Origin of the sequence: Enterococcus sp. B2E4 (genome assembly GCF_030499455.1) — a bacterium.
Classification (GTDB): Bacteria; Bacillota; Bacilli; order Lactobacillales; family Enterococcaceae; genus Enterococcus_D; species Enterococcus_D casseliflavus.
The window spans coordinates 57672-171733 of the sequence record NZ_JAUKPK010000006.1; the positions used below are offsets into that span (position 1 = coordinate 57672).

General features: G+C 41.9%; 118 protein-coding genes and 1 pseudogene (2 of these 119 cut by a window edge). 48 read left to right on the forward strand and 71 right to left on the reverse strand.

Features of this window, described 5'->3' with window-relative positions:
• A protein-coding gene (locus tag Q1X33_RS06850; protein ID WP_005231344.1) for a lysylphosphatidylglycerol synthase transmembrane domain-containing protein crosses the window boundary here: on the forward strand, positions 1 to 831 show its 3' portion. 201 nt of this gene lie to the left of the window's left edge; only the last 831 of its 1032 coding nucleotides appear in the window; its start codon lies off the left edge, out of view; it ends in the stop codon at positions 829 to 831.
• A gap of 38 nt (positions 832 to 869) precedes the next feature.
• Here Q1X33_RS06850 and Q1X33_RS06855 read toward each other — a convergent pair whose 3' ends face one another.
• Entirely contained in the window at positions 870 to 2396 is a 1527-nt protein-coding gene (locus tag Q1X33_RS06855; RefSeq protein WP_010748209.1) for an ABC-F family ATP-binding cassette domain-containing protein, read from the reverse strand.
• Positions 2397 to 2705: 309 nt separating this feature from the next.
• Between Q1X33_RS06855 and clpB the strand changes: the two genes are divergently transcribed.
• The 4 genes from clpB (at position 2706) to lepB (ending at position 8704) form a co-directional block, all read left to right on the forward strand.
• Entirely contained in the window at positions 2706 to 5309 is a 2604-nt protein-coding gene (gene clpB, locus Q1X33_RS06860; protein ID WP_005226015.1) for an ATP-dependent chaperone ClpB, read from the forward strand.
• Positions 5310 to 5476: 167 nt separating this feature from the next.
• Positions 5477 to 7018: an ABC transporter permease/substrate-binding protein gene (locus Q1X33_RS06865; protein ID WP_005226016.1), complete on the forward strand. Its 1542-nt coding sequence runs from the start codon at positions 5477 to 5479 to the stop codon at positions 7016 to 7018.
• Positions 7015 to 7968, forward strand: coding sequence for an ABC transporter ATP-binding protein (locus Q1X33_RS06870; RefSeq protein WP_005226017.1), 954 nt, complete (start codon positions 7015 to 7017; stop codon positions 7966 to 7968). The genes Q1X33_RS06865 and Q1X33_RS06870 overlap by 4 nt, the downstream gene beginning before the upstream one ends.
• A 166-nt stretch (positions 7969 to 8134) precedes the next feature.
• Positions 8135 to 8704, forward strand: coding sequence for a signal peptidase I (gene lepB / locus Q1X33_RS06875; protein ID WP_005226018.1), 570 nt, complete (start codon positions 8135 to 8137; stop codon positions 8702 to 8704).
• Positions 8705 to 8765: 61 nt separating this feature from the next.
• On the opposite strand, the gene Q1X33_RS06880 is transcribed toward lepB, so the two are convergent.
• The 4 genes from Q1X33_RS06880 to Q1X33_RS06895 all read right to left on the reverse strand — a co-directional run bounded on the left by Q1X33_RS06880 (position 8766) and on the right by Q1X33_RS06895 (position 11645).
• Complete coding sequence (locus Q1X33_RS06880) at positions 8766 to 8951, reverse strand: hypothetical protein (protein ID WP_005226019.1); 186 nt, start codon at positions 8949 to 8951, stop codon at positions 8766 to 8768.
• 276 nt (positions 8952 to 9227) lie between these two features.
• Entirely contained in the window at positions 9228 to 9893 is a 666-nt protein-coding gene (locus tag Q1X33_RS06885; RefSeq protein ID WP_005226020.1) for a hypothetical protein, read from the reverse strand.
• The gene (locus Q1X33_RS06890) at positions 9894 to 10379 is read right to left on the reverse strand and encodes a nucleoside 2-deoxyribosyltransferase (RefSeq protein ID WP_005226021.1); all 486 of its coding nucleotides are present in this window, start codon (positions 10377 to 10379) and stop codon (positions 9894 to 9896) included. It abuts the gene before it with no gap.
• A 51-nt stretch (positions 10380 to 10430) separates the two neighbouring features.
• Entirely contained in the window at positions 10431 to 11645 is a 1215-nt protein-coding gene (locus tag Q1X33_RS06895) for an enhanced intracellular survival protein Eis (RefSeq protein ID WP_301969598.1), read from the reverse strand.
• A gap of 145 nt (positions 11646 to 11790) precedes the next feature.
• On the opposite strand from Q1X33_RS06895, the gene lepA reads away from it, so the two are divergent.
• The 7 genes from lepA to Q1X33_RS06930 all read left to right on the forward strand — a co-directional run bounded on the left by lepA (position 11791) and on the right by Q1X33_RS06930 (position 21166).
• On the forward strand, positions 11791 to 13626 hold the full coding sequence (gene lepA, locus Q1X33_RS06900; RefSeq protein WP_005226023.1) for a translation elongation factor 4: 1836 nt from the start codon (positions 11791 to 11793) through the stop codon (positions 13624 to 13626).
• Between the two features lie 180 nt (positions 13627 to 13806).
• The gene (locus Q1X33_RS06905; protein WP_034868556.1) at positions 13807 to 14757 is read left to right on the forward strand and encodes a zinc-binding dehydrogenase; all 951 of its coding nucleotides are present in this window, start codon (positions 13807 to 13809) and stop codon (positions 14755 to 14757) included.
• A 271-nt stretch (positions 14758 to 15028) separates the two neighbouring features.
• Positions 15029 to 15280, forward strand: a complete 252-nt coding sequence (locus Q1X33_RS06910; protein ID WP_015509648.1) for a hypothetical protein — start codon at positions 15029 to 15031, stop codon at positions 15278 to 15280.
• Between the two features lie 497 nt (positions 15281 to 15777).
• On the forward strand, positions 15778 to 17811 hold the full coding sequence (locus tag Q1X33_RS06915; RefSeq protein ID WP_367652788.1) for a glycosyl hydrolase 115 family protein: 2034 nt from the start codon (positions 15778 to 15780) through the stop codon (positions 17809 to 17811).
• Between the two features lie 372 nt (positions 17812 to 18183).
• On the forward strand, positions 18184 to 19287 hold the full coding sequence (locus Q1X33_RS06920) for a hypothetical protein (RefSeq protein WP_301969600.1): 1104 nt from the start codon (positions 18184 to 18186) through the stop codon (positions 19285 to 19287).
• Complete coding sequence (locus tag Q1X33_RS06925) at positions 19284 to 20483, forward strand: hypothetical protein (protein WP_005226028.1); 1200 nt, start codon at positions 19284 to 19286, stop codon at positions 20481 to 20483. The genes Q1X33_RS06920 and Q1X33_RS06925 overlap by 4 nt, the downstream gene beginning before the upstream one ends.
• Positions 20477 to 21166 (forward strand): ABC transporter ATP-binding protein, encoded by a 690-nt coding sequence (locus Q1X33_RS06930; RefSeq protein ID WP_005226029.1) that lies wholly within the window; start codon positions 20477 to 20479, stop codon positions 21164 to 21166. Before Q1X33_RS06925 ends, Q1X33_RS06930 begins: the two co-directional genes overlap by 7 nt.
• Before the next feature lie 174 nt (positions 21167 to 21340).
• Here the strand turns inward: Q1X33_RS06930 and Q1X33_RS06935 are convergent, their stop codons facing one another.
• Both Q1X33_RS06935 and Q1X33_RS06940 read right to left on the reverse strand, forming a co-directional pair.
• Positions 21341 to 21841 (reverse strand): hypothetical protein, encoded by a 501-nt coding sequence (locus tag Q1X33_RS06935; RefSeq protein WP_005226030.1) that lies wholly within the window; start codon positions 21839 to 21841, stop codon positions 21341 to 21343.
• Between the two features lie 331 nt (positions 21842 to 22172).
• On the reverse strand, positions 22173 to 23102 hold the full coding sequence (locus Q1X33_RS06940) for a LysR family transcriptional regulator (protein WP_005226031.1): 930 nt from the start codon (positions 23100 to 23102) through the stop codon (positions 22173 to 22175).
• A 148-nt stretch (positions 23103 to 23250) separates the two neighbouring features.
• Here Q1X33_RS06940 and Q1X33_RS06945 point away from each other — a divergent pair, with 148 nt between their 5' ends.
• The 5 genes from Q1X33_RS06945 to Q1X33_RS16665 all read left to right on the forward strand — a co-directional run bounded on the left by Q1X33_RS06945 (position 23251) and on the right by Q1X33_RS16665 (position 27300).
• Positions 23251 to 24435 carry a M20 family metallopeptidase gene (locus tag Q1X33_RS06945; protein WP_171805160.1) on the forward strand — a complete coding sequence of 395 codons (1185 nt, stop codon included), beginning with the start codon at positions 23251 to 23253 and terminating at the stop codon, positions 24433 to 24435.
• Between the two features lie 18 nt (positions 24436 to 24453).
• Positions 24454 to 25095: a nucleoside recognition domain-containing protein gene (locus Q1X33_RS06950; protein ID WP_241761006.1), complete on the forward strand. Its 642-nt coding sequence runs from the start codon at positions 24454 to 24456 to the stop codon at positions 25093 to 25095.
• On the forward strand, positions 25092 to 25586 hold the full coding sequence (locus tag Q1X33_RS06955) for a nucleoside recognition domain-containing protein (RefSeq protein ID WP_005231345.1): 495 nt from the start codon (positions 25092 to 25094) through the stop codon (positions 25584 to 25586). The genes Q1X33_RS06950 and Q1X33_RS06955 overlap by 4 nt, the downstream gene beginning before the upstream one ends.
• 83 nt (positions 25587 to 25669) lie before the next feature.
• Positions 25670 to 27058, forward strand: coding sequence for a tryptophanase (locus Q1X33_RS06960; protein WP_034868562.1), 1389 nt, complete (start codon positions 25670 to 25672; stop codon positions 27056 to 27058).
• An 80-nt stretch (positions 27059 to 27138) separates the two neighbouring features.
• Positions 27139 to 27300: a Rid family hydrolase gene (locus Q1X33_RS16665; protein WP_367652787.1), complete on the forward strand. Its 162-nt coding sequence runs from the start codon at positions 27139 to 27141 to the stop codon at positions 27298 to 27300.
• Here Q1X33_RS16665 and Q1X33_RS06965 read toward each other — a convergent pair.
• Both Q1X33_RS06965 and Q1X33_RS06970 read right to left on the reverse strand, forming a co-directional pair.
• On the reverse strand, positions 27297 to 27605 hold the full coding sequence (locus tag Q1X33_RS06965; protein ID WP_034695606.1) for a hypothetical protein: 309 nt from the start codon (positions 27603 to 27605) through the stop codon (positions 27297 to 27299). The genes Q1X33_RS16665 and Q1X33_RS06965 overlap by 4 nt on opposite strands.
• A 142-nt stretch (positions 27606 to 27747) precedes the next feature.
• Complete coding sequence (locus Q1X33_RS06970; RefSeq protein WP_005226036.1) at positions 27748 to 28737, reverse strand: AraC family transcriptional regulator; 990 nt, start codon at positions 28735 to 28737, stop codon at positions 27748 to 27750.
• 176 nt (positions 28738 to 28913) lie between these two features.
• Between Q1X33_RS06970 and Q1X33_RS06975 the strand changes: the two genes are divergently transcribed.
• The 4 genes from Q1X33_RS06975 (at position 28914) to Q1X33_RS06990 (ending at position 34976) form a co-directional block, all read left to right on the forward strand.
• A complete protein-coding gene (locus Q1X33_RS06975) occupies positions 28914 to 30191 on the forward strand; it encodes a PTS sugar transporter subunit IIC (protein ID WP_034877646.1) in 1278 nt (425 codons plus the stop codon).
• A 73-nt stretch (positions 30192 to 30264) separates the two neighbouring features.
• On the forward strand, positions 30265 to 31731 hold the full coding sequence (locus Q1X33_RS06980) for a glycoside hydrolase family 43 protein (protein WP_301969601.1): 1467 nt from the start codon (positions 30265 to 30267) through the stop codon (positions 31729 to 31731).
• Positions 31724 to 33967, forward strand: a complete 2244-nt coding sequence (bglX, locus tag Q1X33_RS06985; protein ID WP_270787895.1) for a beta-glucosidase BglX — start codon at positions 31724 to 31726, stop codon at positions 33965 to 33967. Before Q1X33_RS06980 ends, bglX begins: the two co-directional genes overlap by 8 nt.
• Before the next feature lie 304 nt (positions 33968 to 34271).
• Positions 34272 to 34976, forward strand: coding sequence for a flavodoxin (locus Q1X33_RS06990; RefSeq protein ID WP_301969602.1), 705 nt, complete (start codon positions 34272 to 34274; stop codon positions 34974 to 34976).
• Between the two features lie 213 nt (positions 34977 to 35189).
• Here Q1X33_RS06990 and Q1X33_RS06995 read toward each other — a convergent pair whose 3' ends face one another.
• Complete coding sequence (locus Q1X33_RS06995; protein WP_034868570.1) at positions 35190 to 35378, reverse strand: hypothetical protein; 189 nt, start codon at positions 35376 to 35378, stop codon at positions 35190 to 35192.
• A gap of 289 nt (positions 35379 to 35667) precedes the next feature.
• Between Q1X33_RS06995 and Q1X33_RS07000 the strand changes: the two genes are divergently transcribed.
• The 4 genes from Q1X33_RS07000 to Q1X33_RS07015 all read left to right on the forward strand — a co-directional run bounded on the left by Q1X33_RS07000 (position 35668) and on the right by Q1X33_RS07015 (position 38015).
• Positions 35668 to 36549, forward strand: coding sequence for a LysR family transcriptional regulator (locus tag Q1X33_RS07000; protein ID WP_005226043.1), 882 nt, complete (start codon positions 35668 to 35670; stop codon positions 36547 to 36549).
• 166 nt (positions 36550 to 36715) lie between these two features.
• A complete protein-coding gene (locus Q1X33_RS07005; RefSeq protein WP_005226044.1) occupies positions 36716 to 37282 on the forward strand; it encodes a flavodoxin in 567 nt (188 codons plus the stop codon).
• Entirely contained in the window at positions 37251 to 37595 is a 345-nt protein-coding gene (locus Q1X33_RS07010) for a carboxymuconolactone decarboxylase family protein (RefSeq protein WP_005226045.1), read from the forward strand. The genes Q1X33_RS07005 and Q1X33_RS07010 overlap by 32 nt, the downstream gene beginning before the upstream one ends.
• A complete protein-coding gene (locus tag Q1X33_RS07015; RefSeq protein WP_005226046.1) occupies positions 37596 to 38015 on the forward strand; it encodes a cupin domain-containing protein in 420 nt (139 codons plus the stop codon). It abuts the gene before it with no gap.
• A 222-nt stretch (positions 38016 to 38237) separates the two neighbouring features.
• Here the strand turns inward: Q1X33_RS07015 and Q1X33_RS07020 are convergent, their stop codons facing one another.
• Positions 38238 to 39092, reverse strand: a complete 855-nt coding sequence (locus Q1X33_RS07020) for a LysR family transcriptional regulator (protein ID WP_081117161.1) — start codon at positions 39090 to 39092, stop codon at positions 38238 to 38240.
• Positions 39093 to 39209: 117 nt separating this feature from the next.
• On the opposite strand from Q1X33_RS07020, the gene Q1X33_RS07025 reads away from it, so the two are divergent.
• From Q1X33_RS07025 to Q1X33_RS07060, 8 genes are all read left to right on the forward strand, one after another.
• Positions 39210 to 40124: an ACP S-malonyltransferase gene (locus Q1X33_RS07025; protein ID WP_301969603.1), complete on the forward strand. Its 915-nt coding sequence runs from the start codon at positions 39210 to 39212 to the stop codon at positions 40122 to 40124.
• Positions 40125 to 40129: 5 nt separating this feature from the next.
• On the forward strand, positions 40130 to 41776 hold the full coding sequence (gene mdcA, locus Q1X33_RS07030) for a malonate decarboxylase subunit alpha (RefSeq protein WP_034868574.1): 1647 nt from the start codon (positions 40130 to 40132) through the stop codon (positions 41774 to 41776).
• A 25-nt stretch (positions 41777 to 41801) separates the two neighbouring features.
• Positions 41802 to 42101, forward strand: coding sequence for a malonate decarboxylase subunit delta (locus Q1X33_RS07035; protein ID WP_005226050.1), 300 nt, complete (start codon positions 41802 to 41804; stop codon positions 42099 to 42101).
• A complete protein-coding gene (gene mdcD, locus Q1X33_RS07040) occupies positions 42091 to 43773 on the forward strand; it encodes a biotin-independent malonate decarboxylase subunit beta (RefSeq protein WP_005226051.1) in 1683 nt (560 codons plus the stop codon). Before Q1X33_RS07035 ends, mdcD begins: the two co-directional genes overlap by 11 nt.
• Positions 43774 to 43776: 3 nt before the next feature.
• The gene (locus Q1X33_RS07045) at positions 43777 to 44370 is read left to right on the forward strand and encodes a malonate decarboxylase holo-ACP synthase (RefSeq protein ID WP_005231351.1); all 594 of its coding nucleotides are present in this window, start codon (positions 43777 to 43779) and stop codon (positions 44368 to 44370) included.
• A 23-nt stretch (positions 44371 to 44393) separates the two neighbouring features.
• Positions 44394 to 45479 carry an acyltransferase family protein gene (locus Q1X33_RS07050; RefSeq protein WP_034868576.1) on the forward strand — a complete coding sequence of 362 codons (1086 nt, stop codon included), beginning with the start codon at positions 44394 to 44396 and terminating at the stop codon, positions 45477 to 45479.
• Positions 45480 to 45491: 12 nt separating this feature from the next.
• Entirely contained in the window at positions 45492 to 46349 is an 858-nt protein-coding gene (locus tag Q1X33_RS07055) for a triphosphoribosyl-dephospho-CoA synthase (RefSeq protein WP_005231353.1), read from the forward strand.
• 172 nt (positions 46350 to 46521) lie between these two features.
• Positions 46522 to 47565 carry an AI-2E family transporter gene (locus tag Q1X33_RS07060; RefSeq protein ID WP_005226055.1) on the forward strand — a complete coding sequence of 348 codons (1044 nt, stop codon included), beginning with the start codon at positions 46522 to 46524 and terminating at the stop codon, positions 47563 to 47565.
• 71 nt (positions 47566 to 47636) lie between these two features.
• On the opposite strand, the gene Q1X33_RS07065 is transcribed toward Q1X33_RS07060, so the two are convergent.
• The 4 genes from Q1X33_RS07065 to Q1X33_RS07080 form a co-directional block, all read right to left on the reverse strand.
• Entirely contained in the window at positions 47637 to 48113 is a 477-nt protein-coding gene (locus Q1X33_RS07065) for a GNAT family N-acetyltransferase (RefSeq protein WP_005226056.1), read from the reverse strand.
• Positions 48114 to 48290: 177 nt separating this feature from the next.
• Positions 48291 to 48515: a hypothetical protein gene (locus Q1X33_RS07070; RefSeq protein ID WP_005226057.1), complete on the reverse strand. Its 225-nt coding sequence runs from the start codon at positions 48513 to 48515 to the stop codon at positions 48291 to 48293.
• 158 nt (positions 48516 to 48673) lie between these two features.
• Positions 48674 to 49639, reverse strand: coding sequence for a Gfo/Idh/MocA family protein (locus Q1X33_RS07075; RefSeq protein WP_005226058.1), 966 nt, complete (start codon positions 49637 to 49639; stop codon positions 48674 to 48676).
• Complete coding sequence (locus tag Q1X33_RS07080; protein WP_005226059.1) at positions 49636 to 50529, reverse strand: MurR/RpiR family transcriptional regulator; 894 nt, start codon at positions 50527 to 50529, stop codon at positions 49636 to 49638. Before Q1X33_RS07080 ends, Q1X33_RS07075 begins: the two co-directional genes overlap by 4 nt.
• A gap of 204 nt (positions 50530 to 50733) precedes the next feature.
• On the opposite strand from Q1X33_RS07080, the gene Q1X33_RS07085 reads away from it, so the two are divergent.
• The 3 genes from Q1X33_RS07085 to Q1X33_RS07095 all read left to right on the forward strand — a co-directional run bounded on the left by Q1X33_RS07085 (position 50734) and on the right by Q1X33_RS07095 (position 53273).
• Positions 50734 to 51759 (forward strand): Gfo/Idh/MocA family oxidoreductase, encoded by a 1026-nt coding sequence (locus Q1X33_RS07085; protein WP_005226060.1) that lies wholly within the window; start codon positions 50734 to 50736, stop codon positions 51757 to 51759.
• A gap of 114 nt (positions 51760 to 51873) precedes the next feature.
• A complete protein-coding gene (locus tag Q1X33_RS07090) occupies positions 51874 to 52272 on the forward strand; it encodes a heme-binding protein (RefSeq protein ID WP_080542651.1) in 399 nt (132 codons plus the stop codon).
• Positions 52273 to 52295: 23 nt separating this feature from the next.
• Complete coding sequence (locus Q1X33_RS07095) at positions 52296 to 53273, forward strand: Gfo/Idh/MocA family protein (RefSeq protein WP_005226062.1); 978 nt, start codon at positions 52296 to 52298, stop codon at positions 53271 to 53273.
• A gap of 62 nt (positions 53274 to 53335) precedes the next feature.
• Here the strand turns inward: Q1X33_RS07095 and Q1X33_RS07100 are convergent, their stop codons facing one another.
• Positions 53336 to 53524, reverse strand: coding sequence for a hypothetical protein (locus tag Q1X33_RS07100; RefSeq protein ID WP_005226063.1), 189 nt, complete (start codon positions 53522 to 53524; stop codon positions 53336 to 53338).
• Between the two features lie 183 nt (positions 53525 to 53707).
• Between Q1X33_RS07100 and Q1X33_RS07105 the strand changes: the two genes are divergently transcribed.
• Positions 53708 to 55033 carry an NAD(P)/FAD-dependent oxidoreductase gene (locus Q1X33_RS07105; protein ID WP_005226064.1) on the forward strand — a complete coding sequence of 442 codons (1326 nt, stop codon included), beginning with the start codon at positions 53708 to 53710 and terminating at the stop codon, positions 55031 to 55033.
• Positions 55034 to 55275: 242 nt separating this feature from the next.
• Here the strand turns inward: Q1X33_RS07105 and Q1X33_RS07110 are convergent, their stop codons facing one another.
• The 4 genes from Q1X33_RS07110 to Q1X33_RS07125 form a co-directional block, all read right to left on the reverse strand.
• Positions 55276 to 55443 (reverse strand): hypothetical protein, encoded by a 168-nt coding sequence (locus tag Q1X33_RS07110; RefSeq protein ID WP_005235914.1) that lies wholly within the window; start codon positions 55441 to 55443, stop codon positions 55276 to 55278.
• A gap of 307 nt (positions 55444 to 55750) precedes the next feature.
• Positions 55751 to 56545 carry a hypothetical protein gene (locus tag Q1X33_RS07115; RefSeq protein ID WP_005226067.1) on the reverse strand — a complete coding sequence of 265 codons (795 nt, stop codon included), beginning with the start codon at positions 56543 to 56545 and terminating at the stop codon, positions 55751 to 55753.
• Positions 56535 to 57074 (reverse strand): sigma-70 family RNA polymerase sigma factor, encoded by a 540-nt coding sequence (locus tag Q1X33_RS07120; protein WP_051095336.1) that lies wholly within the window; start codon positions 57072 to 57074, stop codon positions 56535 to 56537. Before Q1X33_RS07120 ends, Q1X33_RS07115 begins: the two co-directional genes overlap by 11 nt.
• Positions 57075 to 57135: 61 nt before the next feature.
• Entirely contained in the window at positions 57136 to 57528 is a 393-nt protein-coding gene (locus Q1X33_RS07125) for a hypothetical protein (protein ID WP_005226069.1), read from the reverse strand.
• A 162-nt stretch (positions 57529 to 57690) separates the two neighbouring features.
• Here Q1X33_RS07125 and Q1X33_RS07130 point away from each other — a divergent pair, with 162 nt between their 5' ends.
• Positions 57691 to 58962 (forward strand): glycosyl transferase, encoded by a 1272-nt coding sequence (locus tag Q1X33_RS07130; RefSeq protein WP_301969604.1) that lies wholly within the window; start codon positions 57691 to 57693, stop codon positions 58960 to 58962.
• A 15-nt stretch (positions 58963 to 58977) separates the two neighbouring features.
• On the opposite strand, the gene Q1X33_RS07135 is transcribed toward Q1X33_RS07130, so the two are convergent.
• Positions 58978 to 59463 (reverse strand): AmiS/UreI family transporter, encoded by a 486-nt coding sequence (locus tag Q1X33_RS07135; RefSeq protein WP_005226071.1) that lies wholly within the window; start codon positions 59461 to 59463, stop codon positions 58978 to 58980.
• Between the two features lie 340 nt (positions 59464 to 59803).
• Between Q1X33_RS07135 and Q1X33_RS07140 the strand changes: the two genes are divergently transcribed.
• Positions 59804 to 60082: a LexA family transcriptional regulator gene (locus tag Q1X33_RS07140; RefSeq protein ID WP_301969605.1), complete on the forward strand. Its 279-nt coding sequence runs from the start codon at positions 59804 to 59806 to the stop codon at positions 60080 to 60082.
• Positions 60083 to 60116: 34 nt separating this feature from the next.
• On the opposite strand, the gene Q1X33_RS07145 is transcribed toward Q1X33_RS07140, so the two are convergent.
• A complete protein-coding gene (locus tag Q1X33_RS07145) occupies positions 60117 to 61103 on the reverse strand; it encodes a DNA/RNA non-specific endonuclease (protein WP_034868582.1) in 987 nt (328 codons plus the stop codon).
• Positions 61104 to 61511: 408 nt separating this feature from the next.
• Between Q1X33_RS07145 and mgtE the strand changes: the two genes are divergently transcribed.
• Together mgtE and rsgA are read left to right on the forward strand one after the other, a co-directional pair.
• Positions 61512 to 62876: a magnesium transporter gene (mgtE, locus tag Q1X33_RS07150; RefSeq protein ID WP_010748340.1), complete on the forward strand. Its 1365-nt coding sequence runs from the start codon at positions 61512 to 61514 to the stop codon at positions 62874 to 62876.
• Between the two features lie 152 nt (positions 62877 to 63028).
• Positions 63029 to 63970: a ribosome small subunit-dependent GTPase A gene (gene rsgA / locus Q1X33_RS07155; protein ID WP_005226075.1), complete on the forward strand. Its 942-nt coding sequence runs from the start codon at positions 63029 to 63031 to the stop codon at positions 63968 to 63970.
• Between the two features lie 314 nt (positions 63971 to 64284).
• On the opposite strand, the gene Q1X33_RS07160 is transcribed toward rsgA, so the two are convergent.
• The 4 genes from Q1X33_RS07160 to Q1X33_RS07175 all read right to left on the reverse strand — a co-directional run bounded on the left by Q1X33_RS07160 (position 64285) and on the right by Q1X33_RS07175 (position 65701).
• On the reverse strand, positions 64285 to 64638 hold the full coding sequence (locus Q1X33_RS07160) for a DUF2200 domain-containing protein (protein WP_005226076.1): 354 nt from the start codon (positions 64636 to 64638) through the stop codon (positions 64285 to 64287).
• Between the two features lie 95 nt (positions 64639 to 64733).
• Entirely contained in the window at positions 64734 to 65021 is a 288-nt protein-coding gene (locus Q1X33_RS07165) for a hypothetical protein (RefSeq protein WP_005226077.1), read from the reverse strand.
• Positions 65018 to 65296: a hypothetical protein gene (locus Q1X33_RS07170; RefSeq protein ID WP_010748343.1), complete on the reverse strand. Its 279-nt coding sequence runs from the start codon at positions 65294 to 65296 to the stop codon at positions 65018 to 65020. Before Q1X33_RS07170 ends, Q1X33_RS07165 begins: the two co-directional genes overlap by 4 nt.
• Positions 65297 to 65332: 36 nt before the next feature.
• Positions 65333 to 65701 (reverse strand): hypothetical protein, encoded by a 369-nt coding sequence (locus tag Q1X33_RS07175; protein ID WP_034868585.1) that lies wholly within the window; start codon positions 65699 to 65701, stop codon positions 65333 to 65335.
• Between the two features lie 213 nt (positions 65702 to 65914).
• Between Q1X33_RS07175 and Q1X33_RS07180 the strand changes: the two genes are divergently transcribed.
• Positions 65915 to 66301 (forward strand): hypothetical protein, encoded by a 387-nt coding sequence (locus Q1X33_RS07180; protein ID WP_005226080.1) that lies wholly within the window; start codon positions 65915 to 65917, stop codon positions 66299 to 66301.
• A 158-nt stretch (positions 66302 to 66459) separates the two neighbouring features.
• Here the strand turns inward: Q1X33_RS07180 and Q1X33_RS07185 are convergent, their stop codons facing one another.
• Complete coding sequence (locus Q1X33_RS07185; protein WP_005226081.1) at positions 66460 to 66870, reverse strand: hypothetical protein; 411 nt, start codon at positions 66868 to 66870, stop codon at positions 66460 to 66462.
• A gap of 119 nt (positions 66871 to 66989) precedes the next feature.
• Complete coding sequence (locus Q1X33_RS07190) at positions 66990 to 67547, reverse strand: restriction endonuclease (protein ID WP_005226082.1); 558 nt, start codon at positions 67545 to 67547, stop codon at positions 66990 to 66992.
• A 48-nt stretch (positions 67548 to 67595) separates the two neighbouring features.
• Here Q1X33_RS07190 and Q1X33_RS07195 point away from each other — a divergent pair, with 48 nt between their 5' ends.
• The 3 genes from Q1X33_RS07195 (at position 67596) to Q1X33_RS07205 (ending at position 68898) form a co-directional block, all read left to right on the forward strand.
• Positions 67596 to 67721 carry a hypothetical protein gene (locus Q1X33_RS07195; protein ID WP_301969606.1) on the forward strand — a complete coding sequence of 42 codons (126 nt, stop codon included), beginning with the start codon at positions 67596 to 67598 and terminating at the stop codon, positions 67719 to 67721.
• Positions 67722 to 67909: 188 nt separating this feature from the next.
• A complete protein-coding gene (locus Q1X33_RS07200) occupies positions 67910 to 68002 on the forward strand; it encodes a helix-turn-helix domain-containing protein (RefSeq protein ID WP_301969607.1) in 93 nt (30 codons plus the stop codon).
• A 65-nt stretch (positions 68003 to 68067) separates the two neighbouring features.
• On the forward strand, positions 68068 to 68898 hold the full coding sequence (locus Q1X33_RS07205) for an IS30 family transposase (RefSeq protein ID WP_301969624.1): 831 nt from the start codon (positions 68068 to 68070) through the stop codon (positions 68896 to 68898).
• Between the two features lie 730 nt (positions 68899 to 69628).
• Here the strand turns inward: Q1X33_RS07205 and Q1X33_RS07210 are convergent.
• The 23 genes and pseudogenes from Q1X33_RS07210 to Q1X33_RS07320 form a co-directional block, all read right to left on the reverse strand.
• Complete coding sequence (locus tag Q1X33_RS07210; RefSeq protein ID WP_170927527.1) at positions 69629 to 69781, reverse strand: hypothetical protein; 153 nt, start codon at positions 69779 to 69781, stop codon at positions 69629 to 69631.
• Between the two features lie 120 nt (positions 69782 to 69901).
• Positions 69902 to 70750 (reverse strand): sce7725 family protein, encoded by an 849-nt coding sequence (locus Q1X33_RS07215; RefSeq protein WP_005226083.1) that lies wholly within the window; start codon positions 70748 to 70750, stop codon positions 69902 to 69904.
• 15 nt (positions 70751 to 70765) lie between these two features.
• Positions 70766 to 71434 (reverse strand): hypothetical protein, encoded by a 669-nt coding sequence (locus Q1X33_RS07220; protein WP_034868589.1) that lies wholly within the window; start codon positions 71432 to 71434, stop codon positions 70766 to 70768.
• Between the two features lie 87 nt (positions 71435 to 71521).
• Positions 71522 to 72160, reverse strand: coding sequence for a hypothetical protein (locus tag Q1X33_RS07225; protein ID WP_005226085.1), 639 nt, complete (start codon positions 72158 to 72160; stop codon positions 71522 to 71524).
• Positions 72161 to 72298: 138 nt separating this feature from the next.
• Positions 72299 to 74566: a VWA domain-containing protein gene (locus Q1X33_RS07230; RefSeq protein ID WP_005226086.1), complete on the reverse strand. Its 2268-nt coding sequence runs from the start codon at positions 74564 to 74566 to the stop codon at positions 72299 to 72301.
• An 18-nt stretch (positions 74567 to 74584) separates the two neighbouring features.
• A pseudogene (locus tag Q1X33_RS07235) lies at positions 74585 to 75064 on the reverse strand (DUF6530 family protein).
• Positions 75065 to 75253: 189 nt separating this feature from the next.
• Positions 75254 to 75511: a TfoX/Sxy family DNA transformation protein gene (locus tag Q1X33_RS07240; protein WP_034868591.1), complete on the reverse strand. Its 258-nt coding sequence runs from the start codon at positions 75509 to 75511 to the stop codon at positions 75254 to 75256.
• Positions 75504 to 76046, reverse strand: coding sequence for a GNAT family N-acetyltransferase (locus tag Q1X33_RS07245; RefSeq protein ID WP_034868594.1), 543 nt, complete (start codon positions 76044 to 76046; stop codon positions 75504 to 75506). Before Q1X33_RS07245 ends, Q1X33_RS07240 begins: the two co-directional genes overlap by 8 nt.
• Positions 76047 to 76221: 175 nt before the next feature.
• Positions 76222 to 77070: a DegV family protein gene (locus tag Q1X33_RS07250; RefSeq protein ID WP_005235946.1), complete on the reverse strand. Its 849-nt coding sequence runs from the start codon at positions 77068 to 77070 to the stop codon at positions 76222 to 76224.
• Between the two features lie 93 nt (positions 77071 to 77163).
• On the reverse strand, positions 77164 to 78438 hold the full coding sequence (locus Q1X33_RS07255; RefSeq protein ID WP_034877650.1) for an LCP family protein: 1275 nt from the start codon (positions 78436 to 78438) through the stop codon (positions 77164 to 77166).
• Between the two features lie 117 nt (positions 78439 to 78555).
• The gene (locus Q1X33_RS07260; RefSeq protein WP_005226093.1) at positions 78556 to 79026 is read right to left on the reverse strand and encodes a GNAT family N-acetyltransferase; all 471 of its coding nucleotides are present in this window, start codon (positions 79024 to 79026) and stop codon (positions 78556 to 78558) included.
• Entirely contained in the window at positions 79001 to 79882 is an 882-nt protein-coding gene (gene pheA / locus Q1X33_RS07265; RefSeq protein WP_301969608.1) for a prephenate dehydratase, read from the reverse strand. Before pheA ends, Q1X33_RS07260 begins: the two co-directional genes overlap by 26 nt.
• 1 nt (position 79883) lies before the next feature.
• Positions 79884 to 80390, reverse strand: a complete 507-nt coding sequence (locus tag Q1X33_RS07270) for a shikimate kinase (protein ID WP_005226095.1) — start codon at positions 80388 to 80390, stop codon at positions 79884 to 79886.
• Positions 80387 to 81676 carry a 3-phosphoshikimate 1-carboxyvinyltransferase gene (gene aroA / locus Q1X33_RS07275; RefSeq protein WP_005226096.1) on the reverse strand — a complete coding sequence of 430 codons (1290 nt, stop codon included), beginning with the start codon at positions 81674 to 81676 and terminating at the stop codon, positions 80387 to 80389. Before aroA ends, Q1X33_RS07270 begins: the two co-directional genes overlap by 4 nt.
• 9 nt (positions 81677 to 81685) lie before the next feature.
• Positions 81686 to 82768, reverse strand: coding sequence for a prephenate dehydrogenase (locus tag Q1X33_RS07280; RefSeq protein ID WP_034868604.1), 1083 nt, complete (start codon positions 82766 to 82768; stop codon positions 81686 to 81688).
• Between the two features lie 44 nt (positions 82769 to 82812).
• Positions 82813 to 83979 carry a chorismate synthase gene (aroC, locus tag Q1X33_RS07285; RefSeq protein ID WP_005226098.1) on the reverse strand — a complete coding sequence of 389 codons (1167 nt, stop codon included), beginning with the start codon at positions 83977 to 83979 and terminating at the stop codon, positions 82813 to 82815.
• A 19-nt stretch (positions 83980 to 83998) separates the two neighbouring features.
• A complete protein-coding gene (gene aroB, locus Q1X33_RS07290; protein ID WP_015509713.1) occupies positions 83999 to 85054 on the reverse strand; it encodes a 3-dehydroquinate synthase in 1056 nt (351 codons plus the stop codon).
• A gap of 36 nt (positions 85055 to 85090) precedes the next feature.
• On the reverse strand, positions 85091 to 86116 hold the full coding sequence (aroF, locus tag Q1X33_RS07295) for a 3-deoxy-7-phosphoheptulonate synthase (protein ID WP_005226100.1): 1026 nt from the start codon (positions 86114 to 86116) through the stop codon (positions 85091 to 85093).
• Between the two features lie 39 nt (positions 86117 to 86155).
• Positions 86156 to 87025: a shikimate dehydrogenase gene (locus tag Q1X33_RS07300; protein WP_034868610.1), complete on the reverse strand. Its 870-nt coding sequence runs from the start codon at positions 87023 to 87025 to the stop codon at positions 86156 to 86158.
• Between the two features lie 413 nt (positions 87026 to 87438).
• Complete coding sequence (locus Q1X33_RS07305; protein WP_005226102.1) at positions 87439 to 88197, reverse strand: ABC transporter ATP-binding protein; 759 nt, start codon at positions 88195 to 88197, stop codon at positions 87439 to 87441.
• A complete protein-coding gene (locus Q1X33_RS07310) occupies positions 88197 to 89081 on the reverse strand; it encodes an ABC transporter permease (protein ID WP_010748362.1) in 885 nt (294 codons plus the stop codon). The genes Q1X33_RS07305 and Q1X33_RS07310 overlap by 1 nt, the downstream gene beginning before the upstream one ends.
• Before the next feature lie 78 nt (positions 89082 to 89159).
• Positions 89160 to 90212 (reverse strand): tryptophan ABC transporter substrate-binding protein, encoded by a 1053-nt coding sequence (trpX, locus tag Q1X33_RS07315; RefSeq protein WP_005226104.1) that lies wholly within the window; start codon positions 90210 to 90212, stop codon positions 89160 to 89162.
• A gap of 374 nt (positions 90213 to 90586) precedes the next feature.
• Positions 90587 to 91165, reverse strand: a complete 579-nt coding sequence (locus tag Q1X33_RS07320; RefSeq protein WP_005226105.1) for a hypothetical protein — start codon at positions 91163 to 91165, stop codon at positions 90587 to 90589.
• A gap of 126 nt (positions 91166 to 91291) precedes the next feature.
• Here Q1X33_RS07320 and Q1X33_RS07325 point away from each other — a divergent pair, with 126 nt between their 5' ends.
• Both Q1X33_RS07325 and efbA read left to right on the forward strand, forming a co-directional pair.
• Complete coding sequence (locus Q1X33_RS07325) at positions 91292 to 91690, forward strand: DUF1622 domain-containing protein (RefSeq protein ID WP_010748365.1); 399 nt, start codon at positions 91292 to 91294, stop codon at positions 91688 to 91690.
• 108 nt (positions 91691 to 91798) lie between these two features.
• Positions 91799 to 93499 carry a fibronectin-binding protein EfbA gene (gene efbA, locus Q1X33_RS07330; RefSeq protein ID WP_005226107.1) on the forward strand — a complete coding sequence of 567 codons (1701 nt, stop codon included), beginning with the start codon at positions 91799 to 91801 and terminating at the stop codon, positions 93497 to 93499.
• Positions 93500 to 93750: 251 nt separating this feature from the next.
• Here the strand turns inward: efbA and Q1X33_RS07335 are convergent, their stop codons facing one another.
• From Q1X33_RS07335 to Q1X33_RS07425, 19 genes are all read right to left on the reverse strand, one after another.
• Complete coding sequence (locus tag Q1X33_RS07335) at positions 93751 to 94239, reverse strand: pyridoxamine 5'-phosphate oxidase family protein (RefSeq protein WP_301969609.1); 489 nt, start codon at positions 94237 to 94239, stop codon at positions 93751 to 93753.
• Positions 94240 to 94253: 14 nt separating this feature from the next.
• The gene (locus tag Q1X33_RS07340) at positions 94254 to 95156 is read right to left on the reverse strand and encodes an AraC family transcriptional regulator (RefSeq protein ID WP_005226109.1); all 903 of its coding nucleotides are present in this window, start codon (positions 95154 to 95156) and stop codon (positions 94254 to 94256) included.
• A gap of 308 nt (positions 95157 to 95464) precedes the next feature.
• Positions 95465 to 96142: a carbonic anhydrase family protein gene (locus tag Q1X33_RS07345; RefSeq protein ID WP_017144366.1), complete on the reverse strand. Its 678-nt coding sequence runs from the start codon at positions 96140 to 96142 to the stop codon at positions 95465 to 95467.
• A 157-nt stretch (positions 96143 to 96299) separates the two neighbouring features.
• A complete protein-coding gene (gene pyrE / locus Q1X33_RS07350) occupies positions 96300 to 96935 on the reverse strand; it encodes an orotate phosphoribosyltransferase (protein ID WP_005226111.1) in 636 nt (211 codons plus the stop codon).
• Positions 96932 to 97651: an orotidine-5'-phosphate decarboxylase gene (pyrF, locus tag Q1X33_RS07355; protein ID WP_005226112.1), complete on the reverse strand. Its 720-nt coding sequence runs from the start codon at positions 97649 to 97651 to the stop codon at positions 96932 to 96934. Before pyrF ends, pyrE begins: the two co-directional genes overlap by 4 nt.
• Positions 97651 to 98574 carry a dihydroorotate dehydrogenase gene (locus Q1X33_RS07360; RefSeq protein ID WP_005226113.1) on the reverse strand — a complete coding sequence of 308 codons (924 nt, stop codon included), beginning with the start codon at positions 98572 to 98574 and terminating at the stop codon, positions 97651 to 97653. The genes pyrF and Q1X33_RS07360 overlap by 1 nt, the downstream gene beginning before the upstream one ends.
• Positions 98574 to 99350, reverse strand: coding sequence for a dihydroorotate dehydrogenase electron transfer subunit (locus tag Q1X33_RS07365; protein WP_005226114.1), 777 nt, complete (start codon positions 99348 to 99350; stop codon positions 98574 to 98576). Before Q1X33_RS07365 ends, Q1X33_RS07360 begins: the two co-directional genes overlap by 1 nt.
• Positions 99351 to 99371: 21 nt before the next feature.
• Complete coding sequence (gene carB, locus Q1X33_RS07370; protein WP_034868615.1) at positions 99372 to 102557, reverse strand: carbamoyl-phosphate synthase large subunit; 3186 nt, start codon at positions 102555 to 102557, stop codon at positions 99372 to 99374.
• Between the two features lies 1 nt (position 102558).
• Positions 102559 to 103638: a carbamoyl phosphate synthase small subunit gene (locus Q1X33_RS07375; protein WP_010748372.1), complete on the reverse strand. Its 1080-nt coding sequence runs from the start codon at positions 103636 to 103638 to the stop codon at positions 102559 to 102561.
• Between the two features lies 1 nt (position 103639).
• Positions 103640 to 104923, reverse strand: a complete 1284-nt coding sequence (locus tag Q1X33_RS07380) for a dihydroorotase (RefSeq protein ID WP_005226117.1) — start codon at positions 104921 to 104923, stop codon at positions 103640 to 103642.
• A 36-nt stretch (positions 104924 to 104959) separates the two neighbouring features.
• Entirely contained in the window at positions 104960 to 105886 is a 927-nt protein-coding gene (locus Q1X33_RS07385) for an aspartate carbamoyltransferase catalytic subunit (RefSeq protein WP_005226118.1), read from the reverse strand.
• A gap of 47 nt (positions 105887 to 105933) precedes the next feature.
• Positions 105934 to 107214 (reverse strand): solute carrier family 23 protein, encoded by a 1281-nt coding sequence (locus Q1X33_RS07390; RefSeq protein ID WP_005226119.1) that lies wholly within the window; start codon positions 107212 to 107214, stop codon positions 105934 to 105936.
• 19 nt (positions 107215 to 107233) lie between these two features.
• Entirely contained in the window at positions 107234 to 107770 is a 537-nt protein-coding gene (gene pyrR / locus Q1X33_RS07395; protein WP_005231374.1) for a bifunctional pyr operon transcriptional regulator/uracil phosphoribosyltransferase PyrR, read from the reverse strand.
• Positions 107771 to 108013: 243 nt separating this feature from the next.
• Positions 108014 to 108922 (reverse strand): RluA family pseudouridine synthase, encoded by a 909-nt coding sequence (locus Q1X33_RS07400; protein WP_005226121.1) that lies wholly within the window; start codon positions 108920 to 108922, stop codon positions 108014 to 108016.
• Positions 108906 to 109391 (reverse strand): signal peptidase II, encoded by a 486-nt coding sequence (gene lspA / locus Q1X33_RS07405; RefSeq protein WP_005226122.1) that lies wholly within the window; start codon positions 109389 to 109391, stop codon positions 108906 to 108908. Before lspA ends, Q1X33_RS07400 begins: the two co-directional genes overlap by 17 nt.
• Entirely contained in the window at positions 109388 to 110095 is a 708-nt protein-coding gene (locus Q1X33_RS07410) for a CBS domain-containing protein (RefSeq protein ID WP_005226123.1), read from the reverse strand. Before Q1X33_RS07410 ends, lspA begins: the two co-directional genes overlap by 4 nt.
• The gene (locus Q1X33_RS07415; RefSeq protein ID WP_241761356.1) at positions 110088 to 110279 is read right to left on the reverse strand and encodes a hypothetical protein; all 192 of its coding nucleotides are present in this window, start codon (positions 110277 to 110279) and stop codon (positions 110088 to 110090) included. The genes Q1X33_RS07410 and Q1X33_RS07415 overlap by 8 nt, the downstream gene beginning before the upstream one ends.
• A gap of 443 nt (positions 110280 to 110722) precedes the next feature.
• Entirely contained in the window at positions 110723 to 112393 is a 1671-nt protein-coding gene (locus Q1X33_RS07420; RefSeq protein WP_005226126.1) for a formate--tetrahydrofolate ligase, read from the reverse strand.
• A 209-nt stretch (positions 112394 to 112602) separates the two neighbouring features.
• On the reverse strand, positions 112603 to 113013 hold the full coding sequence (locus tag Q1X33_RS07425; RefSeq protein ID WP_005231379.1) for an EbsA family protein: 411 nt from the start codon (positions 113011 to 113013) through the stop codon (positions 112603 to 112605).
• A 65-nt stretch (positions 113014 to 113078) separates the two neighbouring features.
• Here Q1X33_RS07425 and Q1X33_RS07430 point away from each other — a divergent pair, with 65 nt between their 5' ends.
• Positions 113079 to 113495 carry a ribonuclease HI family protein gene (locus Q1X33_RS07430; protein ID WP_005226128.1) on the forward strand — a complete coding sequence of 139 codons (417 nt, stop codon included), beginning with the start codon at positions 113079 to 113081 and terminating at the stop codon, positions 113493 to 113495.
• Here the strand turns inward: Q1X33_RS07430 and cls are convergent.
• Positions 113475 to 114062: the end of a cardiolipin synthase gene (gene cls, locus Q1X33_RS07435; RefSeq protein ID WP_015509734.1), read on the reverse strand. It continues 879 nt past the right edge of the window; the window shows 588 of its 1467 coding nt (coding positions 880-1467); the start codon falls outside the window, past its right edge; the stop codon is at positions 113475 to 113477. The two genes, Q1X33_RS07430 and cls, sit on opposite strands and share 21 nt — an antisense overlap.

Sequence of the window (114062 nt, forward strand, 5' to 3'; positions counted from 1 at the left end):
ACTTTTCAACCGGAATTCACCACCAAGGCGGGGTTTCTAACCGTCTGTTACAGTGGGTTTTATCGGATCGTGACGTTTGGCGCGGGCACCTTGATCTCAGAGGTGAATTTTTATCGTAAAAATGGTTTGCAGTTGTCACAAGGGGTTGGGGTCACCACCTTACACATGGTGATGTATAAGTTTGCCATATTGACTTATGCGATCGCTGGGTTGATCATTCAATTCTCGTTATTCTATGACAATGCGCCGAATATGATTTGGGTGATATTGGCGGGGATCGTACTCGTCTTTTTGATCATTGCCGCTTTATTGGCACTTTCTGTCAGTATCAACATTCAAGTCTTTTTTGTGATCGTCAGTAATAAGCTGTTCAAAAGTGCGACATTAAGAGGAATCGTTGACAAATGCAACACCCAGATCTATTCTTTGCGAGAAACGGTCAATGCAATCATTACCGACCGGACCGCTTTTTTACGCATCTATCTTTGGAATCTTTTGAAGATGCTGCCTTGGTACGTGATCCCTTATGTGATTCTTGTCGTGCAGCACCCAGAGATCGATTTCTTGTTGACGTTATCCTTCATCAGCTTTGCCGTCGTCTTGTCCGGGGTGATTCCAACACCGGCAGGGATCGGTTCCTTTGAATTTATTTATATGCTGCTTTTTGGTCCATTAGTCGGCACAGTCGATGCAGCATCTTCTATGCTGCTGTATCGCTTAGCGACATTCATTTGGCCCTTCATTATTGGCTTTGCATATGTAATGAAAGAAAAGCGCAAAGACATTAGCCAAGAGCTGACAGAGCTTAGAAAAGAAAAAGTGGAAAGTTAAAAAAACGCTTATCTTCGAGTAGAGGATAAGCGTTTTTTTTAGTCTTTCAAATCAATGATCCGATCAACAAAGGATTCATAGAATTCAGCTTCATGGGAAACGATCAGAACGGTTCCGGGAAAAGCTGCCAGGGTTTCTTCCAAATTGTTTTTCGTGTCTTGATCGATATGGTTGGTCGGTTCATCAAGAATCAAAAAGTTGCTTTTGATCAGCATCATTTCAGCTAACTTCACTTTTGTCTGCTCGCCACCACTTAATAATTTCAATTCCTCTTGAGCAAGCTGGCTAGGTAATCCCGCACGAGAAAGTTGTCGTCGCAATTCTTTGTTGGTTGCCTTTGGGAAAAGATCCTCGAGGTATTGCAGAGGCGTCTGTAATGGATACTCCCAGTCAAGATCTTGAGAAAAGTAATTAAACTTTGTATGCTGTGGGTAAGAAACGGTTCCTTCAATTGCAGGGATCACACCAAGTATTGTTTTGATCAACGTCGATTTACCGATCCCATTAAATCCCCGAATCGCAATTTTTTCGCCATAGCGGATCGTTAGGTTGATTGGCGATAGTAAAGGCTTTTGGTCATAACCGATCACTAGATTGGTCGTCTCTAATGCCAAGGTCGTAACGATCGGTGCCAAATCAAATCCTAGATGCGGTTTAGGGACATCTTGGGGTGGGGTCAAACGTTCGATTTTTGCCAATTGTTTTTCACGACTCTTTGCCATTGTTGAACGAGAACCAGCTTTGTATTTACGGATATAGCTTTCGGTTTTCTTGATATGCTCTTGTTGTGCTTCGTATTGCTTCATATAACTTTCATTTTGCAGCGTTTTTAGCTTTAATGCTTTGTCTAAATTCCCCGTATACTTAGAAAGCTTGCCAAATTCGATATCAATGATATGGGTCGTGATTTCATTCAAGAATTGACGATCATGAGAAACGACTAAGTAGGTACCAGTAAAGTCCTGTAAAAACTCAACCAGCCATTTGATATGCTCATCATCTAAGTGGTTGGTCGGTTCATCTAAAATCAGCATGTCGGGTTTTTCTAGCAACATTTTTGCTAAGATCAATTTTGAGCGTTGACCACCACTTAAGGAAGCAAGGGGGGTATCCATGCCGAGAACCGAAATACCTAATCCTTCTGCTAAATCATCGATCAATGTATCCATTTGGTAGAAATTTCCTTGATCCAATTGATTTTGCAATTCGCCGGCTTTTTCTAAAAGCTTATCGTCAAGACTTTCGCCATAAGCAGTATAAAGATCTGCGATCTGTTGTTCTTTTTCGAAGTCTTCTGCAAAGGCAGAGCGCAAAAAATCACGGATCGATTGCGTTTCATCAACATTGACATATTGATCCAAATAGCCCATTTTCAAATTTTTCGGAAATTGAACAAAGCCATCGTCTGGGAGAATTTCTCCTGTAATGATTTTGATTAAAGTACTTTTGCCAGCGCCGTTCCGTCCAATCAACCCGACTTTTTCCCCACGGTTGATTTGAACGGAAACATCTTCGTAAAGCAATTTGTCGCCAAATTGTTGGCTAATATTCGTTAATGTTAACATCGTTTCCTCCATATAAAAAAGCTGTAAACAGTAGACGTTACAGCTAAGTAGATAATCTTACTGAATAACTATCGCCAAAGAGCGATCAAAAGGATCAGGAAAATCGATTGTTCCTGACCAATCAGGACCTAGCATACCATTGCGGCTTCCAATCTGTCAATTTTCATGAAAGAATACTGAAAAAAATCTTGATCTTCGAGGGAAATCTTTTGACCATTACTGACCAATATTGTATAATAGAAGAGTAGAAAAAAGGATGCTGCTTGCAGTGTACTAATTTTTCTGACTACCATTTTGGGAGGGAAAAGTATGAACCCAGAAAAAATGACGACTACATTACAGAGTGCCATCGCGGAAGCACAGCAGATTGCCATGACGCGTCACCACCAAGAAATCGATATTCCGCATTTATGGAAGATTTTATTGCAAGCCAATCAATTCGGCCGCAATTTTTATACGGATACAGGCCTTGATGTCGATGCATTTGAAAAGGAAGTCGACCAGCTACTAGATGAACTGCCTTCGGTTGAAGGAGGAAATGTTCGTTATGGTCAATCCATGAGTCAAAATCTGTTTCATCTTTTGTCTGAGGCAGATCAATTAAAAAATGAATTTCAAGACGAGTATCTTTCCACAGAAATCGTCCTTTATGCGTTGATGAAATTGAAAAATCATCCATTGACGGTGTATTTAAAGAAACAAGGAATCACCGCTAAAGAAATCAAGCAAACGATCGAAACATTAAGAGGAGGGGATCGTGTGACCTCACAAAATCAAGAAGAACAATACAAAGCATTAGAAAAATACGGCGTTGACTTGGTCCAACAAGTCCGCAGCGGAAAAATGGACCCCATTATCGGACGAGACGAAGAAATTCGCGACGTGATTCGCATCCTTTCTCGGAAAACAAAAAACAATCCCGTTTTGATTGGTGAACCGGGGGTTGGTAAAACAGCCATTGTTGAAGGATTGGCTCAACGGATCGTGCGAAAAGACGTCCCAGAAAACCTAAAAGACAAAACGATCTTTTCTCTGGATATGGGTGCCTTGATCGCAGGTGCCAAGTTCCGAGGTGAATTTGAAGAGCGTTTGAAAGCCGTCTTACAAGAAGTGAAAAAAGCCGATGGACGGATCATTCTCTTTATTGATGAGATCCACAATATTGTAGGTGCTGGTAAGACGGAAGGCAGCATGGATGCTGGAAACTTACTAAAACCAATGCTGGCGCGGGGAGAATTGCATACGATTGGCGCAACGACCCTTGATGAATACCGTCAATACATGGAAAAGGACAAAGCCTTGGAACGTCGTTTCCAAAAAGTGCTGGTACAGGAACCAACCGTTCAAGATACGATTTCGATTTTACGTGGCTTGAAAGAACGGTTCGAGATCCATCATGGCGTCAACATCCATGACAATGCGCTTGTTGCTGCTGCAACCTTATCTGATCGGTATATCACGGACCGCTTTTTACCAGACAAAGCCATCGATTTGATCGACGAAGCAAGTGCCACGATTCGGGTGGAAATGAATTCGATGCCTACCGAGCTCGATCAGGTCACTCGACGTTTGATGCAACTGGAGATCGAGGAAGCCGCACTGAAAAAAGAATCTGATGATGCATCGAAAAAACGTTTAGGCATTTTACAAGAAGAATTGGCGGAATTGCGTGAAGAAGTCAATACCATGAAAATGCAGTGGGAAACGGAAAAAGAAGAAGTCAATGCAGTTTCCAATAAACGGGCAGAGATCGATAAAGCCAAGCATGAGTTGGAAGATGCTGAAAATAACTATGATTTGGAACGGGCAGCTGTTCTTCGTCATGGGACGATTCCCCAACTGGAAAAAGAACTCGCTGAATTGGAAGAAAAAAACCAAGACGAAGGCATTCGGATGGTTCAAGAGTCAGTGACAGAAAATGAGATCGCCTTAGTCGTGGGCCGTTTGACAGGAATCCCTGTTGCGAAATTAGTGGAGGGCGAACGAGAAAAACTGTTGAAATTAAACGAGACCTTGCATCAACGAGTGATCGGACAAGACGAGGCAGTCGATGCCGTCAGTGACGCAGTCATTCGTTCCCGAGCTGGTCTGCAAGATCCAAATCGACCATTAGGTTCCTTCTTGTTCTTAGGACCGACCGGCGTCGGTAAGACCGAATTAGCGAAAGCGTTAGCGGTCAACCTCTTTGACTCTGAAGAGCATATGGTTCGGATCGATATGAGCGAATATATGGAAAAACATTCGGTGTCTCGTTTGGTCGGTGCCCCTCCAGGCTATGTTGGATTTGAAGAAGGCGGACAATTGACCGAAGCCGTTCGACGCAATCCATACACGATCGTCTTATTGGATGAGATCGAAAAAGCCCATCCAGATGTCTTCAATATCTTATTGCAAGTGCTTGATGATGGCCGTTTGACAGACTCAAAAGGACGCGTCGTTGATTTCAAAAATACCGTCTTGATCATGACTAGCAACATCGGCTCTCAAGTCTTGCTAGATGGCGTGACTGCAGAAGGGACGATCCCAGAAACTGTCGCAGAAACTGTCCGTAATCTCTTGAGAGGCCATTTCAAACCAGAATTCTTAAATCGGATCGACGATACGATTTTATTCACACCGCTTAGTCTAAGCGATGTGACAGGCATCGTCGACAAGATCATCGCACAGCTTTCACAACGACTGGAAGTCCAAGATATACTGTTGACGATCACTGAAGAAGCCAAACGCTGGATCGCTGAAAATGCTTATGAGCCAGCGTATGGTGCGCGACCTCTCCGTCGGTTTATCACAAGAGAAGTCGAAACCCCATTGGCAAAAGAAATCGTTGCTGGCAGAGTCTTACCAAAGACCCAAGTCACGATCGAATTATTGAACGATCAGCTGGTTTTTGAAAATACGCCAATGACCGAGTAATAAAAAGAGAACAAATGAATAAATACAAAACGATGGTTGCCATTTCATTGGCAGCCATCGTTTTTTTGTCTCTCAACATAAGACAAAAAAGTTCTCCTTGCTTGTTGTTTGGAGGAAATTCGCACTTCGATTATACTGTTCTTATGGAGTAGGAGAGGAATGAAAAGATGAATACTTTTTTTGAAACGTTGAATGAGCGAAAAGGGGAATTGCTGACAGCTGTCTTTGAACATTTGTCATTGTCGATCATTGCGCTGCTCGTGGCGATCGTTATTGCTGTTCCTTTAGCTATTTGGCTGGTTAATCATAAACGGGCAGCGGAAGTCGGCCTACAAATAACGAGTGTGTTACAGACGATTCCATCACTGGCACTGTTAGGTTTATTGATCCCATTCGTGGGGATCGGAACGCCACCTGCATTGATCGCATTGGTTATTTATGCGTTATTGCCGATCTTTCAAAATACCTATATTGGCCTTTCGGAGATCGATCCATCAATCGAAGAAGCTGCTGCGGCATTTGGTATGTCTCGGATGCGCCGATTGATCAAAGTCGAATTGCCGATTGCTTTGCCTGTCATAATTTCTGGGATTCGCACGGCGCTGGTCTTGATCATCGGAACAGCGACCTTAGCCGCTTTGATTGGCGCTGGCGGGTTAGGTTCCTTTATTTTGTTAGGGATCGATCGAAATGCGCCTGAGTTAACGTTGATTGGTGCGATCGGGTCTGCCTTGTTGGCGATTGTTTTCAGTACTCTGATTCGTTACCTACAACATTTAAAACCGCGCTATACCTTGATCACGTTGGCAGCAATCATCTTGCTGATTGGTGGGGTTTCCTTCTCACAAAGCGGATTTTTTGCTCCCAAAACCATTACGATCGCAGGGAAACTAGGGTCTGAACCTGATATCTTGATCAACATGTACAAAGAATTGATTGAACAAGAAGACCCTGATGCCCAAGTTGAACTAGAGCCAAATTTTGGAAAAACCTCTTTCTTATTCAGCGCATTGGACAATGGTCAAGTTGATATATATCCAGAGTTTACTGGTACCGTGTTGGAGAGCTTAGTTGAGGTACCAGAAGAGCTTGCGAGTCAAAACCTTGACTCCGACGAAACCTATACCGAAGCAGTCAATCTATTGAAGGATCAGTTTGAGATGACCTTGCTTCAGCCGATGGCGTATCAAAATACCTATGCGTTGGCTGTCAAAAAAGAATTTGCGGAGGAAAATGGACTAACCACGATCTCTGATTTGAAGAAAATCGAAAATCAAATCAAAGCTGGCTTCACTCTCGAATTCATTGATCGGACGGACGGATATGCGGGGATCCAAGAACTTTATGGGCTAGATTTTCCAAGTGTCCAAAGTATGGAACCAGCATTGCGTTACCAAGCCATCAATAATGGTGATATCAATCTACTGGATGCCTATTCCACGGACAGTGAATTGCGTCAATATGGCTTAGTTATTCTAGAAGACGATCAGGAACTATTTCCACCTTATCAAGGAGCGCCTTTGATGAAAGAAGCCTTTGCCGAGGAACATCCAGAAGTCGTCCGTGCATTGGAAAAGTTGGCAGGGAAAATCACCGAAGAACAAATGAGTGAAATGAATTATCAGGTCAATGTCGAAGGAAAAAATCCAGCAGAAGTTGCACGTACCTTCCTGATAGATGAAGGATTAATTAAGGAGGGACAAGAATGACACCAATTATTGAATTTAAAAACGTCAGTAAAAAGTTTGATCAAAAACTAGTGATCGATCAATTAGATCTGAGTATCAATAAAGGAGAAATCTTTGTTTTGGTCGGTCCTTCTGGGAGTGGGAAAACGACGACTTTGAAGATGATCAACGCGTTGTCAGAACCGACAGATGGTGATATTTACTTCAAAGAAAAACGCATCAAAGAATACAATATTCAAAAGATGCGTTGGCAAATGGGGTATGTTCTCCAACAAATCGCTCTGTTTCCGACGATGGATGTCAAACAAAATATCGAAGTGATCCCAGAGATGTTAGGGTGGTCAAAAAAAGATCGCTCAGAAGCCGTGGATCGTTTGCTGACACAGGTCAAACTTGACCCAGAGCAGTACCGTCATCGAATGCCGAAAGAATTGTCTGGTGGAGAACAGCAACGGATCGGGATCTTGCGCGCGTTAGCTGCCAATCCCGAAATCATTCTGATGGACGAACCCTTTAGTGCCCTTGATCCAATTTCTCGTAATTCTTTACAGGAGCTAGTCCTCGATCTGCACCAAGAGCTTGGGACGACGATTATTTTTGTCACGCATAACATGAAAGAAGCGGTAAAATTAGGGACGCGCATCGCTGTGATGAATCAAGGGAAGATCGTTCAATGCGATACACCAGAAGTCATTGTTTCACAACCGAAGACCGCTTTTGTGAAAAGCTTCTTTGAAGAAACGGGGGAAGATGAAGCAAAACTGGTCACAGCAGGAGATTTGATACGGATGAACTTTTTCAGCAATGACATCAATCAAGCTGACCCGAAAATTGCAGCATCTACGCCATTAAATGAGTTGTATACTTTATTTGCGAGTCATGAGACGTTGGTGATCGAAGAAAATCACCAACTGATAGGGAGTCTACGTCGAAAAGATGTGTTTGCTTTCTTGAGTCGTGATCGAACGTAAACGATTCTTTTCTCAACGAGAAATATCATAAATTTTTTAAAATCGATGATTTCTCTTGCTCAAAGCAAAAATTCCACGTAAGATTGAGGAAGATATCTTTTGTCAAAATGGCAGAACAAGCTTTCGCCGATGACAAAAGATGCAGTAAAGGAGCGAAAGAGCAGCTATGGTAAAAATCCTCAAAGAAAATTGGTTACTGCTTTTCTTTATCGTCGCCGTGGTTCTCATCCGTCTGTTTGTCCTGACCCCAGTTCAAGTCAGTGGCCATTCTATGGACCCAACGTTGGCAGATAAACAGCGTTTGATTGCATCAAAAATCTCCTCCTATGACCGACAAGACATCGTGATATGTGTTGAACCAGATGATCCAAGTAAAATCGCTGTCAAGCGGTTGATTGGTTTACCCGGTGATACCATCGAGATGAAAGATGATGTCCTAACGATCAATGGAGAAGTATACGAAGAACCCTATTTAGATGAGTTTAAAGAGAAATTTGCAGACGATCAATTACAAGACGAATATTCTTATCGCGAAATGTTTCAGCAAATCGCCGCTGGTGCGGAACAGTTTACGGAAGATTTCTCAGAAACGGTGCCTGAAGGCAGCTATTTTGTGATGGGAGACAATCGTTTGATCTCTAGAGACAGTCGCAGTTTCGGGGTTGTAACGGAAGATCAAATGGAAGGGAAAGTGCTGCTGCGCTTTTGGCCATTGAATCAAATCAAACTATTTTAATCAAAAGAAAAAACATTCTTGCCAGTGCAGCGAAAACGATCGCAACTGACAAGAATGTTTTTTAGATGACCCAAGCGACAAATGCAACCATGGAAAAGAACATTGTCCAAACCGCAATAATAGCTGATGCAATAAAAATAATTTTGATTGATAAAGGTTGGACAAATTTTCGAGCATCTTTAGAGAACGCATAGGTGATCGATGAAAAAATCAAGCAGCATAAAATAAAAAACACTGTTAGAACCATAAGCCTCTCCTTTACTGACGCAACGTCAAATGAATAATGTAATTATAACAGACCATGGTTTTTTGGGGAAATAAAAATGATTAAACGAGGGAATTTTTTTGTGGATGTAATCGTTTTATAGAGAAGTGTAAGAAAGGTCAAACCTTGATAGACAGCGAATCTATAAAAATAAGATGTGTTATTTAAGTATTTTTATAAATTTTTCTTTATGAATAAAAGAACAAAAGAAAAAAGCTTGTTGAAAAACGCTGGTTTCAACAAGCTTTTAAAGGTCGTTTATGATAATTTTTTAATCCGATAACTTTCAAAGTAATCAGGTTTGCCTCGACCTTGCACATACGCGATAACGCCCATTAAGGCAGCACCAATCGTGTTGGTCAGTAAATCACCCATCGTATCCATCAATGCTTCACGACCGATAAACGGAGTACCATCTAAGGTTGCATAACGTTGGAGGTTCATTCCACCAACAGAATCGCAGATAAACTCCCAAAACTCCCAGAAGATACCACACAAGCCAGCAAAAGCAAAGCCCATCAGTAAGAATAACCAGGGAGAGACGTTTGAAACTTTGACTTCTTTTAGTAGCAGACAGATCAATCCATAGCCGACAGCCGTCAAGACCATTGGACTTACCGCATGCAGAATTTTATCCCAGAAAGCAATGGTTTCGATCAAATGTAAGATCGTCCCCATAAATACAGAGATCAGCAAGAAAAACCAATAAAAGTAGACGGTGGCGTTTGGTAGCTGGATTTTCAAGAACTTTTTACTCATTTCTGGGACGAAGATCAATAAAATCCCAAGCAAGGCTTGGGCGAGGAAAATCAATCCTTGTGTTTGCGGATAGACACCACGGAAAAATTCCCACAAAGAAAAACAAAACACGAGAATACCAAAAATAGTGAATACCTTTTGCAGTCGCTGATAATTTTGCCCCATTTAGTTGTCCTCCGAAAGATAGTCGGCTAAGCCAGCTAAAAGGGCTGCTTCAGAGGAGTAAATTTCCCCGTTTAGCTTGATCAAACCCACCGTATAAAGATTGACATAGTGGAACTGATTTTCCGCAACGGTTTGTAATGCTGCCAGCTTTTGCTGATTGTCGGCACCTTGTTGGCGACTATCCGTATAAAGCCCTAAAACAGGAATGCCTTTAGCATAAGCGACACCGATCTCAGAGGCAACCCCAGCATCGATGGTCAAACCATCCAGCAATGCGATCATTAAATCACTTTTCAGCACTTTTTCGGTATCTGCCAAAGCGATCATTTTGCTATCCGCATAGGCGGATTTATCATTGATCGCGGCATTTTCTTGAGGTAAATAAATCTCCAGCTGCGGATACTGCTGACGAATCGACGCAACAAGTTCGGCGTTGTAGCGCAGGTCACTAGCAGCAAACAGGGGAGCAGCAAAATATAGTTTCATTCAAAAACACTCCTTAATCATTCATAGTTGTACATTTTGTTGATTCGTTGTTTAGAAATAATCGCTGAAATAGGCTTCCATATCAGGGATGATCGATTCCAGTAATGCCAGTGTTTCTGAATCGGTATTTAGCCGTTCCACACGCTCTAAGTAAGCTGGGCGGCGGTAATTCATCAACAGACAAGACAATGTCTGAATATCCAGCTGGACCGCTTTTCCGATGGCTTCTCTTGAAACCACGATCTCCCCGTGATTGTATTGGACACCGAAGATCCCGTTGTTCCAATCGGCAACTGGGTCGGAAACAACAAAGTGAAAGGGTGTTTGGAAGGCTTCAAATGGGAAGTTTTTCAAAAACTGTTCAACATCGACGATCCGCGCCATGTAATAAGCCTCGATGGTTTCTTTGATTTGGCTATCGTCCAAGTAGAAGGACAGGGGTTCGTTTGAATATATGTCTCCTTTGACCCAATAAACCATTGAGAAATGGGCAGAGATAAAATTCCAAAGACCATTGCGGGCTTCTTGATTCAAGTAGAACATTTCCTTTACATGGAAGACTTCTTCGGCTACCCAATAAAAAAGTACACCAGTCGGATGACCACTGGCATTGTAATAAACAGCCGCGGTGCGCTCTTCTTCATTTTCATAGCGCCAATACTCTTCCCAGTGAAAAGAGGTCCGCTGCAAGGCACCATGATTGTCGCGGGAGAATTGGTTGTAGACAGTAAAGACATCAGGGTCATCCACTTCTTTGCGCTCTACGATCCCAGGGACTTCTTTGGTTTTCGGAAGCTGGGTATCACGAATTTTAAAGGTCAGCTTGTCGGACATAATCTCCCAGCCTTTGCGACGATAGTAGGGCACATTATAAGGGTAAAGGTAGGAGATCCATTGCTGATCTTCCCGCATCGTTTCTAAGGCAAGCTTGATCAAGTCTTTCATCAGGCCATGCCCGGCATACTCAGGGTAGGTCCCAACACCGGTCACTCCGCCCATTTTGATCAATTTGCCGTGTATATTGACTTCACAAGGATAAACGGCGATTTGCGAGATCAACTTGTCTTCATTGAACCAGCCAAAGACTTTGGAAAGCTCTAAGATCGGGCGCTTAGATTTGATCATTTCCCGTTTGCTCTCATAGCCGCTTTCTTCAATATCCGATTCAGTGATCTGAAAAACATAGCTTAACAGTTCGTTGAACTGATCAACGTCTTTTTCTTCCACCGCTCGAATATGTAGATTTTGATGAAAATTATTGTCCATTCTTTCAACTCCAATTTATTTGCTAGCTCTAGTATAGCAAAACCTGAATGAATATGTCTAAATAACGGTTAAGAAAAATACTTTATCTATTGGCGTTTCGTTGGTATAATAGAAAAGCTGACTAAAAGAAATGAGGAACGTATCCATGAACATAGAAGAAATGAAAAAACGACAGGAGAAGATTCGTAATTTCTCCATTATCGCCCATATCGACCATGGGAAATCAACACTGGCGGACCGTATTTTGGAACAAACCCATACGGTGACGTCACGAGAAATGCAAAACCAGCTATTAGACTCCATGGATCTTGAACGTGAACGAGGAATCACAATCAAATTAAATGCCGTGGAACTTAACTATACCGCCAAAGACGGCGAAACCTACATCTTCCATTTGATCGACACCCCAGGGCACGTCGATTTCACCTATGAAGTTTCCCGCAGTTTGGCTGCTTGTGAAGGCGCCGTGCTCGTCGTTGATGCAGCTCAAGGGATCGAAGCACAGACATTGGCAAACGTCTACTTGGCGTTAGACAATGATTTAGAGATTCTACCAGTCATTAATAAAATAGACTTGCCAGCTGCCGATCCTGAGCGAGTACGAACAGAGATCGAAGATGTGATCGGTATCGATGCCAGTGAAGCTGTTTTAGCAAGTGCCAAAGCAGGTATTGGGATCGAAGACATTTTGGAACAAATTGTTGAGTATGTCCCAGCTCCAGCAGGTGATATTGAAGCACCGCTAAAAGCGTTGATCTTTGACTCCGTGTACGATTCCTATCGTGGGGTGGTCTTAAACGTCCGCATCATGGACGGGATGGTCAAACCTGGAGATAAAATCAAAATGATGAGCAATGGCAAGACCTTTGATGTTACGGAAGTTGGTGTCTTTTCACCAAAAGCCATTCAACGAGATGCGTTGATGGTGGGCGATGTTGGGTATATCACTGCTGCCATCAAGACCGTTAAAGATACCCAAGTCGGGGATACGGTGACGTTAGCCAACAATCCAGCAGAAGAAGCCTTAGCTGGTTATCGTCAAATGAATCCGATGGTTTATTGCGGATTGTACCCAATCGATACTTCACGCTACAACGACCTTCGAGAAGCATTGGAAAAATTACAATTGAATGATGCAGCATTGCAATTTGAACCAGAAACCTCTCAAGCATTAGGATTTGGGTTCCGTTGTGGCTTCTTAGGCCTATTACACATGGATGTCGTGCAAGAACGGCTAGAACGTGAATTTAACCTTGAGTTGATTACGACTGCACCATCCGTAATCTATCATGTCAACAAGACAGATGGCTCAATGGTCGTCGTTGATAACCCGGCAGAATTTCCTGAACCAGTCACGATCGAAAACGTACAAGAACCTTACGTCAAAGCACAAATCATGGTGCCTAATGATTACGTCGGTGCTGTAATGGAATTGTCCCAACGCAAACGGGGAGACTTTGTCACGATGGATTACTTGGATGATTATCGTGTAAACGTCGTTTATGAGATCCCACTATCGGAAATCGTCTTTGATTTCTTTGATAAATTGAAATCCAGCACCAAAGGCTACGCATCACTCGATTATGAAATGTCTGGTTACCGAACTAGCAAGCTAGTGAAGATGGACATCTTGCTGAATACTGAAAAAGTCGATGCGTTAAGCTTTATCGTTCACCGTGACTTTGCGTATGAACGCGGTAAAGCCATCGTTGAAAAACTGAAAAAACTGATCCCACGACAACAATTTGAAGTACCGATCCAAGCAGCCATCGGACAAAAAATCGTTGCGCGTTCCGACATCAAAGCCTTGCGTAAAAACGTATTGGCGAAATGTTACGGCGGTGACGTTTCTCGAAAACGCAAACTCCTAGAGAAACAAAAAGAAGGGAAGAAGCGGATGAAACAAATCGGCTCCGTCGAAGTACCGCAAGAAGCCTTCATGGCAGTTCTGAAGATGGATGAGGACGAACCGAAGAAATAATCTGTTTTGACGGATGTCAGTAAGAGGAATAAAATGAAAGTACCTTCGAGAGAAGGTGCTTTTTTTAATAAAAGGAAAAATATAAAATGACCGAAGGGACATTCGTCGGTTGTTTAGTAGATAGTTTCAATCGATTGATGCGTGGCTTTTGATAGATTGAAGATCGGAGATGATTTGCGCATGAAGGCGTTGTATTTTAATGAATTCGGTGATTCAACTGTTTTAACATATGGGGATTTGCCGGATCCCATCATTCATGAAAATGAGCTATTGGTAGAAATGGTGTATATTGGGTTGAATTATGCTGATATTTATCGGAGAAAGGGCACCTATCATATTGAATCCCGAGAGCCTCTTATTAATGGCTATGAAGGGGTAGGGAGGATTATTCAAAAAGGAACATCTGTCTCCAAGTTTCAGCTAGGGGAAACGATTCTTTTTGTGGATGTTCCTTTTGCCAATGCAGAATTGGTGGCTGTCCCTGAGGAAAATGCCATACGTATTCCATCAGGTATACCACCTAAATTAGCAGCCAGTATTGGACTGCAAGGGTTGACAGCTGATTTTTTAGCTCATGATCTTGGCAATAATGTGAATCATAGTAAGGTCTTCGTCCATGGGATAAGTGGTGGCGTCGGACAAATTTTATCGCAATTATTAACCGCAGATGGTCTAGAAGTGTATGGCGTCACTTCTACGGAAGAAAAGCGACAACTGGCTTTAGACCAAGGCGCAAAACAAGTCTTTTTAAGAAATACAAAATGGCAAGATACCTACACTTCTTTCTTTGATACCGTTTATGATGGCATTGGGCATACATTAGCCGAAAGTGTCGACTTGCTCAAAAATAGAGGGAAGGTTGTCTTTTTTGGCATGGCCGGCGGAAATCCGCCAGCGATCGACTTTATTCCCTTGCTATCTAAATCAAAAAGTATTTTGACAGGGGATCTCTGGGATTACTTGACAAGTTTTCAAGAGCGGGAGAGAAGAAGCTCTCGATTGTTTGACTACTTTAGCAAGGATCAAATGAAAATCAGTCAACCAACCATTTTTTCATTAGCTGACGGAAAAGCTGCCCATGATTATTTAGAATCTGGAAAAAGTATCGGTAAAATTCTGCTGCAACCATAAGAAGGTAAAAAACTAGATGTTTTTATTGCAAACGATACACCGAATGTTTGATGTTTCACTAAGGCATTTTTTATATAATCGATAGTTCTCTTATGATATATCTTTAAGGATAAAAATAAATGTAAAATGAATAGAATATTGCAAGAATCTAATGTTTTCTATTTCTTCAGTGAGAATAAGATAAAACTTTGTGATAAACAGTACATTTAATTTGAAAATATTTAATTACAGCAGTAAGATAAATATATCAAATACTTAAGGAGTGATATCTATGACAAACTATGAAGAAAAGGAAGCAAAAGCATTGGTAAAGATTGCAGAGGTTCTTGATAAGTTAGATGAGAATTTAGCGGAATTAGACACACTAGATGCAGACGCAAAAAAACATAGTATGAAGAAATGGATCGTTGAGAAAAAAGCGATTCATGAAATCAAAAAGATCGCACACGAAGCCGGTAAGTATGAAAAGTACGATGAAAAAGCACTACAAAAAGAAATTGATGAAGTTGAGAAGTATATGTAATTGAAGAATAATAAGAAATTGTCACCATTATTCAGCAATTGAAATCTGAATTGATAAAAGCCAGATTTCAATTGAAGATTTAGAATTGACAATGATCTCAATAAGCCCATGCTCTTATGAGTTTGGGCTTATTTGCTGTACATAGGATTAACCACCCCAAGCTGAATAGGCATGGAAGATCATGTTCTACAATGACAAGATAAAACATTAGTTAAAGGGGGACGGGGAAAAATCCAAAAATAAAGAAAGTCTGTTTTTTCGTTTTTTTCATCGACTTTCTCTATTTTTTTCGACAAGCTTTTCGCTTATTCTAAATTTATGAGCGGTATCATAGTAAATAGTTAACAAAACGTTTAGACCATTTGAAAAACATCTTTGCACAAAATAGTGACGAGAGGTTTATGGCTGATAAGCAATTCGATTGTCTATTACAACATAGTAGAAAGTTCTTTATTGAAGATAAAATAATAAACTATATAGATGAAACGGGTGATTACATGGAAACAACATTTTTCATTTCGAAAAATACTTCTGTCACGTCAAAACAGTTGAAAAATGAAGTGATTGGACATGCTTGCAAGATCTTGCAGCGTGACATTTTAACCGTTGTGACAGACACGAGGAAGGCAAATAAAATTGAATTGGTTTTACTTGATGAAAAAAATGAAACGGATGCTTTTCATATACTTTTCGTATCGCCAGATAAAGTAAAAGTGTGTGCTGAAACACCGTTAGGATTAATGTATGGGGTTCTTGAAATCTCTCATAAAATTTTAGGTGTTCAACCCTTTTGGTATTTCATGGAGATTCACCCAATAAAAAAACCATTTATTGAATGGACAGGTTTTGACTTAACATTGCCTGATTTTGCAACGGACTATCGGGGCTGGTTCGTTAATGATGAGTTGCTGCTGGATCAATGGGAAGATAATGGTTCAAATGAATATGTATGGGAACGTATTTATGAAACATTGTTACGTTTAGGCGGAAATGTCATCATCCCTGGAACAGATAAGAACAGTCATAGAAATCGAGAAAGTGCGCAAGCGATGGGGTTGATTTATACACATCATCATGCCGAGCCACTAGGCGCTGAGATGTTTGCTAGAAGGTATCCTGGTTTGAAGGCTTCATACGAGGAACATTTTGCGTTGTTTCAGGAATTATGGAAAAAAGCCATACACGAGCAAAAAGGTACCAAGGTTATCTACACACTTGGTTTTCGCGGACAAGGGGATTGTCCTTTTTGGGTAGAAGATCTTGATCGACAGTGGTTAGCAGTGGAAAAAGCAGCAGTGATCAACGAAGTCGTCCATCTGCAATACCATATGGTTAAAGAAATCGATCCTCATGCAGTATGTTCAGTGAACATTTATGGGGAGATGACGGAATTATTTAATCTTGGCTTACTTGAGCTTCCAGATGATGTGATTGAGATTTGGGCGGATAATGGTTATGGCAAAATGGTTTCTCGTAGACAAGAAAATCACGATCCACGAGATGAGGTGTTAACAAACACATCAAAACCAAATCAATCAAGAGGAATCTACTATCACGTTGCCTTTCATGATTTACAAGCATCTAATTTCTTGACGATCTTGCCTAATAGCCCAGAATTTGTTTCTAGAGAGTTAATGGCGGTTAGAGAAGTCAAGATGGATAAGTTTGTCTTAGTCAATACAGGCAACATAAAACCGCATATTTTGTTCTTACAAGAAATAGCGAATTTCTGGCGAGCAGATTATCAGTTACGAACCAATCAAGAGATAATTTCAGAGCATGTAACACAATATTATCAAAATCAGCAAGAAGAGATCCAAGCTGTCTATGAAGCTTACTTTGAAGCGATTATTCGCTATGGAACACATGAGGATCAAACCGCTGGGGACGAGTTTGCCTGTTATTTGATTCGAAAAATTATTCAATCTTGGCTCAAGCAAGAAACAAAAATTCCGAGGATAGAATGGTTGACGGGTGATCGGAAAATCAAGGAGCAAGTCACAGAAATTTTCTCTATGATAGGAGAAAAGATAGCAGCCTGGGAGAATCTATTGCTGAGATGCCAGCAGATTACATCATCCCTTCAGGATAAACGTGCGCAAAATGCTCGCTTTTTTAATGATATTTACCTCTCAGTAGCCGTTCAATGCAAAACATTAAAAGCACTGCTCCATTTGTTAGACGCTTATCAGATGCTTGATCGGGAAGAAATGGTCTTTGTATTTGTAAAAGTTTTCGATGCGTTAGAAGAAATCCATCAACTAATTCAAATACTAAAGGAAAATCCTAGTGATACATGGTATGATTTTTATGAAAATGATGGCTATACCAACCTAACATTGACAAAAGAGATGATCAAAAGTCTGTTATCTTACATTCGCATCATTGGCGATGGTCCAGATCAAGATCAGTGGGAGAGAAAATATATTATGGATCCCACTGAATCAAGAGTTATGTTGCTTTCAAATACTAAAAAAGCGTTGACGGATGAAAAGTTAGCAAGAAAAATCAGAGTAGCCTTAAGGTATTGAAATAAGTACTTTTAAAGATGCGAGTAGACATCCTTGCATTTTTTATTAATAATTTTAGTCATTATCTATGGATATATAGCCATGCAATTTTGGCCCGGATTTAGCGAACTTTCCAATTTCATAAAATAATTGTTCTTGAGCATCTTTTTGAGAAAATTTCAAGTCATATATTTATAAACGGTTTAAGACAACTTCCTAGCCTACAGAGTTAGGAAGTTTTTGTGTAGAAAATCGATTGACTACAATAGCAAAAAAAGTTAATGTTTATTTATATATAATCATAAAAACGAAAATATATCTTGCAAAGTGAATGTTTTATGGGCTTTTATGTAATGATGAACTTTCTAAAAATGATTTATTGAGGAGCGTCTTTTGAAAAACACCTTACTCTTTTACCTAAAATTAGAAACAAACAGCCTAAAGCATCGCTTTATAGTAGTATTCTTGCTGTTATTGCCGCTATTTTTTGTTTTCATTCAAAAAAATGTGACAGAAACAGTCGCAGCTATTGCTCAGGCACGACTATCATCTATCGATATCGCCTTGCAAAGTTATCAAAAAATTGATTTGACCGATGTCGAGAATACCGATGAGCGTTACCTTAGTCTTATCTATCAATCCAACGCTTTAGCAACCATGACACAATCTGCTATGTTAGAAAATCGCCAACGGTATCTATCTGCCAGCATAGATTATGGTGAAAAAATGGAAACGTTCTATGAGCAGTATGCCGCTGAAACTGACCAATCCCTGTTTCCAAAACAGGCAAAAGTGGTTCAAGAAACAAGTGAGTTCACACAAGTACTTGCCAAAAGAAAAGAATTTCATTGGAATCAGCAAGGATTCAGTGACTACTGGAAAACCGTTTTTTTACTCTATGGCGCACTACTTTTTTATTTGACTGTTTTCTGGTCAGCAGATCTTTTTCTTTCAGAAGTGAAACGACCGCAGTTTTCCAACAGCTTACCTTTTAGAAAACGAGACCGAATTTTTATTCCTATCATCATTCGACTGGCAATTTGCACCATAGGGACCAGCTTGCTTTTGATCAGTGCTGTTTTTTGTTCTTTCTTTTTTGATCATGTTGATTTTTCATATCCTTTTGCCTATTGGTTGCGGGAAATTCAAGCAGTTGAATTTCTTCTCTTTTTGCTCTTGTATTTTCTGATGACGATTGTCATCACTGGCTTTGCCATTTGTTTGACCTCGTTCATTTTTACTGTAACGAAAGACGTCTTACAAACCTGCTTACTTGCTAGTTTACTTGGGGCATTACCGCTGATTGTTCCTAGTCGGATCTGGCTGCTTACACCATTTCAATTTCTGAATGTCTTCCAGCTGCTTCAAGGAGACTATGCTTTTGCCAGTGATTGGTCATTCTATTCTTTTTATTTCGCTCTGATCCTCTTGCTCATCTATACGGTCGCTCTTTTTTGGTTGACCACACAACGATTGAAAGAGGGATTAAGGAAATGAGTATCTGGATGTTCGAATTAAAGCGACAGTTTCGCCAAAAAAGAACGTATGTCTCTTTTTTTCTGCTTTTCTTCTTAGGTGTCTACTATACGTTGCAGGTCGCATCCACTTTCGAGCCGATCGATAAAATCAATCGACCTGTTATCAGTACTAGAGTTGCGGAAAGGCAGACATTTCTAGAAAATACTACTGTGGATGAAAACACTCACTTTTATGTTCATTATGCGCTGAGTGTATTTCCGATTTGGAACAAATGGGATCAAATGCGATTAGCAGCGATCGATAATCATGATTGGCGGCAATACGCTGAAGCCACGAGTGAATGGTATCGGTTTTCTGACGAGCAGCTATTCGCAAACGATATTGGGGTTCTACGTTACGACATTCCTTATTATTTAAACAATAATCCGAATGCAAAAATCGATGGACATTACGACTATCAAAAAAATATCTTGAAATATCAGGAATTTGCCCGCTATGAGGGGGAGGTGACAGCACAAGCCTTGGAGGAAAAAACGGCTTTGCAGGCCTTGCTCAGAAGCAGTGAAACGATCTTGCCAATGGCTTTGCTTTTCTTTTTCATTTTAGGAATTAGTGATAGTTTTACACGGGACCAAAAACATGAGACACTGCTTGCGACATTTCCATTGCGCAAGTCTCGCAGATTTTTAGCCAAAGCTGCAGCTGGGTTAGCGTATGGGCTCAGCTTGCTTTTACCAGTCATGGCTTGCGTTTTTCTCTATAGCTTTACCCATGAAGTTGGGCGCTTAGATTATCCAGTGGCGGTTTATTGGACGAGTGGTATCGAAGTGAATTTTGGTTTATCGACGTTGGGAAATGTGTTGCTTCGTTGCCTTGCTCTCTATGTGTTGTTCCTGATTCTTGGTTTTCTATTTGCGTTTTTACTAAATAAGTGGTTTTCTTCCCAGATTATTAGTGCGATGTTTTCATTGCTGCTGCTTGTTTCCAGTAATTTTTATCTGGTTCGAGGTGGCGGAGCATACAATAGCTGGCATTTTTTCCCCACTTCTTTTGTTAGTATTGGGAAGGTCGTATTGGGGAGAAGCTGGTTTGATTATTATGATCCTCGGATGCGTTTTGATTTCGGAGTCAGGGTCTTATTAGCCTGGATCGTTCGTTTAACGGGTTTGCTTCTGCTTACCTATCTGATTGAAGGGAGACGAAAAAAATGTTGAGCATTCAGAATTTATCCGTCAATTTTGGAGATAAGCAGATCCTAAAAAATATTTCCTTTGATTTGCCAGAAAAGGCGATTATTGGTTTAGTAGCGCCAAATGGTACTGGCAAGACCACAATGATGAAAGCAATCCTGGGACAAGTATCGCGCTTTTCTGGCGAGATAACGTTAAACGGCGAAGATTTCACTTCGCTAAAGAAAAAAAGCCGTTTATTAGAAAATGTATCTCTATTACCAGATCAAAGTGAATTGTTTGAGGAATTTACCGGTATTGAACATCTTGAGCTATACAAAAGTATTTGGAAGTCATCAAAGAAGGTTGAAACGATCATTGATCTGCTACAAATGGAAGATTATGCAAAAAACCGCGTAGCGACCTATTCATTAGGCATGCGTCAGCGGCTCTGTTTTGCGATGCAAGTAATCGGGGATACGTCATATATGTTCATGGACGAAGTGATGAACGGACTGGATCCTACCAATGTTTTATTGGTTTCGACTATTTTGCAGCAGCTGGCTGCAGAAGGAAAAGCGATCATGGTTTCTTCTCATATTTTGTATAATTTGGAGGAGATCTCTCAGCAGATCTTATTTCTAAAAGATGGGGTTATGTTTGAATACAATGATCCTAAAAAATCATTGATGGAAAAATATCAGGAGATTTATGTGAAGGGCCAATAATAAAAGGACAACCGTCAATTAAAAAGAGAGAAGCAAAAGACAACTCTTTTTTGCTCTCTCTTTATTCATTTTGTTCTTCGAAAAATGAAAAACATATCCAACTATTCGGTTCTGGGGATGTTGAAATCCGCAAAACTTTTTAATAGTAACTTTGAATCATTAAGAACGGATGATTTAGTAAGGATTTCCCGATGAGTCGGTATCGATCACAGCACCTTCAGGTGTTACTCGGAAAAATCCTATTGTCCCCGATCCGCCTTGATTACGAATCGAAATGCTTGTACCTCGGAAAAGATAATCAGCACCAACCATCCCGAAAAATGCGAATGTATAATCGTCATTTTTCATTTCTGGTCTAGCGGCATACAGCATTTCTAATGCTTGATCTTCCATAGAAAGCGTACCGTCAGCATTCGCTTGTGTATTTGAATCAGTCGCAATATCTGATGATTGGATTTGTGTGTTCTGTGTAACAGATGATTGGCTGGGAATTGTTCCAGTTGTTGTTTCAGCTATTGATTCATTTGTAGAAGAGGAACTGGAAAGAGTACTTTCACTTGTAAGCGAAGTGCGAGTAGTGCTTTCTTTGGTTGATACACTATCCGAGGTACCTGTGCTACAAGCTGCAAGACCCAACATTGAACATAAAAAATAGGCAATAAATATTTTTTTCATGTATTTTCTCCTTTTAAGTAAAATTATACCAACTTATTTCTTTTATCTTAATAATACATCTATCTCATTCTAATTACTAGTAAATAGAATGAAGAATCTCAGATTTTTTTTACTATGTCTCAGTTGCTTAAACAGTATTCTCGCTTCCTCAGGTTTCCCGTATGAAATGATTATTGAGCTCTTTAAAAGAAATTTTCATAGTTTCTTATCCGTAATTTAATTATCTTTTCTAAATCATCATTTTAAGGCATTCCTGTATTATCAAGATTTTGATATCACAGGGAAAAAGGTTAATTATAGAAAGGTATCAAAGGTTGCGTTTTTATCCTAATCAAAGTAATAAATTTTCACTGTTTTTTTCACAAATTTCTCTTTTAAAGAACTCTATGAGTGACTGTGACTCGTTACTTAAAATTTCTTTTTTTCGTTTAATCCAACCGATTCTTATGAATACCTGGCAATTCTTGATAGGAATCGTTTTTATTCCATATTGGTTGAACTCATTTTTGCTGATCGACGGTCCAAAACGAAAAACATCTGTTTTTTGCAGCATTGTAATGATACTGGAATTGTCATTTGTATATATTACTTTATCCAACTCGGCAAGGCGGATACCGTCAATTTCGAGATAAAAACTTAAACTGGAATAGTAATCATCTGGTTTTCGTATGACAGGGAAGCTTCTTAACTCTTCCATTGAAATCATTTTGGAATGGTATAACGGATTCTTTTTTCCGAGATTAACATACCAAGTATCGGTCATCCATTCAGTATAAAGCAAGTGCTTGTGTCTCAAAATGTTTTTTATTTCTCTTGACTGTGCTTCATTGTACATAATGATTCCAATTTCAGCATCCGATTTTTCCACTTTTTCAATTACATCATTAAGCCGACATTGCTCAAAATTGATTACAAGGGGATGGAAATCATATACATTATAAAAATCTGCAATAACTTTTTCGACTGTAATCAAGGGGTAAGAAGCAATGTTTAAGACTTTACGGGATTTTTCTTGCGGAATTTTTTTGATCATCTCTAATTGTGCCAAAATCGTTTTTGAATATTGAGCGAGCTTTTCGCCATTTTCTGTGAGTATAACCCCTTTATTTGTACGAATAAATAACTTAGTACCGATTTCCTCTTCAAGCATTTGCATCGATTTACTTAAACTCGGCTGTGATAAATATAGATTATTCGCTGCTCGATTCATGCTTTTTGCTTTAATTATTTCATTGAAATAAATTAATTGCTGAAACTGCATGGTTTCCTCCTCTTTGGTATAACGAATAGTTATACCCAGACTATAACAAATTGATTATGCGAATTGCAAGAAAATTCTGATACTATTAAGCTAAGATAACGAGAACGTTCTCAGATGTGTTCCTATTTCAACCTAAGGAGGCAACAATATGGACAAGCTGCAAACAAAAAATAAAATGATTATGAAGCAAATCGACACCTATGTGGAGAGTAAACGAACCGAGATGATTGAGTTATGGGAGGAACTGGTCAACATTGAAAGTGGGCCAAAGCAAAAAGAAGGAGTGGCAAAAGTAATCAGCGTAATTAAGTCAGAGCTGGAAGATATTGGATTAGAAACAAAGGTCCTCTCAATGCCTAACGCGGGAGATGTGTTCACAGCCTTTTGGAAAAACACCAACAAGGAAAAACCAATCATCTTTCTTGGGCACACGGATACCGTTTTTAAACCAGGAGTAATAAAAATGTTTCCATTTTCTATCGATGATAATGGCTTTGCACATGGTCCCGGTGTTCTCGATATGAAAGGCGGACTGGTTATCGCTCTTTATACGATCAAAGCATTAAAAGAAATCGGCTACACACGTTACCCGATAAAGTTAGTCCTTGCGGGTGATGAAGAAACGATGCACAAGGACTCCACAGCAGCCGAAGTGCTGGCTTCTGAAATAAGAGGGGCTGCCGCGGCATTGAACTTCGAAACAGGTTACCAAGATGATGGTATAGTTGTTGGACGAAAAGGCGGAGGGATCATATCCTTAAAAATCAAAGGTATAGCTGCCCATTCCGGCATTGAGCCCGAAAAAGGAAGAAGTGCCATCTTGGAAGCAGCGTATAAAATTATTGAGCTTGAAAAAGAAAACGACATCTCGGTAGGAAAACTGCTGAATTGTGGAATGGTCAACGGAGGGATAGGTGAAAATACGATTCCAGAAGAATGTGAGATCCGTATTGCTTATCGATTTCCAACCATGAAAATTAAAAATGAGATTGTTTCAGCTGTAGACCGAATTGCAAAAACAAGCTTTATTGATGGAACAACAGCAAAAATAAATCTTGAGATGGGCATGGATTGTATGGAAACTACCCCTGAAGTAATGGCATTATTTGAACACTTTAAACAAGCAGCTCTTGATTCAGGATATGGATCGATTCATCCGTTTTCTGTTGGAGGAATTTCTGATTCAGCGATCGCTGTAGTTAATGGCGTCCCAACTTTATGCGGATTGGGATGTAAAGGGAAGAATAATCACACATTGAATGAATATGCCGAGGTTGAATCATTATTTTCAAGAACAAAATTAGCAGCTGCAGCTGTCTATCAATATCCATAAGAGATGGGAGAGGTCCGAATGAAAACGAAGATCAAAAGTTGGTTGTCACTGATTTTGTTAGTTGTTATTCTGTCTGGCGCATTTAGCGAAAGTGATTCATTCTTGAGAGTTTTCGATTTTACCAATCTCAGCGGGCAATTCGGTTTGATCGGTGATACGAATACAAACTTTTTGGGAACTGGCGGTTTTGGTGCAAGAGAGGGATTCTTAGTGGGCTTGAATTTATTGCCGGCGATCATGCTCTTTTGCGGATTACTTGATGTATTCGAGCATTTAGGTGTTTATGAAGCTTCGCAAAAACTATTCAGTCCAATACTCAAACCTTTATTAGGCATTCCAGGAAGTGCAGGCGTTGCATTTATCAGTAGTTTTACAGGTTCTGATGTAGCTGCAGTAATGACTCGGGATTTAGTAGAAAAAAAAGAAATGACAGATGGGCAAAGAACCGCATTTGTTGCTTACCAATATGCAGGATCGGCGCCTATCAACAATACAATAACTGGCGGCGCTCCATTACTTTTGATCAGTCCAATCGCATTAGGACCTATCTTGCTCGTTCAAATCATTTGTAAAATAGTTGGCGCCAACCTTGTTCGATACCTTATAAACAAACAAGACAAGCGTAAAGTTTCTATGGAGAAGAGAGGAAATCAGACATGACAGGAAAACAAAATGATATTGGGATGACACCTTCAGTGGTTGATATTTTTTTAAAAGGTTGTGCCAAGGGATTTCAAGTTGCTGTAAAAAATATTATTCCCGCAATGATACTTGGCTATACATTGATTTATGTTTTGACCGAAACAGGCCTGTTAGATATCTTGGGAAACATTTTTTCTCCAGTTATGGGCTTGTTTGGTCTGCCAGGTGCGGCTGTCGCAGTTCTAATTTCGGCTTTTTTCGCCAAGGCATCTGGGTGTGCTACAGCTGCTACTTTATACGCTTCCGGCGTATTAACAGTAGGACAAGCAACGATGCTATTTCCCGCATGCATCTTGATGGGGACTTTGATTGGTCATTACGCAAGAATTGTGTTAGTCGCTGGAACTAATAAAAAATGGCACTTATTTATGCTGTTTATTCCTGTTTTTGATGCGTTTCTATCTTTACTGATTATGCGTTTTATTTTGTCGCTTATGAATATTCAATAATGTATTAATTTGATAATATACTGTCCGCTCATCATAGATCGATAACCGGGGTATTTTATAAATCATATCTAGGAGGTTTTATGATGGAAAGAAAATATGTTGCAGAACCATTTAGAATCAAAGCAGTAGAACCGTTAAAGATGTTAAGTCGTGCCGAACGGGTTAAAAAAATCAAAGAGGCAAACTACAATCTGTTTCACTTACGAGGAGAAGATTGTTACATTGACCTTTTGACTGATTCAGGTACAAATGCTATGAGCCAGACCCAATGGGCAGGTGTAATGCAAGGAGACGAGGCCTATGCCGGTTCATCCAGCTACTATAAATTAATCGAAGCTGGAAAGGACATTTTTGACTATGGGTATATTCAACCTGTACACCAAGGTCGTGCGGCAGAAAAAGTGCTGCTTCCATTGTTTTTATCAGAAGGAATGTTCGCTATTTCCAATATGTTTTTCGACACGACACGAGCTCACGTGATCTTAGCAGGAGCCAGACCCATTGACTGTGTAATTGAAGAAGCTAAGAATCCGCATATTCGAGCGAAGTTCAAAGGGAATATGGATGTTGAAAAACTGGAGAAAACGATTCTCGAAAAAGGATCAGACAATGTCGGATTAGTTGTAATGACAATTACGAATAACTCGGCAGGAGGACAACCTGTTTCAATGAAAAACTTGCAAGAAGTGTCAGATATTTGTAAAAAGTATGAGATTCCACTTTGTATTGATGCCGCTCGTTTTGCTGAAAATGCGCACTTCATCAAACGTGATGAAGAAGGATACCAAGACAAAGCGGTGAAAGAAATCGTTCGAGAGATGTTTCAATACGGAGACATGTTTACAATGTCAGCAAAAAAAGATGCCATTGTCAATATGGGCGGCTTGTTAGGGATCAAAGAGAAAGAATCACCACTTGTTCTTAAAGTGAAAGCAAACTGTATAAGCTATGAAGGATTTTTCACTTATGGTGGATTAGCAGGTCGTGATCTTGAAGCGATGGCAATAGGTTTGTATGAAGGAATAGATGAAAATTATTTGAAGTATCGGATCGGACAAATGGAGTATTTGGCTTCGCGACTAGATGAAGCGGGGATTGCCTATCAATCTCCAGTTGGCGGACATGGTGTTTTCATTGATGCAGCAGAGATGTATCCACAAATTCCTTATTATGAGTATCCAGGACAGACATTGTGTATTGAGCTCTATAAAGAAGCAGGTATACGTACCTGCGACATTGGGTCGTATATGTTAGGCAACGATCCAGATACGAACAAACAATTAAAAGCCGACTTTGAATTCAGCCGTCTTGCAATTCCAAGAAGAGTCTATACGCAGTCTCATCTGGACACTATAGCAGATGCGTTGATTTCAGTGAAAAAACGAGCACATACGATCCAACAGGGTTATAAGATAACATGGGAACCACCAATTCTTCGCCACTTCCAAGCGCATTTAGCTCCTTTAAGCTGAGGCGCTTGAAATGAAAAGAATTATTCATACAAAAGAAGCACCGCAAGCTATCGGCCCATAATCCCAAGGAATCACAACGAATGATTTGTTTTCCTTTCTGGATAGTTCGGAATCAACCCAAAAATAATGAACTGACCAAGGGCATTATTGACCAGACAGAGCACATATTCACAAATATTCAGCGGATGCTAGCAGCTGTTGATCTTCAATTCAGTCATATTCTAAAAGTCACTGTATTTTAAAGGACATCAAGCATATGAGTGATGTGAATGCTGTTTTTATCCGGTATCTTATCTTTCAAAACCCTATCCAGCACGCAGTGCATTTCAAATTGCTGAGCTGCCGCTAAATGCTTTAATTGAAATTGAAGTGATAGCGGGAAATCCCGTAAAATATTTATCCTAGTTTCGAAGCAAAAAAATCCAGCGATCAGCTGGATTTTTTGTTTAGTGAATTTATCTGGTTTGCAATTCCCTCCATCAAACGTTAAAAATAGAAGGGAAGATGAGAAAGAATGCTTACTCTTAAGTATTTGATCTATACTCATTACGAATCACCAATCTTCCATTTTAGTCCGGTTGAGCAGACAGACCTCCTTGTAAAATTACCAAGCGGAGTTGGACGATGCCAGTCATCGAAGAACAACGGACAAAACGAAAACAGTTTTCTCAGTCAATCCTAGGCGTTGATCAAAAATGTAATTTTCTCCTCATACCCGGAGTGACACCGTAAACTTCTTTAAATTTTTGGTAAAAGAAATTAATATTCTCAAAGCCGACTTGCTGCGAAATATCAACGATATCCATGTCGGTTGAAAGTAAAAAACGATCTGCTGCCAAGATACGTTGATTGATTACAAGTTTTTTGTAAGAATAGCCGGTATGTTTTTTTAAAAGATTGGACAGATAATTGGGATTAAGGTTGAATTGTTCCGATAATTCTGTCAAAGTCAAATTTGCGTAATTTTTCTCGATGTATTTCAAAATTGGAACAATCGGGCTCTTTCGATATTGATCGGAACGATCCGTATAAGAATCTTGATAGATATTCACAAGATCCGAAATGATCAAACCTAACAATCCTTCACAAATGTCGGTATATGCTGTGGAACGATCAAACCATTCGCATAACAACTCTTTAAAAAAGAACTGTAGACGTGTCCTTGTTTCTGAAGCAAAATGAATAAATCGATCATGTTTCATTCCATGAGTGATGGCTTCAATAAAGAATGAAGTCAAAACGCTTTCCGAGGAAAAACGGTTGAAAAAATTTGCAGTTAAATAGTACTTGGGAATAATCAAATTAATGAGAATATCATCTTCGCCAAGCGGTTCAATCTTGTGAACAGTATTTGCATCCATCAGCAAAATTTGCCCTTCATACAGAAAATGTGGTTCATTGTTAATGATCTGCTGACATTTTCCAGCATACATATAGTTAAATTCAATCCAATCATGACAGTGAATAGGGTAATTCTGAAAACGAGAATGTCGTTTTATAAAAAACGGCTGATCTTTAGTAATCATCTGTGAATCTGTCAGTTCCATACAAAGAACTTCTTGATCGTTGACAACTACTTTTTTAAAATCTGAATAGTCGGGTTTTAAATTGCCGTCACGGTAAGCTTCTTCATGAGAAGAAACTTCACGGATCAAGTTGTCTAGCGCTAAATGGTCCATCGTTTTACTCCTTTTTTTCGATTTTAACAATCCGTTATCGAGTAGTCAAATCTGTGTTTTTGTTAAAAAGAAAGCGTTTATTGATATTCGCGTCAGTAGAATAATTTGTTATATTGAAAACAAGTTGAAATTGAAGGCGCTACCAAATCAACAATAAATGATTGGAAGGAAATATTATGAAAGAAAAAATCACAGGTTATTTCGATAAATTAAGTCCTTTTTTTGACAAATTAGGCAACAATGCTTATTTAAAATCGATCTCCGGTGCGATGATGGGGACACTAGGTCCTATTTTGATCGGCTCGATCGCTGTTTTACTTCTAGTATTACCTAATAGTCTTCCAGCACTTTCATTTTTAGCTGGTTTCGCAAATGTTTTTAGCAAACTAAATCAAATAACTATTGGCTCGATGGCTGTTTATGTCGTGGTATTAATGGCTTATCATTTAGTGAAAAATCTACGTCCGTCAGAAGATGGTATTTCCGCTGCTATTATCGCATTGCTTAGTTTCTTTATCATTACCCCTCTAGGTACAACGACGGACGAAGTCAGCGCGATTCCAGCTACTTGGCTAAGTGCACAAGGAGTATTTTCCGCAATGATCGTTGGTTTGGTAAGTGGAAGAGTATATATTTGGCTGAAAGACAAAGGTTGGACGATCAAAATGCCAGCAGGTGTACCTCCTATGGTAACAAAAGTATTTGAATCAATTTTGCCTACGGTTCTTATCAGTGTACTCTTCATTGTATTAAATTCACTCTTTGAAGCAACCAGCTTCGGCAACATGCATCAGTTTGTTTACAGTATCATACAAGAACCGCTTCAAGGGATCGGAGGATCAATCAGTGCAGTCATTCTGATTTCACTGATTCAACAGGTTTTATGGTTTTTCGGTATTCATGGAACAAATGTCGTTATGCCGATCGTTCAAGCCCTGTGGATGGCAATGGACGTCGAGAACTTAAACGCTGTTGCGGCAGGCCAAACACCGCCAAACATTACTGGCTATGCATTCTTTATGATCATAACTTGGAGCGGTATGGGCTTAGGATTAGCATTATTAATGCTGCGAGCGAAAAGCAAGCAGTATCGAGAAACAGGGAAAGTCGCAATTGTTCCAGCTCTTTTCGGAATCACTGAACCATTGATTTTTGGTACGCCTTTGGTATTAAACTTTAAATTAGCGGTACCATTCATTACCAATAATAGCATTGCTTTAATTTTAGCTTATGTTTTAACACGTTTTGGATTTGTCGCTCGTTTTACTGGTGTTACTGCCATTTTCGGTTTACCAATTGGGTTCCATGCAGCTGTTCAAGGGAAACTATCGATTATCATTCTACAGTTGTTCATTCAACTGATTTTGTCACCGATATTATGGTATCCGTGGTTTAAAAAGCTGGATAAAGAAACCTATCAATTGGAACAAGCCGCATTGAAGGAGAAAGTGTAAACTCGATGAAGAAAGCGGCTAGTATCGCTTTCTTCTTTTTACATGTGGCACTAAAAGAGAAAAGAGGAGCACAATGAAGTATACCAATCCAATTATCAAAGGATTTCATCCTGATCCGAGTATCTGTTTCGATGGGAAATCCTACTATATAGTCTGTTCAAGTTTTGAATTTTTTCCTTGTCTGCCGATTTTTGAAAGCCAGGATCTGCTCAATTGGCATTTTAAGCAGTATGCGATTGATTGTCCGGATCATATCAATCTGAAAGAAATCAGCAACTCGATGGGACTTTTTGCCCCAACGATCCGCTTCTTTGAGGAAACATATTTTCTAGTATGTACAAATGTCACCCAAGGGAATTTCATCTGCCATACGAAAAACCTTGACCATGGTTGGTCTGATCCAATCTGGATCGATTGTCCTTTTGGGATCGATCCCTCAATTTCATTTATTGATGGCCGATTTTTCTTCCAACTTGCTGCATCAATGAAAGGGAAAAACAGCATTCTACAATTTGAAATCGATCCTTACAGCGGGAAAATGCTGACAGATCCGGTAGCAATCAGCCAAGGTTGCGGTGGACGCGACGCAGAAGCACCGCATCTATTCAAGAAAGACGAATGGTACTATCTTGTATTGGCAGAAGGTGGCACAAGAGAAGGCCATATGGTAACGATTCAAAGAAGCAAATCAATCAATGGTCCGTATGAAGGAGCTAATACGAATCCTATCCTCTCTAATAGAGATATCAAATCGAGGCTTCAAGCCGTAGGGCACGCAGATTTCTTTCAAGACAAAAAAGGTTCTTGGTGGCTGACCGCTCTTGCGACTAGGCCCAACCGTCATTTCACCCTGCTTGGTCGTGAAACGATTTTATTACCTGTAGAGTGGATAGATGGTTGGCCAGTTGTCAATCAGACAGGGAATGCATCGGTTGAAGTTGAAACAGATCGTTTTTCAAAAAGCGTTAAGCAGCGGAATGAACTAGTACCTTTTCTCTGCAAGAAGTTGCAGAGTGTACGTTTGCCAATTGATTATACGTATGATACTGATTTGATCATTGATAACTTACCGACTCGTTTAGGAACTTCTAAGGACGAGCCCATTGCCTTTTTGTCCTTATGTCAAGCTGATACTACCTGCTGCTTTGAAACCACTTTGATGGTCGACGAATGTCAGGAGGGGACTTTTGGTATAGCAATCTACAAGGATGACTTGAATTTTTGCCAATTTGGATTGCGAAAAACAAAACACCAAACAGAACTTTTTGGCAGGAAAAACATCTTTGATTTACTTCTGTATCGATCCAATAATTTAAAAGATAGAGAGCGGTTGACTCTGAAATTGTCTGGAGACAGCAACAGCTACAACCTGCTGATTTTAGATGAAACGAATACAGTAGTGTTCAAAGATCAAATCGCTGTACGTCATTTTACAAATGAATGTTCTGACTCAAAATTTACCGGTGTCCAGTTAGGAGTCTTTGCAGAAGCAGCTACAGGAAAGACTCGATTCATCACACCAGAACTAAGATATCAATAGAAAAAACTATGCGAGGAGTAATAATATGAAAAATCAAACACTGGTACAATTAGTCAACCAACTGACCTTAGACGAAAAAATCGGCCAATTGGTGCAGTTATCTGGAGAATTCTTTCACGGAAGCGATTTGTCTTTGGGTCCTCAGCAAAAACTTGGCATCGAACAACAAACCATCGATGTTGTTGGTTCGGTATTGAACGTCACAGGTGCCCAAGTAACTCGAAAGATTCAAACAGACTACTTAAGAAAAAGTCGACACAAAATCCCACTATTGTTCATGGCAGATATCATCTATGGATACCGAACAGTCTTTCCGATCCCTCTGGGATTGGGAGCAACATGGAATCCAGCATTGATTCAAAGCGCCTATCAAGCCGCAGCACAAGAAGCAAGAGCGGCTGGCGCACACGTAACATATGCACCAATGGTCGACTTAGTACGCGATGCTCGATGGGGGCGATGCTTGGAGTCGACAGGAGAGGATCCGCTGCTAAATGCTGATTTTGCGAAAGCAATGGTAGAAGGCATTCAGCAAGAAAAAGGGGGAACACTGCTCGGAATCGCTGCCTGTGTTAAACATTTTGCTGCTTATGGTGCATCAGAAGGAGGACGAGATTATAATACAGTTGATATGAGCGAACGCAAACTGCGTCAAGACTACTTAAGCGGCTATAAAGCGGCTGTCGAGGCAGGATGCAAACTAGTCATGACTTCTTTTAACACGTATGATGGTATTCCCGCTACTGCTAATCAATTTTTGATCAAACAAATTTTAAGAGAAGAATGGCAGTTTGATGGAGTCGTTATTTCGGATTATGCAGCTGTTCAAGAATTAATTCCTCATGGGATTGCTACGGATGATCGAGAAGCGGCCAAATTAGCGATCGAAGCAACAAATGACATCGATATGAAAACCCGATGTTATGCGAAAGAGCTTCGTCCGCTGCTGGAAAGTGGTGCGATCGATCAGCGGTTGATCGATGACGCTGTGTATCATGTCTTGAAACTTAAAAAGGATTTAGGGCTGTTTGAAGATCCCTTCCGTGGCAGTTCAGAGGAAGTAGAAGCTCAAATACTCTTATCCGAAGAGAACCGGAAACTTGCACGAAAAGTTGCCTCCGAAGCGATCGTTTTATTGCAGAATAAGCAAGAGGTACTTCCTCTTACTCCAAAAAAAGAGAAAATATTACTCGTTGGTCCATATGGTGACAACCAAGCAATGATTGGTTTATGGGCAGTACACGGAAAAACAGAGGATGTCACAACATTAAAAACGGCGCTCCAAAATACAGTGTCGGAAAAATATGTTCATTACGAACCAGGTTGTCCGCTTTTAGAAGATGATTCTATACTTGGAGACTTTGGCTATACTGCCAGTGGCAATTCCTCATCAGCTGCACAGCAAGATCTTTGGCTGAAAGAAGCGTTGAAAGCTGGCACTGAGGCAGACATTATTCTTTTTGCTATGGGGGAACACAGTTTGCAAAGTGGGGAAGCTGGCAGTCGAACGGACCTTCATTTACCAGCTGTTCAAAGAGCTTTTATTAAAAAAATGACCGCTCTTGGTAAAAAAAATATCTTGATCAATTTCAGTGGTCGCCCACTGGTGTTAAAAGAAGAAACAAAACAAATGGATGCAATATTACAGGCATGGTTTCCTGGTACAGAAGGAGCACAAGCAATCGTTGACATACTTTTTGGGAAGGTCAATCCTTCTGGTCGTTTAAGTATGAGCTTCCCAGAAGATGTAGGGCAGCTGCCACTTTACTACAATCACTTCAATACTGGAAGACCATTGAACAGCAAGACACATACAGGACGTTTCGTTTCGAAGTATCTGGATTGCTCAAACGAGCCGCTCTTTCCATTTGGTTATGGGTTGAGTTTTGGGGAAGCATCATACCATTCGTTAAAATTGAGTGATTCAACTATGAATGAAACGTTGGAAGCTGAAATTACGATCCGCAACAATTCTGCTTACTCCAGATTGGAGACAGTCCAGCTTTATATCAGAGATCACGTTGGATCGGTAGTTAGGCCAGTGAAAGAATTAAAAAAATATAAAAAAATTCCGTTGTCTCCATACGAAGAAATAACCGTTTTGTTCACGATAACTAAAGAAGATCTTTTTTACTATCAAAAAGATCTGACTTTTGGCGTCGAACCTGGATTGTTTACTTTATTTATTGGGAAAAATTCTGCAGAAGGTGAAGCAGCGACTTTCGAACTTCTATGAATATATGATCATTTTCTGACACGAAACGCTTTCTGATCCTTTAACTACTTCTAACATTTCAAACAAGGTACTGTTTTCATTAGGTATTACCTTGTAAAAATATAGATCACGAGGAAAAATGAAAGATAAGACAGGGGAGAGCCGTAAAGCTACGCTTAATGTTTTAAGGCTTCTTATAATGTGCTGATTCTGTGAGAGAAAGGGAAAGGAAACCCTAAAAATCTTTTTTTGCCTTGCCTTAAAGTCCACTTCAAGAATTATACTGGAACTACCATTTTTGATGGGAAAAGAAAGGAGCAATTCAATGAACAAATGGACAAAAGGACTTTTTCTGACAATGCTTTTTCTAACAGGATGTAGCAGTGATTCAATGAATGACGAGCCAGACATTGGTACAACAGAAACAAGTACTAGTGACACCATTACGCAACAAATGAGAGAAACAGGGATTGATGGAGAGGCCGATATTTTGATCGCCTACTTCACAAGACCAGAAAATTTAGAGCATGAACCAGCAGTCGAAGCAGTTTCTGGAAGTAGTTTTAATGTAATCGATGACACCTTAGTAGGAGATGTCCAGGTGATAGCAGAAATGATTGCTGAACAGACCGGCGGTGCGTTGTTCTCGATTCAAACAGAAGTAGGTTACCCTAACGTTTACGATGAACATACAGCTTTTGCGACTAGAGAGGTGGAAGAAGATGCCCGACCAACGTTGATGACTGACGTTGCCGAAATGACTGAAGTGGATGTTCTCTTTATCGGCTTTCCCGTTTGGTGGAACCGTGCCGCAAGAGCCGTTTTAACATTTCTTGAAACCTATGATCTTACGGATAAACAAATCATTCCTTTTGCAACCCATGGGGGAAGTGGATTGAACAATAGTCAAAACGAACTTCAAACGTTGTATCCAGCGTATGACTTTCTTGAAGGCTTTGCAGCAAGAGCGGGAAGTGTTGAAGAGGCTGAACCGAATCTGTTGAATTGGCTCGATGAACTAGGATATTAGCAAAATTCAAGTTTAGTATAGCCGTTTCTCAATCGGCTACATGTTCATGATGTACCACAAATCGAAATAATCATAATATAATTATGGTAAACTAGTGCGGTTGATTTATGAATCATTTGGGATGAGTTGATGGATTAGAAGCAAGAGCTTCCACTTATTCCCGAGAAGAGTCAATTTTTCCAATTTATTCGTTCTAGGTTGACTACAATCGTGTTATTTAGGATAAGAAAGGTAGATCATGACCAAAGAGACGATTAATAGAATCACACCAATAACCGACAATGGCAATACAGGACCATTCCACGGACGTTTGTTCAGCAACGCACGCACTCTAAAGATGAATCCTGCAAGTCCGAGTAAAGCGATCGCTACACAAAATAAAAGAATTGATAAATTTAACATCATATTCCTCCAAATCATTGTATGAGGACTCATACCAAGATACTCATACATCCTACGCCAAAAGCCGTAAAAAACAAGCAGCTGACAAAACTGTTCGTTTAAGCGAACAGTTTTTACATGTTGTTGACGAATCTTTTTACAATTCTGCAATTTCCTACGCTTTTTTAGCTAGATTCGCTGGAACAGTGATTCTTTGTTATCATAAGACTTGAAAAGGAGACTGGAGAGGGAGGTTCTCTTTTGTTTCGAACACCTTGAATGCAAAAGAAAAAAATGAGGAGGAGATTTTGTGGAAATTCGGTTATTAAAATATTTCTACACGATTGCGGAGGAAGGGACGATTTCTCAAGCTGCAGAAGTGCTCCACATCACACAACCGACATTGAGTCGACAATTAAAAGAATTAGAAGACGAGTTAGGGACGGCACTATTCACTCGTGATAATCGTAAAATGGTTTTAACGGAAGCGGGGCGTTTTTTTAAAAGCCGTGCGGAAGAGATTTTGAGTTTGACAGACCAGACAATGCAAGCGTTTGAAGATCGTAAAAAACATTTATTTAGCGGTCACTTCACGATTGGTTGTGTGGAAGCAGATAATTCCGATACGCTTTCCTTGATGTTGGAAGAATTTATCAATGATTATCCGGATGTTCGCTTTCATATTCATAGTGGTACCGGAGATGATATCAGCGATCGTCTAGAGAAAGGCTTGTTGGATCTAGCGATCTTGATCGAACCGATTGAAATCGAGAAGTATGAAAAAATCGTTCTTCCACGAAAAGAAACATGGGGCTTTTTGACTTCGGCTGATTCTTTTCTTGCGCATAAAGAAGAAATTACACCCGAAGACATCAAAGGTGTGCCTTTATTGATCTCCAAGCGTCCAGAAGTACAGCAAATGTTCAGCCAATGGTCGAAGACACCAGTGGAAGAGTTGCCGATCGTGGGTACCTACAATTTAATATTCAATGTCTTTTCCTTAGTAGAAAACCATGTTGGTTCGGCACTGACTGTTAGTGGCGCTGTTGGTCAGCGAAGGAATGAGGCAATCAAGTTTCTGCCTTTAGTACCACAAATCGAGACCAGCTGTGTATTGGTTTGGAAAAAGAATCGTGTACTGTCTCCAGTCGTTATCGAGTTTATTCGACGATTTCGCGATTCCTTTCAATAATCTCAGTGTAAACATCAAAAGAAGCGGTGATATCCGCTTCTTTTTTGTATATCGAAACCAGCTATGCTTTGTAAGCATAAGGTCTTGTGTGAAAAAGCATTAGCCAATCCAACTCGATTGGCTTACCATTAAATCTATCAGGAAACAAAGAGTAGGAGGTGACACAATGGCGGCAATACTTGTTTGTTCACGAGCTGGTGAAAATCTGATTGAGGGACAGCTCAAAAAACTGGGCATAGGAAATACGCAGATTCTAGCAGAGAAGCTGTCAGAGCAGCTGCAATGCCCCCTTTATACTCTTGACCCTGTGGAACCTTATCCTGAAAGTTATCGGGCGATGGTCGAACATGCAAAAAAAGAAAAAGCTGCTAATGATTTTCCCCGCTATCAAACAGTACCGTCTGCGTTTTTTAAAGAACGGATACTATTTGTTGGATTTCCCAACTGGTGGGGGACCTATCCGATGATCGTGGCGAGTTTTTTAAAAGACCATCATTTCGATGGGAAGATTATTTTTCCCTTTTGTACTCATGAAGGCTCAGGATTCGGCAATAGCCTAGAAGACTTTAAAAAAACTTGTCCTGAAGCCCTCATTTATCCTGGATTAGCCATCCGTGGTTCACGAGTGAATAAGGCGGATACTGCCATTCAAAATTGGGTGAGCCAGCATTTTATCACAATAGAAGAAGGAGTCGATCGATATGGTAAAGAAACAAACTGCAGGAAGAGATAATCTAGGGACATTTGCGCCGAAATTTGCGCAATTAAATGATGATGTGTTATTTGGTGAAGTTTGGTCACGTGAGGAAGAATTGGCTCCTCATACAAGAAGTTTATTAACGATATCTGCCTTGATTTCGGGTGGCAATTTTGAACAATTGACTGCCCATCTGACGATTGGCAAGGAAAACGGGATCACTGTAGAGGAAATTGCAGAAGTAATCACTCATCTGGCTTTCTATGTTGGCTGGCCCAAGGCTTGGTCTGCTTTTAACATCGCCAAAACGGTTTATCAAGAAGAGCTAGCTGAATTGGAGGAAAAATAAATGTCAGAACTCGATGCAGCAAAAGAAGCTGGAATCTTTTCATTAGGGAACACAAATGACGCCTATGCACAATATTTTAGCGGTCAGAGTTACTTGAATCCTTTAGTAGCTGATCCAGCGATTCCAGTCAACGTTGGCAATGTGACTTTTGAACCAGGTTGCCGCAACAATTGGCATCGGCATATTGATGGTGGGTATCAATTGTTGTTGGTGACTTCAGGAGAAGGCTGGTACCAAGAAGCAGGAAAGAAACCGCAAAAACTTACTGTTGGTGATGTCGTAGTCATCAAGGAAGGGGTCAAACATTGGCATGGTGCAGCAAAAAATAGTTGGTTTGCCCATGTAGCGATTACTGCTGGTGCTTCAGAATGGTTAGAAGCAGTCAGTGATGAAGAATACGATCAATTGCTCGATGCATAAGCGATGATAAGGCAGCCGTACTGGAAGGCGTGTAACAAATCTTATGGGATCTCACCTGACTGGGGCAGCCAATAGTGTGGCGAGTCAAAAGAGATCGAAGTGATCAATGTGATCAATGTGAATGAATGTACGGTCGAGCCGATGATTCAACCTTTGTAAATAGGAGAGAAAAAAGAAGCGTCCACTTGCACAGCTAACGTGCGAATGGACGCTTCTTTTTGTTTAGCCAAGATAAAATTCAATCAACGTTTTTGCAATTAGTTTTGTCATGGGATGACCTTTAGTAAAGCTTGATGCTAAATAGATCGTCCTTGATAAGGGGAAATCTGCTAGTTCACGTAAAACGAAAGGTGCCTCATCTTCATAGCCCCAAGTAATTTTAGGAAAGAACGTGATTCCTAGTCCTTGATTGATAAGGGAGCGCAACGTCGCCGGATCGTCCGTCGTTGAACCGATAGCCAAACTGATTTTTTTTGCTTCAAAAGCTTCGTCGATGGTTCTACGCAGCGGGCTGTTTTCAACCAGCATCAGCAAAGGCACGTGTTGGATATCGGCAACTTGCAAGTCTTTTTTTTCTGCCAAGGGATGCTTTTTGGGGATCGCCAGTAAGATGGGTTCCGTGAATATTGGCAGATTGGTCAAGCCGTTCTTTGGCTCAGAGGTAATGTAGAAGGCTTGTTCTTTGTTGGTCTCCTTACTGCCGTGCTGCTTGATCGAAAGTTGGATCTCAGGGTGCTTTTCAACGAATGTCGCCACCAAGTTGGGCAAGGAAACAGAAGCGACTTCAGAGTAAATCGTCACTGCAGGGACCATTTCTCCATTTAAGGCTTGGATCGCACTTATTCCTTCGTCGAAACGTGCTAACGTCTCAACGACATAGGGATAAAATTCTTCAGCATACATCGTCAACTCGATATGCCGACCGGCATGATAGAACAAAGGAACGCCTAGTTCACTTTCTAGGTGTTTCATGGCACGGCTCAAGGCAGGTTGTGAGATGTATAATTCTTGTGCAGATTGGGTAATATTTTTCGATTCGGCTACTTTTTTAAAGTAGCGTAAATGATCAAGGTTCATCAGATACTCCTCTTTCCATACCTTTTGGTTATGGATATTCACGAAACTGGTATTTTTTATTATAACAAACTTCCGTTATTATGACACAGGAAAGAGAAATTGTTTAGGAGGTGTTTCATGAGTACAGGTTTCTTATACCCAGGACAAGGCAGTCAGACCAGCAAGATGCTTGAGGACGTGCCTGCCAGTTATTTCCATCGGCTAGAACAGGCGACAGGCTTTGATTTACACCCTGTATCGGGGGATCTCAAACAAGATACCGTCTCTATTCAGTTGGCGCTTTTAGTAAAAGCGGCTTTTTACACGGACCAGATGAAAGCATCTGGTGTGCAACCTCAGCTTGTGGCGGGGCATTCGATTGGCGCTTTTTCCGCTGCGTTAGCTTGTGAAAGCTTGAGTTTCGAAAATGCCGCTAGCTTGGTCTATCATCGGGCGACATTGATGAAAGAAGCCTATCCGACTGATTATGCCATGGGGGTACTGGTTGGTGTAACGAGAAGTGAAGCAGAAGCGCTCGTGGCAAAAACATTTGATCCTGCTGCTCCCGTCTATTTATCAAATGAAAATTGCCCCATGCAGCATACGATCTCTGGTCATATCAAAGGCTTGCGCAAGACGCTAGCTCAAGCGAAAGATTATCATGCGCAAACCGCCAAACTTTTAGCAGTGCCTGTCCCGTCCCATTGTGTGTTGATGGCAGAACCCGTGAAACGGTTTGCGCCATTTATGAACACGGTATTCCTTGATGTGCCTATCTGTCCCTACCTCAAAAATACGGATGGTCGGATGACCATGAACCCTGAAGAGATCCGCCGTGATTTGCTGCAAAATATTGCTTATCCGGTGCAGTGGAACAAGATCATGGATGTTGCCTACGAAGCAGGACTTGATTTGGCTCTTGAATTTCCTCCTGGCAATACCCTAACAAAACTGATCCAAGTAAAATTTGGTGAAAACAATGCGATCCGTGTGATCAATTTGGATCAACATGGCTTGGATGATGCTTTATTCCTATATCAAAAATGGAGATGAATAGAATGGAAAAACCTGCAAGAAACTGGGCAAGTAAACGTGAAAAGAAGGCCCAAACCATGAAAAAAATCGAGCATCTTCTCGATGGAAAATATGTCCCAACGGAAGCGATCATTGAAGTCTTAGAACAGTTGATCCGTCCGGGAGACAAAGTGGTCCTTGAAGGCGACAATCAAAAACAAGCAAGCTTCCTATCAAAAAGCTTAGAACAAGTCGATGCTCAAAAAGTCAATAATTTGCATATGATCATGTCGAGTATCTCCCGTCCAGAACATTTGACGATATTTGAAAAAGGCATTGCAGCGAAAATCGATTTTTCTTATGCAGGCGCACAAAGTACGCGCGTTGCCCAAATGATTGAAGACAAAACTATGAAATTAGGGGACATTCATACGTATTTGGAATTATATGGGCGCTTATTTATCGACTTGATTCCGAATGTGGTCCTTGTGGCGGCGGACAAATCCGATCGTCAAGGAAATCTTTATACAGGTTACAATACGGAAGAAACGCCAACGATCGTCGAAGCAGCAGCCTTTAAAGATGGGATTGTGATCGTCCAAGTTAATGAAGTGGTCGATCGTTTGCCGCGGGTCGACATTCCCAGCGATTGGATCGATGTCGTCGTGGTAGCAGACCAACCGTATCAATTAGAAGCCCTCTTTACGAGAGATCCGCAAAACATTACGGAATTACAAATTTTGATGGCGATGATGGCATTAAAAGGAATCTATGCAGAACATGAAGTACAATCGTTGAATCATGGGATCGGTTTTAACACCGCTGCGATCGAGTTACTTTTACCAACCTATGGAGAAACGCTTGGAATCAAAGGAAAAGTAGCGAAAAACTGGGTCTTGAATCCTCATCCAACGATGATTCCAGCTATCGAATCTGGTTGGGTCGAAAGCATCCACAGTTTTGGTGGGGAAGTTGGTATGGAAAAATATATTGCCGCTCGACCCGATGTGTTCTTTGTCGGAAAAGACGGCACGATGCGCAGCAATCGAGCATTATCACAAACTGCAGGTCAATATGCCATCGATATGTTTATCGGTTCGACCTTACAACTAGATTATCAAGGAAATTCTTCTACAGTGACGAAAGGCCGCTTATCTGGGTTTGGTGGTGCACCAAATATGGGGCATAATCCGGGGGGCCGTCGGCATTCGACTCCAGCTTGGCAATCCTTACGGGATGAAACAGATCCTTTAGCAAAAGGACAAAAATTAGTCGTTCAAATGGTTGAAACGTATGGGTCCAATAAAAAACCTGTTTTTGTAGAAACGTTAGATGCGTTGGCTGTCCAAAAGCAAGCTGGTTTAGCCAATGCCCCAATTATGATCTATAGCGAAGATACGACGCATATCGTGACAGAAGAAGGCATCGCTTATCTTTATAAAGCAAATTCAAAAGAGGAAAAACAAGCAGCCATCGCAGCCATCGGTGGTGTAACCCCACTAGGAATGACCAGCACAAAAGCTTCTCTGGATGCCTTGCGCAAAGCGGGGATCGTGAAATTACCAGAAGACTTAGGGATCAAACGCAGTGATGCCAAACGATCATTGCTAGCAGCTCAAACCGTTGATGATTTGATCGAATGGTCCGATGGGTTGTACGAACCGCCAATGAAATTCAGAACGTGGTCTTAATAAGAGCAAGAGGAGAGAAGAAGAGATGGAAAAATTAGCTTATACGTATCAAACAACGAAACCAGTCACCAAAAAAGTCCATGTTGGCGTGGTTGGTTCTGGTGACTTGGAAATTTTGCTTTTTCCAACAGACAAACAAGAAACCACCGTTTCAGTTTGTACAGGAAGTGACGGCTTTGGCGATGTGTGGCAAAATGTCTTGACGCGTTTTTTTGAGCGCTATCCAATCAGTGCGCAAATAGTGATCAACGACTTTGGCGCCACTCCCGGTGTGGTTTACCTACGATTAACCCAAGCAATGGAGGAACTAGCAGATGAAGAATAGTTTTGTAGAATTAAATGCCCGAGAACGGGTGCACGCCTTATTGGATGCCAAGAGCGGTCGTGAATTGATCGATCCATTCGACCAAATGATCGCACCCAATCTGGTGGCTCAAGACATCGTGCCACAAAGCGATGATGGGATCGTTGTTTGCCGTGGAACGATTTCTGGAGAAAACGTGGTCGTGATCGCTATGGAAGGAAAATTCCAAGGTGGCGGGATCGGTGAAGTTTCTGGTGCTAAAATCATCGCTGCATTGACGCATGTGTTGGAAGAAAACCAAAAGGGCAATCCGATCACACCGATCATCATCCTCGATACTGGTGGCGTACGCCTCCAAGAAGCCAATTACGGCTTATTGTCGATCGCAGAAATCGGCAATTTGATCGTTGCAATAAAATCGTATGTGCCAGTGATTGGCTTAGTGCCAGGTCGGGTGGGTTCTTTTGGCGGTATGTCCATTACCTCAGCACTTATGAGCTACTTGATAGCGACGAAGAAAGCCCGTATCGGTTTGAACGGTCCTGAAGTCATCGAACAAGAAGCTGGCGTGAGAGAATTTGATTCCAGTGATAAAGATTTGATTTGGAATACCATTGGCGCCAAACAACGTTTGGAAGCACAAATGATCGATGAACTAGTGACTGACAGTGTCGAATCGATCCAAGAAGCTGTGATTGCGGCGATGGTTGAAAAGAAAGACAGTCATCGCAGCGAAAAAAGTGGTTTTTATCTTTCTCTTTTAAACGAACTTGATCTATCAAAGCCGCTGACTATCGAGGCATACAATAAGGCTCTTGCAACGCATAAAGCAACTGAAGTGGCACCTATTACTGTAACAGAAGGCCAAGAAGCTGCTGCTGACAGTATCGGTTATCATTGGTTTTCAGCATTGACGAATCTGCAGTTCCCAACCTCAACTAGTGCAACAGTCTATGCAGCTGCATCTGACCTTTTTACTGAAGAAGTCGTTGTTACAGCGATCGTGCCAAACGCAAATAATCCGATGTATCGGGTACGCAATGGAGAAGTTGGTTTAGTCGAAGGGTACGAGATGGGCCATCTGTTAGAAACTGTTTATCACGAAGACAAAGATAAAGCAATCAAACGGCCAATCGTTGCGGTCATCGATGTCCCTAGCCAAGCGTATGGCTACAATGAAGAATTGATTGGTATTCATGCAGCTTTAGCAAATAGTGCGGCAGCTTATGCCAAACTACGCCAAGCGGGTCATCCAGTGATCGGTTTTATCGCTGGTAATGCGATCTCTGGGGCTTTCTTAGCGCATGGCTTGCAATCAAGTCGTCTGATCGCATTAAATAGTGAAAAGATCACTGTTCAAGCAATGTCAAAAGAAAGTGCAAGTCGAGTCACCAAACGGTCGATTGCAGCGATTGAAGCCGCGGCGGAAAAAGTACCAAGTATTGCTTATGATATCAAAAATTATACGAAACTTGGGGCAATCTTCACTTTCTTATCCTCCATTACGGATCAGTCTGTCACCTCTGAAAGCAAAGCGACTGTAATTGAAGCGATCAATGAGGCGATTGATGATGTGCGTAAAACGAATGACACGATGTTGACCAGTCGCTACACCAATCCGATCGCTAAAAAGAGCGGCCGGCTGGAAACGAATAACGTATTTGAAAAAATGAATGCAGAATGGAATGAGTAACGAATGAACCGTGCCCACGATATCGTTCAATTAGATAAAGAAGTTCTTGATATGATTGATATTCCCAAATGGTTTTCTGAAAAAGAACAGCTTTTTGCGACCGTCCGTCGTGGGAAACCCCGTAACCCCAGCTATTTACCAGTGGGGTTGCGCGGGGAAAAGCGGCAAGAACGGTTTGCCTTTGAGGCACCCTGCAACATGATCAAACGAACGATCCATCCTTGGGAATTGATCACTCGTGAGAGCTTTCGATTCAATGAAGTAGCCAATTATCCAGTTTACCGCAACTATCAACAAGCACGGCTTTTATTGAAGCACTATTCTTGGGGAATCGGTGGCAGCTTGGGTTTTGAATTGGCTGCAAAACAGGCAGCAATCAAGCCGACCAGTGATTTAGATCTGTTGCTTTATGCCGACACGAAAGAAAAGCTGCCACTGGAACTATTGGAAAAGCAGGCAGCCTTTTTTCAACAGATCGATGTTCAAGTTATCACAAAACAAGGCGGGTTTGCCTTAAAGGAGTATTTGGAACATCCATCAAAAAAAATCTTAGTAAAAACAGACGAAGGGCCAAAACTCACCACTGAGATTTGGTAATTATTAGAAAAGTGAGCGAAAACATGTTTGAGAACAACGATTTAAAAATCAACATCAGTGATTTCCAAAAAGTATTTGCCGTGACAGCAGTAATGATGCAAACGATTTTGACTTTTGCCTTATCCAATACCCAAGATGAAAAGACTGCAGCATTCATCGGTACCTTTTATGTCTTGGTGAAATTTACCGCACCCCTGTTTATTTTTGCTATTGTTTATAACATGGTTAAGACTAGTCAACATCTGTCTTATCTAGAATTTTTGAAAGAAAAGTTTTTTGAACTTGTCGTGCCATATGTGCTTTGGACGACGGCTTATTTATGGCTGTTTCCCGCTGTCCAACAAGGAAAACCTTATACTGACACAGCAACGTTTTTACTGAAATATGTGACGGGGGATGCGGCGCCACACTTATGGTATACGATCATGATGCTGCAGATCCAATTGTTGATGCCGTTTTTTGTCTGGTTAGGCTACAAAGTGTTGACGAAGAAAAAAGCTGTTTGGCCAGTATTGATCGTCGCAACTGCTTTGTATGTCGTTTGGTATGTATTTTATGATCGCCAAGTTTTTGAAGGACCGCATCATGAAAGCTGGTATTTATTGGATCGGTTTGTCTTTAGCTTTGTGATCTACGGGATCTATGGCGAAGCCGCTTTGATTTATCACGAAACCGTTTATCGCTTCCTATACAAGATTCGCTACGCTTTCTTGCCAGTGGGCTTAGCATTAGGGTTATTATCTGCCAATCATCTGCTACATTATGCAGGTGATCTAAGTTTCGCTCATGCACCGTATTTAAATACATTGCAAAGCTTATATAGCTTAGTATTGATTTTTGCAGTCTTTATGTTTGGATCAACCATGATCAAAAACAATGCCCCACAGTTAGGGACGTTTAAGTGGCTGTCTACTTATGCGTATCGAACCTATCTTGCCAATGTTTTTGTCTTTCAAGTCTTGTTGCTATGCTTCAAAGATTTGTTGCTGCAACTGCCAATGGGCATCATGATCATCGTCGCTTATTTGGCAACTGCCAGCTGTGGTTTTTTAACAAGCTATGTTTTGCATGTTTTATGGGTAACGATCAAAGGTCAAATCAAAAACTAGAGGAGGAGTTGGATGTTTGCATTAGCTGTAGAAGAAAATTGTCGACGACTCGCCCAATTGGTAGAAGAAGCCTTGATTGCAGAAGTGACATTGTCCCCAAAACCTGGGTTAGTGGATGCCATTGATTCAGGTGCCCATCACGATATGGATCAAGCACTCTTTCTACGATCAGCTCGAGCATTGACGCCATACTTTGAAGAAATGGCCTTGGTGTCTTGGGGAAGCAGCATGTCTCAAGAGTTGCGGGAAGCAATCGCTGCAATCGGTCGGAAGGCAGAACAGGCGATGTTGGCAGCCACTGGTGGCATCAACACTCATAAAGGGGCCATCTGGGCACTAGGCTTGCTCATCAGCGCCGTCAGTAGCCAACTTAGTCGCAAACAACGGATTTTTTTACCAGAAGTCTTTTCTGACATCCAGCTTCTCACTGCATTTCCTGATCGTGCGCTGATTCAACAAACAGAAAGTCATGGCAAAACTGTTCAAGCCAAATATGGACATCTCGGTGCGTATGGGGAAGCTGCTGCTGGGTTCCCTCATGTTCAAATCGCTCTAGCAGATTATTTTTCTCGGGATTGTTCCAATGAGACCAAAAAAAGGCTCCACATGCTGTTGGCGATCATCGCTACGCTGGACGATACGTGTATTTTATACCGCAGCAATCAAGAGGTACTGGCACTGGTTCAGCAACTCGCACAAAAAGCCAATCAGCAAGCGTTGCCGAACCCAGCATTTCATGCACTAGCAGCCTTCTGCCAGTCAGAAAATGTGTCTCCAGGCGGCAGTGCTGATCTGTTGGCTGCCAGCTTCTTTTTATTGTCCATCAACTCGGTTTTACCCGTAAACGAAGGAAAGACCGTTTACCAATAACTCTTTTCCTTAGAAGAAAGGCAACGATTCTTCTAAGGATTTTTTGTTTCATTTTTTCGCTCGACTAAGAAAAATAAAATCTCTTGCTATTTGCATAGTTTAATGATTAGATAATTCTTAGGCACTACTGAAATGCTTCGTTGCTCCATTGCAACGAATAAAGGAGTTACAGATGAAATACTATAATGCTTTTCTTCAAAATCTTGTGTTGCGGCGCTGGACGGTCCTGTTTATGCTTGCGGGCATTCTTTTTTTGTTTCGCAGTCTGATGACCATTCTTTTGCTGACCTTTATCTTTACGTATCTGATTTATCGGCTGGTTCTTTTGCTCCATCGAAAAAGCCATCTGCCCATCAAGCTTACGAGCATCCTGACCTACAGCTTGATTGTTTTTATTCTTTATTTAGTAGCAACAAATTATGTACCCATCATCATCAAACAATCCGTCCAATTAGTCAATTCCGTTGCTGATTTCTACCAACGGACAGACTCCAATAATGAATTGATCGAATATGTCTTGAATTTATTGCAGACCAGCGAATACATCCAGAAATTACAAAGCGGCGTTCTAGTCGTGATCAATTATCTGTATAATTTCGGTGAGTTGGCGTTGACTGTGCTGATCTCCTTTCTGCTTAGCTTCTTCTTTATGATCGATAACAAAAAGACCGTTGCGTTTTCTCGGCTGTTTTTGCAAGGGCGAGGGGCGTGGTTCTTTGAAGATGTTTACTATTTAGGAGCTAAGTTTACGCGGGCTTTCGGAAATGTGATCGAGACGCAGTTGGTGATCGCCTTAGTCAATACAGCGATCACTGTTTTCGCCTTAGCGGTGATGGGCTTTCCGCAGCTGTTGAGTTTGGCGTTGATGATTTTCTTTCTCAGCTTGATTCCTGTTGCTGGTGTGATCATCTCGTGTATTCCATTGACGTTTATTGCCTATTCTATCGGCGGATTTAATGACGTGATCTACATTCTATTGATCATAGTGTTTGTTCATGCGTTGGAATCCTATATCTTAAATCCGCGCTTGATGGCTAATAAAACAGAGATCCCGATGTTTTACACGTTTATTCTCCTGTATCTTAGCGAACATCTCTTTGGCTTGTGGGGCTTGATCATCGGGATCCCATTGTTCACTTTCTTTTTAGATTTAATGAATGTGAAAGAGATTCCGCGATTGCGTAAAAAATCCGATGACACCTTGCAGGACCAATAAAAATGATTGCTATAAAGGATGGCAATTGATAGAAAAAACCATCTCTGCCGATGAAAGGCGAGATGGCTTTTTTATTTCGCAGCAATTTTTTTCGTAAAGGAGACAAAGCAGATTGCTGAAGAGGGGCTTTGAAACATCCCTGTTGCTGAATACCCTAACGAGTGATAAAAGTGAACCAGCTTAGGTTCTTGCAGGATCGTATTCAAACGAATCGTATCTGTTTGTACGTTCCTTTCAATCAAGATCATTGCTTGTCTACCAATCCCGCGGTTCTCGTAGGAGGGAAGAAGGGCGATGGAAGATAGCTTCGTCGTATGTTCCTGCTCAACCGTCAGTTTTATAAAGCCCACGGTTTTCTGAGCGGTCATGATTAAATAATAAGTGGTATTCGACGCAGAAAACTTTGCGTTTAGCTTCTCGAAACTTTGTAAATAGGGAGAAGTTTCTTTGTCTTGATACCGGAGAAAGAGGGATTTGAAGGCCGCTTTTTGTATCAAGTAGATTGAAAGCAGATCGGAAAGCTTCGCTTCTTTAAGCTGAATGAGCATGCACACCTCCATAAAAAATCAGACATCATTTATTGAAAGACATTGATTCGGCTTAGCAGATCCTGATGGAAAAGCCATCGATTAGCAGTCTTTCATTGGCTCGTTTCTGTTTTGATCCTTCCCTCAACCACAGGTTCACAAACGAAGAGATCCGCTGGGGTTCGTGCCGTCGTTGTTTTATTGAAAAAGATCATTTATCGATGTCACTAAGTCGTCATAGGTTTGACCGGTAGCGATTGCATAAACGGAAAGCAAAAAGACGAGTGCTGCTGCCAACACGTAAAAAATACGGAGGCGATAGCCGTCACCTGTCCGACGATTTTTTACAAAAGTAAAAACCGTCACAGCTAGATAAGCGAAGGTCAATAAACAAATAAGATACGTTATAATTTCTGGAGTCATAAGCGTTTTCCTTTCTTTTTTTATTTGTATAAAAATATACTCAATAAATATAATATAACCATTTCAATAGCGTCAAAGAAAGCGCTCAATTTTTGACAAAAAAACTGACCGAGTGGCAACCACTGGTCAGTTCTATTCAAAAACGATGGGGCATGATCTTAATTGTCTTTTTTTTCCGCATCTAGTAAGCTTCTTAGTTCATCAGCTAAAGCGATAAAGGCAATACTATCCGTTAAGGACATCAGGGGATTTTCGAGTTGTCCTTGTGCAAGAGCGGTATGAACTGCTTGAATCTCCGAATGGAAATCATCGATCTCATACCCAATATCATAGACCGTGTCTTCTTGGTCAATCGTCACGGTAAAAGAAGCGGGGCGATGGAAGTTGGGGATCGTGATTTTCCCTTTTGTTCCTTGTAACTCCGCCACCGTCTCTTTTGTTTGGTCAAATCCAGTCTCAATCACTGCAACAAAGTCTTCACTGACAAAGCGTGCTTCAACATAGGTATCAACCCCAGTTTCATACAGGCTGTAATCGATCATTTCGGCAGTTAAATTTTCTGGTGAAAAATCTTGGATAAAGGCTAAGTTATAGATCCCCATATCCAGTAAAGCACCCCCTTGTTTTGGCAGATAATGGTAAGAACTGCCTTCGACTGGTAAATGGCGGCGAAAAGTAGTCGTGACACTTGTTAGCTCACCGATATGACCACCATCCACAAGTTCTTTTAGTTTGCGATACGCTGGGGTGAAGCGTGGCTTCATGGCTTCCATAAAGAAGACTTCGTGTGCTTGAGCTTGTTTTTGTACATCGCGCATTTCTTGTGCAGTCAAGGTTGCTGGTTTTTCACATAAAACAGCTTTTTTCGCTTGAAAGGCTTTGATGATCCATTCATAGTGATACAAATGTGGCAAAGCAATATAAACGACATCGATAGTTGGATCATCTAATAGGTTTTGGTAGTCATCAAAGACGGCATCACACGGAAATTTTGCTTGAAACGCTCGCGCTTTTTCCATCGTACGACAAGCAACCCCATAAAGCTGGGCGTCTTGAAAATTTTCTAAACTTGCAGCAAAGCGATTGGCGATATTTCCGGCACCAATAATTCCCCAATTGATCATTTCATTTCCCTCTTTTCTTCAGTTGACGGGTATTCTGAGAGAATCCCTGATTCCAAAACAGTTTGTTTTTTTCTTAACTCGACAATATTTTTTTGGTATTCTTTGGCATACAGCAATGCAAACAGTGAATCTAAAATATACTCAAAGGCGACCTGTGAAGAAAAGGTGCCGACTTTGAGAAAATCACGTTCATCATGAGAAGCGATGATCGCATGGGTCGCTAATGGGATGATTTTCGCATGGGCGTTGCCAGAAATCACGATCACTGGTACCCCGACATCACGAAAGTGCTGCATGATTTTTTCGTATTGCGTATTTTTCCCACGGTAGGTAATAAACACGGCACAATCATTTTGCGTGACGTTCGATGCATTCCACGCATCATCCCCATATTCATCAGCAACGATCAGATACTTATTGATTTTGACCAACTTATTTTGAAAACTTCTTGCCCGGATCTGAGAATCGCCGCGAGCAAATAAGAAAATCCGTTGCGCAGCTTCCAACGATTGCACCACTGCTTCCATCATTTCTGGAGCGACCTGAGCATGGGTTTTGTGGATCGAGTTGATCGTTAGATCGGCCATTTTTTTCAAAATGTCAGGTGTTTGATCCTTAGACGAAAAGGGAAAATTCGCGTCAACAAAGGTTGGGTTGAACATCTGATTATGGGCAATTTCAGCCAGACCTAAGCGAAAACTTTTAAATCCTTCATACCCCATCTTTTTGGCTAGACGAATGACGGAAGAGTGGGATGTGTATGTATGCTTAGCGATGACTTCAATCGTCAACGAAGGCACATCATTGATATTTTGCAAAATATAATCGGCAATCCGTTTCTCCGTATTGGTCAATCCTTCTTGAAGCCGTAATTTATCTCCTAATAACATCAAACCACCTCTTTCTAATCATAGCCTAGGACAAAGAAAACCAAAAGCAAAAACTGTACCTTTTTGGCAATTTGGTAAAAATGTTCAGAACCACTGAGCAGTGTGCGAAAAAGTCTGGTCAAAAGAACCTGTTTTTGGCAAAAGACTTCTCATTTCGAAGGATATCAGCAATAATCAAGCTATCAATTCATAGGAGGCGTCACAATGTTAACTATCGCATATCTCGGAAACGGAAAAAGCACCAATCGCTACCATCTGCCTTTTTCAACCAAGCTACAGGATAAGATCAAAGTAAAGACGATCTATTCACCAAGCGGCAAGCTGACCTGGCCAACACTAGAAGGCGTTCATTACACCTCTGACTTAGAGGATATCTACCGTGATCCTGAAATTCAATTAGTTGTGGTCACGACCCCCAGTCATTTGCATTATGAATTAGGCAAGGATGTCTTGCTCCATGGGAAAAATGTCTTGATCGAAAAACCTTTTACGGAAACTTCGGCACAAGCAAAGGAATTGTTCGCACTGGCGCAAGAGAAAGGCTTGTTTGTGCAATGCTATCAAAATCGCCGCTTTGATTCCGATTTTTTGACCACGCAAAAAGTGATCGAAAGCGGCGTGCTCGGGGATCTCTTAGAAGTAGAGATGCATTATGATTATTTTCGTCCAGAGATTCCACGGTCAGTGACCGAATTTTCATTGAATACTAGCTACTTGTACGGACACGCTTGTCATACACTGGACCAAGTGATCTCCTATTTTGGACAGCCAGACGATGTCCATTATGAGGTTCGGCAATTGCTTGGAAAAAATCGCATGAATGATTACTTCGATTTGGATCTGTTTTATGGTCGAATGAAAGTCTCAGTCAAATCTAGTTACTTCCGATTAAAAGAGCGGCCTAGTTTTGTCGTTTATGGCGAAAACGGCGTTTTTGTAAAACAAACCAAGGATCGACAAGAAGAGCATCTAAAACAGTTTTATCTCCCAGATCATGCCGATTTTGGGATCGATTTGCCAGAGCACTATGGCACACTAACTTATATGGATGCTAACGGGAACTACCATGAAGAAAAAGTCATCTCTGAAATTGGTGATTATAGCCGTGTGTATGAGGGCGTCTATGAAACGATCATCCATGGCAAAGAGAAAATCGTGAAAGACGAAGAAACGATTTTACAAATCGAAATGCTAGAAACAGGCATCAATCAAGTGATTACTGAGTCATAAGGCAGGGTGATTATGGGGCTTTTGACAAACAAAGCGCCTGAAGGCATCAACTGACTCAACGTAAAGGAGTAGATCCGAATCGAACCTTCAGAAATCCTGCAAGAAGAACAGCAGCTGCAGTTTGCTCATTTTGACAATGACCTCGCATTGCGGTTGGTTATTGCCATCGATCAGTACGTTAAAAGGAACTACCCGAAGCCGGTAGGGATCAAAGTTGTTCATCAGGGCTTGCCGATCATTCGATTTTTAATGGCAGGGCGAAAAGAAAGCCCTTGGCTTGAAAGAAAAGAACGAACGGTACTAGAAAGCGGGCATAGTTCACTATACGTCTATGCGCAAAAAGATAGAGATATACAATTTGCTAAATGGGCACAAGACGAACATTATGCAATTTGTGGTGGTGGTTTTCCAATTATCGAAGACAGGAAAGTCACTGGTGCTATCTGTGTGTCAGGTTTGGCCCATTTAGAGGATCATAAAGTGATCACCGAAGTATTGAAACAAATGATTTAAGAAGATAGAAAAGGGGAAGCAAGATGAACTTAGCGATTTTAGGGGCAGGCATGATCGTCCATGATTTTTTAACGGTGGCAGGGGATGTCCCACAACTTGAACTGTCCGCTATTTTTGGGACAGAAAATGATTTAGAAAAAATGAATCACTTAAAACAGCAATACGGGATTCAAACCGTCTACACAGAGTTAGGGGCATGTTTGGCGGATCCATCCGTTGACACCGTGTATGTCGCACTGCCCAATCATTTGCATTATTCCTTTGCCAAAGAAGCAATCCTCGCTGGCAAACACGTCATTTGTGAAAAGCCATTTACGTTGCAGACACGAGAATTAGTAGAATTAGCAGAATTGGCTGCTGCCCACAAGGTGCTTTTGATCGAAGCCATCACAAATCAGTACTTAGCCAACTATCAAGGAATAAAAGCGCAGCTTGAAACATTGGGAGAGCTGAAAGTGATTGAATGCAACTATTCGCAGTATTCTTCTCGTTATGATTTATTCAAAGAGGGAACCGTTTTACCTGCATTTAACCCGAAAATGGGTGGTGGGGCATTGATGGATATCAATATCTATAATATTCATTTTGTCGTCGGGCTTTTAGGAAAACCAAAAAGTGTCCGCTATTTTGCTAATGTCGAACAGGGGATCGATACTTCTGGCATGCTGTTTTTAGACTATGAACAAACAAAAGTCGTTTGTATCGGCGCCAAAGATTCGACAGCGACGATTCGTTCAACGATCCAAGGGACGAAAGGATCGATCATCGTCAATGGGCCGACGAATATGCTTGCCAGCTATGACGTTGAACCGGTCCATGGGGCAAAAAGCCATCAGGATCGCAGCGTTCACGGACATCGTATGTTTGAAGAATTTGTCCGTTTTGCACAAGCCATTCACGAAAATGATCAGGCCTTTGTCAAGGAACGTCTTGCCCATAGCAAGCTGGTGATGGAAGTCGTGGAAAAAGCATTGGCAGATGCCCAGATCGTATTAGGATAATCGCATCAATGAGGAAAGACACCAGCTTCTTAGAAAAGTTGCTGGTGTCTTTGTCTGTTGCCTTATTTTTTCTTCTTTAAACTCAATAAGGTTAGTGGGATACCCAAGGTGAGGTAGCCGACAATCGTCATCAAACAGACCACCAGCCAAAAGTTATCTACTGCTAGAAATGCAATCAGGCCATATGCCACCAGAATCGAGAGAAAATAAAAAAGAAAGAGCTGAAAAAAACGTTTAAAACTCACAGTCATTCATTCTCCTTTGTCGTTAAACTGACAAGAAAAGTATACCACATCAAATGCAACTTCAAGGGCTGAATGTGATCTTTCGCAGGAGCCGCTAAAGGCGAATTGTTTTGTCGACTGGCCGTGATTCGCTATACTTGAAGGGAAGAGAAAGCGCAGGAATATTTTTTTAGGAGAAGGAGGAGACAGATGAAAAAGGTGGATGTACTGATTATCGGAGCGGGTCCAGCTGGAACGGCTGCTGCCTATGGGTTAAAAGCCAAAGGTAAGACAGTGGCGATCGTTGAAGCCGATTTATGGGGTGGCACTTGTCCCAATCGCGGGTGCGATCCGAAAAAACTACTGATGCGAGGCGTAGAAGTCAAAACAGAGGCGAAACGTATGCAAGGCAATGGTGTTCAAGGACAGGTAGCCATTGATTGGCCAGCACTGATGGCGTTTAAGCGCTCGTATACCGATCGGGTGCCAGAGTCAACCAAACAAGGGTTACTAGCAGAAGGGATCACTACTTACTACGGACAAGCCGCTTTTCGTGATGCCCATACGGTCGTCGTGGACGCAGAAGAGATTCAAGCAGAAAAAATAATTATTGCGGCAGGACAGCGTCCAGCCGTACTGCCCATCGTCGGCAAGGAGCATTTACAAAGCAGTACTGATTTTCTTTCCTTTGAAAAGATGCCAGCAACGATTGCTTTCATAGGTGCTGGGTATATTACCTTCGAATTGGCGATGATCGCTCAAGCAGCAGGTGCTGAAGTTCATGTGATCCATCATAATGACCAGCCGCTAAAAGGATTTGATGCTGAATTGACCGCAGAAATGGTTCGTTCAATGCAGGACCAAGGCGTTTCGTTCCACTTTAATCAGAACACGCAGCGAATCACGAAAGAACAAAACCACTATACGATCCAGACACAAGCATTGTCTCTCACCGTAGAAGCAGTGATTGGTGCCACGGGACGCAGACCCAATAGCGATCAGCTGCAACCGGAAAAGGCAGGGGTAGAAACGTCAAAACAAGGGATCGTAGTAAATGAGTTTTTGCAGACTAGTCAAAGACACATCTATGCAATCGGGGATGTGCTAGCGAAAAAGCAGCCCAAACTGACGCCTGTTGCCAGCTTTGAAGCCGCCTATCTTGTCGAGCATATAGATGATCAGAAAACACCCATCCGCTATCCGCTGATCCCTACGCTGGTTTTTGGTGCGGAAAAACTGGCAAGAGTCGGGATCAGTGAGCAAGAGATTGCCGATCATGCCTCAGAATATCATAGCGAGGTGATGGATCTTTCTTCTTGGTATACCTATCGACGAATCAATGATCAAGATGCAAAAATCAAATTGGTTTATAACACATCTGATACCATCGTTGCTGTCACGATTGTTTCTGCATTGGCCGATGAGTTGATCAACCACTTCGTTTTTGTGTTGGAGAATCAGCTATCGAAAGAAGCGCTGGCCCAAATGATTTTTGCCTACCCAACACCTGCTAGCGATTTGTCCTATTTTCTATAAATAATCAAACAAGCCTGCGCTAGTTTCCGCTAGCACAGGCTCTAAATTATTATGTCCGTATTGACTATAGTCCGTGAACCTTAAATGAACCTTAAAGTTAGGCTGGGTTTCATTTAAGCCATGTCTTTGTTTTCTAGTAACCCTAGGTTTAGGCTTTTTTTGACAGCCGGCGGACAGCTGCAATCAGTAAGATCGCTGACAAGAAGAGTCCGACCAAATAGATGATGAAAACAGAATCTGGCTCATAATGCCGATAATTGAATATTTTTACCATAAAAAAGAGAAACGGGATCGCTGCAATAAGGGTTGAAACGAAACGTTTCCGCCATTGTATGAAAAACGATCCAATCACTAGAAAAAGACAAAACGGGATCCAAAAGACCAAATGTCCGATAAGTTCGATTTTTCACACCTCCTAGCAAGTAAAATCATCATAACGTTTCTTCCTAAAAAGCAAGCGTGAATGAAAAAATAATCCCATTAGGCATGTATGAAATTATGAGTGGAGTCTTCTGAAAAGTTCACAAGAAATCTGAGAATTTCAAAAGGAAATGAAAAAACGAACGGTTAGGAATATCCCAATAGTCCGAGACAAAAAATACCTCTTGCAGCATTCATTTTGACTTGAATCCTGCAAGGGGTACTCTTTTGTAGAAAATCTGGTGCTTTATTCAATTGATATAAAAGAAATGCCTAGGAAGGAGCAGCAGTCCTTTTTTATGGCAAGATGTTCTTACTATGAAAAAGGGAAATGACCATACCTATGTCCAACAGATCCTTATAATAAAATCCTTTTAGTGGACCAATGTGTAAGAAAAATCCGAGAATCATTAATACAAACAGCAGCAGGAAAAGCAGGTTGAAAGCGGTCATCAAGCGAAAACTGAAATGCCAATTACTCAGGAAATACTGATATTTCGCAGCTCGGTAAACTTTGTTTTGAATCGGAATTTTCTTGAGTGCAGGGATCGATTCGTGATAGGACGTAAATAATTCGTAGTCTTTTTTCGTCAGTACTTCTGAGAAAATGTGCGTCCCTGCCTGAAAGTCGAAATAGCCCCAATGGAATTGTTCTTTATCCTCTGGTGATTCGTGCTTCATCAGCTTTCTTGGCTTGATCGTGAACGCCTTGATGGTCTCATAGGGGTAACTGAAATAGGTGTTACTTTCTAAATAGTCGATGATGACCAGAAAAAGCATGCGGGTTTCTGTGAAAACCAACAAACGATTCCCGCGGGTATCATGAAAGATGTCACGGTATGCTTTTGCTTTCTCGGTTGTTGCATAGGCATAGGCGCCAAGCCCTTGATTGGCGAAGGCGAGGTTTCCATCTGGCGTCAAAGGCAGATAGCCAAGAATCGTTTCGTCTTTTGCTAAAAGCGTCCGAAGCTCCTCTAATAGATCTTGCAAGAAAACATATTGTTTGGACAGCTCGAATGTTGCTGCTTTTTCTTGTTCAGATATTTTTGTCAGTGAATTGTTTTCATTTAAGACTAACTGTTTAAAATCCATCGATAGTCATCCTTTCTTTTAAGCGTTTGCGGCCACGGGAAAGACGATTGTAGATCGCTGAGACATTTAAGTCCGTCTGCTCTGCGATGGTTTCAGGTGACTCTTGGTAAAAATAGTAGAGCAGAAAAATCCTTTGATCGAGGGCTTCAAGGTCTTCAATAAAGCCCAAAAAGGTTTCCTTTGTTAAAGGTGATTCTTCAATAGCTAGTTCCTGCTCATCAACAGGTTTTTCTTCCAGTGAGCGCTTGTTCAACTTCCGCTTGTGGTCAATCGCACGACTACGACTGATCAAAAGCAGCCAAGTAATCAAGCGGCTTCTTTCTGGTTGGTACGCAGCAATCTTTTGCCAAACCTCGTAAAAAACTTCGTTCGCTACATCTTGGCGCTCGCTCACTTCATGCGGTTGGGAGAGGACACTATGAATCGTCCTCAGCATGCTATCACCATAAACAGCTAACAGTTCTTCTAAGCCGGCATAGTCTTTCTTTTTGATTCGTTCAATGATTTCTTCATCCTGCACCTTTTTCACCCCTTCACACTATATACGAAGAATGTTTGCCTTTTCTATCAGAAAAAGAAAAAAACCTCTGTTAACGAGGTTCATGTTCTTTGGCCAGAAGATCTGTTGCCAAGCGCTGGGCAAAATATTCCCAAAGAATGCCGCCAAAAAAAGCGCCTATCATATAAAGAATGACTGCTTGCAGCTCCAATGGATTATTTGCTAGCCAGAAAGAAAATAGCGAGCCGATGATGAATAGGTAGCTGCCAAAAAGCACTTGCCGCCACGAGCGTTTTTTAACAAACTTGCTAATGAGAAAGGTTGAAAGGATCATCAAGAGAATTTGGATGAATGCCAGCGAAGGCAAAAGTGCAAAGTCAGAAACAACCATTTCCCAAAATTGTTGAATCAAGAAAAAGAAAGCAAAGAGAATGAGCCCGCTTGATAATGTACTAAGCCGCAAGGAAGATATTTTTTTTCGCATTGGTTTACTCCTTGAAAGGTTTTCTTTATTATAGCAAATTTTTAATTAAATAATGTAAAAAGATGAACGAGAAGATCTGCAAAAAAACTTCTCCTACATGTGCCTACTTTTAGTATACTTGAAAGAAACGAGTGGATGGACTCGATACATAAGGAGGATTTCATGCCAACGATTCTTTTTGCGCCTGCGGTATTCAACTTGGCTGAAACGACAAGGATGATCGAAGTCGCTAAACAAATGCAAGGAAATCACCACTGCGAGTTCTTTGGTTTTTCAAAAACCTTTGCTTCACTTATCACTGAAAGTGGCTTTACGTACCATTTGCTGACGCCGACTCTGACAGAAAAACAAGAGGAACAGATCATAAAATTAGATCAACTACGCTCAATCAAAAATCCCTTCACCAAAGAGATGGTTGCCGCGCGTATTCTGAGCGAACAAAAGCTGATCGATAAACTTGCTCCTCAGGTCATTGTAACTGGATCGAATGTCACGATCTTTCTATCTGCTCGCAGCAAACAGATTCCCTTAGTCTACGTAAAACCCTATGCGATGAGCGATCCCTTTTTTCGATCAGATAGCGCATTTATCCCTTCTAGTTTGCGTTTCTTCGGACCGCTAAGGAAACCACTTTGGTATTGGATAAGAAAACAATTGGTAAAATCCCGCTGGATGCCCCGAGCATTCAAACACGCTGCTCAAACAGAAAAACTTTTTATGCCTGAAACGAGCTTACGAATGATGGACGCTGATTTAAATCTCATCACCACTCCTGATTTATTTTTAACGAAAGAGCAGCTGCCAGAAAATTATCAAATCGTTGGGCCGATTTTTGCGAAGCTCGGGTCTTCTTTACCAGACGAAGTGTTGACTTTTATTCAACAAAAGCGGCGGGAAAGAAAACGAATCGTTTATTTTGCGATGGGCAGTTCGGGGAATCCGCGCATGGTGCGAAAAATCTTAGCTTTCTTGCGAAACCGTTCGGAACTAGCGATCATTGCTCCGGTTACACATCTACTCAAGGGGAAACACAACGACTCAGAGAATCTGTTCTTGACCGAATATCTGCCAAGTCATCTATTGCATGAGCATATCGATTTTTCTTTTATCCATGGTGGGGAAGGGACTGTTCAAACAGCTTGTGCATCTGGGAAGCCGTTTATCGGAATTGGGATGCACTATGAGCAATGCTGCAATATTCAGTACTGCGTGGCGTATGGCAATGCAATCGCGCTGACAAAACCATTAACTGAGAAAAAGCTGGAAGCTGCCCTGAATGAGGTTGGTGCTCCGAAGATTTGCCAACAAGCCTATCAGTTAAAGAAGGATTTCCCGGCAAATGGTCCTCAGAAAGCGATGCAGGAGATTGAACACTTTTTAGAAAAAAAACAATTTTTCCAAATTTTCCTATTAAAAAAGAGCGATTATCATTGAGATAATCACTCTTTTTTAATAGAGATCTACTAGCATCAGCAAGCCTGGGACCCACGTAGTGAAGATACCACAAGCGATCGCAAAATAATGAATCTTACGACCAAAGTTTACCTTCACGATCGTATCCAAAAAGCCGCAAAACCATAACGCTCCCCATGTTAACCAAATCAATGCAAAGAGGGGATCTTGCTCCCATTGCCAAGAGACCCAAGCAAAAGGTAAGGTATTGATGGCTACGAATAGTGCGAAAATCCCATAAATACGTAGATCTAAATCAAAAAGGTAAATGATCCCTACCAACAAATACGTGAAGGCAAAGAGAAAGCCAGTGCCTGCTTCATAATAAGCGCCTTGAAGCATATAGATTAGATTGATAATAAAAGATAACGTACCTGTAAAAAGATTGATCAAAGCAAGTGAGCGGTAGTCAATGTGAAGTAAGCTGCCCCAGCCGTTGATTATCAAAGTAATTCCTACAAAAAATAAACCGATCCCTAACATAAAATCCTCCTTTACTTAAATTTAGAATAACAAATTCTAAGAAAAAATAATAGCTATATTTATTTTTAGGTCAATAAAAAGGAAAATAATTTTGAAATTTGCTATTTTTTGCTGCTAAATTTGATAAAATCAATACCAAAGAGCGCTGCTAGCCGATGCTTTTCTCGTTAAGGGGAAAATTTCAGCGTATAAAAAGAACTTTTACTCGTTGGAAGAAGGGGAAAAGAGACAGATCAATAGATTTTCAGTGTATTGATCGGACAAAAAGCAGACCAGGTAGCAGTTTATCGGTTTTTACGAATTTGCAGCAGTGAAGACTGTTTTGCGGAAAGGAGGACTTATGCCTAGAAAAGATCGAATCTTACTTTTCATTGACGAATGTATGCAAGCTCAAGGTTGCGCACCTACCATACGAGAAATCTGTGCCAATGAAGAAATAAAAACGACCTCTTTGGTTTATCGTCATTTGCTGCGTCTCGAAAAAAGAGGGCTAATTTACCGAGCTTATCGCTTTAAGTCACGTTCGGTTCGTTTTACAGACGAAGGGAAGGCCTATGTCAAAGCGTTGCGACAAGCACTTTTAGCAGACGAAAAACAAACGCATGGCAATGAAGAATAGCTTAACACCAAAATAAAAAAGCCTAGAGGCTTTTTTATTTTGGTGCACGGTAGCCAGCAGCTTCCGCTTCAGCGATCGTTTTGAACCATTCTTTCGGATTCGTCGTATCATCATAGTATTTAGATCCTGGCAAATGATAGATGCCGCTTCTTGAGCCTTTAATCAAACCATTTCCTTGTTGATCGACATATTCTTTCTGTTTCTCCTCTGTTTCACTGTTTTGAGAAGTGGCTGTTGTCGCGTTGTTCTCACTACTTGTAGCATTCTCCTGTTGCGTCATATCTTCGTTTGAAATCTCGCTGCTGCCATCCGCATAGTTGATCGTGACACCATCTTGGATGTTGAAGATATAATAGTTGAATTGGATCGTATCGTCGCCAATAGATTGGGCTTGCATCTGTACCCCACGGGCAACCAGCTCGTCATCACGATAGATTGGAGTGACAGAATATCGAACATAATGGTTTTTGTCTTGCTTGAGATAGTAGTTGATATCCATTTCTAAGCGCAACATCTCTGGATTGTTCAATTGACTAGTTCCCGTGATCAAATTCTTCCAGTTTGCATTTTCGCCAGCTAAAGCAAACCCAATCAAATGCGTCCGATTATATAAATATTTCCCATTGGGGAGCTGTTTATTACGCCAGCCTGTCGGTTTCACGCTGGAGATATCGCCACGTGTTTCCGTAGGCATTAAGGATTGATTCAACATTGCTTCAGCCGAAGTCGCTCGATTGAGGTGGTCAAGGTCGCCGTATGCTTCCCAGGCACCATTTTCAAGTGAAAGGTCGTCTTCTGAAAACTCAGGGATGTTTTGATTGACTTCAATTGTTTGGGTGCCTTGGTAGGTTAGCTGTGCCAATTCGTCTGCGCGAATATCTTTAGCAGAAGGGGTGCTTACCTCTGATTGTTGCGTTTCCTGCTTTGGAAATAGGTCATTGTTTTGTAGGAAACCAAAGCCAACTGCTGCGAGTGCGAGAAGCGCAGTGACCGATCCAATCAATGTTTTTTTCTTTGCCATCTCTTTATTGCCTCTCTTTTCATTGATATAGGTTTAGAATAAACGGTGAGTAAAAAAATCACAACTAGTTTATCATACCATTTGCGGGGGATGTTTTACAGCGTCTGCTAGCTTCTTTTGCCTTTTGTTCTTGACAAACTTCAGTCAATTTTCTTTACAAGCGACGTCCTTTAAAAGAATTTTTCGTCTGCGAGTGATATTTTTCATATTTTAAAAAAACTATGTGATATAATGAATAAAGTTGCTGCTCTATCCCTTTGATGCTTGTTTTAATAACAGTCATCTCCAGCTGCGGAACAAACTTTCAGCTGTCTAGCAGACAACGTTCAAACGAAAGAATACTGGACAATTTTCTGAACGATTGCCTTTCTTTCTTTGACCAAAATTATAGGAGAAGGAGTGTATCCCATGAACCAGCAAGAAACCATCTTACATTATTTAAATAAGAAAGACTCTGAAAAGTTAAAAGAACTCGTATCAGGAATGGAAGAGCTGCCGCTATTACAATTATTCAGCAACTTATCCGCGGATGAAAAAGTGATCGTTTTCCGACTGTTACCGAAAGACAAAGCCCTTATCCTGTTTGAAGATTTGACACCAGCTACCCAACAACACTTATTACGCTCTTTCACCGATGAACGAGCAACCGAATTTGTGAATGAGATGGCGCCAGATGTTCGTGTACGGCTTTTAGATGAGTTGCCAGCGACCGTAACACAAAAACTTTTACAATCGTTGGCGCCTGATGAACGAGCTGCAACAAACCTCTTACTAGGGTATGAAGCCGAAACTGCGGGTCGCTTGATGACACCGGAATTCATTACATTGAAAAAAGATATGACAGTCAATCAAGCATTGGAAAAAGTGCGAATGCAAGCCAAAGAAAAAGAAACGATCTATACGCTTTATGTTACTGATCAAACGAAAACGTTAGAAGGTGTTTTGTCGCTGAAAGATCTCTTAATAGCACAAGGGGATCAACGCATCAGTGAGATCATGTCCCAAAAAGTTATTTATGTGACCACTGACACCGACCAAGAAGAAGCAGCCCGTTTGCTAAATGAACTAGATATCATTGCGCTGCCAGTCGTAGACAAGGAATCAAGAATCGTTGGGATCATTACCGTCGATGACGCGATCGATGTCATCGAGTTGGAAACAACGGAAGACATGTTTAATGCCGCTGGTTTGGTCGATGTCGCCTCCAACGAAGCAGACCGTAGTAATGTTTTGATCAATGGCAGCCTGTGGCAAATCTGGAAAGTCCGCTTGCCATTCTTAGTGATCACTTTAGTGGCTGGACTTTTAGCTGGGGTCGTCATTGATGAATTTGAACAAACGTTAGAGTCGGTGGCAGCCGTTGCGATTTTTATTCCTTTGATCATGGATATGGGTGGAAACGTTGGTACACAATCCTCTACTGTATTTGTTCGGGGGATGTCGTTAGGGCATATTGATCTTTCAACCTTCACCAGACATTTCTTTAAAGAAGTTTGGATCGGTTTGAGTCTAGGCTTGATCGTCGGAATCATCTCTGGAACTGCTGCTTCACTTTGGCAAGGGATCCCGATGTTAGGGGTCGCTGTTGGCATTTCCTTAGTTTTTGCTATGACCTTAGCGGCAGCACTTGGCTTTTTAGTCCCGTTTGTACTTATTAAACTAAACATCGACCAAGCAGCCGGTTCGGCACCGATCATCACCTCGATCAAAGATATTGCTGGCTTGTTTATCTACTTCGTTTCAGTAAATGTTCTTTTGGGTCATTTGCTTTAGCATACTGTCCGTTCCAGTGGTATAATAAAGCGACATCACATGATGAGCACAACATAGAAAGGGGAAATGTCCTATGACAAATCAAATGAAGCAACATCAACTCGGAGGTTTCTCTTTTTAAGTGCGGCCTCCTAATTAACTGGAGGGAAATCATGGAAAAACAAGGAATCGTGGTCTTTCAGGCTAAGGATATCGCAAAAGTCCGCCTGACTACAGGAGAAGAATGTTTAGCAACCGTTTCAGGAAAATTTCGTCAACAGGCACGAGCGCCAAAGGATTATCCTATTGTTGGCGATTTTGTCCAAGGGCAGGTGTATGATCAAGATCATTTCTTGATTGATACTTTGCTCCCACGAAAGAGTTTTTTACAACGGAAAGTAGCCGGAAATCGGACGGATGAACAAGGGATCGCTGCGAACATCGACACGGTTTTTATTGCAACTAGCGCCAATGAAGAATTTAATTTCGCTCGGTTAGAGCGCTTTGTCACGATCGCTTGGGACAGTGGCGCTAACCCAGTGATTCTCTTGACCAAAGCCGATCAAGTCACAGCTGATGAAAAAGCAGAGCTGCTGCAAGCATTAAACGATGCTTTTGGTGTGAAAGCATTCGCTACTTCTATTTATGAACCGAACGAATTGCTGACAGAAGCCTACTTTTCAGACGGAAAAATCAGTGCATTTATCGGTTCGTCAGGCGTCGGGAAGTCCAGCTTATTAAATCAGCTCATGGAACAAGCCGTTCAAAAAACCAATGACATACGAGAGGATAGTCGAGGACGACACACGACGACGAGTCGCCAGTTGTTCACACTGCCCTCTGGCGCAATGATCATCGATACTCCTGGCATGCGGGAAGTTGGCATCAGTACCGTTCGGTCAGCTTCGATGGAGCAATCCTTTGAAGCGATCAGTCAATATGCTGAAGGTTGTTTCTTCAGAGACTGTCAGCATGAAACAGAACCGAAATGTGCGGTAAAAGCAGCTATTGCTGCCGGTGAGCTTTCAGAAGCAGCCTTCGCTCGCTATCGCAAAATGGAAAAAGAGCTGGCGTATTTGAAACGAAAAGAACAGATCAAAGAAATGAAAAAGTAATAGTTAGCACTCCTTTCTATAAGAGGAGTGCTTTTTTGTACGTGTCAAGAGCGCCTTGTTGAGTAAAGAAGAGGAGAGCCGCAGCCAACGTTCTTGTGTTTTCACGAAAAGGCGGCCAATTCCAAAGGGCACTACATGCTAAGTGGTTGAACTAAACTAAGATCGCCTGCCTGGTTACAAGCTGTCGTCCAGAAAGGCAGGATAAAAAAACACAGTGGGGGTTGTCCCACTGTGTTTTGAGCAATGATTTGCCCCTGCCAAGGTATTTCTAGTATAAAGCGTTGATTCTTAAATAGCAACTCGAAAAAAACGCCTCATTCAGCAGAGCGCAGAATTTTCGTCATGGCTTTTCCTTTCGCCAATTCATCGATCAGTTTATCTAGGTAACGAATTTCTTGAACTATTGGCTCTTCGATCTCTTCTACCCGAATCCCGCAAATCACACCAGTAATCTGTTTTCGTGCAGGATTGAGCTGAGGGGCTTGCTTAAAAAAGCGTTCAAAAGAAACATCATCAGCCATCTGTTGGAGTGTTTCTTGGTCATACCCAGTCAGCCAGCTAATAATCTGATCTACTTCTTCTTTTGTCCGATTTTTCCGTTCTGCTTTGGCAATATACAGAGGATAGACTTTCGCAAAACTCATTTGGGTAATCTTTTGATTTTTCATGATAAACTCCTTTAGTCTTTACACAAAGTATACTTCATTTTTTTCTTTTTGCCGAGATTTTCAACGTTTGTTGTGTGCCAAAATAGGCGAGGGGACTAAAGGATGATTTTTTCTTCTTGTTCACGAAACCCCAATACCTTTTGTCGTGACTCGCCATCCCAATAGAGCAAGTCCAAATTCTTATGCAGCATTAGCTGTGTATATAATTCTTTCAGAGTCAGAGCAGGCTTTTTGGGTTCGAAAAATAAAATCAATTGGTTATGACTATCTTGTGCGATCGTCGTAAAAGGAATCAGGTTTTCTTTGTAAGTTAAATAAATTCCTTGGTAATCTGCTGCACTCGACGACGTTGTCAGTGCTGTCAAGAGGTCTCTTGCTCTCATAGTGAACCCGCCTTTACTGTTTTTTGTCGATAGGCATCGATATCCAACATGATTTTTGTTTTGCCGTACACCGTATACTTTTGCACCACGAATTGGTGGCGCTTATTCCAATAGCCACCCACAGTTAGAAACATGCCCTCATCAACATCCCCTAAAAAATTCAAACTGTGCTTCGCAATCAAACAGTTGGTGGTGCCTAGTGTAAAGCGGACCAAAGGGGAGGGGGCAAAGGAGACGATCCTTATTTTTGAGACAGCGCCTTTTTGTGTTTGCATCAGGTATTCCTCCTTTAGTAAGTAGTAAAAAGCGGATCATTCGTTGAGATCAAACCATTTTTTCTCTTCATAAAAAGCAACATGACGAATCTCATCATAATGGATTTTTTCTATGGTTTCTCCCGTCAAATAAATGCCCAATGTGTCGTATCCGCTGATTTTTCCGACAATATCTGGGGGATAGCCGCCTTCTTCATTGACTTCTTCTCGTTGGATCGCCACAGTTACGTTCTTTTTCATCGCTTCGAATAAGCATTGATTGATTTCTTCCGTTGTGAGTGACGGCTTAGGCGGACAATCAAACGTGCGTGTCGGCTCTTCTTCAATTTCAGTTGTATGCTCAGATAAAAAGAATCCTTGCCACTTTAGCTTTTTCCGATCTTCATATGGTTGCAGCATACCCATAGCAATCACCTCTTATCTATATAATACAAACATACGTTCTCTTTTGTAAAGCGAACAGATTTTTAAATTTCTGATTCTTCTATGAAACATCTAAAAAGTGCATCAAACAAGAGGATAGTGGCGGGTATCGTTTTTTTATACTATATATGTTATAATTTATCCTAAAGGAATCATGAACGTTTTAGAAAATAGCTGGCGAAAAAGGAGAATAGTATGTCTGGATTAATTGTGGTCCTGCTTACGATCTACTTTGCAAGTAGGAAAGATAAAGAACAGTGGCTTTTTGATCGCAAACGATTGACTATTCTGGCGCTTATGTTTGTGATCATCGGCATAAGTTGGGGCTTAAATGACAAAATAATGAAGGATCCTCGGAACCAAAATATTAGAAGTGATTTACTGTTTAATTATTCGTTCCCCTTATTGATAGGTATGCTAGGTCTATTTATCAAAGAAATACCACGGTGGGGACGGATCGTGACTTTGTCATTTGGCTTTATGATTTTTGGGTATTTAGCTATGCACTATTTGATAGGGTTTCACAACCCGTATTGGGAAAATCTACAGCTAAGTCCATTGTATTGGCTACCAAGTGACTAGCCATACGAAAGTATCTCCAATGGAAACGAAAAAAAGCACTCCCTTTATTGAGTGCTTTTTTCGGCTAAATCACTGCAGCAAGATGTTTCTTTTCCCCAAAAATGGGTTGGACCTAAGTAGCAAAAGGATCATATAAGGAGAAGTCACGACTGTTTGAATCAAACCGATTGATTCTTGACTAAACCGTGTCTTTTGATCATTGCCAAAGTAAAATATGCGACGAGTGTTCCTGCAATCCCAAAAAGTAAATCGATTCGATCAGGGGTGTTCATGAAGCCAAAGATAGTCTCGCTCAATAGATTGGCAATGAGTAAGAGCAGGGTCAATAGTGTGACGGCTTTAAATGGCGCACCTACGAGAAGCCAAAAGTACCCCAGTAAGCCAATAATCAAACTAATCGAAAAATTGGAGATATGAAGATAAAAGTCAGGATACATCGAAGTAAAGAAAGAAATGTCCAAGTACTTTGATAAGTAGAGGAAGAGGGCTATGAACACGAAAAGCAAGTAGAGGAGTGACGCCCAGATTTTTGGTAAAAAGACTAGCTTTAATTGCTTCTTTATTTTCATTTTTATTCTCCTTAATAATTGTTAGCTTATAGTAAAGCAGATCTATGTATCCCTAAACTTATTTTATGTTCTTATCGCCTTTGATGGTGTATGTAGGTTTTAAATATTCCTATAGAAAATTAGTTCTTATCGTTTGTATGCACAGTTTCAATCATTTTGATCAATTTAGAACGGTCCCAAAGCTCAACATCCAATTTTGCTGCTAATTGTTTTGCCGATTCAGTAAAATAACTATTTGTCAGTACAATCGCTTTATCTAACGAATAATAACCAATCCCTGCGTAAACTTCTTGAACTGCTTTGTTACCAACTTTATTTTTCCAACGTTTGCACTGAATACCATGCTTGCACCCATTTTTAGAGGCGATCACGTCAATTCCTTGATCACCAAATGCTTTGGTCATGCTAATCCCGTTAAATTCAAGTTTTCTTAACAAAAATGCAGTGTATTGCTCAAATTCCTTTCCAGACATTTTATCGATAGTATCTAACTGCGCTGAAGCAAAACGTTTGCGTTCGCTAACTATTGGATAAATTGCAGAAAATAAACCTAAAACGCTGATTACGAGTCCAACATACAATATGGGAGCAAAGTGCCAATCAAAAACAAAATAGCCAATGGTCATTAAAATTCCCGCAACAAATAATTTCAAACTTTCATTTTCATGGTTACTCATTTAAAAACCCTCCTGTTTCTTCATTATATCATAGGAAAGGAGGGCAAAATGAGCAAAAATACATCCTTTAGTAAACAAAAATTAGCTGCATTTTATTCTAAACAACTCCTGAATAGTAAAATAAAGCGCAACAAACCTCCACAAACTTATATTGATGCTCGTTATTTAATATGATACGATTTGCCTGCATACTGCAGGGAGTACGATTTGATTATGAACACAGATATGATAGCCTTGTATCGGCTGAGCTGACTTGTCTTAAGTTAGCTCCTAGTTGGAAGCGGATCTCATATCTGTGAAGGTTCATTGTCAAATCATTCGTTGCCGTAGTAATTAATAGAGCAAGGGAGCTAGTTTGATACATGGTATATAAACATTTAACCGCTGAAGAGCGTGGAAAAATTGAAGCCTATCTTGACGAAGGATTACGACCAGCTGAAATAGCACGTAGATAGATCGCCATCGTTCAACAATCACTCGGGAGATTCAACGGGGGACTGAAGCTAGAAAAGCCAACAGTATCGCACGGTTGCCTTATCAAGCTTCAAGTGCACAAAATATCGCTAAATTGCGGAAAAAAAACTGTGGAGTTACTAAAAAAGCCACGATTCACAATACCAAAACTATTTTAAAATATCTGAATCTAAAATATTCTCCAGAACAAATTGCACATTCCATTAAAAGCGTAAAGGTATGTACATCCACGATCTATAACTGGATTTACTCAAAAACCATTGATTTCAACATCAAAAAGCTTAGGAGACATGGAAAAAGATATAAAGTAAAGTCATCTGGATCGAAGATTCGCATTGATCGAGCTTTCTTTGAAAATAGAACCATTGATTTGCGCCCAGAAGCTGTTCAGCTTCGTACAGAATTTGGTCATTGGGAAGCTGATACAGTAGTTTCAAAACGAGGCATATCAACCTGTCTAGCAACTTTTATCGAAAGAAAGACACGACAATACGTAGCAATTAAACTCCCTAATAAAACAGGCCGCGCTATGATGGCAGCGATTAAAAAACTAATAGAAATGTATCCTCAAGGGGTAAAATCTATTACTTGTGATCGAGGAACTGAATTTGTAAATCAATTTCAAGTCGGTCTTATTGAAGACACCTTCGGGTGCAAAATTTACTATGCAAATCCGTATGCACCTCATGAACGTGGTTCTAACGAAAATCATAATGGATTACTTAGAGAATATTTCCCTAAACCGTTTAATTTTAAGAATGTCTCGCAACGTATCGTCGATGACGCTGTAGAAAACTTAAATACTAGACCAAGAAAAATTCTAAATTGGAAAACACCAGCTCAAAAGTTTAAACTAGAATACGCGAGAATTACATGATATTTTCAAGAGATTATTTCATTTGTTATAAAATGTTTTTGTCGAACAATCGTATCAATTTAAGTTTACCGACAGGGTTTAAAAGAGCAAAAGACGAACTATATTTATATAAAAGTAATGTATAGTTGCGCTTAATCTTAACATTCGCCTATTCTAAACAACTTTGTATAATATATATTATGTAAACTAAAATATAAAATTTTTCGAACACCGTATTTGGCTGGTAATTTTACGGCTCTCCTCCCTCTTATTTAGGATTATTTCCTTCAAATTCACCTAATTGGCAGCATAATCCAAAAAAATGGTCATTTGAGCGATAGTTTTAGATTTTGTTTGTTCTACAACTGAGTTCTACAACTGATAAGAAAATCAACTGGCAAATTATATCTGTACCTTTATCTGTATTTAATTTTGTTGATCCTTGATTCTTTAAATTCAAGCTTTGGTTTGCAGCTGCTGGCCAAACTCAATGAATCAGTCAAGTATCGTTGTTCACGATCTTATCAGTAATGATTCGCACTTAACCCAGCAAATTTGTGCTAACTAATAGCCTAATGGGAATCTTGATCACAGGCAAACCAGCAACGATAAACAAGAAACATTTCGTTGCGTTCAGTTTTCACCTAAACGAATCAGATTCCCATAGCGAGTCCTAATCAAGGGTGCACAGTCATCTAAGTACAAGTTTCGTTTTATTGCTGCCAATAAAGCAATGACAGCAACAAAAGTTTCAAACTATGTAATACAGGATCGCCGAAAAGACAATGATCAAAATGACCAAGACAACGATTAGTTGATTTAAACGTTGAATAAGCAGGTTTTTCTTATTTTTTTCAAATTCTTTTCCTTCATTTCGATAATATTCTCTATCTTTTGTTCCCACGAGCGCCAACTCCTTTTCCCTGATTTTATCACTATCCTGAAAACAATGGGTGCAATCAAGGTGTTTTGTACAATAAATGGCAGTATTTTGTTAGAGCCTACAATCGTATGCGTATAGCGACTAAATAAGACGACTGACGAGTTCCAAGTGATTCATAACGGCAGCTTTCCGAATAACGCCCATACCTGGAAACGCCCCTTGCTGATAAGCAGCAACTAATAGCTGCAGCCCAGCTGTTTGTGTAGGATACTCTTCCTCATGCTGCAACAAAGCTTCCATGACTTCAAAAAACTTTTCTTTCTGACTTGGTAATTCTTCCTCAGAAAATAAGTGAACGATTCGCAAGTCTTGCTCTGCTGTCGGATAGATCCAATGCAAAACCAACCGTTTTGAGGGATAACTGTGCTCATAATAAATTTTGCTATCGACAGAAAAATCACTAAATCCCGCATAGCCCAATTTATGATAAAGATGATGGGTTTTTGAAAATCCTTCGTCTGGACATTCTGTATAAAAACTATTTTTAGGTAAACGGGTAAACGGATCTTCCATCAGTAGTTTCGGGCCGTTGATTTTATTTAACAAACGAAACTCTTTGCTTACCAGTACCGGCAGCGTATTTTCCCGCCAATCACTAGCGAGTGCTTGGTCCGCTTGATGAATGATCCAAAGATCAGGCTTTTCTTCCACTGTCTCAATGGGGCGATCTACGATCATTGCTTTAGGGGCAGTAACATTTTGCAACTCTGCTAACCCCTCTGCCGTCAGAAAAGCCCCCGCCTGTGGATTGCGAACCAGATAAAAAGGATGCTGCTTCCTTTGAAACAGGTCAATGGTCGTCCAAAACGTTTTTGATTGCTTGACTGGTTCAATGATCGGCTGGATCGCGTCTGACAAACAATCTTGTTCCAACAGTGCTTTCAACGCCAATAAATCAAATTGTTTTCCACGAATATACGGGAAGTACATCTTCTTCTCTCCTTCTTACTCGCCTGATAAAAAACGTTTTTCCAGCGCTTCATAGGCTGCTCTCGTAGCGGCCAATTCTTCTTTCAAGGCTTCGATCGCTTGCAGCTGAGTATCTTCAATAAATCGATCATAGTAATTGACTCCACCACCGAACAAGTCATACTCAGGCTGACGTTTCTTCAGTTCTTGGTACAAACGTTCTGTTGAAAATACCCGCAATCCTCGAGCAGTCTGTTTTGCTTTGCCGACTTCTCGCGCTTGTGCCGAAATCAACCGAAACAATAAGGCATTTTCTGGAACCTGCAGCTCTTGCCGTTGGGGCTTCTTTTCGACACTGAAATACCCTTTGCTGCCCGTTTCTTTTTCAAGAAATGCATGATAGACCAGAACACCAATTGTAGGTCCAATCTGATCTTTGACTTTCTCATACAATGCCTTAGGTAAGACAAAATAATTATAATTCCCAATAAAGGATAGTTTTGCTTTTGAGCGGAAATCTGCCAAACTAACTTTGAGTTCGTAGCAACGCCATTCAAAGGTATTTTCAGCCGTCAAGCGACAACTCAAAGTATCCACGATGCCGTGATCATCTGGCATGACTACCTCTTCTACCACAATATCACTGTTTTCCCGACAATAATAATAAAGTGCCTCTTCCATTTCTAAAGTTAAGGATGTCTTCACAAATTCACGACCTTTGTCTTGTTTCACCTATTATAAAACATATGTTCGCATTTTGGAAGAGGGAAATAAAAGCAGCCTATCATCCCCTCACCCATTCGGGCATCCGTTAACGAGAATCTCTTCAACCGTCCTCTTTGTACCGCGGAATCGTAACAAAAAAAGCAACAAGAGCACACCAAGTTGAGCGATTAATAGACCTTTAAAGGGAAATTCAAAAGTAAAGCCTGCGGGAAGATGAAAGAAATGGAAAAAATCCTGCAGTGCTTTTTGACTAAGCCACAGACCGCTGACAAGCCCTACCAAACTAATAACAATGCTTTGAATACCTACAAAGAAAAGCTCTTCAAAGGTGACCAACAACGGAGACTGTCCTAACAACAACCGAATACTCAGAGATTGCTGCTCCTCCCCCATCAAATGAAAACGATACATGTGATTGCAGTGCCATAAAAAGGCGGCGATCAAGCCTACAGTTAGAACGCCTAGTACGAAGCGTAGCAACTGCAAAAAGAAAAGCCAACTGGCATACGTGAGATCCATCTGATTCTCACTGCTATTTGTTTCATATTGTAGCCATTGATGAAAAAACACTAACCAATGCTCTGCAAAGATGGCGATGATCAGTAAAAGAATCGCCAACACACCACTCATCAGCAAATTGCGCCTACGAAGTGCTGCGTGCCAGCCGAATTGGCAAGGATAGTAGAAGTACCGCCATTTGTTCATGATATCCCTCCTTTTGGCGTCTATTTTACAGAACTATCCAAATTTAGACAAATATCATCTTGTTTACATAATATAATTATGATCAAAAAAAAGAGTGCGGCATGCAGTCCACACTCTTTTCCCTTTCGCTATCGACGTTTACAAATACCTTGTTAGTAGCTGCAACAAACGCTGCGGAAATTCTGTTAGATTGGAAAGATCAATAAAGCGTTCTTCCCCATAAATCGCTTTGATCACCTCTTTGTCTTGCCCAATAGCAGCTGCAAGAAACAGCACCCCTTGTCGTTCATAGTCAGCGATCACCTGCTGAATATCTTCTTTGGCTTTTCCCCCTGTATAATCAGGAAGAGCTTTTGGCTGGCCATCACTGATATTCAAGAGTAATTTAGTGGTTGCCGGCTGATGAGCGAGCTTTTCAGCTAGCACGCGCAAGACAGCTCCATCACGGTTATTTTGCCGAGGCTTCATTGTCATGAGTTTCTCTGGCACAAATTCAAAGCCTTCATTAAATTCTTTGTATGCAAAAAGCGAGGTTTTTTCACGAGCGGTCACGTCCGCTGTATCGCCATAGATCATCAATGGCAAAGATAAACGTTCGGCAAAAGCATTCACCGCTAAGACCGCCTGTTGGGCATACAATATCCGATCTTCTCGAATCATCGAACCTGATTCATCGATGCGCAAAGCAAGAGCTAAGGAAGGCTGTTCGTGAGGTGGATTCTTCTTGTCAAAGGTCCGAAAATCCTGATACGCAACCTTGCTGGCATCAAAGCGTGTACCACTGTACTTACCTTTACTGTATGCCGAAGCTTGTTCGTTTTCCAATACTTCTTGGGTTTGCTTGATCAATGACTCTACGATCGGCAGCAACGGTTGCAAACGCTGTTGGGCCTCAGTCGCTTTTTCTAAATCGACGGGTGGTCGATGAACGATCAGCCCTTCTTTGGCATGGATCGATTCTTTCAATGCTTGTCGTGCTGCCTTTGATGCCGTGGTTTTCTTTTCTTTCTCCTGGGCTTCATACGCTTCGATCGACAAAGAATGAGAAGCAGGAGCTGCCTCTTGTGTCTCACTCCCAGCTTTTGCTTGGCCATCATGACTATTGCGTTCTAGTTCTTCTGAAAACGTCGCCTCAGTTGCTGCGCTTTTCGCTTCTTGTTTGTCAGAATCACTGGCTTCCATCGTTTCCGCCTCAGTTTCTTGATTGGCGGTCTCAAGGACTTGCTCATTTTTTAAGACGGGCGTGCCTTCTTCCACTACATTGCGTTGGTCAGCCTCTTCGCTGCTGATTCTGCGTCCTTTGATTTGTTCTTTAAAGGCATTTAGCGGTTGTCCAGAAAACAAAAGCCGCAATTGCGCCAATAATCCTGAAGCTTCTAACGCCTGTTGTAACAGAGAAAGCTCATTTGGATCGGTAGTGATTTTGTAGAGCACTTTGCTATCAATTGCTGTAAAGGGATCTTGTCCTTGTTTGACTGCATTTAACCAATAAAAATAGGAACGCATGCCCGCCACCCCTTTGATAGCGTTGGCTTTGGCGGTCACGTTTAGTAAGCGGATGATTTCAGCCATTTTCTCTGCAGTCGTTTTGTCCGGATAACTGGTTTTGGCAATGCCTCGCTGCACCATGACTGCTAGCTCAGGTAAATCCATTTTTTCAGCATGCTGCATCCGATCTCGCAAGGATTCGTTCAAGGGGCGGTTGCCTTGGTAATTCCGATTCGTTGTGATGATCACCACACAGTCAGGGTGTCGTCGAACAAAACCAGTCGGGATATTCAGCATCCCGTTTTGTTCAAGGGCCGAGTTTAGTGCCACTAGTACCGAAGCATCACGAATGACCGTTGGTTCTTGAATCTCAAGCAAATAGCCTTTTTCCAGCGCCCGTACGATTTCGGAGGGATAAAATTTGTATTGAATCGTCGGTTGCTGATCACTGGTTTCAATCCGTTCGATCAGTTCCGCAAATTTCGCCCGTGCCCGCTCACGAGTCAAGGAAAAATGCCGCTGGATCAATGCCAAGACATCTTCAAAACAATCACTTTGATAAATCGCATCCAGCAAGTCCTTGTCCTCTTCTTGGTCGGTGTTGATCACTGGTAATAAAGCACCAAATACATCTGACTTATCCATATCCGCAAAGCAGGTGATTTTGGTGTAGGGCAGTTGCAAGTCGGCAGAAAGTGCCTTTGCCAACTGAGTCTTACCCGACCCAGCATCGCCTTCCAGCAACACATTGAAGATCTTCATCTCTGGATCCGCCCAATTCAACGCGATCTCTGAAGCAATTCGTAGTTCTTCAGCACTGGTCTGATGACTTTGTGGTTTTTTCCAAATCATGGTTTGTTCTAATTTGCTAAAAGCGCGTCCTTTCGTTACGACAAAAGACGGTTGATTTTGTGTCATGGCAATCTGCTCCTTTTCTTAATAACCTAGCTCATCTAAAAGCCGCTTTAGGATTTTGAAGCGTTCGCCGTATAGCTCGCCATCTTTTTGCAAGGAATCATAAAAAAGCAGAATGTCTTCATCGATTTTAGGATTTTCGGTGTCTACTTCAACGGTCATACGATTTCCTTGCAGGCCAATGATCTCGATCAACGGATTTTCAGGATCGTAAAACTTTTCATGGCGATAGGCCTCTTGAAAATACAAACTAGATTGCGCCACTAAGATTGCTAGATCTAAGATTCTAGTGAGGGGTAGTTCTTCTGACTGACGAGACCATTTTTCACCTGTATGGCGCCAAACCTTGCCTGAGATATCGACTTTTCCGCGATCATTTCATTGTGCTAATCCGAGGGAAAGGCCTTTTGCATCTGTGTGTAACGCATTTTTTCCGTCAACAGTATCATAGTCTTCCACTTTAATGACGGGCTTATGTTTCAAGTTTTCTGGTATTTTCATTATTCTCACTCCTTGTTTAGTAAATTAGTAATTTACTAGATAGAATAAGTATAATGAGGAAGCTGGTTTGGAACAAGCAAAAGGTCTTTTCTAGTAGCTAGGGACAGATGTTTATAGAAAAAGCACTTGATAAGAAGCATCTAAAAACAAACGCTCTTAAAAAGTGCTTTTTTATGACACATTACTTCACTAACTCAATTGATTGAAAAAAAGGCGCAACGCTTGTTTTCTCTGATATATAAGCTGCGCTTTAGGAATGCCTTGGATCGCCCCTTCAATGCCGTAGAGCATATGCAAGCAAGCGCCCGCATCGCATTGGTGGCGGATAGCTAGAAAAACCTCTTCGGCCGTTTTTGTGCGTAGTTGTTCAGGGGTATTGATGCCGATACGAACCAGGTGATCCGCTAAAACCTGACCTACATTTGGTAATTTTTGCAGTTCATTCATAGGTTTCTCCTTTTTGATTGTGGTCATCTTGCCCCTCTTTCTCTTGACGAATCAACGCATAGAGCTTCATGTCGAACAGCTGCTGGTTTTTCTCCGCATGCTTTCGCAAAACGCCTTCTAACGTAAAACCTGCCTTTTCCAACACACGACAAGAGGAATGATTCTTCGCAAAAGATTCAGCAGAAATACGAACGATAGTTGATGTAGTAAATACATAGTCACATAGTTGCTGAACGGCTTGCGTCATCAATCCTTTTCCCCAATACTCTTGTGCAATAGAGTAGCCAATCTCAGCCGTTCTATAATGGATATTTTCTTTGCGAACAGCACGGATACTGCCGACTGCTCGGTCATCCACAGTGATCGCAAAGGCAAATTCTGCTTCCTCCACAGATCGAATATAGGCTTGTGCATCTGCGACCGTATAGGGGAATGGCAACCCATCTCGTAAATAATCGTGGATGGTTTGATTATTTAACGCATGGGCTAAATCTTGCGCATCGCTCATTTGCCACCTTCTTAAGGAACACTTCATAGCAATTCCTCCTTTGTCAGTCCTTCATTTTGATCCTATTGTACGAGTTTGTGTGATTTTTTACAAGCGAATCTCAAAAAAGCAGAAAAAAGAACCAGCTAGACAAACGTCTAACTGGTTCTTACATACATCGTCTTGAAAAGATAATGGCGTGATAAACATAGAAAAAAAAAAATTATTGCGCTGAAATAGCGATCCCAATAGCTTTTTCTCCTAAATGCGTGCCGATAACTGGTCCGAAGTGACCAATCTCAATTTCTGCATTTGGGTATTTCGCTTGTAGCTTCGCTTTTTCTTCTTTCGCTACTTCTAAATTGTTGGCGTGGATTACATAAAATTTAACAGGCAATGCGATTTCTTGCTCCCGTTGACCAATGATATCTTCTGCGCGATTGAATGCTTTTTTACTGGAACGAATGCGCTCGTAAAGCACAATTTTTCCTTGATCAAAGGTCAAGATCGGTTTGATTTTTAATAATCCGCCAATCAAGGCTGCCCCATTGGTTAAGCGACCGCCGCGAACCAAGTTATTCAAGTCGTCCACGATCAAATAGGCATAGGTATTGTCTCTGATAGTGTCCAGATGGGAAATGATCTCTTCGACGGTTTTGCCTTGACTTGATAGATCAAGAGCGGTTTCTACCATGTGACCCATCGGCATACTTGTGATTTTCGAATCGTAAGGAATGATTTGAACACCTTCGATTTCATCGGTGATTCCATACAGCGTTCCGATAAATCCAGAGATACCGCTTGATAAGTGGATACTAATGATCGTGTCGTAACCGCGATCTTTCAATGACTCATATAAGGCTAACACTTCTCCTAATACCGGTTGAGAAGTGGTTGGGAATTCTTTGCTGTTTTTCAGCAAAGCGTAATACTCATCAGCTTCAATGTCGATACCCTCATTGTAGACTTTTCCATCTAAAATAACAGGAATCGGTATGATAAACAAATCTTCATGGTTTTTGATCCGTTCCGGCAGATAAGCTGTACTGTCAGTAACAACGGCTAATTTCATTCTTTTTCCTCGTTTCAACAAATTTCAAACGTCATTAATAATATAGCATAAATTTACTTACTTTCAAATGGTTTTCAGAACTTTTCATTCTGCTTACTCATTAAGAAAATTCCTGATCGCTTGTTGATTGGTTTCAAGATTGACGACTAACACACTTCCAGCACTCGCACTTGAACCGTATTGCCAAGAGTCAGCGACTGGGACAGTCAAGCTGTCGACTCCTCCCGCCCCTCGAGCAATCGAGAAGGTATTTTTTAATAGGAAAGACATTGGCAGGTTGGTGGAAGCATAGCCTAAGACTTTTCCTGCTGCATAAGGCAATTTTAAAATAGCTAAAGGATTTTTCATTTCGCTAAAGATCGCATCCATTACTTGCTGCTGTCGTCTTACACGACCGAAGTCACCTTCTTCGTCCATCCGAAAGCGTGCGTATTGCAACAGCTCAAGCCCATTCATTTGTTGTTGCCCTTGTTTGATGGCAACTTCAAGATTTTTACTCATATCTTTTTCCGCGTTGATAGCAACACCTGAGGGAAACAGTGTGTCGATCACTTTTTCAAAGGAACGAAAGTCAACTTTTGCATAATAGTTGGTTTCTAGCCCGAAGTTTTCCGCTAACGTTTGTCTGACTAAATCAGCACCACCAAAGGCATACGCCGCATTGATCTTGTTTTCGCCATAACCGGGAATCGTAACTAAAGTATCCCGCATAAAGGAAAGCAGCTTCGGTTGCTTACTGGGACCATCTAATTGCAAAACCATAATAGTGTCTGCGCGTCCAGCTTCTCCTTCACGACTATCACTACCAATGAGCAATATATTACGAGCACCATTAGCAGCGGCCGTACCATTAAAGGTCTCTTCATCAGTCGTAGCAAAAGCAGCGTCACTTCTTGCGACTTGCTGACCGACAAGAAAAGCAATTAATGAATAGGCAAAAAGCACCAATAGTACCCGAACCACAATACGCAGAACTGGGTGCTTCCGCTTTTTCTTTTGTTTGGGTTGCTTGCTCTTCTTAAGCTTTTGCGGTTTTTGTTTGCTTTGTTCCTGACCTTGATGCATCGCAGGTCTCTGAGCAGATAGCGGGGGGATTGCGCTTTTTCGTCCCTCAGATTTTTTTATTCCTACTTGTGACTGTTTTCGGGAACTTTGAGCCGCACGAGGGTCGCTTGCCCTAGGATGCTCGATGTTTTGAGACAAAATGTCTCTTACTGGCTCATCAGCAGACGAAGTAGAATCACTCGGTCTGATGCGCTGGTTTCTTCTTTTGGCTTCTCGGCGGGCAAAGATACTTTCTTTGGCTGCCTGACTGGATTCCTTTTCTAGCCGTTCATGCAGTTTTTTATTTTTTTCCATCCTGCTCATTGCTTCTGATCCTCCAACTAAAAAATAGCTCTCTGTCTATAAGGATACCCTAGACCTTATAGAAAGAAAGCTATTTTCTGAAATTTTAACCTTTTTCTAGGAAATTTCTTCATTTTTCTACCTTAGATGCTTTGATGCTCCTTGTCGTGTGCTCACAAATCCTGCTTGCTCATAAAATGATTTCACTTGATTTGCCGACCAAAAGTTTAGTGAGAGATCATCGAAGCCTTTTTCCAGCGCAACGTTTTCAGCAAATGCCAACAATTGTTTTCCAATATGCATCCCTTGGTACCGAGGGTCAACAGCGATCGCTGCAATTTCCAGCCACTTTCGTTCATGCATCATCGCATTTTGTGGCAAACGGACCTCTTGAAGATGCACAAAGCCACAAGGCTGTTCCGCCAACCAAGCGATAAAAAAGTGGTGGCTTGGCTCTTGCAGCTGCTGTGTGATTGCTTGTTCAAATCTTGACTGATCAAAGGGCTTAAAAATCGTTGGGTACCATTGATGGTGCTGCGTTTGGATCTCTTTATGAAACGTTGCTAAAAGTGTTTCATCTTGGCTAATTTTTATTTTGACTTGAGTCATTTTTTGTCACTTCCTCAACAACATTTACCGAGTACACGCCGAGAAGATGGACGTGTCCACCCAACAACTGAATCTCTTCAAAGGCATTTACAATCAGTTGCCACGGTTTGTCCATCACCAGATCGATCACGAAAAAGTATTCCCCTAAGGTGGTTTTTGACGGTCGCGATTCAATTTTGCTTAAATCAATTTCTCGCCAGCCAAAGGTTGCTAAGATTTTGTGCAAGATTCCCGGGCGATTTGCTGGCAGCGTCACAAAAATCGTTGCTTTCTCGACGGTCTGCTCTGGTAATTGGGTGTTTGCTGCTTTCTTCGTCAAAACCCAAAACCGGGTTTGATTAAAGGCAACATCTTGAATATTGGTTTCTTTGATCGTTAACTGATAAGCCAAAGCGGCTTCTTTGGAAGCAATCGCCGCAACTGCTTCGTCTGGATGTTTTGCTACGTAGGCTGCTGCAGTCGTTGTGGAAGCAACCGCCTCAACAGTAGCTCCAGGAAATCGGGCTTCGATGAAGTCGGCACATTGCGCCAAGGCTTGCGGATGAGAAATTATCTTAGTGATAGGACGGTTGTCTTTTGCTATTTGCTGAGAAACTAACAATTGATGATTGATCGGTAAAATAATTTCCTGTTCGATGCTCAATTGATTTTGACGAAACAGTGTATCAATAGTGGCATGAACGGACCCTTCTAATGAGTTCTCGTTCGGAACGACCGCACGATCGATCACACCGTTAGCTAGCGCTTGAATACAAAGTGGAATCGATCCATAAGGGATACAGGCATTTTCTGGATACGCTTCTTGCGCAGCTAAATGCGTAAAGGAACTTTTCGGTCCTAAATAACCAATCTTCATTTTATGCACCTGCTTTGATCAAAATTTCCTGTACGATTTCTTCTGGTGTTTTGTTCGTCGTTTCAACGATCAATGAAGCAGTTTCTTCATAAAGAGGGATCCGAGGACGGTAAACAGCCAATATTTCTTCTGGTGATTTTGAGACGACTAAGGGACGAATGCTGCCAGTATCCGCCTTTAAGCGATGGATCAGTTCCTCGGGATCTGTTTTTAAATACACGACGAGCGGCATCTCTTTTAAAAGCTGACGATTTTCTTCTTTTAATACGATGCCCCCACCAGTGGAAATAATTTGTTCCTTTGCCAAAGTTTTAGCTAAAATATCCGTTTCGATTTTGCGAAAGGCTTCCTCACCGTGTTGATCGAAAAAGTCTTGAATGGTCATGCCGATCTCAGCAACGATCAAGTCATCAAAATCCACATGAGACTGTTTCGTTTCTTCAGCCAAAAGACGACCAATCGTGGTTTTTCCAGCACCCATAAAGCCAATTAATATCACTTTTTTCACTCGCTGTTTCCTCCTTTAGCCAAACGTGCGACATCCTCAAAAAAATCAGGATAAGAAACTGCTACGGCTTCGGCTTTTTCTAATTCTACCTCTTCATCTGTCAATAAGGCGGCAATTTGCAGCATCATGCCGATGCGATGGTCCCCCCGACTTGACACACGTCCGCCATGCAAAGGGGTTGGACCGTTGATGATCAACCCGTCCTCGGTAGGAGTGATGTCCGCTCCTAGTTTTGTCAACTCTTCGGCAGTTGCATCGATTCGGTTGGTTTCTTTTACTTTTAGTTCTTCCGCATCTTTGATCACCGTTTTGCCATGCGCCTGCGTGGCTAACAACGCAATGATCGGCAATTCATCGATCAAGCGTGGGATAATATCGCCAGCGATGGTTACTGCCTGCAAGGTAGAACTTTGAACGGTAAGGTCAGCTGATTGATTCTGATCGTCTTGATTAGAAAAAGCAATCGAAGCACCCATCTCCTCTAGTACGTCAAGAATTCCTGTACGAGTGGGGTTGATCCCGACATTTTTTAAAACGATCTCACTTTCTGGCATAATCGCGCCGGCTGTTAAGAAAAAGGCAGCGGAGGAAATATCACCGGGAACAACTACTTCTTGTCCTTGGAGTGTTTGAGGTCCCGTCACAGTGATCGTTTTGCCTTGTGTTGTGATGACACCACCGAATTGACGGATCATTTCTTCGGTGTGGTTGCGGCTTGTTTCTTTTTCAATGATCGTAGATGTACCTTGTGCTTGTAGTGCCGCAAAAATCAGCGCTGATTTTACTTGAGCACTTGCTACGGGCATCTGATAATTGATGGGATGTAATGAAGCCGTGCCATTGATGGTGATCGGTGGGAACTCCGTCTGTTCATGCCCTCTCACATTGGCACCCATTTCTCTTAATGGCAGCATCACGCGATTCATTGGTCGTCTATTCAATGAGTCATCACCGAATAAGGTAGTTGTAAATGGCTGTCCAGCCAAAATCCCCATCATTAGACGAATCGTTGTGCCAGAATTACCGATATCGATTGGTTCGTCAGCAGGCTTAAGACCATTAAAGCCCTGTCCTTCAATCGTGATCGTCTGACCGTCATCATGGATCGGAACCCCTAATGATTGAAATGCATGAAGGGTGCTATAGCAGTCTTCTCCACGTAAGAAATTTCGGACAGTCGTTGTTCCTTCAGCTAACGCCCCGAACATGATACTGCGATGTGAGATCGATTTGTCAGCAGGGACCGCTATCGTCCCTTTTAAATGTGTTGCTTTTTTTAGTTTCATCCCAGCCTCCTATTTTTTTCGACACGAATAGGTCGTCTTGTTTTGGATCAGCTGCTCTGCTTGCAGCAAATCATTTTGCGTTTTGAATGAAATCTGTAAAACACCAATGATATCTTCTCGAGTTTCAAGAATTTTTAAGTTGATCAAAGAGAGCTGATGTTCGCTCAATAGCCCCGTCACTTCAGCGACAACACCGGGATGATCCGGTACATCGATGAATAGATCATAGAATGCCGGGATCGCGCCATTTTGATGAACAGGCAATTGATCCCGTGTTTCCTTCGCGGATTCAAAGAACCGAAAGATCGCCCGTTCGTCTTTTTCCTGCAACCAGTGAGCCATGGTCGTCATTTGTTTTTGCCACTCATCGATCAGCTGCAGTAGTTCCTGTCGATTACTCAATAAGATATCGGTCCACATGCGAGGATCTGAAGAAGCGATGCGAGTGATATCGCGAAAACCGCCTGCTGCAAGTTGTTGCGCTCTGGGGTGGGCTTGGTTGAAAGCGTCTGCCTGATTGACTAATCCAGAAGCAATAATATGGGGCAAATGGCTCAACATCCCTGTGATTTGATCATGCTCTTTTGGCGCAAGCGCCACATATTTGGCTCTGGTGCCGCGAAAAAGCTCTTGCAGCTCTTCCATCCGCTGACTTTTCGTCGGTGTGAAGATATAGTAAGCATTCTCGAAAAGGTTCTCATCGGCTGCTGTGATCCCTGATTTATGAGAGCCAGCCATCGGATGGCCCCCAATAAAATCAAAGGAAAAGGACTCGGCGAATTGGGTGATTTCCGCTTTGGTACTGCCGGTGTCTGTTACTAGCACCGAAGGCTTTAATGAAAGTACCCCCAGTTCGGCAAGATATTTTTTGGTGATCTCTACCGGCAATGCCAATAAAATCACGTCGGCACGGACAGCACCTTCTGAAAATGAAGGGGGCACTTCGTCTACTAAACTTGTTGCTAATGCGATCTCATTGGTTTCCTGACAATCCCAGCCCATCAAATGCACTTGCGGATGTGCCTTTTTGATACATTTTGCTAAGGAAGCGCCGATCAATCCTAGACCGGCGACAAAGATATTTTGGTTCATGAAAAGAATCCTCATTTCTACTGGAATTTTTGCTGGTTCTTTAATCAGTAGGTTAACAAGTATTCTCGATACGCCTGAACAGATGCGGTCAATTCTGCGAATGAATCACTTGGGAACTTTTCTAATAGTTCATTGGCCACCACTGTCGCCACCACACTCTCACAAACAACACTGGCTGCTGGTACAGCGGTGCTATCTGAGCGTTCGACGCTTGCTTTATACGGTTCTTTGCTGTCGATATCCACACTTTGCAACGGCTTGTACAAGGTCGGGATCGGCTTCATAACACCACGAACCACGATTGGTTCACCGTTCGTCATGCCGCCTTCAAACCCACCAAGGTTGTTGCTGCGACGGGTATAGCCTCGTTGTTCGTCCCATAAAATCTCATCCATGACTTTGGAGCCTGGCAAAACACCAGCCTCAAAGCCAACGCCGAACTCAGCACCTTTAAAGGCATTGATGCTGACCACGGCTTGGGCGATTTTCGCATCAAGTTTTTTGTCCCATTGCACGTAACTGCCTAAACCAGCAGGAACGCCGCCAACAAGTACTTCCACTACACCGCCGATCGTATCGCCATTTTTCTTCGTTTGATCGATCAGCTGCTTGATTTCTTCTTCGACTGACGGATCTAACACCCTTACTTCTGAAGCTTCAGAGCGTTCTGCGATTTCTTTGACGGTCAACCCTTCAGGAATTTCCGCTTTGATGCCGCCTAACATTGTTACATGACCCGCCACATCGATGCCAAGCTCCTTTAAAATTTTCTTCGCGATTGCTCCGATGGCTACCCGCATGGTCGTTTCACGAGCAGATGAGCGTTCTAAAACGTTTCGTAAATCTTGATGATGGTATTTCATGCCGCCGACTAAGTCAGCATGACCAGGTCTTGGTCGTGCCACTCGTCGTAGTTTGCGGTCTTTTTCTGGTACCTCTTCGATCGCCATGACCTTGGTCCAGTTTTTCCAATCTTTATTCTCAACCACTAAAGTTACAGGAGAGCCTAGTGTTTTTCCATGACGGATACCCGAAGTGATACGGACTTGGTCTTTTTCAATCAGCATCCGTCCCCCGCGACCATAGCCGGTTTGTCGTCTCGCTAATTCAAAATTAATGTCTTCTGCTGTTAATGGCAATCCTGCCGGTAACCCTTCGATAATGGCGGTCAACTCTGGTCCATGTGATTCGCCTGCTGTAATATAACGCATGATCCGTTACCTTCCTTTCTTATAATAGGTAGTCTTTGATTTTTTCAGTCGGGATCGTCACGATTTTCGCCTGTCCGATCGCTTCTAATAGAATAATCTTCAATTGTTGCCCACGGGCTTTTTTATCATGAGTGATTGCTTGGTATAATTGCTCTTTATCTATTTCACTTGGTGTGATCGGTAAATGAAACTTCTCAACCATTTCTGTAAGCTGCTGGGTCGTACCTTTTGGTGTTAATCCGATGGCTTCTGCATGACGGGTGATCATGATCATCCCCATTGCAACCCCTTCGCCATGACTGGTGTCAAACGCGGCTGTTCTTTCTAAGCCATGCCCGATCGTATGACCGAAGTTCAGTGTCAGACGACTGCCATGATCAAAAGGATCTTCTTCTACTACTTTTTGTTTTACCTTTAAAGAAGCAGTGATTACTTTCTCAGCATGTGCCAAAAGATCGACTTCATCTTTCAAACCTGCTAACGTTTGCCAAAGCTCAGGATCTGCAATAGCGGCTGACTTGATGATTTCAGCAATGCCTTCTTGGACGCGTTTGAGGGGCAAACTTGTAAGTAAATCTGGATCGATCATTACACCGGCTGGTTGTGCAAATGTCCCGACGAGATTCTTGGCACTGCCAGTATTTACAGCTGTTTTTCCGCCGATACTTGAATCGACCTGTGCCAATAACGTCGTTGGAATCTGCAAGAAATCAATGCCGCGCATATAAGTAGAAGCAACAAATCCTCCAAGATCACCAATCACACCGCCACCAAGGGCAATGATCCCATCGCTTCTGGTCATTCCGAGTTGGGCAAGACCATCATATAAATTAGCTGCTTGCTCTAGTGATTTGCTTTTTTCGCCAGCTGGTACGACTAACAGTGTTGCCTCAAACCCTGCAGCGGTTAAGGAATCGACGATTTGTCCGCCATACAGGGGTGCGACGTTGCTGTCTGTAATGACGGCAATACGCTGTTTGTCCCACAACTGTTGCACCCAGGTTCCGACTTTTTGAAACGCCCCTCGTTTGATGAGGATATCATAGGAATGTTCTTCTAAATGAATGTGTAACATTGATTTTTGCACCTCTTTTATTGGTTGTCTTGACGCTTAGTCTTGCAACGCTTTGATTTCTTTCATCGCTTTTTCCATGATATGGACTTCTTTCATCATGTTCATGTACGTTTTTTCATTAAGTGATTGAGGACCATCAGACCAAGCATTGGCTGGATCTGGATGGATCTCAACGATCATTCCATCGGCGCCAGCAGCAACACCCGCTCTAGCCATAGGCGGTACGAGATCCCAGATACCTGTTCCATGACTAGGATCAACGATGATTGGGAAGTGGCTCAGTTTTTTGATGATTGGTACCGCACTTAGATCAAAGGTATTACGGGTTGCTGTTTCGTAAGTTCGGATCCCACGTTCAATGAAAATCACTTCACTTTTATCTTGAACGGCGATGTATTCCGCTGCATTCAACCATTCGTCGATCGTGCCAGAGATGCCTCGTTTAAGGCCAATTGGTTTCCCAGTTTTCCCAACGGCAGCTAGCAATTTGAAGTTTTGCATGTTCCGAGCACCAATCTGCAAAATATCACTGTATTCCGCAACCATATCGATATGTCCTTCGTCCATGACTTCTGTGATGACTTTCATGCCCGTTTCATCCGCTGCTTGACGAATGTATTTTAGCCCTTCTTCTTCCAGCCCTTGGAATGCGTATGGCGACGTGCGTGGTTTGAAGGCACCACCACGTAAGATTTGTGCACCACCAGCTTTAGCGATTCGGGCACATTCACGAATTTGGTCTAAGCCTTCAATCGAACATGGACCAGCCATCGTAACAAAGTTGCCGTCACCGATTTTCACGCCATCTACATCCACAACCGTATCTTGCGGATGGAACTCACGAGAGGTCAATTTGTAGGTGTTTGAGATCCGAATGGCATCTTCGACACCCTCGTAGCTGCGAAAAGCAACATCTTGGATGCGGCGGGTATCCCCTTTTAAACCGATAACGACCTGTTCTTTTCCTTGGTTGACTTGAACATCTAAGCCTTCTTTTTTGATTCTTGTTACAACAACTTCAACTTGTTCTGGCGTAGCGCCTGGTTTCATAATTACGATCATTTTTTCTTCCTACTTTCGTTTTTTTCTGTTTTTTATTTTTTACATGGATTCGATGAGTGCTTTGACTTTTTCAACAGGCATCGCTTTGCCAGTCCAAAGTTCAAATGCGGCTGCACCTTGATAGAGTAGCATGCTTAAGCCGTTTGCAGTTTTGGCGCCGACTGCTTTCGCATCTTTCAAAAGCTGCGTTTCTCTTGGATTATAGATGACATCATAGACAGCTAATGATTCCCGCAGGAGTGTTTTATCTTTCAGAGGACTTTCGGTATCATTTGGTTTCATTCCCACGCCCGTGGCATTTACCAATAAGCTGCTTTGATCGATGGCTGTTTTTAAAGCCATCTGATCTTCTAAGTCAGTTAAGGTAATTTCACAAGCTGTTTTTTGTGCAATCTGTGTTAATTTTTCTTGGATGATTGGATAAAACTCATCCTTGCGGTTAAAGACATGGATCGTTTTGACGCCGTCTAGTGCGGCTTGGCTAATGATCGCTGTCGCCGCTCCACCAGCTCCAATCACCGTCATGGTGTCGCCAAGGATGGATACTTGAATGTCCTCAAGAGCTCGCATAAAGCCGATGCCGTCTGTATTGTGCCCAATCAAGCGACCTTCTTGATTGACGATCGTATTGATTGCGCCGATCAACTCGGCTGCTGGTGAACATTCATCCATCAGCGCTACAGCCGCCATTTTATGAGGCATCGATAAATTGACACCTAAGAGGTCCAACTGACGGATGCTTTGGATACTAGCGGCTAAATCATCCGGCTCAACATCAAAGGCCAGATACACGGCGTCGGTCCCTTGTTCTTCAAAAGAAAGATTGTGCATCGCTGGAGAGATGCTGTGTTTGGCTGGTTTGGCAAATAGTGCCGCCAACCGTGTGTGTCCGGTTATCATTTGTTTCATCTGGTTCATTCCTTTCAACAAAAAAAGATGTCCACCGTAAATTTAAGAATCTACAGTGAACACCTTCAAACATTACATAACGACAGAGCCGATATGTGAATATAAAAAATAGCCACTATAGATTTTACGATCTACGTGGCTGCGAATTCATTACGAAATGCTCTAGCCATCATAGATACAAACTTAGCGTTTGTACCCATGCCTTCATGAATACAAACCTATCTAAAATAGCTAAAGTAATATTTATTCAGTTGTGTGGGGTTCGTTAGCAATAATTTTTGCATAGTCGTTCGCTCCAAACTGATGTAAGATTGACCTAAGTATAGGTTTAACTTTGAAAGATGTCAATGATTTTTTCTTATTTTTTTCATTTATTTGATTGTTTTTTTTGAAAACACTGTTCTATCAAGGGTTTATAAGTCATCCTCAAAGAACAGTAATAGTTCTGGTAAACTTAATTGCGCTTTTTCCTCTGCTGAAAGATCTTTGACGATCTCCCCTTTTCTAAGCAGGATCAAGCGGTCCCCGTATTTTAATGCATCTTCCATCCGATGGGTGATCATTAGACAGGTCAGGTTTTGTTCTTCCACGCGTTTTGCAGTGATTTGCATCAGCTGTTTGGAGGTCTTTGGATCTAAAGCAGCCGTATGTTCATCTAGCAACAACAGTTTTGGAGTTTGGATCGTTGCCATCAATAAACTTAGTGCCTGTCGTTGACCACCAGATAAACTACCCGTTGGCGTATCCAAATGATTTTCCAACCCGTTGCCGATTTCTTTACAAAGCGCAAAGAACATTTCCCTTTGTCCTTGGAGTTGTCGAAGACCAAGTGACCGTTTTTGCCCTCTTTTTTGGGCTAACAGCAGATTTTCTGCCACTGTCATACGGGGAGCAGTGCCCATTTTCGGATCTTGGAAAACCCGCGCCAAAAAGCGTGCGCGTTTTTCTTCCGAAAGTGTAGTCACATTTTGATCATCGATCATCACTTGCCCACTCGTCAAGGGCATGGTGCCTGAGATGCAGTTGAATAACGTGCTTTTGCCGGCGCCGTTTCCTCCAACGACCGTGACAAATTCTCCTGGCTTTAAAGAAAGATCGATTTTATTCAAGAGTACTTTTTTCTCATTTGGTCCGTTGCCGACAACTTTAAAGGCTTTTTTTAAGGCTAACATTATTCGTCCTCCGTTTCAAAACCAGTGCGTAGATGCAAGGCTTGTTTAAATTGAGGGATCAACAAGCAGATCGTCAAGACGATTGCAGAGAAGATCTTCAAGTAGGTCGTATCAAATCCAGCTTTGATCACAAATAGGATCAATAATTGGTAAATAATGCTGCCGATCACAATAGCGATCAAACGTTCCAGCAAGGTCAGTTCCCCGTATAACACTTCACCAATGATGATTGACGCCAGTCCGATAACGATCACACCGATACCTTTGCTAATGTCGGCATAGCCGTCATTTTGCGCAATCAATGCGCCTGAGAGTGCGATCACTCCATTGGAGACGATCAATCCAATGATTTTCATTCGATCCGTATTGATCCCCATCGATTTTGCCATATGCTCATTATCACCTGTAGCGATGTAAGCTTGACCCAAATTTGTATGGAAAAAGTAAACCAAGACGCCCCCGATCAACAAGACCATGATCAATCCAATGATCACCGTATCATAATAATTCGGTAAATTCATTCTAGTAAAAAAATCTTGAATTTTCGGTTGGTTTAATAAAGAGAGGTTGGGTGAGCGCATCACAAACAGCATGACCGAGTTCAATGAAGACATCACCAAGATTCCAGCTAAAATCACGGGAATTTTGCCTTTTGTATAAAGAAGTCCTGTCACACAGCCCGCACACATCCCAGCCAATACTCCTAAACAAGTCGCTAAGACGGGCGACACCCCATGGGTGATCGCTGTCACACAGACAGCACCGCCTAACGGAAAGGACCCTTCCGTCGTCATATCCGGGAAATTTAAAATTCGATAGGTCATAAAAATCCCTAATCCCAGGATTCCCCAAAGTAGTCCTTGCCCTATTGCTGAAACAATCATCATTCTTCCTCCATATTCTTACAAGTTTTCTCTTTCAAGACCCTCTCGATGATCGCAGGTGGTCGCTGTTCTTGGTTATTACTCGTCACTTGCTTCGCTTTCTGGCGTCGTTGTAATCAGTTTCGCCTCGTCTTTGAGGTTTTCTGGGATAGTGATGCCCAATAACTGCGCCTGAGTTTCATTGATGATCGTTTCGCCATCGCTGAATGTATAGATCGGTGTTGTCGCAGGTTCTGCTGTCCCATCAAGAATTGCTGCCACCATCTTCCCAGTTTCCACGCCTATCGTAAATTGATCTTGTCCGACCGTTGCCAAACCGCCTTGTTCCACCATCGTGTCTACGGAAGTAATGATTGGTGTTTTTGATTTATTGGCTTCTTGAACTACGGTCTGCATAGCATTTGCGATCGTATTGTCTAACGGAATATAGATAAAATCGACTTCCCGTGCCATCACTTGCACCATTTGTGCAATTTCATTACTTGAAGGAACGGCATACGATTTGCTGGTCAAGCCATTTTCTTCGGCAGCAGCTTCTGCTTCTGCCACTTGGTATTTCGAATTGTCTTCGGTCGAAGAATACAAAATACCGACTGTTTTTGCCTCTGGCAGCAAATCTTTTGCGAGTTTGATTTGTGCAGCAACTGGTGCTTTATCGGAAACACCAGTGATATTGCCGCCGGGTTGATCCATATCTGCCACCAGATTTGCCCCAACTGGATCAGTGACCGCTCCTAAAACGATCGGTACATCCTGAGTGACATTCGCCAACGCTTGTGCTGCGGGTGTTGCCACCCCAACCAAAACGTCGGCATCTTTATTTAGCAGCTGCTGACTCATCGTTGCCAATTTGCTTTGATCCGCTTGACCGTTCTGGAATTCGATCGTCAAGTTGTCCCCTTCGGTATAGCCTGATTCTTTAAGGCCTTCTTTGATCCCCTCGGTGATCGCATCCAGTGCTTCATGACTGACAAATTGTAGGATCCCGACTGTTTTTTCAGCTTTTTCTACTGGTTCCGAAGTCTCACTAGCTTGATTGGTCCCACTTCTCATTCCTAACTGATAGACAAATGTCGCTCCTAAAAATAATAAAATAACGGCAACCGATACAATTAATCCCTTGTTTTTCATTTTTCATTCTCCTTTTTCTGCTTATGTTTTTCGTGTTTTTCATTTTATGGTTTTTGAGAACAAAAAAAGCAACTGCCTATGTGACGGCAATTGCAAGTAAGCAAAAGCCGCATAGAAGCTTGTCCTATGCGGCGATAAATTCAACTACCAGCATAGATACAGCACTTTAGAAGGTTCTCTAAAAAGTTGTATCTATGGAATGAGGTCCCATCAATACAACTATCTACGCCAGTTTTGCCATGATTTCACTTGCAATGGAATAAATAGTTTCATGATTGTTCCTCCTTCTCAACTTGTTTTCTTTCTTGATTGAATTCAGTTTAGCTTATTGATAAAAAAACGTCAACAATTTTCTGTCAAATTGTCAGATTTTTTTATCGATCATTGGCAGAAGAACGAATCGTCCACATCGGTAAACGATTCAATTCTGGGATGAATTCCGTCGTTGGCTGCTCAAATGAATCAAAGGTAAAGCGATTTTTCTCAACCCCTTCTTCATAAAAAACAAACGTCACTTTATCAGGATCAACGCTGTATTCATTGGAGAAAATAGCCGCATCATAGACGATTGGATAATAAAAAAATGTCCGATTCAGCTCATCTTCTTGCGCTTGGATCAGATCAAATACTTGATCGAGTTGAGGTCCGTTGGGCTTACTAAACATCACCGAGATCGCTCGTGTTTCACGAATCGTCTTGTCTGCAGTCAGATAAGGCAATGGCTGTACTTTTTCTGACGGCAGCTTGTCAAAAGCGATCCGATCCACTAAAGAAGCATTGATACGATTTTGAGAAAAGACGATCAAACCTGCGAAGACCAGTGCGAAAAGAATTCCCCCGATCAGCGTGAAAATCGTTTTTTTCTGATCTCGATAAAGATCATCTAAAAAAGCTTGCCAGCTTTCAACTATTTTTTCTTTCGTGTAATGAACAAAGTTCCTAACTTGTTCCATAATTTGCCCACCTTTTTTAAAAATCCTACTATTAATTCATACTATCAATTCCCTCCTAGAACGTCAAGAAACTTCACATTTCTTCGATAATTCGGTAAGATAAAAGAAAACGGTAAAGGAGTCATTATGCATAATCTAGCTGATTCATTGATGTCTGGAGCCAATCCAATCTTCGATTTCATCGTTGTCTGTTTGAACTTTCTCTCCATTTTTGTCATCGTTTGGGGTGTATTGATCGCAGGCATTGACTTTGTGCGCTACGAATTAACAGAAAAGGATCGATTGGTGGCAGCCAGAGAGAATAATTTTATCCGCAATTATTTAGGGAGTTATGTTTTATTAGGTCTGGAGATCTTGATTGCAGCAGATATTATTGAGACGATCATCCACCCTACTTTCGAAGACATCGTACGTCTAGCTGCCGTCGTTATTATTCGGACAGTCATCTCTTATTTCTTGAATAAGGAAATCGAGCGTGCACTGCAAACCACCGATCACCAACCTACCAAGAAAAAGGAAAGCTAGCTGCCATGGCTTTTCTTTGGATTCTTCGGTATAATAGATAGGAATATTTGACATTGGAAGGATCAATCCCTCAGTCAAACTATCCTTAAAAGAAAAGAGGGAAACAATATGTCTTTTGATGGTGTCTTTACCCATTTAATGGTCCAAGAATTACAAAATCAATTAACCAGTGGACGTGTAAACAAAATTCATCAACCTTATGAAAATGAGGTCGTATTTGTGATTCGTTCCCAAGGAAAAAATCACAAACTTTTGCTATCCGCACACCCCACCTATGCTCGTGTACAATGCACAACGATCGCCTATAGCAATCCAGAAACCCCACCGAATTTCTTGATGATGCTACGGAAATATTTAGAAGGGGCGATCTTAGAATCAATCGAACAAATCGACAATGACCGTGTGATCCATTTTCATTTCACGCGACGAGATGAATTAGGTGATTTGCAAGCCCTCGTCTTGATCGTCGAACTAATGGGCCGTCACAGTACGATTTTATTAATGAATAAGACGAGTGGAAAAATCGTCGATACGATCAAACACATTGGTCATTCCCAAAATACGTATCGTACCTTATTGCCAGGAGCTGTCTATGTTGCACCACCAAAGCAATCGACACTTAATCCTTTCACAGCCTCTCGCACCAAAATTTTTGAAGAATTATCTACTCTTGATCCATTGACGGCAAAAGAACTTCAACAACGATTCCAAGGCTTAGGCCGCGATACAGCAGAAGAATTGATCGCTCGAATCAATGCCAATCCCAATGAAAAACTGCGTCAGTGGGAAGCTTTCTTTACAGAGCTTACCCAGGAGCTAGCACCAAGTTATCTCCAGTCAGAGAAAAAGGAATATTTTACACCAATTCCCTATCCAACATTGATCGATGCGACCACCACTGTCACCCATTATCAGAGTCTGAGCGAGCTTTTAGATGCGTTTTATCACGACAAGGCGGAAAGAGATCGGGTCAAACAACAAGGTGGCGAAATACTGAAAAAAATTGAGAATGAACTGAAACGGAACCAGTTGAAGTTAAAGAAACGCCAACAAACGTTGATCGATTCAGAAAACGCCGAAGAATTCCGTCAAAAAGGTGAGCTTTTGACGACCTTTATGAATCAAGTCCCCCGTGGTGCTGCTTCAGTTGATTTGGAAAATTATTATGATGAGAATCGGCTTTTGACGATCAAACTCGATCCTGCTCTTTCTCCCAATCAAAATGCTCAGAAATATTTTCAACGTTACCAGAAATTAAAAAATGCAGTCAAACTGATCCATCAGCAGATTGCCGAAACGAAAGAAGAAATCGCGTATCTCGAATCCGTGTTAGCCCAATTAGAAATCGCCTCTCCCATGGATCTGGCGGTTATTCGGGAAGAACTGATCGCACAAGGCTATGTCAAAAATCGGGCGAAACAGCGTAAAAAAGCTGCTCCTTCGCAACCAGAACGATTTCTTTCTTCAGACGGAACTGAAATTTTCGTCGGAAAAAACAATTTACAAAATGACCAACTGACCTTAAAAACAGCTCGTAAGAGTGATATCTGGCTGCATACCAAAAATATTCCTGGCTCTCATGTCATCATTCGTTCGGATGATCCTAGTGAGACAACCTTAATGGAAGCTGCAGAGCTTGCCGCATATTTCTCAAAATATCGTCAATCTGCCCAAGTACCAGTGGACTACGTGCAAGTCAAACATATTCGGAAACCGAATGGTGCCAAGCCTGGATTCGTCATTTATGAGAATCAAAAAACACTTTTTGTGACACCTGATGAGGGAATTTTGAGATTAAAACAGTCCTAGCTGTTTCTAAGTTTATTCGGATCAAAAATCATAAAGTAATCAATCAAAAAACCGATCACAAGCGCGTGCCTCTTCGCAGCGCTTGTGATCGGTTTTTATGCTTTTTCGTTCTATCTACTGCTCTTTCAACAACAATTTTGCTTAGCTTGTACCACAAAAGGCAAGCCTTCTCAGAATTCAGCCATCAACATATCTGCTAGATCCGCTAGAATGGCAATTGAACATCACCTGCGGCTAATAGGTTCTGCTGGCTAATAAATCCCGCCATCCTCCCTAGTGACTTTCTTCTCAAAATCAAAATGATACAGCTTTTCCCAGTGATTGATATTCAACGTTCCTTTGGTCAAACGGATCGCTAGAAAACAACAGCCTTTATCATCCTCATTGTTAACTTCGTCGTACCAGACAAAGGCTTTGCGAATTTTGCTTCTTAATTCTGCATTTTTAGGGTCTAGCACCCACCCTAAATTCTCTCCTTGACCGATCGCAGTAAACCATTCACCACTGACAGCAATCGCAACTGCTGAATTCTTACTGATTTGCTTCATTTTGTTTGATTGCTCATGAGTTGACACGTAAAAAACGCCGTCTTCATAAAAAGCATCTACTTCTCGGACGACTGGCTGTGTTTCTCCCTTGTCATTCTCGTTACAAGAAGTCGTGGCAAGGGCGATCACATTGTCTTTAAAATGTCCGAATTTTTCTTCAAGTAGTTTTACTCCTTCTTCAAACTGAGTCATTGTACTGTTCCTCCTTACATCTCACTTCTTTTTTTAAAAGGAATCCATAATTCAACATGAACGACATGATTTTCTCTTTCTTGATAAAGCTCAGGGAAAAAATCCTCAGCAATCCACCCCTTCTTCTTTAACCAGAAACGGGTATAGCGCATCGCCTTCCCCATATTGATGATCAGTTGCTCTGAAATCGTATCAAAACTGCAAACAACGTAATCCCGAGCCGGTAGCGTCCATTCACTGAAGGTCGATCCCTGTGAGTCATCACCTACTTGGCCAACAAAGTAACTCGAATAGCCTTCTGGCGCATCTCCTGGAAACGAAACACCGATCTGGTAGTTGGCTTTTCCCGGTTGATTGGCAATCTTTTGAAGAAATTCATGCCAAATTTCTTCAATCGGGTCGATCCCTGTTCGTTGCCCTAGCATTTTCCCATAGTTGAATGGGTAGTAACCGAGGACACCATAGAAGACCAGCGGATGCGGATTGCTTTTTTTCTGGATTTCTAAAACAACCCCTTCACTGATCAATGGGATACCCTCTTCCGTCACAATATAGCCTAATGAAAGATCTGGCTTATCAAAGTTTTGTAAGCCAATGGGCTTTTTCTGATAAAGCGAGGGTGAAATTCTATAGACCGTTTTAAACGTTCTTGAAAAAACGGCATGACTGCTAAAGCCGACTTCAAAAGCGACATCAATGACTCGCTTCTTTTGGTTTTTCAATAAAAGCGCACCTCTTGCCAAACGACGCAGTTTTATATATTCCCTAACAGAAATTTTAACCAAACGAGTGAATAAGCGCTGATAATAAAAAACGGACAATGATGCAACTTGCGCCAACGTTTCGATCTCTAATGGCTCGGTAAGATTGTCTTCAATATAATCGATTGATTTTTGGATTGCCTCCCATGCATGCATATGAATTTCCTTTCTTTTACTATAAAATAATTCGCTAAAAAAGCTTTACCGTGTCTGCTCTTTTTCAATTGATTTAATTGTGTTTTATTTCACAATGAAACGAATGCTTAGAACCTGCTTATTGATTAGTTTAGCATAGCCTTTGTGCTCGATGGCTATGAAAATAAAAAAAGACGAGGATTTTCGTCTTTTTTTCCGTTCGTTTTTAAGCTATTGTATTGCTAGAAGGTTCCCACTACGTCGGGTTTTATAGGATAATCAGAAGAGAAGTCCGAAAAAAAATACGTAAAAGGAACCATTTTTATAAATCAATAGAAATAAATAGGCCGATCTTTGCGGTCTTGTAATGGGCGATTATTATTTTCTAATACTTCTTCGCGGAATTCTAAAATGAAGCGACGGCTCATCTCCCCAATCCAGTCAAAGACAAACCAGTTGATTGGCCCTTTCGTTGGTGGGGTCGTCAAGGAACCAACATAATGAAAATGGTGGGTGCGTTCTGGCAAGAACATGCTCGGATCAAACCATTGGGTGTGGTTCTCAAAGTCCCAGATGCTGTCGTCTTGCTGATTGCAGATCCAGTTGAGTTTATCCGTCAGTTTGAATAAGATACCCACCACCAAGTTTTCACCGTCATCATTCATATGAACGAGGTGAAACTCTAACTCTTGCTGCTCGTCATCGATAATGTGTTCAGACGGCATGTGAAAATGAATATCCGTCAAATAGTAGTTGATCCCTTTAAATGTGACATAGCTTTCTTTGTTATAAGGAACGAAGTGAATCGTATTTTTGAATTCTTTTTCCGTGAACCGCTCTCGTTTATAGTGAAAAGCCAAGTCCTGATCGATGGGTTCTTCGGTCTCATCGTGGACTAAAGCGATTGGGGATTGGTAAGGAAATTCGGCACCTTGTGCATACCAGTCGCACAAAGTGTGCCAATGTTCAGGTCCATTGTCTCCGGAATAACTCCAGGGAACGTCCATATTTCTTTTCAAAAAAAACAGCCTCCTAATTCAAGTTGACAGCAAGGTATAGCCCTTCCTATCAAAAAACTTTCTCCCAATGCTATCAGAAAATAGGTAAAAATAAAACGAATATGCTTGGTCATTCCCTCACATATCCGTTTCTTATTTCAATTCCTTATTCACTCAACCAAGCAGCAGGATCTTTACGCCACTCTTGTAACAGGGCAACATCAGATTCTTGAATAGCACCCGTTTCTAAAGCCGACTCGATCAACGCTGTATAGTTTGTCAAAGTCACATAGGATAAACCTGCTTGATCAAAATTTTCTTGGACTTGAGGCAGCTCGTAAGTAAAGATCGCAGCGACGCCTAATACATCGGCTCCTTCTCTTTTGGCTGCTTCACAAGCCTCTAAGACACTGCCACCTGTTGACAATAAATCTTCAATGACGACCATTTTTTGATTTGGTTGAATACGCCCTTCAATTTGATTGCCTTTACCGTGTTCTTTTGCTTTGCTGCGAATATAAACCATTGGCAAATCTAACAATTCAGCGACCCATGCAGCATGGGGAATCCCAGCTGTTGCGGTCCCTGCAATCACTTCTGCTTCTGGGTAAGTCGTTTTGATGACTGCAGCTAAGCCTTTCGCAATGGCGCGACGTACATGTGGATAACTCATAGTAATTCGATTGTCGCAGTAAATAGGGCTTTTGATGCCGCTTGCCCAAGTAAATGGTTCATTCGGTCGTAAGAAAATCGCCTCGATGTCTAAAAGATCTTTGGCGATTTGATTGGATTGTTCTTTCATTGGCTAGCTTCCTTCCATTCTTGTTTTATTTGCAGATAACTTTCATACGGTGCCTTAGATTGGGTGATTGGACGTCCCACAACGATCATGGTAGCCCCTGCTTTACGAGCTTGTGCAGGTGTCATGATCCGTTTTTGATCACCAACTTCACTGCCAGCTGGTCGGATACCAGGCGTCAAGCGTATGAAGGCATCCGTTGTCCTTTGTTTGATCTGCTTTGCTTCGTGAGCGGAGCAAACAACACCGTCTAACCCAGCTTTTTGGGCACAAGTGGCGTAATGCATGACACTTTCTTGCAGTGACGTCATGATCTGCTGATCATGATGCATTTGTGCCTCACTAGTGGAGGTCAATTGGGTAACTGCAATCAAATCAGGAACTTTGTGCCCTGCGGGGGTTCCTTGCTGCAGGCCTTTTTTAGCAGCAGTCATCATTTCGATCCCACCGGCTGCATGAACATTCGTCAAAGCCACACCTAAAGAAGCTAAGCGTTCCATTGCTCGTCCTACTGTATTGGGAATATCATGTAGTTTTAAATCTAAAAAAATATCATGACCACAGTCTTTTAACCAAGTAACGATCGCTGGTCCTTCTTGGTAGAAAATCTCCATTCCCACTTTCACAAACAACTTTTCCTCTATAGGAAATTGCGCTAAAAAAGTTTCAATAGCCTGTTTGTTAGGAAAATCTAAGGCAATAATTGGCCGTTCACTCATCACATGTGCTCCTCTCTCACTTCTTTTATCAGCTGTTCCAAAGAAGGGATTCCTAATTCTGCCATTCGTATAGGCAATTCTTCAATCAACTTTGGGCAAATGTAAGGATCGGTAAAGTTTGCGGTTCCGACTGCAACAGCACTAGCACCTGCCAGATACATTTCAAGGACATCATCCACTGACATCACGCCCCCCATGCCAATAATTGGTAATTGAGAAACTTGCGCCACTTGTTTGATCAGGCGAATCGCCACTGGTTTGATTGACGGACCAGACAAGCCCCCTGTTTGGTTAGCTAAAATTGGTTTCCGTGTTTTTAGATCGATCCGCATGCCTAAAAGTGTATTGATCATCGTAAACCCGTCGGCGCCGCCTGCTTCGATCGCTTGTGCAATTGGGACGATATCCGTCACATTCGGCGAAAGTTTGACATAGATCGGCACTTGCGAGACTTTTTTGACCGCTTCAGTCAATGCACCAGCAACCGCAGGATCGGTTCCGAACGTGATGCCGCCATGCTTGACGTTCGGGCAAGAGATATTCAATTCGATCGCTTTGACATTTTCTGCCTGACTGATTTCCTGACACACAAGAACATAATCTTCGACGGTCGAACCGGCAACATTCGCGATGATTGGCAAATCGGGGTGTTTTTGAGCTAAGTCGGGTAAAATTTGATTCATGACCGCTTCTAACCCAGGATTTTGCAACCCGATGGCATTTAACATACCGCTAGGCGTTTCTGCTACCCTTGGGGTCGGATTGCCAAAACGTGGTTCAGGTGTGGTCGCTTTGATCATCACCGCACCTAATTGACTGATGTCATAATATTTATCATATTCTGCACCAAACCCAAAACAGCCGCTGGCAGGCATGATCGGATTTTTTAGACTCAATCCGGGTAGCTCGACATTGATCGACATTAAATGACCACCTTTCTCGCCTGAAATACAGGCCCTTCGTCACAAACTTTGACACTTTTTGTGCCTTGTTCATCATCTTTCGTATGGCAAACACAGGCATAACAGGCACCCATCCCGCAAGCCATTCGCGCCTCCATGGATAATTGAACATCTGGAAGGTCTTCGAAAAGCTGGGCGGTGGTTTTTAAAAGACCGTTATTTCCGCAAGCAAAGACCGCCGCAGGTGTTTGCTCTGCAGCTAATAACAGGTTGCCAACATTTCCTTGTAAACCCGCGCTGCCATCATCGGTAGCGATCCTCGTATCTCCCAGTGCGCGAAATTCCTCTTCATAATACATAACGTCTTTGCTGGCAAAGCCCAAAAAGTGAATGACGTGGACGCCTTGTTGCGTCAGGCGTTTCGATAATTCATAGAGCGGCGGTACACCGATACCGCCCCCTACGATAAATGCAGTGTCCCCTTGGTTTAAATGATGATAGCGAAACCCATTTCCTAACGGCCCCATCACATCGATTGGATCACCAACAGTCATTTCTGAAAAAATTCTTGTGCCATCTCCTTCGACCCGATAAATGATTCGGCATTCTTTTTTCTCAGCATCGATATGATTGATACTGATCGGTCGGCGAAGAAGAAAGGCATTTTGAGGAACCCGCAGGTGTAGAAATTGCCCTGGGGTCCTCATCTCATTGACTAATTCACCCGTCAATGTCATTTCAAAAATCCGCGGTGCCAGTTGACGCTGTTTGCTGATGGTCATGATTTCTTGCTTCATCAAAAAACTCCTTTATCTGCGTTAAATTGCTTTCGTTGAAAAACTGCGGGATTCCATCACTTTTAGAATCGCATCCGCTGTATCAAGAGAAGTAAAGGTCGGTACACCATGTTCCACCGCTTCACGGCGGATGATAAATCCGTCTTCCGTTGCATTTTGGCGATCTTTGTCCATGGTATTGACTACTACTTGGGTCGTTCCTTTACGGATCAAATCAACAACCGTTTCTTCTGCTTGCTGTTCGGAAATCTTGGCAACCCGAGTCACTTGTAGTCCTTTTTCTTCAAAGTAATCGGCGGTTCCATTGGTAGCCAATAAGGTGAAGCCGACCTCTACGAAACGCGCTGCCAGTGCTGCTGCCTCTTCTTTGCTTTCGTCTGCAACGGTGAAAAGTGCTTTTCCAAATTCAGGAATATGCAGACCTGATGCCTCAAAAGCTTTATAAAGTGCTTTTGCCAAATCTTTGTCTGATCCCATTACTTCACCCGTTGATTTCATTTCAGGGCCTAAGTAAGTATCGACTTTTAAAAGTTTTGTAAAGGAGAAGACAGGTGCTTTGATGTGTACTTCATTTGGTGTTGGCGCAAGTCCGTCTTGATAACCTAATGCTGTGATCTCTTCCCCGAGAATCGCCTTCGTGGCAATTTGGGCCATTGGGATCTCTGTTACCTTGCTTAAAAATGGCACGGTTCGGCTAGCACGAGGATTTACTTCAATGACATACACTTTGTTCTCATGGATGACAAATTGGATATTCATCATACCGATACAATTTAAACCTAATGCCAAGCGTTTGGTATATTCTTCGATCGTAGCAATTAGTTCATCCGAAAGATTTTGCGGTGGATAGACCGCCATTGAATCTCCTGAATGGACCCCTGCACGCTCGATATGTTCCATGATTCCAGGAATCAAAACAGTTTTGCCGTCACAGATAGCATCGACTTCACATTCTTTACCGACCAAGTAACGATCGACCAAAACAGGATGTTCTGGTGATGCTTTCACTGCATGACGCATATAATCTTCTAAATCGGCTTGGTTTTCCACGATTTCCATCGCACGTCCCCCTAAGACATAACTTGGGCGGACTAAAACAGGATAGCCGATTTCTTGAGCGATGGCGATCGCTTCTTGTTCGTTCGTCGCTGTATCCCCTGGTGGTTGCGGAATATCTAGCGCTTGTAATGCTTGCTCAAAGAGATCACGATTTTCGGCACGATCAAGATCTTCAATGCTGGTGCCTAAGATTTTGACCCCAGCTTTTACTAAAGGCTCTGCTAAGTTGATCGCCGTTTGCCCGCCAAATTGGACGATGACCCCAATGGGTTGTTCCAAATCGATGACGTGTAAGACATCCTCTAAGGTCAATGGTTCAAAGTACAGCTTGTCGGAGATAGAAAAGTCAGTCGAAACCGTTTCAGGATTACTATTCATGATGATCGCTTCATAGCCAGCAGCTTGGATCGCTTTCACCGAGTGCACTGTTGCATAGTCGAACTCCACCCCTTGTCCGATTCGGATCGGTCCAGAACCTAGGACAAGAACAGATTCTTTTTCACTGCGCTTGCTTTCATTCTCAAACTCATAGGTACTGTAGAAATAAGGTGTTGCTGATTCAAATTCTGCGGCACATGTATCTACCATTTTGTAGACGGGCAAAATCTTTTGCTCATGACGCAGCGTGCGGATCTCAGCTTCCGTGGTTTCCCACAGCTCAGCAATCTTTTTATCCGTAAAGCCGTTTTGCTTGGCTTTTTTCAACACATCAAGGGAATGTGGTTCGTTTGCTAATGCTTGTTCGATCTCAAAGATGTGAAGCATCTTATCCAAGAAGAACAAATCGATTTTCGTCATTTCGTTCAAATCTTCGATGGTGTACCCTCTTCGGATGGCTTCCATGACGTAGAATAGGCGATCATCTTGCGCCTTGATGACTTTTTCCATCAGATCATTGTCAGAAAGAGCTTCTAATTCTTTCATTTCGATATGGTGTGTGCCGATCTCCAATGAACGAACGGCTTTTAATAATGACTCTTCAATATTACGACCGATCGCCATCACTTCACCCGTCGCTTTCATTTGTGTTCCTAATCGACGTTCCCCAGTTTCAAACTTGTCAAACGGCCAGCGAGGAATTTTTGCGACGACATAGTCAAGGGCGGGTTCAAATTCTGCATATGTCGTTTCTGTGACTGGATTTTTCATTTCATCCAATGTTAAACCGACGGCAATTTTCGCTGCCAGTTTGGCAATCGGGTACCCTGTAGCTTTACTTGCTAACGCAGAGGAACGTGAGACCCGTGGATTTACTTCAATGACATAGTAGTTGAAGCTATGAGGATCAAGCGCCAATTGAACGTTACAGCCACCTTCGATTTTTAACGCGCGGATGATTTTTAATGAGGCATCCCGTAACATTTGGTATTCATGGTCTGACAAAGTTTGGCTCGGCGCAAAGACGATGGAATCGCCGGTGTGGATACCGACTGGATCGAAGTTTTCCATATTACAAACGACGATCGCGTTGTCAGCAGAATCTCGCATCACTTCATATTCAATCTCTTTATATCCAGCAATACTCCGTTCAATCAAGCATTGGGTCACTGGCGAGAGCTTCAAGCCGTTTTCAGCGATTTGGCGAAGTTCTTCTTCATTGTTACACATGCCACCGCCCGTTCCTCCTAGCGTAAATGCTGGACGAACAATGATTGGAAAGCCGATTTTTTTCGCAAATTCAACTGCTGCTTCCACCGTTGACACGATTTCTGATTCTGGGATCGGTTGATCCAATTCTTCCATTAATTGTTTGAATAGATCTCTGTCTTCTGCCTGGTCGATTGCTGCTAATTTGGTTCCTAGCAACTCAATTCCTAATTCATCCAAAATACCTGAGTTGGCTAATTCCATCGCCATATTCAAGCCCGTTTGTCCGCCTAATGTCGGTAAAATTGCATCAGGCTGTTCTTTACGTAAAATCCGTGAGACAAACTCAAATGTGATTGGTTCAATGTAGACTTTGTCAGCAATTTCTTTGTCCGTCATGATCGTTGCGGGATTCGAATTGACTAACACCACTTCGTAGCCTTCTTCTCGTAAAGCTAAACAAGCTTGTGTACCGGCATAATCAAACTCTGCCGCTTGTCCTATAATAATCGGTCCAGAACCGATAACCATGATTTTCTTGATATCTGTACGTTTTGGCATATTAGTTCTGCTCCTTCCATGCATCGATCATCTCTAAAAATTCGTCAAATAAGTGGACTGCATCATGCGGGCCCGGTGCCGCATCTGGGTGGTATTGGACACTGAATGCTGGGTAACGGCGATGACGAACCCCTTCGATCGTGCCATCGTTCACTTCGACGTGGGTCACCATTAGTTTTTCTGGATCGATGGATGCTTCATCCACAGCAAAGCCATGGTTTTGTGAGGTAAAATCGATCCGACCAGTGGCGATCTCTCTTACCGGATGGTTTAATCCGCGGTGACCGAATTTCATTTTATAGGTATCTGCCCCATTCGCTAATGAGAAGAGCTGATGGCCTAAACAAATCCCGAAGATTGGTACCTTGCCTTGAATCCCTTGTATCATTTTAATTGCTTCTGGCAAGCTTTTGGGATCTCCTGGTCCATTCGTCAGCATTACGCCATCTGGTGCGAGGTCTAAAATTTCTTGCGCTGTCGTATTGTATGGCAAAATCGTTAAATTGCAGTTGCGGCGTGACAACTCCCGTAAAATACTGTGCTTCAAGCCGAAGTCGATGACCACGATATTGCGACCCGTTCCAGGACTTGGATAAGGTTTTGAGGTAGAAACTTGTGCCACTTGATTGGTTGGTAAAACCGCCGCTTTTAATTGATCAAAGGCATGATCAAAGACATCGCCTGCATCAACGATACTCGCTTTCATGGTCCCGTGTTGACGAATCTTTCTCGTCAGCGCTCGTGTATCGATTCCTGCGATCCCTGGAATATTTTTGCGTTTTAAAAATTCGTCTAACGTCAGCTGCTTCCGCCAATTGCTTGCTAGACGCGCGTGTTCTTTCACAACAACCCCTTTACAAGTCGGTGAAATTGATTCGTAATCGTCTCGGTTGACGCCGTAATTGCCAACCATCGGATACGTAAACGTAATGATTTGTCCGTTAAAGCTTTGATCCGTAATGGCTTCTTGATACCCTGTCATGCTTGTGGTAAAAACGATCTCACCAAAAACATTGACACTGGCACCAAACCCTTCGCCTTCAAAGTATGTTCCATCTTCTAAAATAAGCCAACGCTTCATATTATTGCCCACCTTTTTGCCATACTGTTTTACCATTTACAAATGTATAACTCGTATCCCCATATAACGTCCATCCACCGAAAGGCGTATTGACTCCTTTTGATAGGAATTGCTTAGGATCCACGTTATAAGCTGATTCTAAGTCAAAAATTGCCAGGTCGGCTTTGTCTCCGACCATCATCGTTCCAGCACTTAGACCAAAGAGCGACGCTGGTTTCACGGTCATCCAATCCACTAGCTGCTGCAAAGTAAAGCGTCCTGTTTTCACAAAATGAGTGTACAACAATTGGAAGGCATATTCTGATCCGACGATGCCAAATGGTGCTTTTAAAAAGCTTTGCATTTTTTCTTCATAGCCATGTGGGGCATGATCCGTCGCGATACAATCGATCGTGCCATCCAACAGACCTTCGATCAACGCTTCACGGTCTTCTTGCCCACGTAACGGTGGGTTCATTTTCCAAAAGCCTTCATCGGCAGGAATATCTTCATCGATGAGAAGCAAATGGTGGGGAGAAACTTCGGCTGTCACATGGATCCCAGCTTTTTTGGCATCTCGAATCACTCGAACACTTTCTTTCGTAGAGACATGGCAGACATGGTAATGGGCTCCTGTTGCTTCCGCTAAAAGCACATCCCGAGCGATTTGAGATGCTTCTGTTACACTCAAGATCCCTGGCAATCCAAGTTCTTCCGCTTTTTTACCAGCATGCATCACGCCGCCAAAGAGTAAGGAATCATCTTCTGTATGGGCAACCAATGCCAAGTCATTTTCGGCGGCTTGCTTCATTGCCAAATACATTGTGCCAGCAGTCTGAACCCCGACACCGTCATTTGTTAAGGCAAATGCCCCCGCGGCTTTCATTCCAGCTGCATCCGTCAACGTTTCGCTGCGCAAGTTTTCGGTGATCGGGGCGTATTGTAAGACATTGATTGATGCATCTGCGTTGATTTTTTCGTAAACAGCTGCTAATTTTTCTGGTGTATCAGGAACTGGGTCAAGGTTTGGCATTGCGCAAACTGTCGTAAACCCGCCACGAGCGGCTGCCATGCTGCCCGTTTCGATTGTTTCTTTGTATTCAAAGCCCGGTTCTCTGAAGTGTACATGAACATCCACTAAACCTGGTGTGATCAATTGCTCTTTGGCATCGATGACTTCGTCAAAATCTGTTTCGGGAAATGCTGTACCGATCCCGCGAATGATTCCGTCTTCGATCCAAATTGCTGCAGGAACACAGTGATTGTCTTTTTTGATGATTTTACCGTTTTTAATGAGCGTTTTCATGTAAACTTCCTCCTCTAATTCATTCCTTTTTGCCTGTTAGGCCTTACCGTTCAACACCGCTTCAAGAATTGCCATTCGAACAAAGACGCCATTGGACATCTGGGTGATGATTCGCGAGCGTAAGCTTTCAACTAAGGCATCAGCTAACTCCACATCGCGATTGACTGGTGCTGGGTGCATAATGATCGCATGCTCTTTCATTCTTGCGGCGCGTTCGACGGTCAATCCGTGATTTTTTAAGTATTCTTCTTTTGAAAAGCTTTCCGTTCCATCATGGCGCTCGTGCTGGACACGAAGCATCATCATGACATCGACTTCTGCGACCAATTCGTCGAGTGGCATCCAGTGACCGTATACTTCAAATTCTTCGTCATACCATTCCTTTGGACCTGAGAAGAAGACTTTCGCGCCGAGACGCTTCAACATTTGCATGTTTGATTTTGCGACCCGTGAGTGGGTGATGTCGCCTACGATTGCGACTTTCAAGTCGTCAAAGTGCCCGAACTCTTCATAGATTGTCATCAGATCTAGCAAACATTGCGTTGGGTGTTGGCCGCTGCCGTCCCCGCCATTGATGATACTGCACTGGATCGTTTTGCTTTGGATCAAAGAGTCGTAGTAGTTTTCATCGCCGTGGCGAATGACCGCAACGTCTACACCTAAAGCCGACATCGTCAAGACCGTGTCATACAAGGTCTCGCCTTTTTGAACAGAGCTGGTGGAGGCTTCAAATTCGATGACTTCGATCCCTAGTTTTTTCTCAGCAACATCGAAGCTTTTGTGGGTTCTGGTACTGTTCTCAAAAAAGAGATTTGTTGCGAAATATTGTTCTTTTTGGGGCATCCATTTCGCCCCTCTTTTGAATTCTTGTCCTCTGCGGATGAGTCCCATCACTTCACGGTCTGTCAATGCTTCGACCGTCAAAAGATGCTTTAAGCTGATTCTTTCGGATTGAATAATCATGAATGAATTCCTCCTTTGATTCTGTTTAGACGATGAGTTGGCACAAGTTATTTTTCTTCGCTGCGAGAGCTGTCAGGTAAAATAAGATTCAAGAAGATTCCTAGGACAGTTGCTAACGCCATTGCGGATAAGGTGAAGGTCCCGACCGTGAAGACAAGCCCGCCGATTCCTACCACAAGGATCACTGACGCAATGATCAAATTCTTTTTACGATCAAAATCGATTTTATTGTCGATCAAAATTTTTAACCCGCTGGCAGCGATGACGCCAAAGAGCAGGAAGCTGATCCCTGAGATGACTGGACCAGGAATACTTAAGATCAATGCGCTTAGTTTTCCAACGAAGCCTAGTACGATGGCTAGAATTGCCGCACCACCGATGACGAACACACTGTGGACCCGTGTAATTGCTAAAACCCCGATGTTTTCTCCGTAACTTGTCACTGGGGGTCCCCCAACGAGACCGGCTGCGATTTGAGCAAAACCATCGCCCAAAAGTGTTCGGTTCAAGCCTGGCTCTTCAAAAAAGTTCCGCTTGGTTAATTTGTTCAAGACCATCAGATGACCGATGTGTTCGGTCATGGTAACAAAAGCGATCGGCGCCATCGTCGTGATCGCATTCAGATACAGTTTTGGTTCATAGTTAATGAAGGGAATCTCGAAGCTCGGCATGCCAAACCAGTTGGCGTCAATGATGGGCTGTACATCGACGATTCCCGCTGCTAAGGCGATCAAGTATCCGCCCACGATCCCCAGAAGGATCGGAATCAGTCCTAAGAACCCTCGCAGAAACATATTGAAGAAAATCGTTAATCCTAAGGTAGCCAACGCTACCAGAATGTACTTGAAATCGTAGACTGAGTCATTGTACATCGCATTCTGAGCTGCGTTAGCGGCTAACCCTAATCCAATCACCATAATCACAGGACCGACAATGATCGGTGGTAAGATCTTATCCAACCAAGCAGCACCTGCACGTTTAATGATCATCGAAACGATCACGTAGACCAACCCAGTCGTGATGGCGCCTTGTGCGATAGCTGGGTAGCCGTCAGATTTCATCAGCATCTGCATCGCTGCGATAAACGCAAAGCTGCTGCCTAGATACGCTGGAATCTTCCCTTTCGTCGTAACCAAGTAAACCAATGTTCCAATACCTGAACTAACTAAAGCGATGCTGGGGTTGATCCCAACGAGGATCGGAACTAAAACGGTTGCCCCAAACATCGTGAAAAGATGTTGTAAGCTTAGGCCTAACCAAGGCAGTGCTTTGGGCCGATCTTTGATGTCTAAAACTGCGTCTGGATTACGAAATTCTTGCTTCTGCATGTTGCTGTCACTCTTCTTCCTAGTCGTTTTCTTTATTGATCATGATCCGGTCAGAACCATCTGATTCTTCCATCTCCACGATAATTTCTTCACTTAAAGCAGTTGGAATATTTTTTCCAACAAAATCTGCCCGAATCGGCAGTTCACGATGACCGCGGTCAACTAAAACGGCGAGTGAGATTCTTTTTGGTCGACCAATATCCATGATGGCATCCAAAGCTGCCCGAATCGTCCGTCCTGTAAACAAGACATCATCGATCAAGATGACTTCTTTGCCATCAATGGCAGTCGGGATGTCTGATGAATGGATCTCTGGATCATCTTCTGTCTTTTTGTCATCTCGGTACAAGGTGATGTCCAATTCACCGACAGGTACTTCTACGCCTTCTAGTTGTTTTAAACGTTCTGCTATTCGTTGCGCGATATAGATGCCGCGGGTTTTGATCCCTACCAGCACCAAGTTATCAATGCCTCGATTTCTTTCAATAATTTCATAGGTGATCCGCGTTAACGCTCGTTTCATTGTTACTGCATCTACTACTTCTTTCGCTGCCATATGTTATTCCCTCCTAATTTTGAACATAAAAAAACTCCTACCTGCTTGAGGTAGGAGTCATGTTTTCCGATCGTTGCCTAAAATCCCATTCTGTGGATTTTGGGTACACGTTATCATCTAGTAAGGGTTCGAATCTCCAACGCGGGAGTCGTCTGCTTACTCATTCCTTCTTAGCCTCACGGGACTACATTTAAAGGAGCTATTTAGTTGTTACAATTACTATACAGTTCTCACACAAAAAAATCAATCATTTTTTCGCAATTTTTTTAACGTGTCGGCGAACAGCTCTGGTAATGGCGCTTCAAAGACTAGCGACTCGCCTGTTGTTGGGTGGGTGAAGCCTAGAAGCTTGGCATGTAAAAACTGCCCATTGCCTTTTAGCGTGCGTTTAGGTCCATATAGCGGATCGCCAGCTAGCGGAAAACCGATGTACTGCATGTGGACTCTTATTTGATGGGTTCTTCCTGTTTCCAGCTGTAGTTCTACTAAGGTGAACTGCTCGAAGCGCTCCAACACGGTGAAGTGAGTGACAGCGGGTTTGCCATTTTCGATCACGGCTTGCATTTTGCGATTGACTTTTGATCGACCGATTGGTGCATTGATGGTGCCTTTTTCGTGGCTGATCGTACCATGAACCAATGCTACGTACTTGCGTAACGATGTTTTGTCTTTCAATTGTTTCGCTAACGACTCATGTGCCTGATCATTTTTGGCGATCATTAACAGACCCGACGTATCTTTGTCGATTCGATGAACGATTCCTGGCCGAACAACATCATTGATCGTGGATAAATCATCCATATGGTACAATAACGCATTAACCAAGGTGCCATTTGGATGCCCAGCGGATGGATGAACCACCATCCCTTGCGGTTTGTTGATGACTGCCACATCAGCATCTTGATAGACGATCGTCAAAGGAATATTTTCTGGTTGTAAATCTACAACTTCAGGTTCTGGTACTTGGATGATCAAGTGATCACCTGCTTTTACCTTATAATTTGCCCGAACCGTTTCGCCCTTCAATGTGACCGCATCTTCTTTTAGCCACTGCTGGATTTGTGACCGACTATGATTTGGCAAGCGTTCAGCCAACACTTTGTCGACCCGCCCTTTTTCTTCTTTAATGATTACTTCAATTTGCTTTTCCATTTGATTCTCCTTGTTTCCCTTTTGCTTCGTCATCTACCAGTGCATAAATAAAAATCAAGATCACCCCGAAAACTAATGACATATCAGCGATATTGAAAATTGGGAAATTGATAAAATCAAGCTGGAACATATCGACCACAAAGCCATGCTGCAACCGATCGATAAAATTACCGATCGCCCCACCTAGAACAAACGCCAGTCCGAAACGAAACCATAGGCTGCTTTTTTGGTAGCGAAACAATAGGTAAACAACAACAGCAACCGCGATAACCGTGATGATCGCAAAAAAGGTGATTTTTCCTTCTAGAATACTCCAAGCTGCGCCCGTATTCTGAAGATAGGTCAGGGACAACACATTGTCGATCAGAGAATGTGTTTCACCCAGTTGATAATTGGCAACGATCCAAATTTTCAGCCATTGATCCAAGCCAATGACAACAGCACTTAACAAAAAAAACAACGCGATCATAAATTTTCCACTCTTTCTTCTTTAAAAATATCTCGCGGACGGATGATGCCCAAGAGATTTCCATTCGGATTTTTATCCTTGGTGATCAAAACCGCCTCAAGCAGGGCATTTTTTTGAAACAATTCTTCCACTTCTACGATGGTCGTTTCAGCCGACACGAAACAATAATTCGATCGTTTCCCATCTCCTGCTAATAATTCATCTGCCGTTCTGCCTGCCAACTTGATTTCACCATGGAGGCTTTCTTTCGCTAACCAGTATCCCAGCATCCGCAAGGTGATCAAGCCCAAAAATCGACCATTATCATAGATCGGAAATTGTGAATAGCGCTTTTGGGCAACGATTTTCAATAACTCTGGTAATGGCAGGTGCTTTTCAAAACCAGTCACTCGTTTCGCAAAACGCGGCATGACTTTTTCAGGTGCCAGTAAGGAGCGTTCAATTTCTTGGATGCGATTGACAACCCATTCATTCGGTTCCGCAATGACAAAGTTTTCTCCGATTTTTTCATGTACGATGGCATTGCGCAGCTGAGCCATTTGTAATAGATCATCTTCTGCTCTTCTGACATTGATATTTTTGCTTTTTGACAAGCGACGAACCATTTCAGAAAAACCCATATTCCGCGGATTATCCAATTCGTCACGAAGCCGCTTTTCGATTCGATTAAAACTGCTCAAAAATTGATCTGCACCACTAGCCATGAGGAACCTCCTTGATAAGATACGCTTTTTTTAAATAAATCAAAACAAAGACAAAATATGCCACTAAATACACACCGACAAAAAGCAACGAGTAAAGGGAGATGGATAATAAGCCCAATACCCCCATCATGAGAAAAAGGCTTAAATAAAAGCCGATATATATTCTTTTAAGCGCAGGATTCATCACGACCTCCAGCTTGAGCGCTGATTGGCCTTTTGGTAACTGAAAAGGCTGACTTTCTAAAAAAAACATGCGCACACGAATCGGCGTCTGCTCAGCTAGCGCCAAAAAAATCGTTTGCTGATGATTGATGGCAGCGATTCTTTTTTTCCTTGCATGACCTCCAAGGGACTGCCCATTCCATAAAAACCAGTCCTCCTAGTTAGTTGTAGCTCCATTGACAAAGATCACCTCAATTGGTTAAGTATACTTGATTATCAAAAGAAAGAAAATAGACATTTGCTTGCTTCCTTGATTATTATAACAAGAAACCCTACTTTTATCTTCCATCACGTCTAATGAACGAGAAAAAGACGAATGCCGCTTGCACCCGTCCTTTCAAATCATCTCTTTCCGTTTTTCCGTTTCAAATGCCGCGAATGCCTTCTTTGTTTGTGATAGCTCTTTTAGAAAAGACCGATCGCTTGGCCATCAGAAGTCACGTCCATATTGATGGCGGCAGGTTTCTTCGGTAATCCTGGCATCGTCATCACGGCACCTGTCAAGGCTACGATAAAGCCAGCCCCTATTTTTGGCACGAATTCGCGAATCGTTACTGTAAAGTCATCTGGTGCGCCCAATCGTTTTGGATCATCACTGAAGGAATACTGGGTTTTTGCCATACAGATCGGCAGCTGATCCCAGCCTTGTTCTTTGAAGCTTTGCAACTGTGCCTTGGCTTTCGGCGCAAACTCAACCTCTGCCCCGCCATAGATCTCACGCACGATCAAAGAAGCTTTATCCGCTAAAGGCAAATCGTCGGTATACAAGCGTTGATAGTTGGCAGGTTTTTCCTCGATTACTTGAACCACTGCTTTTGCTAGATCCGTTCCACCTGCACCACCGTCTGCCCAAACGGCTGTCCGTGCGATGGGGACGTCGATTTGCTGGCACATGGTTTCGACTAGTGTTCGCTCCGCTTCGGTGTCTTGTGAGAACTCATTAAGCGCAACGACAACTGGAATCCCGTATTTACGCATGTTTTCAACATGTCGCTTTAAATTACTGAAGCCTAACTCTAATGCTTTTAAGTTTTCTGTCAATAAATCAGCCACAGCGATCCCACCATGCATCTTCAGTGCTCTGATCGTCGCTACTACTACGATCGCATCTGGTGCCTTTGATAAGTTCGGTGTTTTGATATCAAGAAATTTCTCTGCCCCTAAGTCAGCACCAAACCCAGCTTCGGTCACCGTGTATTCGCCTAAGTGCAAAGCCGTCTCGGTTGCGATGACACTATTACACCCATGGGCAATATTCGCAAAAGGTCCGCCATGGATCAGCGCAGGGGTTCCTTCAATCGTTTGAACAAGATTCGGTTTGAGGGCATCTTTTAAAAGTAAGGCTAAAGCACCTTGGACCGCCAGATCTTTTACGTAAATCGGTTGTTTCTCAAAAGAATAACCAATTAAAATCTTTCCTAATCGCTCTTTTAAATTATCAATGCTTGTTGCCAAGCACAAAATCGCCATGATTTCACTAGCAACGGTGATGTCAAAACCGTCTTCTCGGGGAACGCCTTGTAACGGTCCCCCTAGACCGACGATCACTTGTCGTAACGCTCGATCATTCAAATCGACAACCCGTTTCCATGTGACCCGACGTCCGTCGATCCCCAACTCATTGCCTTGCTGGATATGGTTATCGATCAATGCAGACAAGGCATTGTTTGCTGCTGTGATCGCATGCATATCGCCAGTGAAGTGTAAGTTGATGTCCTCCATCGGCAACACTTGTGCTTTGCCGCCGCCGGTGGCGCCGCCTTTGATGCCCATTACTGGTCCTAAAGATGGCTCACGTAAGGCGATGACGGTTTGCTTGCCGATTTGATTTAACGCATCTGCAAGTCCAATGGTCACGGTTGACTTGCCTTCTCCAGCGGGTGTCGGACTGATCGCTGTGACTAAAATAAGTTTACCCAGCGGATTGTTTGCTTTTTCGTTGATTGCCGACCATTCGATTTTTGCTTTATATTTGCCATAAAGTTCCAGATCATCGCCTGTTAAACCAAGTGGTTCAGCAATTTTAATAATCGGTTTAGGCATTGATTCTTGTGCAATTTCGATATCTGATTTCATTTTTACCCTCAATTCACGAACTATTTAGCACTTTAAAATGTATTTTGTTTGCTATGATCTTATTATACTTGATTTTATTCAGAAAGAAAGAGTGATTTTTCACACTTTTACAAGAAGTTTCACGAATCCTTTATGTAAACAAAAAACAACGTCCCTCCTAAGGCTGTAACGCCAAAAGGAGTGATCGTTGCTTTCTAGATTCCTATGAATTACTCGTTGGTTTTGACCTGCACCCTTTTTTCAGGGATTTTTTCTTGAAAAAAAGTTTCTAACCATGCCACATCTTTTTTACGCAACGTGAAGGTATACGTTTTTTGATGATCGGTAATGCTTATTAAACGGTTTATAATTTGCCATTTTTCTATCTCAGGTAAAGAAATAAGGCTTTTCTTCCATAAGCGCGCATAGCGAATCAGGAGCAAATCATTCCTGATGAGCATGCTTCGGTGAATCCCTAACCATACAAAAAAGAAAAAGACGGCTAAAACGAGGTTGCTTTTCCAATAAGGTCTGGTATTTTCTAACGAAAGAATCAAACTGATAAATAATATCATCATAGTAAACGACCAATAAATGATCGCTGTAGCAGCTTCCGGTTGCCAATACAATTTACGCTTCATAAAAGTTCCTCACAACATAAAATTTCTAGTATACTATCTTTATCATATCAAAAAAGGGTGAGACAATGTTAAAAGTTTATCTTGATGCTTCCACGAAAGGCAACCCCGGCCCTAGTGGCGGTGGAATCGTCATTGTCGGTACTGATCTGCATGAACAAATTGCGTTTCCGCTACCTGATTCAACCAACCACCAAGCAGAGTTCGCTGTGATGGTCAACGCGTTGCAGCTGCTGATTGACAAAGGTTTACAGGAACAGACAATTATGCTCTATACCGACAGCAAAGTCGTTGCGCAGACCATCGACAAGAATTATACCAAAAACCCTGCTTTTTCTGATTATTTAACAGAAATTCAATACTTGTTGAAACAGTTCGCTTTAGCAATCATCCAATGGGTCCCTGAGAGTCAAAACAAAGGTGCCGACCATTTGGCACGCCAAGGATTAGCAAAAGCGATGAAATTAAAGGATCGGAGACAATAACCGAGAGAAGTTTTGTTTGAAGCGCAACCAGTAAGATTGCTTCGCCAAAATTTCATCCGTCAGTAATGTTGATTGTGCCATATCTTCTTCAAAGAAGCCTTTCAACGTTTGCGTGACATCGTGATCGTAGGCGAAGGCATTGACTTCAAAATTCAAGGCATAACTCCGAATGTCTTGATTCGTCGTCCCAAAGGAACTAATGGTATCATCCATCATGACCGTCTTCGCATGGAGGAAACCATTGTTATAGATGTAGATTTTTGCACCACGGCGATGCAAGTAATTAGCATAATGCTGTGTTGCCCGATAAATGAATGGGTGGTCAGGCATACATGGAATCATGATTCGGACGTCTACACCTGAGTGGATGGCAATTTCCAATGCGTTCATCATACTGTCATCAGGAATCAAATAAGGCGTTTGGATCCAAATCGATTCTTTGGCAGCTAAGATCATTTTTACAAAACCGCCTTTGAGAATTTGGGTCTCACTTTCAGGCCCATCAGCGACGATCTGCAAATCGACATTTCCAGAGCGCTCTTTCGGCGGTAGAATAAAGTAACGATC

What these genes read in the sequence shown, in the direction of transcription:
- Q1X33_RS06855 (WP_010748209.1), bottom strand. Translation starts at nt 2,396, where the DNA reads ATGTTAACATTAACGAATATTAGCCAACAATTTGGCGACAAATTGCTT.
- clpB (WP_005226015.1), top strand. Translation starts at nt 2,706, where the DNA reads ATGAACCCAGAAAAAATGACGACTACATTACAGAGTGCCATCGCGGAA.
- Q1X33_RS06865 (WP_005226016.1), top strand. Translation starts at nt 5,477, where the DNA reads ATGAATACTTTTTTTGAAACGTTGAATGAGCGAAAAGGGGAATTGCTG.
- Q1X33_RS06870 (WP_005226017.1), top strand. Translation starts at nt 7,015, where the DNA reads ATGACACCAATTATTGAATTTAAAAACGTCAGTAAAAAGTTTGATCAA.
- lepB (WP_005226018.1), top strand. Translation starts at nt 8,135, where the DNA reads ATGGTAAAAATCCTCAAAGAAAATTGGTTACTGCTTTTCTTTATCGTC.
- Q1X33_RS06880 (WP_005226019.1), bottom strand. Translation starts at nt 8,951, where the DNA reads ATGGTTCTAACAGTGTTTTTTATTTTATGCTGCTTGATTTTTTCATCG.
- Q1X33_RS06885 (WP_005226020.1), bottom strand. Translation starts at nt 9,893, where the DNA reads ATGGGGCAAAATTATCAGCGACTGCAAAAGGTATTCACTATTTTTGGT.
- Q1X33_RS06890 (WP_005226021.1), bottom strand. Translation starts at nt 10,379, where the DNA reads ATGAAACTATATTTTGCTGCTCCCCTGTTTGCTGCTAGTGACCTGCGC.
- Q1X33_RS06895 (WP_301969598.1), bottom strand. Translation starts at nt 11,645, where the DNA reads ATGGACAATAATTTTCATCAAAATCTACATATTCGAGCGGTGGAAGAA.
- lepA (WP_005226023.1), top strand. Translation starts at nt 11,791, where the DNA reads ATGAACATAGAAGAAATGAAAAAACGACAGGAGAAGATTCGTAATTTC.
- Q1X33_RS06905 (WP_034868556.1), top strand. Translation starts at nt 13,807, where the DNA reads ATGAAGGCGTTGTATTTTAATGAATTCGGTGATTCAACTGTTTTAACA.
- Q1X33_RS06910 (WP_015509648.1), top strand. Translation starts at nt 15,029, where the DNA reads ATGACAAACTATGAAGAAAAGGAAGCAAAAGCATTGGTAAAGATTGCA.
- Q1X33_RS06915 (WP_367652788.1), top strand. Translation starts at nt 15,778, where the DNA reads ATGGAAACAACATTTTTCATTTCGAAAAATACTTCTGTCACGTCAAAA.
- Q1X33_RS06925 (WP_005226028.1), top strand. Translation starts at nt 19,284, where the DNA reads ATGAGTATCTGGATGTTCGAATTAAAGCGACAGTTTCGCCAAAAAAGA.
- Q1X33_RS06930 (WP_005226029.1), top strand. Translation starts at nt 20,477, where the DNA reads ATGTTGAGCATTCAGAATTTATCCGTCAATTTTGGAGATAAGCAGATC.
- Q1X33_RS06935 (WP_005226030.1), bottom strand. Translation starts at nt 21,841, where the DNA reads ATGAAAAAAATATTTATTGCCTATTTTTTATGTTCAATGTTGGGTCTT.
- Q1X33_RS06940 (WP_005226031.1), bottom strand. Translation starts at nt 23,102, where the DNA reads ATGCAGTTTCAGCAATTAATTTATTTCAATGAAATAATTAAAGCAAAA.
- Q1X33_RS06945 (WP_171805160.1), top strand. Translation starts at nt 23,251, where the DNA reads ATGGACAAGCTGCAAACAAAAAATAAAATGATTATGAAGCAAATCGAC.
- Q1X33_RS06950 (WP_241761006.1), top strand. Translation starts at nt 24,454, where the DNA reads ATGAAAACGAAGATCAAAAGTTGGTTGTCACTGATTTTGTTAGTTGTT.
- Q1X33_RS06955 (WP_005231345.1), top strand. Translation starts at nt 25,092, where the DNA reads ATGACAGGAAAACAAAATGATATTGGGATGACACCTTCAGTGGTTGAT.
- Q1X33_RS06960 (WP_034868562.1), top strand. Translation starts at nt 25,670, where the DNA reads ATGGAAAGAAAATATGTTGCAGAACCATTTAGAATCAAAGCAGTAGAA.
- Q1X33_RS16665 (WP_367652787.1), top strand. Translation starts at nt 27,139, where the DNA reads ATGATTTGTTTTCCTTTCTGGATAGTTCGGAATCAACCCAAAAATAAT.
- Q1X33_RS06965 (WP_034695606.1), bottom strand. Translation starts at nt 27,605, where the DNA reads ATGAGTATAGATCAAATACTTAAGAGTAAGCATTCTTTCTCATCTTCC.
- Q1X33_RS06970 (WP_005226036.1), bottom strand. Translation starts at nt 28,737, where the DNA reads ATGGACCATTTAGCGCTAGACAACTTGATCCGTGAAGTTTCTTCTCAT.
- Q1X33_RS06975 (WP_034877646.1), top strand. Translation starts at nt 28,914, where the DNA reads ATGAAAGAAAAAATCACAGGTTATTTCGATAAATTAAGTCCTTTTTTT.
- Q1X33_RS06980 (WP_301969601.1), top strand. Translation starts at nt 30,265, where the DNA reads ATGAAGTATACCAATCCAATTATCAAAGGATTTCATCCTGATCCGAGT.
- Q1X33_RS06990 (WP_301969602.1), top strand. Translation starts at nt 34,272, where the DNA reads ATGAACAAATGGACAAAAGGACTTTTTCTGACAATGCTTTTTCTAACA.
- Q1X33_RS06995 (WP_034868570.1), bottom strand. Translation starts at nt 35,378, where the DNA reads ATGTTAAATTTATCAATTCTTTTATTTTGTGTAGCGATCGCTTTACTC.
- Q1X33_RS07005 (WP_005226044.1), top strand. Translation starts at nt 36,716, where the DNA reads ATGGCGGCAATACTTGTTTGTTCACGAGCTGGTGAAAATCTGATTGAG.
- Q1X33_RS07010 (WP_005226045.1), top strand. Translation starts at nt 37,251, where the DNA reads ATGGTAAAGAAACAAACTGCAGGAAGAGATAATCTAGGGACATTTGCG.
- Q1X33_RS07015 (WP_005226046.1), top strand. Translation starts at nt 37,596, where the DNA reads ATGTCAGAACTCGATGCAGCAAAAGAAGCTGGAATCTTTTCATTAGGG.
- Q1X33_RS07020 (WP_081117161.1), bottom strand. Translation starts at nt 39,092, where the DNA reads ATGAACCTTGATCATTTACGCTACTTTAAAAAAGTAGCCGAATCGAAA.
- Q1X33_RS07025 (WP_301969603.1), top strand. Translation starts at nt 39,210, where the DNA reads ATGAGTACAGGTTTCTTATACCCAGGACAAGGCAGTCAGACCAGCAAG.
- mdcA (WP_034868574.1), top strand. Translation starts at nt 40,130, where the DNA reads ATGGAAAAACCTGCAAGAAACTGGGCAAGTAAACGTGAAAAGAAGGCC.
- Q1X33_RS07035 (WP_005226050.1), top strand. Translation starts at nt 41,802, where the DNA reads ATGGAAAAATTAGCTTATACGTATCAAACAACGAAACCAGTCACCAAA.
- mdcD (WP_005226051.1), top strand. Translation starts at nt 42,091, where the DNA reads ATGAAGAATAGTTTTGTAGAATTAAATGCCCGAGAACGGGTGCACGCC.
- Q1X33_RS07045 (WP_005231351.1), top strand. Translation starts at nt 43,777, where the DNA reads ATGAACCGTGCCCACGATATCGTTCAATTAGATAAAGAAGTTCTTGAT.
- Q1X33_RS07050 (WP_034868576.1), top strand. Translation starts at nt 44,394, where the DNA reads ATGTTTGAGAACAACGATTTAAAAATCAACATCAGTGATTTCCAAAAA.
- Q1X33_RS07055 (WP_005231353.1), top strand. Translation starts at nt 45,492, where the DNA reads ATGTTTGCATTAGCTGTAGAAGAAAATTGTCGACGACTCGCCCAATTG.
- Q1X33_RS07060 (WP_005226055.1), top strand. Translation starts at nt 46,522, where the DNA reads ATGAAATACTATAATGCTTTTCTTCAAAATCTTGTGTTGCGGCGCTGG.
- Q1X33_RS07065 (WP_005226056.1), bottom strand. Translation starts at nt 48,113, where the DNA reads ATGCTCATTCAGCTTAAAGAAGCGAAGCTTTCCGATCTGCTTTCAATC.
- Q1X33_RS07070 (WP_005226057.1), bottom strand. Translation starts at nt 48,515, where the DNA reads ATGACTCCAGAAATTATAACGTATCTTATTTGTTTATTGACCTTCGCT.
- Q1X33_RS07075 (WP_005226058.1), bottom strand. Translation starts at nt 49,639, where the DNA reads ATGATCAATTGGGGAATTATTGGTGCCGGAAATATCGCCAATCGCTTT.
- Q1X33_RS07080 (WP_005226059.1), bottom strand. Translation starts at nt 50,529, where the DNA reads ATGTTATTAGGAGATAAATTACGGCTTCAAGAAGGATTGACCAATACG.
- Q1X33_RS07085 (WP_005226060.1), top strand. Translation starts at nt 50,734, where the DNA reads ATGTTAACTATCGCATATCTCGGAAACGGAAAAAGCACCAATCGCTAC.
- Q1X33_RS07095 (WP_005226062.1), top strand. Translation starts at nt 52,296, where the DNA reads ATGAACTTAGCGATTTTAGGGGCAGGCATGATCGTCCATGATTTTTTA.
- Q1X33_RS07100 (WP_005226063.1), bottom strand. Translation starts at nt 53,524, where the DNA reads ATGACTGTGAGTTTTAAACGTTTTTTTCAGCTCTTTCTTTTTTATTTT.
- Q1X33_RS07105 (WP_005226064.1), top strand. Translation starts at nt 53,708, where the DNA reads ATGAAAAAGGTGGATGTACTGATTATCGGAGCGGGTCCAGCTGGAACG.
- Q1X33_RS07115 (WP_005226067.1), bottom strand. Translation starts at nt 56,545, where the DNA reads ATGGATTTTAAACAGTTAGTCTTAAATGAAAACAATTCACTGACAAAA.
- Q1X33_RS07125 (WP_005226069.1), bottom strand. Translation starts at nt 57,528, where the DNA reads ATGCGAAAAAAAATATCTTCCTTGCGGCTTAGTACATTATCAAGCGGG.
- Q1X33_RS07130 (WP_301969604.1), top strand. Translation starts at nt 57,691, where the DNA reads ATGCCAACGATTCTTTTTGCGCCTGCGGTATTCAACTTGGCTGAAACG.
- Q1X33_RS07135 (WP_005226071.1), bottom strand. Translation starts at nt 59,463, where the DNA reads ATGTTAGGGATCGGTTTATTTTTTGTAGGAATTACTTTGATAATCAAC.
- Q1X33_RS07140 (WP_301969605.1), top strand. Translation starts at nt 59,804, where the DNA reads ATGCCTAGAAAAGATCGAATCTTACTTTTCATTGACGAATGTATGCAA.
- Q1X33_RS07145 (WP_034868582.1), bottom strand. Translation starts at nt 61,103, where the DNA reads ATGGCAAAGAAAAAAACATTGATTGGATCGGTCACTGCGCTTCTCGCA.
- mgtE (WP_010748340.1), top strand. Translation starts at nt 61,512, where the DNA reads ATGAACCAGCAAGAAACCATCTTACATTATTTAAATAAGAAAGACTCT.
- rsgA (WP_005226075.1), top strand. Translation starts at nt 63,029, where the DNA reads ATGGAAAAACAAGGAATCGTGGTCTTTCAGGCTAAGGATATCGCAAAA.
- Q1X33_RS07160 (WP_005226076.1), bottom strand. Translation starts at nt 64,638, where the DNA reads ATGAAAAATCAAAAGATTACCCAAATGAGTTTTGCGAAAGTCTATCCT.
- Q1X33_RS07165 (WP_005226077.1), bottom strand. Translation starts at nt 65,021, where the DNA reads ATGAGAGCAAGAGACCTCTTGACAGCACTGACAACGTCGTCGAGTGCA.
- Q1X33_RS07170 (WP_010748343.1), bottom strand. Translation starts at nt 65,296, where the DNA reads ATGCAAACACAAAAAGGCGCTGTCTCAAAAATAAGGATCGTCTCCTTT.
- Q1X33_RS07175 (WP_034868585.1), bottom strand. Translation starts at nt 65,701, where the DNA reads ATGGGTATGCTGCAACCATATGAAGATCGGAAAAAGCTAAAGTGGCAA.
- Q1X33_RS07180 (WP_005226080.1), top strand. Translation starts at nt 65,915, where the DNA reads ATGTCTGGATTAATTGTGGTCCTGCTTACGATCTACTTTGCAAGTAGG.
- Q1X33_RS07185 (WP_005226081.1), bottom strand. Translation starts at nt 66,870, where the DNA reads ATGAAAATAAAGAAGCAATTAAAGCTAGTCTTTTTACCAAAAATCTGG.
- Q1X33_RS07190 (WP_005226082.1), bottom strand. Translation starts at nt 67,547, where the DNA reads ATGAGTAACCATGAAAATGAAAGTTTGAAATTATTTGTTGCGGGAATT.
- Q1X33_RS07195 (WP_301969606.1), top strand. Translation starts at nt 67,596, where the DNA reads ATGAGCAAAAATACATCCTTTAGTAAACAAAAATTAGCTGCATTTTAT.
- Q1X33_RS07200 (WP_301969607.1), top strand. Translation starts at nt 67,910, where the DNA reads ATGGTATATAAACATTTAACCGCTGAAGAGCGTGGAAAAATTGAAGCC.
- Q1X33_RS07215 (WP_005226083.1), bottom strand. Translation starts at nt 70,750, where the DNA reads ATGTACTTCCCGTATATTCGTGGAAAACAATTTGATTTATTGGCGTTG.
- Q1X33_RS07225 (WP_005226085.1), bottom strand. Translation starts at nt 72,160, where the DNA reads ATGAACAAATGGCGGTACTTCTACTATCCTTGCCAATTCGGCTGGCAC.
- Q1X33_RS07230 (WP_005226086.1), bottom strand. Translation starts at nt 74,566, where the DNA reads ATGACACAAAATCAACCGTCTTTTGTCGTAACGAAAGGACGCGCTTTT.
- Q1X33_RS07240 (WP_034868591.1), bottom strand. Translation starts at nt 75,511, where the DNA reads ATGAATGAACTGCAAAAATTACCAAATGTAGGTCAGGTTTTAGCGGAT.
- Q1X33_RS07245 (WP_034868594.1), bottom strand. Translation starts at nt 76,046, where the DNA reads ATGAAGTGTTCCTTAAGAAGGTGGCAAATGAGCGATGCGCAAGATTTA.
- Q1X33_RS07250 (WP_005235946.1), bottom strand. Translation starts at nt 77,070, where the DNA reads ATGAAATTAGCCGTTGTTACTGACAGTACAGCTTATCTGCCGGAACGG.
- Q1X33_RS07255 (WP_034877650.1), bottom strand. Translation starts at nt 78,438, where the DNA reads ATGAGCAGGATGGAAAAAAATAAAAAACTGCATGAACGGCTAGAAAAG.
- Q1X33_RS07260 (WP_005226093.1), bottom strand. Translation starts at nt 79,026, where the DNA reads ATGACTCAAGTCAAAATAAAAATTAGCCAAGATGAAACACTTTTAGCA.
- pheA (WP_301969608.1), bottom strand. Translation starts at nt 79,882, where the DNA reads ATGAAGATTGGTTATTTAGGACCGAAAAGTTCCTTTACGCATTTAGCT.
- aroA (WP_005226096.1), bottom strand. Translation starts at nt 81,676, where the DNA reads ATGAAACTAAAAAAAGCAACACATTTAAAAGGGACGATAGCGGTCCCT.
- Q1X33_RS07280 (WP_034868604.1), bottom strand. Translation starts at nt 82,768, where the DNA reads ATGAACCAAAATATCTTTGTCGCCGGTCTAGGATTGATCGGCGCTTCC.
- aroC (WP_005226098.1), bottom strand. Translation starts at nt 83,979, where the DNA reads ATGCGTTATATTACAGCAGGCGAATCACATGGACCAGAGTTGACCGCC.
- aroB (WP_015509713.1), bottom strand. Translation starts at nt 85,054, where the DNA reads ATGTTACACATTCATTTAGAAGAACATTCCTATGATATCCTCATCAAA.
- aroF (WP_005226100.1), bottom strand. Translation starts at nt 86,116, where the DNA reads ATGATCGTAATTATGAAACCAGGCGCTACGCCAGAACAAGTTGAAGTT.
- Q1X33_RS07300 (WP_034868610.1), bottom strand. Translation starts at nt 87,025, where the DNA reads ATGAAACAAATGATAACCGGACACACACGGTTGGCGGCACTATTTGCC.
- Q1X33_RS07305 (WP_005226102.1), bottom strand. Translation starts at nt 88,197, where the DNA reads ATGTTAGCCTTAAAAAAAGCCTTTAAAGTTGTCGGCAACGGACCAAAT.
- Q1X33_RS07310 (WP_010748362.1), bottom strand. Translation starts at nt 89,081, where the DNA reads ATGATTGTTTCAGCAATAGGGCAAGGACTACTTTGGGGAATCCTGGGA.
- trpX (WP_005226104.1), bottom strand. Translation starts at nt 90,212, where the DNA reads ATGAAAAACAAGGGATTAATTGTATCGGTTGCCGTTATTTTATTATTT.
- Q1X33_RS07320 (WP_005226105.1), bottom strand. Translation starts at nt 91,165, where the DNA reads ATGGAACAAGTTAGGAACTTTGTTCATTACACGAAAGAAAAAATAGTT.
- Q1X33_RS07325 (WP_010748365.1), top strand. Translation starts at nt 91,292, where the DNA reads ATGCATAATCTAGCTGATTCATTGATGTCTGGAGCCAATCCAATCTTC.
- efbA (WP_005226107.1), top strand. Translation starts at nt 91,799, where the DNA reads ATGTCTTTTGATGGTGTCTTTACCCATTTAATGGTCCAAGAATTACAA.
- Q1X33_RS07335 (WP_301969609.1), bottom strand. Translation starts at nt 94,239, where the DNA reads ATGACTCAGTTTGAAGAAGGAGTAAAACTACTTGAAGAAAAATTCGGA.
- Q1X33_RS07340 (WP_005226109.1), bottom strand. Translation starts at nt 95,156, where the DNA reads ATGCATGCATGGGAGGCAATCCAAAAATCAATCGATTATATTGAAGAC.
- Q1X33_RS07345 (WP_017144366.1), bottom strand. Translation starts at nt 96,142, where the DNA reads ATGGACGTTCCCTGGAGTTATTCCGGAGACAATGGACCTGAACATTGG.
- pyrE (WP_005226111.1), bottom strand. Translation starts at nt 96,935, where the DNA reads ATGAAAGAACAATCCAATCAAATCGCCAAAGATCTTTTAGACATCGAG.
- pyrF (WP_005226112.1), bottom strand. Translation starts at nt 97,651, where the DNA reads ATGAGTGAACGGCCAATTATTGCCTTAGATTTTCCTAACAAACAGGCT.
- Q1X33_RS07360 (WP_005226113.1), bottom strand. Translation starts at nt 98,574, where the DNA reads ATGTCGATCAATGTCGAGCTACCCGGATTGAGTCTAAAAAATCCGATC.
- Q1X33_RS07365 (WP_005226114.1), bottom strand. Translation starts at nt 99,350, where the DNA reads ATGAAGCAAGAAATCATGACCATCAGCAAACAGCGTCAACTGGCACCG.
- carB (WP_034868615.1), bottom strand. Translation starts at nt 102,557, where the DNA reads ATGCCAAAACGTACAGATATCAAGAAAATCATGGTTATCGGTTCTGGA.
- Q1X33_RS07375 (WP_010748372.1), bottom strand. Translation starts at nt 103,638, where the DNA reads ATGAAGCGTTGGCTTATTTTAGAAGATGGAACATACTTTGAAGGCGAA.
- Q1X33_RS07380 (WP_005226117.1), bottom strand. Translation starts at nt 104,923, where the DNA reads ATGAAAACGCTCATTAAAAACGGTAAAATCATCAAAAAAGACAATCAC.
- Q1X33_RS07385 (WP_005226118.1), bottom strand. Translation starts at nt 105,886, where the DNA reads ATGATTATTCAATCCGAAAGAATCAGCTTAAAGCATCTTTTGACGGTC.
- Q1X33_RS07390 (WP_005226119.1), bottom strand. Translation starts at nt 107,214, where the DNA reads ATGCAGAAGCAAGAATTTCGTAATCCAGACGCAGTTTTAGACATCAAA.
- pyrR (WP_005231374.1), bottom strand. Translation starts at nt 107,770, where the DNA reads ATGGCAGCGAAAGAAGTAGTAGATGCAGTAACAATGAAACGAGCGTTA.
- Q1X33_RS07400 (WP_005226121.1), bottom strand. Translation starts at nt 108,922, where the DNA reads ATGGAAAAGCAAATTGAAGTAATCATTAAAGAAGAAAAAGGGCGGGTC.
- lspA (WP_005226122.1), bottom strand. Translation starts at nt 109,391, where the DNA reads ATGATCGCGTTGTTTTTTTTGTTAAGTGCTGTTGTCATTGGCTTGGAT.
- Q1X33_RS07410 (WP_005226123.1), bottom strand. Translation starts at nt 110,095, where the DNA reads ATGGCTAGTGGTGCAGATCAATTTTTGAGCAGTTTTAATCGAATCGAA.
- Q1X33_RS07415 (WP_241761356.1), bottom strand. Translation starts at nt 110,279, where the DNA reads ATGAATCCTGCGCTTAAAAGAATATATATCGGCTTTTATTTAAGCCTT.
- Q1X33_RS07420 (WP_005226126.1), bottom strand. Translation starts at nt 112,393, where the DNA reads ATGAAATCAGATATCGAAATTGCACAAGAATCAATGCCTAAACCGATT.
- Q1X33_RS07425 (WP_005231379.1), bottom strand. Translation starts at nt 113,013, where the DNA reads ATGAAGCGTAAATTGTATTGGCAACCGGAAGCTGCTACAGCGATCATT.
- Q1X33_RS07430 (WP_005226128.1), top strand. Translation starts at nt 113,079, where the DNA reads ATGTTAAAAGTTTATCTTGATGCTTCCACGAAAGGCAACCCCGGCCCT.